The organism is Colwellia sp. MB3u-8 (assembly GCF_014076985.1).
Classification (GTDB): Bacteria; Pseudomonadota; Gammaproteobacteria; order Enterobacterales; family Alteromonadaceae; genus Cognaticolwellia.
The window spans coordinates 173,015-288,357 of the sequence record NZ_JACGVA010000068.1; the positions used below are offsets into that span (position 1 = coordinate 173,015).

Below are 115,343 nucleotides of genomic sequence, written 5' to 3' on the forward strand. Positions count from 1 at the left end.
ACCGAGCGAGTTTTTAGACCCGCGTTCAATGCGTCGTACCAAAGCGCCGCTGCATCATTACAACCATATTAATGTTGCCAAAGTAGCAAAAGAGCTGCAAGACTTAGGCGTTGTGGTTAATGCCGGTGGTCATGGTCAGCGTGAAGGTTTAGCCATGCACTGGGAAATGTGGATGATGGCACAAGGTGGCATGTCGCCATTAAATGCTATTCGTACTGCAACCATCGCACCGGCACATACCTTAGGTTTAGACAGCCAATTAGGTTCACTTAAAGTTGGCAAACTTGCGGATATTTTAGTCATTGATGGCGATGTCAGTAAAGATATTCGTTTATCTGACAAAGTGATTTACACCATGATTAATGGCCGTTTGTATAATGCCGATACCATGAATGAAGTGGGTAATTACGATAATAAACGCGATAAATTCTATTTTGAAAAATAGCGTTTAGTTTTATTTTATTAGTAGCTGTTGATAAAGCCCGGAAATTTCCGGGTTTTTTATCTTCAGGATAAAGGGTATGTCACGATCATATGGCCGTGCTTAGCCATCTCGGTCATTGCCTGTTTAGCGGTTGACGGACTAAAGTCAGACCAAGAGAAAAATGGTAAAACAATCGCCCAATGCGACATGATCATCCGTAAGCTCTATCTAGGTTGGACTTCAGTCCATCAAGTTAAATGAAATTTAACTTCTGTAGATAAAAATGCCTAGCGAAAAAGATACCTAGCGACAGATGTTTGTTAACTTTTTAGGCATCAGGCTTCATCACACTAATAATAGTGTTGTCGAACAGAGCCGACTATATAGCTAAAATACTATTTAAATGATTATCTTAATTAGGCTTTTAGTTATACTGAAATTCAGCAAAAGCTAAAAACTTTCAGTCATAGGAAACAAGCATGGATAATAAACTATCAATCGGCATTAGTAGCTGTTTATTAGGTCATAAAGTGCGGTTTGACTCAGGTCATAAAAACAACGCATATATTAATAACACCTTAAGCGAGTATTTTGATTTTATCCCCTTCTGTCCAGAAGTGGATATTGGTTTAGGTATTCCGCGTGAAACCATTAGGTTAGTACTGATCGATGAAAAAGTGCATTGCGTTGGTTCAAGAACGCCAGATTTAGATGTCACTGAACGACTTAAAGATTGTGCTCAACAGCAGCAATCTTGGCAACAAAAGCTTAGCGGTTATATATTGAAAAAAGACTCACCCAGTTGTGGTATGGAGCGTGTGAGACTTTATAAAGGTGATATGCCAGATCGTATTGGCGTGGGTATTTACGCACAAAAATTGATGGAGAATTTTCCAGATTTACCCGTTGAAGAAGAAGGTAGGTTAGGTGATGCCATCTTGCGTGAAAACTTTATTCAACGGGTATTTATTTATGCTCGTTGGCAAAAACTATCGGCAGAAGTGTTTTCATTGCACAGCCTGAATTGTTTTCATGCACAACATAAATATATTTTTATGAGTCATAGCCAGGCGTTGGCAAAAGAGCTAGGTCATTACTTGGCGCAGGCCCATGCTGAGGTACCTAGTGAGGTCATGTCGCAATACTTGAAAAAAATGATGGTGATATTAAAAATAAAAGCCACTCGAAAAGGTCACGTGAATACCTTGCAACATCTGCAAGGTTATTTAAAAACCTCTATCAGCGTTGATGACAAAGCTGAACTAGTTGATATTATTGAGCAATACCGTAATGGCTTACTGCCATTGATTGTGCCGATAACCTTATTACGCCATCATTTTCGACGCTTCCCACATGACTACATTACCGAGTCATATTATATGAAGCCCCACCCAAAAGAGTTGATGTTATTAAATAGTTTATAAACATTTCACTGACTTTTAGAAAAGTCAGTGAAAAAGCGCTTAAGATCATTAATGGGAGTCAAGCGTTGAACATTGAAGTTATTGAAAACCCTGAAGCAGGGCTAATCGCTTTTTTAGATGAAAAAATTGCTGAATTTAACTGGGCGCATTGGGAAGTCAGTGAACGTAAAGCCATTGCGGTGAAGTTAAACGATGACAAAGGTGATGTTGTTGCCGGCGCCGCGGGACGAACCTTTGGTGATTGGTTAATGATCAACACCTTATGGGTATCAGATACACTGCGAGGCCAACAAGTCGGTAGTAAAATATTACATCAAATAGAACAGGCGGCGCAAGCTAGAGGTTGTAATAAGGCCTTACTCGACACCTTGAATTTTCAAGCTATGCCATTTTATGAAAAACACGGTTATCAAGTGCAATGGACGCAGCAAGGCTATCCTAAAACCGGTTGCAGATATTATATGATGAAACAGTTAAGCACATAAAATAACCGATTATTTTGGTTTTATGGAAGTTTTTATGGAAGTTTTAATGCAAGTTTATGGTGTTATCTTATTTTTTAGTTGAGCCAGTATTAAATAATAGCTAGAGGAATGATTATCATGAACATTGTTTTATTGCTCAATAATGACATTGCCAGTAACTTGGCGTTAAATTTATTATTGCCCTCATTACAACTGCATAATATTAAGGTGTTTTTATCCAGTAAAGTCGGTGGTAATAGCACACGCCCACAAGCCTTGCAGGAGTTAGCGCAATTTGAGCAAAACGAGGTTTATCGCACGCTTGAGCAAGTGCAGGCAAATACCGAACTATCGGTGAATTTTAAAACTTATGCAGAGATTACTCAGCAATACGCTATTGAGATAGAAACCTTAAATCAAATAAATTCAGTTGATGGTTTGGCAAAAATTCAAGCATTTTCAGCTGATTTAATTATTTCTATTCGTTACGGGGTGATTTTAAAGCCGCCCGTTATTGCGCTGTCAAAACAGGGTGTGATTAATTTACATTCAGGGTTATTGCCAAATTATCGTGGCGTTATGGCAACGTTTTGGGCGCTGTTAAATGGCGATAAGCAGTTGGCGACAAGTTTGCACTTTATTGATGACAGCACGATAGATACGGGGGGTATTATTGCTAATTCAACATTGTCAGTGCAACAGGATAAGTCTTATCTGTGGCATGTGTTGTCTTTGTATATCGGGGGGTGTCAATTGATCGAGCAAGCGATTAAGACGCTTGAACAGGGGGATGAACTCACAACGATTGTTCAAGCGGTGCAAGGTCATTATTTTACTTTTCCAAGCACTGAGCAAATTACGGACTTTACCCGATGTTTTGGCGCCTTGTATGAGCCAATTGAAATAGTAGATTTACTCGGTGTGATTACTGAAAAATAGGGTGTTTGAAAAGTGACTACTGCACTTTAATGACGCTATCCTATCGAAAAGGTAGCAAATTTTAGCAGTGCTATTTTTACAAAGGCTATGTTTACAAGGGCCATGCTCAGAAATATTATGTTCAGAAGGGCTATGAAATTAGTGTGTTATAAATATGCCGTCATTAAAGAGTAAGTAAAATGTTAAAGGTTCTCTGGTTAGTGTGTTTTTTTGTTGTCTTGATTTGGTCAGGTATTGGGCCAAAAGATCAATTCACTTGGTTTTTAGAAGTATTGCCGGCGCTGATAGGTTTAGTACTGATAATGATAAGTTTTCAGCGTTTTAAGTTAACGCGTTTGCTTTATAATTTGATATTACTGCATTGCATCGTGTTAATGGTGGGTGGTCATTATACCTACGCCGAAGTCCCCTTATTTGATACGATCGCACATTGGATGGGGTCTGAGCGAAATAACTACGATAAAGTCGGCCACTTTTTCCAAGGCTTTGTACCCGCTTTACTTGCCCGTGAGATCCTTATTCGCAAAAGCATTGTTAATGGAAAAGCTTGGTTAAATGTCATTATTGTTGCTATTTGCTTGGCCTTTAGCGCCTTTTATGAATTGATAGAATGGTGGGTTGCTATTGCCTCAGGTGAAAATGCTGAAGCATTTTTGGGTACGCAAGGCTATATTTGGGATACCCAGTCAGATATGGCACTAGCGTTATTAGGGGCGATTATTTCCATTATTGTCTTAGCTAAATATCATGATCGTCAACTGGCTAAAATTAGTGTAATAGCAGCAAATTAATGAGTAACATATGAAAGTACATCAGGCGCTGCTATGGCTATCAATCATTATATTCACTGCCTCTGGCTGTAGTTCTTTTTCTGTTGGCAATAGAGGGGGGAACAATCAAAGTGGAGACTAAGGCCAAACAACCGAGTGTTATTGTTAATACTCAAGTTAAAGATAGCGGTAAGACCTAAAAATCACGGCGTAATTTTTAGGTCTTTACTGAAAATTATGCCATTAAAAGTTTCACGGCGTTGAGCAATTGCTGATGTAATTCATCATTAGTGAGCTTAGTATTTTCTACGTCAAAGTTATCAAAAAAGTTTGGCACAGATAACGATGCTTTTACTTTGCCATCGAAGTAAGGCGCTGAACCTGTCGCTACGGCTAACACACTGCCGGCACCACCTGGTCCAGGAGATGTGGCCAATAATAGCATGGGTTTATTTTGATAAACTTTTTTATCAATGCGCGAGGCCCAATCAAATAAGTTTTTATAGGCGGCACTGTAATTGCCGTTATGCTCAGCAAATGAAATAATAATGGCGTCACTTTCACCCAGTTTATTGAAGAAGGCTTTCGCGGCTTCAGGTTGACCTAATGCTATTTCCTTATCTTGGCTAAAAAGCGGTAATTCAAAGTCGTTTAAATCGAGTATTTCAATGTCAACATTTTCCTGAACTTCAGCGGCTAGGTTAGCGGCATACGTGGCAAGTTGTTTGTTGATTGATTTACTGCTTGAACTTGCACCCAATGCGATTATTTTCATATTTATTCCTTGTTTATAAACTCGTTTATCGAGTTTTTTACAGCTTTTTGTAACATTGCTCTACAGTGTGACAAAATTTAGGTAAAATACCACCCATCAAATTTAGAATTTACAGTTATTTACTGATCTTATTTAGGATAGCCAGTGTCAAGTTACGAAAAACGTTTAAACAAATATATTAGTGACTCGGGCTATTGTTCGCGTCGATTTGCCGATAAATTGATCGAAAACAATCGTGTGACCATTAATGGCAAAGTACCAGAGCTTGGTACTAAAGTTGTGTCCGGTGATAGGGTGTGTATTGACGGTAATGAGATTAAAGCCAGCGCGAGTAATCATACCGACCGAGTTTACATTGCTTATAATAAACCCATTGGTATTACCTGTACCACTGAGCGGCAAGTCAAAGGTAATATTATTGATGCTATTGGTCATACTAAGCGCATATTTCCTATTGGCAGATTAGATAAACCCTCAGAAGGGCTGATATTTTTGACCAGTGACGGTGATATTGTTAATAAAATATTACGGGCAGAAAATGCTCACGACAAAGAATATATTGTCAAAGTTGATAAGCCAATCAGTGAGCGCTTTGTTGAGCGTATGTCAAAAGGTGTCCCTATTTTAGGCACTATTACTAAACCCTGTATTGTTAAACATGAGAGTAAATATGTTTTTCGTATTATTCTTACCCAAGGCTTAAATCGACAAATTCGCCGTATGTGTGAATATCTTGATTATGAAGTGACTGAGTTACAACGCTCGCGCATTATGAATGTTGAACTGGGCAATTTACGTTCGGGAGAGTGGCGCGACTTAACCACAAGTGAAATGGCGGAGATAAACACCGCAGTGGCGGGCTCTCGTAAAACCGCACTGGGTGATGACTTTATTGCAGTAGAAAGCACTGAAGCAAAAAGCATTGAAGCAAAAAATATTGACGATGACCTTGCCCCAGTAGAGGTTAATGCTGAAGTTGAAAAAGTGGCTATAACAGACAGTAAACATGCCAGTAAAACCATAGCGTCGAAATCACCGGCTGCTTCACGGACCTTAACCCGCATCGATGTGAAAAAAACCACAGCAACATCATCAGGTAAAAAGCGTTTAAGTTTAAAAAAGAAAAGTTAGTTTAGGCACAAAATTAAGCTGAGTTATTAATTTCAGTACCTGAAATTGGCTTAGGCTTAGGCTGAAGCTGGATCTGGAGTGAATTCACTCAGGTTTAATTTTGCTTACTCCACTGCGGTGTTATTTTAAGGTGCTGATTATCATCCTAGGGCTTTACCTTTAGTTTTTTAAATTTAATAAGTTTGCCGGCGAATACTGATCGGTCAATAGTGGCGATGCTGGCGGCCAATCTTGCGTCGTTGCTGTTGAGATCATTTTACGGCTAATTTTGGTGATATCGACATTAAATGGCGATAACTTATCTTTTAACGCTTTAGCGCGCTGGGCGATAATATCAGGTTTAGGTAAAGCCTTAGCACTGGCTAATATAATGCGATTACTGTTGTTGTTATTTTTAACATTGAAAAAGTCGCCAAATACGGCTTTATAAGTCGCCGATTCATAATTGTATAACTTACTCACCGAGAAGGTATTGGCCGCTACCACACCGTTATCGCTCAGTAAGCTTTTAACTTCTTGTAAGAATTCTTGGGTCATTAAATGCTCGGGTATGTAGTCACCGTTAAAGGCGTCGAGAATTATCCAATCGTATTGCTGTTTTTTTATCGCCGCACGTTTAACAAAAATGCGCCCGTCTTGTGCCACCGCGGTAATATTTTTATTTTCAAAAAAGTCAAAATAGTTTCGTGCCACTTTAATGACTGCCGGATCTATTTCCACGTTAGTAATGCTCGCCTCCGGATAAATTTGGTGTAAGATATTTGACATGGTACCGCCGCCTAAACCAATAATTAAAATACCTTCAGGGTTAGGGTTAATTAATAAACTCGAAAATAACATTTTTGTATAGTTAAAAACTAAGCGTTGCGGATCGTCAACTAACATACAACTTTGTTGAGTTTTAGTGCTTCTAACATTGAATTTTAAGCAGCGTAAACCGCTATCTTCTTCGACTAATATGTTGCGATATAACGAACGCTCACTGTGAATAGTTTTGCCCATCGCTTGTGTACTTAAGGCTGAACTAATCAGAACGTTGCTGATTATGGCGATTAGGAGGGTAGTGACTAATTTATTCATCTGCAGCTCCTTGCTGATTGCTAGTAGGGTTATTAAGGCTATTTTTAGACTGATTGACACGATGAAAGATCATGGCGGTAATACCCAACACAATAAGTGCGCTGCTAAACACCATAATAATATCGTTAACCTCAAACAGTAACACCAAGTAAAACGAGGTTATAATGGTGCCCAAAGCACTGCCGAGTGTTGATACAAAGTAGAGAAAGCCAGCGACTTGGCCGCTTTTGTTTTTATCGGTCACTAACAAGCGCACCGAGTAAGGTGAAATCATACCCAATATCACGGTTGGCACAAAGAACAAGGCCATTGATGCTAATAATGAACCATAACGGGTATCTTCAATGGCAAGAAATATAGCTTCCATTATCCATTGTGAAGAAAAGGCTACCGGTAAAATAGCGATCCCCGCACAGATGAAAATTAATCCGTAACGGTGTAAAGAAGCCGCTTTGGTCGATAACTTACCACCTGCTAAATAGCCAAAAGATAAACTCAGCATAAATACTGTGATTATACTGCCCCAAATATGGACACTACTGCCGAAAAATGGCGCTAAAATTCTGCCACCTAATAGTTCAATACCCATAATACAAAAGCCACTAGAGAAGGCCAGTAAATAAATCATCGGGTTTTGCCAGGCTATATTATGGTTATTTTCATTTGTCATTTAGCTTACTACTTCAGTTATTAGCGCTGTTTTTGTCAGCATACTCATTTATCTTAAACATAACGGCGTTGATATACTAGACACAAAAAAGGCTTGTGATAAAAAACAAGCCTTTAAGAAAACATCAATAGTGATCTTGATGTCATGTTTTATTTAGCGCGTGATTTTTTAGCTGCTTTCTCTTTAGCGAGTAAGGGTTTTAAGAATCTTGCAGTATGAGAGCCTTTATGTTGAGCCACTTGCTCTGGCGTGCCTGTGACTAATATTTCGCCACCACCTGAGCCTCCTTCTGGGCCTAAATCTATCACCCAATCTGCGGTTTTTATGACATCTAAATTATGCTCAATCACTACAATGGTATTGCCATGGTCACGTAAACGATGAATGACCTGCAATAACTGTTTAATATCGTGAAAATGCAAGCCAGTGGTGGGTTCATCTAAAATGTAAAGCGTTTTACCAGTATCGCGTTTTGATAACTCTTTCGACAATTTTACCCTTTGTGCTTCACCGCCCGAAAGTGTGGTGGCTGACTGACCCAGTTTTATATAAGTGAGGCCAACATCCATCAAGGTTTGTAACTTACGTTTTATGGCTGGAATGGGTGAGAAAAACTCACAAGCATCTTCAACGGTCATATCAAGCACTTCATGAATGCTTTTGCCTTTGTATTTTACTTCTAAGGTTTCACGGTTATAACGTTTACATTTACACACGTCACAGGGCACATAAACATCGGGTAAAAAATGCATTTCAACTTTAATTAAGCCGTCACCCTGACAAGCTTCACAGCGTCCACCTTTAACATTAAAGCTAAAGCGACCGGCTTTATAACCCCGTGATCGCGACTCTTGCGTGGCGGCAAAAATATCACGAATAGCGGTAAACATACCTGTGTAAGTGGCGGCATTAGAACGTGGCGTTCTGCCAATCGGGCTTTGGTCAATATCGATGACTTTATCAAGTAAATGTAAACCCATAATTTCTTTATGGGGTGCGGGTTCTTGTGTGGTTGCACCATTTAATTCAATATGAGCAAGTTTGTACAAGGTATCGTTAATCAGCGTTGATTTTCCTGAGCCTGAAACGCCAGTAACGCAAGTCATTAAGCCATTAGGAATAACTAAATCAACATTTTTTAAGTTATTACCTGTGGCGCCTTTAAGTTCAACAACATTATTTTTGTCAAAAGGCACTCTAACCTTAGGTGTTTCAATGCGCTCCTTACCTGATAAGTATCTACCAGTAAGTGAGTCTTCACATGCTAGAATATCATCAACATTGCCTTCAGCAATAATATGACCGCCATGAACACCAGCGCCAGGACCAATATCAATAACGTAGTCAGCGGCGCGAATCGCATCTTCATCATGCTCTACCACGATAACGGTATTGCCTAAATCACGTAAATGGATCAGGGTTTCTAATAAACGTTCATTATCACGTTGATGCAAACCAATCGATGGCTCATCTAAAACGTACATCACCCCGACTAAACCGGCACCTATTTGGCTCGCTAAACGAATGCGTTGCGCCTCACCACCAGATAAAGTGCCTGCGGCGCGTGACAAGTTAAGGTAATTTAAGCCCACATTGACCAAAAAGCCTAAGCGGTCACAGACTTCTTTAAGAATTTTTTCAGCAATTTGTCCTTTTTGCCCCGTTAACTCCAGATTCTGGAAAAACGCCAAGGCATCGGCAATGGCATATTCAGCCACATCAGTTAATGGGGTATTACCAACAAAAACATTACGCGCTTCTAAGCGTAGTCGACTACCGTTACAGTCTGGGCAACTTTGGCTATTAAGATATTTAGCTAACTCTTCACGTACCGCGTTAGATTCTGTTTCGCGGTAGCGGCGATCCATATTATTTAAAATACCTTCAAACGGATGTTTGCGAATCACAATGTCACCACGGTCATTCATGTATTTAAATTCAATTTTTTGTTTGCCGCTGCCGGTTAAAATCACTTGTTGAGTTTTTTCATCCAACTCATTAAACGCTAAGTCTAAGGGAAATTGATAATGCTCAGCTAATGCTTGCAACATTTGATAATAATAGAAATTACGTTTATCCCAACCACGAATAGCGCCACCGGCTAAGCTTAACGCTGGATTGGCAATAACACGACTCTGGTCAAAAAACTGTTGATTACCTAAGCCATCACAGGTTTGACATGCGCCTGCGGGGTTGTTGAAAGAGAACAAGCGTGGTTCTAATTCTTGCATGCTATAGCCACATTTTGCACAGGCAAAATTAGCTGAAAACACTAACTCCTCTCTTTTGGGCTCATCCATAAAGCCAATTTTCACCGTACCTGAGGTCAGTGAAAGCGCGGTTTCAAAAGACTCAGCAAGGCGCAATTGAATATCTTCACGCACTTTAAGACGGTCAACAACCACCTCAATAGTATGTTTTTTCTGTAACTCTAGGGTCGGCGGATCGGATAAGTCACAAATTTCGCCATCTATTCGAGCACGAATATAGCCTTGTGCGGCAAGATTATCTAGTAACTTAACATGCTCACCTTTACGGTCTTGTAGCACGGGTGCTAACACCATGACCTTAGTGCCTTCCTCAAGCGCTAATACCCGATCAACCATTTGTGAAATGGTTTGTGCCGCTAGCGGTTGATGATGTGTTGGGCAACGGGGTTCACCAACACGAGCATAAAGCAGGCGTAAATAATCATATATTTCGGTGATAGTGCCGACCGTTGAGCGTGGGTTGTGCGAAGTCGATTTTTGCTCAATTGAAATGGCCGGAGATAAACCTTCAATGTGATCAACATCAGGCTTTTCCATTAAGGATAAAAATTGGCGCGCATAAGCAGAAAGTGATTCTACATAACGTCTTTGTCCTTCAGCGTATAAGGTATCAAAGGCTAAGGAAGACTTGCCTGAGCCGGAAAGACCGGTGATAACAATTAATTTGTCGCGAGGAATATCTACATTAATATTTTTCAAGTTATGAGTGCGAGCACCCCTGACTTCAATTTTTTTCATAATGACATGGTGACCAGTTTAACGCCCGAGGTTTGTAGTACGAAATACCTGTATGCAAAGATCAGACTGATTGTAAATTACCTTAGGTTCTAGCAAGATTTAAATAATGATTAACGACAAAATACGACCTGAGCAAGGCTGTTTTTACAGTAAATTACCCTAAACCTTGTTTTACCTGAACATAAAGTTAGAATCGAATATTATCGCACAGTTTTTTAATCCAAATTCAGCTAAAATCTCTGTTTTTGTTCATTCAAAACCCGTGGTAAGATGTGTGCGTTTATATATACCCATTCCACTTCAAGATGCAGATTCGAGCAAGTCGAGAAAGGGTATAGCTATATCCCTTATAAATTAAGAGTTAACACCTTCATGAGTGCATCTGGTTTAAATAGTATTGAGAAGAAGGCCGCCATATCGTTAGCATCAGTATTCGGCTTACGAATGCTTGGCTTGTTTATGATCTTGCCTGTTTTTGCCATTTATGGTGAAGAACTTATGGGCTATAGCCCTATTTGGCTTGGCTTAGCGATTGGTGCCTATGGATTAACGCAGGCATTATTACAAATTCCCATGGGGATTTTATCGGATAAATTTGGTCGAAAACCCGTGATTTTAGTCGGATTGTTGATATTTCTTCTCGGTAGTATTGTCGCGGCGATGTCAGACACTATTTATGGCGTGGTACTAGGTCGTGCATTGCAAGGTATGGGTGCGATAGCCAGTGCAATATTGGCATTAGCGGCAGACTTAAGTCGTGAAGAACAACGGCCAAAAGTCATGGCGACCATAGGTATGTTTATTGGACTTTCATTTACTGTTGCTATGATTATTGGCCCAATAGTCGCGCAAGCGTTTGGTCTGAGTGGTTTGTTCTGGTTTATTGCGATATTAACCCTATTTGCCATGCTAACGATTCAATTTATTGTCCCTAATTCAATTAATACCGCCCCTAAAGGTGACAATGTTGCATTACCCTCAAAATTGGGTCGCTTGATTCGTGACGGGCAATTGTCACGTTTAAATTGGGGGGTATTTATTTTACATATGGCTTTAACCGCGTGTTTTGTCACCTTACCAAAGCAATTTGTTGAGCATGGTTTAGCGCTTGAACAACATTGGCAGCTTTATTTACCGACCTTAATTGGCTCGTTTTTTCTGATGGTGCCCTTTATGATCATCGGATTGAAAAAACAAAAAGAGACGCAAATGTTTAGCGCCGCAGTAGCCTTGCTAGCGATAGCCTTATTATTACTCTGGTATTTGCCCACTAGTCTGACGACATTAATTGTATTGGTCATGATGTTTTTTACCGCCTTTAATTACTTAGAAGCGACCATGCCATCAATATTGTCGCGCATTGCACCTGCTGGAGTAAAAGGCAGTGTAATGGGCATTTATTCTAGTAGCCAGTTTTTAGGCGCTTTCGCTGGCGGTATTCTTGGCGGCTTGATTGCTGGCGAATTTGGTGAGCAAACGATATTTTTAGTCACAGGTTTATTTGCGCTGGTTTGGTTGCTATTAAGTTTGGGCATGAAACCGTTGAAAAAATCTAAGGCTTATAGTTTTGCAACCAATATTATTAGTGATGAAAAAGCGCGTGACATAGCACAACAACTCAGCGAAATGCCGGGCGTAATTGAAATTACTATCATGCATGATGAGGCTGTGGCTTATTTGAAAGTGGATGATAAAACTGCTGATCTTGCTGGTATCAAAGCACTGCTCAATCCATAGTGAGTTTGTACTTTTAAAATTAATCTCCCGCGTTATTAAGCCAAACTAAAGGGCTTTTAATTTACCATGGTGATGAAGTCAGCGATATTTTTATCAGCTATTTGTATACTGATTTCATCATCAAGCACTTTTCCCATCATGGCAGCACCTATAGGCGACTGTGGCGTAATAACCACGATATTAATGGTATTACTCTGCATCGCTAACTTGCAGCGATAACCACCAGCCGCGGGCGCAAGAAAAAACCACTGTTGTTTATCAATATCTTTTTCCAACTGCACAACTGAGCCAATGCTTATTTGTATTTTTTTCTGTAATGCGGCTAGAGGAATACTTTGTAAGCGTTTAATCGCATAGCGAATTTCGTCCACACGTCTTGACTGGCCTTCGGCTAGGTAACTTTGCTCTATTGCCAAGGTGTCATATTGTGTTTCGGCGACCGACTGATCGTTAGTCGCCGCCTTATGGGCATTATTTGCTGCCACTAATGCCAAAACTAATTCCTGTTGCAGTTGCTCAGTGATTTGACCTATGATGCTATTTTTGTTGATGTTAATAATACCCCTCCTTATGAGTTACAGCCCAGCATACCAATGTTTACGGCACAGCATAATAATATTTATAGCGCAGCATACTCAGTTTATATCGAAAGTAAACGGGCACTTTTGACGACGGTGACTTCAGGCAGTAACAATCCCTATCTGACAGGTGTCAAAATAAAGCTTGAGTTTTGCCTTAGTAGCAGATATTTTATACACTCGCTGGTTCGAGCAAAAAACATGAACTAGCTTTAGATATAATACCCATCGAAATAAGTCAGTGACAATAGCTAACGTGTTTGATTAAAAGCAGATGCTTATTGTTGCAGACTAAACATAAGTGCCGGCATCCTTGCAGGCAAAGCAGGTATGGATTATTTAGGCCACCTCAAAATGATCGATACTTTATTTCAATGGCTGTAAATTAATATGACAACCACAAAAGTGACTTAATATGAATAATAATGCTGCCTTTCCACATTTATTAGCGCCATTAGATTTAGGCTTTACCTCCTTAGCTAACCGAACATTAATGGGCTCAATGCATACTGGCCTTGAAGAAGAAAAGGGCGGTTTTGATAAACTCGCAGCATTTTATCAAGCACGCGCAAAAGGCGGTGTTGGCTTGATTGTTACCGGTGGTATTAGTCCTAACACCCGAGGCCGATTAACACCTTTTGGTTGTGAGTTAAGTAGATTTTGGCACGTGGGTAAACACAAAAAAATTACCACAGCTGTTCATAAATACCCAACAAAAATTTGTTTACAGTTATTACATGCCGGCAGATATTCATATCACCCGTTTAGTGTGTCAGCCAGTAAAGTAAAGTCGCCGATTAACCCCTTCACCCCAAAAGCTATGTCAGTACGCCAAATCAAAGGCACGATTAAAGACTTCGCCTATTCGGCCAAACTCGCAAAAAAAGCGGGCTATGATGGTGTTGAAATTATGGGTTCTGAAGGCTACCTGATTAATCAATTTAGCTGTGTAAAAGTCAATAAACGCACCGACGAATGGGGTGGTAGTATTGAAAACAGAATGCGTTTAGCGATTGAAACTATTCGTGCGGTGCGAGCAAGCGCTGGCGATGATTTTATTGTTATATTTCGTTTATCTATGCTCGACTTAGTTGATGGCGGCAATAGTTGGCAAGATGTCGTCACTATGGCTAAAGCGGTTGAGGCAGCAGGCGCGACTTTAATTAATACGGGTATTGGTTGGCACGAAGCACGTGTTCCTACTATTACAACCTCAGTGCCACGCGCCGCATTTACTTGGATTACCGAGCGAATGAAAAAAGAGATCAAGGTTCCTTTAATTACCACAAATCGTATTAATACTCCTGAAGTGGCAGAAAAAATATTGTCGACAGGCCAGGCCGATATGGTGTCAATGGCGCGACCATTTTTAGCCGACGAAAATTTTGTTGCTAAAGCCGCGGCCAATAAAAGTGATGAAATTAATACCTGCATTGGTTGTAACCAAGCGTGTTTAGATCACGTGTTTAATCAGCAACGTGCGTCATGTCTGGTCAACCCAACAGCCTGTTATGAAACTGAATTGACCTTTGAAAAAACTACCGCCAAGAAAAAAATTGCCGTGGTTGGCTCAGGGCCTGCAGGCTTAGCATTTAGCGTTTATGCCGCTCAACGTGGTCACAGTGTAGAGATATTTGAGCGGGGTAATGAAATTGGTGGCCAATTTAACTACGCCAAGCAAATACCAGGTAAAGAAGAGTTTTTTGAAACCTTACGTTATTTTAACAAGCAAATTGAACTCTTAGGTATTGGCTTACATTTAGGTCAAGAACAAAGCGCAGAACAGTTAATTGCAGCCGGCTTTGACGAAATAGTGTTAGCAACAGGCATTGTGCCTAGAGCGCTTGATATTAAAGGGATTGAACATGAGAAAGTTAAATCTTATATTCAAGTATTACGCGATAAAGACCCGATAGGTAAGCGTGTTGCCATTATTGGCGCAGGGGGTATTGGGTTTGATGTCGCTGAATTTTTAGTAGAAGAAGAGTCGTTAACGACAAAACCTGACAAATGGTTGAAAAGCTGGGGTATCGATAAAGAGTATCAAGAAAATGGTGGCTTATCCGGCAAACCTGTTCAAGAAGCCCCTGCTCGTGAAGTTTATTTACTCCAACGTAAAGCTAGTAAAGTGGGCGGCGGTTTAGGTAAAACTTCTGGTTGGATCCATCGTTCTACCTTGAAAAAAAATGGTGTAAAAATGTTAGCGGGTGTTACTTACCAAGAGATCAATGATGAAGGTTTAGTTATTTCTGTTGATGGTGAACAGCAAACGCTAACAGTAGACCATATTATTATCTGTGCAGGGCAAGAATCTGAACGTGGTCTTTACCAACAGCTGCAAGCGCAAGGCGTTACGGCACATTTAATTGGTGGGGCTAACATCGCTGCTGAACTTGATGCAAAACAGGCGATTAGACAAGCAGCAGAATTGGCCGCTAAAATCTAATCAAAACAGATTTTTAAAACGGTTCCTGAATCTGCAACACAGGCTAATCGTTCAGTTGATGAAATAAAATATAGCCTGGCTCTATGTTCACAACGCACTTCTTGTTAGTGTGGTTGTGAACATCAAACCTGCTCGATATTGCTGTAAATATCGACAATTTCTTACCATCAAGTTAACGTGTTGCACATATAGGCATTAATATGTCTCAACTCGTAGAAGATCTTGCGGTACAATCAGGCTAGTTTACTTTGAAAAATAATACTTAGATTGAATGAATCATAATAAAACACTTAATTTAGCTACTACTCAAGCGGACAACCGCTAATATGGTTATCGCTAATTCTACCGTTGGGATCGCAAATACCGATATAGATATTGCCCATTGCGCTGCTGATTTTAAGCAAATGCTTTTGGCTGAAATTGCCCAAGCAAAATCACGTATTTATATTTCTGCGCTTTATATTCAAGACGATGCAGCGGGAAGAGAAGTGCTGGCTGCTTTATATCAAGCAAAACAGCAGATCCCCACATTAGATATTTGTTTGTTTGTTGATTTTCATCGCGCACAACGCGGTTTGATCGGTGAAAAAGAGTCTGGTGGTAATCGTGATCTCTATTTAGCACTTGAACAGCAACATCAAGTATCGATTAATATTTACGGTGTGCCGGTTAAACGTAAGGAATTACTTGGCGTCTTACATTTAAAAGGCATGGTGATTGATAATGTACTGCTTTACACCGGAGCTAGTATTAATGATGTGTACTTACAACAAGCAGGGCGTTATCGTCTCGACCGCTATTATCGCTTAGACAGCCAAGCGCTATCGGATAATTTTTGCCAGTACCTGCAAGATTACTTTATTGACTCAAGTTTGGCGCCACGATTAAACCACAGCGAGTTACCAGACAGTAAAATAGTAAAACGCAATATTTTTCGTTTAACTCGATTATTAAAGTCATCAACATATCGTCCATTTAGTGCCGATCAACGCGACTATAAAGCTGATGATATTCAAGCGTCTATGTTTGTTGGTTGTGGTCGCAGAGGCAATCAACTTAATCGCGTTATTAGAGACTTAGTACGCAGTAGTCGCGATACTTTAGTTATTTTTACCCCTTATTTTAATTTACCTAAACCCTTATTGAGAGACTTAGACGCCGCACTAAAACGTGGTGTTAAAGTCACCTTGATCGTTGGTGATAAAAAAGCCAATGATTTTTATAATGCCGATGAAGCCAGCTTCTCCACGGTTGAGGTTGTGCCTTATATTTATGAGCGTTTATTAGCGACTTTCTTATCACGACGACAAAAATATTTGGATAATGGCACCTTATCGTTAAGGTTATGGCAGCACGACAATAACAGTTTTCATTTAAAGGGCTTAGTGGTTGATGAACGCTATCACTTGTTAACCGGCAGTAACCTAAACCCAAGAGCATGGGCGTTAGATTTGGAAAATGGCATTTTACTTGATGACGAAAAAGGTCAGCTAATGGATAAATTTAATGCTGAATTTCAACGTATTAGCCATCACACCAAAATAGTAGGCAAGTCAGCTGATATTGAAAGCGCACAAAGCTATCCCGATAAACCTCGTAAGCTACTGAAAAGACTACGTATGACACAAGTTGATCGCTTACTAAAACGCTTTTTATAAGCGCTGCTGTCTATAAATATATTAATGATCCTGCTTTGCGGCTTTATGATGGCGCAAAGCAATCGCTATTAGTTTGATCTTTTGTTGATAAATAAATTAAAAAATTACTTTTTCTATGGTTATTATTCTAATAAATCTGTTATTTAACTGTTGTTTAGGTTAATTTAGCCGGTAATTAAATTGGAATAAGATCAGTGTAGTTGTTTACACTAAACGAAATTATGGAGAAGTAGCATGGCATATGATTTTGGCTCAAAAGGGTTAGGCATTGGTAACCCTTTTAAGCAGGAAGGGATGATCCGGACCATAGGCGGCGTAGCAATTGCTAGCATAGGTATATATAGCATATTCAATGTTACCGATATCATTGAGCAGGATATGACCAAAGCATGGGTTTATGCGGTTGTTGGCCTCATCTTGCTCATTGCAGGTTTTAAACGTGCAGGCAGTGGTTTATTTCAATTATTCAAATTTTTTGTTGGCCGTTCTGTACCTAGCTCGTTAGCATATAATTTAACGAAAAGTGAAACTGAAAACGCCAACCTCGAGCGTAAAGAGAGTGTTTTAGCTTATAAGTCGGCAACACTTGAATCTATGCTAATGGGGCGAAAAAATGCGACATTTACTGAACCACTAGGTTGGATGGGGCGCTTTGTTCATTCAATTTTCCCAAAACTTATCTTTTTACCCTACCCTATTCGAAACATTTCCCAAGAAATTGTTTCAGTGCTTGCAACGACTATTATTGCTTTTGTCGCCTTTGGTTTGACTTATTTTGTTTCTTCAAGCGGCTTGGCTGGGCAAGCAGGTCATATCATTATGCCGGTATTTTCATTGTTTATTCTCATCTACCTCATTGCAGCATGGCGAAACGCCGCTAGCGCGGTAAGTTTAGACAAGGTTAAACAGTTAAACAGTGCCGGTGCTGCTAGTGTTGCAAAAATAATTACCTTTTCTATTTTATTTCCGGTCGCTATTGGTGGCGGTTATCATTATGTTAATCAAAATATCAATCAAGATGCTGAGTTCTATCAAGTTATTGATAAGGTAAATTTATTTTCAGCGTGGCCCAGTTTATTAACCTTACTTGCTTTAGGCGTTGTTACGGCCACTATTGTCTTTTATTTAGTCGGTACTCGGAGTAAGCAAAGCACGACAAATACTGAGGTAAGCGAGTATCGTGAAAACTTGCAAGAGTCAGTGCACCCCAATGAAATATTTATTAATATTGAAAATATTGTTTTAGCTAACCGTCGTTACAAAGAAATACCGAATCGAACCTATATGAATTTTGATCCAGTATTGGAAGAACAAAGCCAAGGCAAGGGTTCATTTTCTGGTGAATTATTAATTGAAACGCAACCTGAGTTTACCTCAACCGCGCAACCCTCAAGCTATAAAATAGCGCGTTTAATTAGCACTATTTTAGCGCAGGTATTAATTGTCATCGGAGCCTTATTGTTTTTCAGCTTTGCCGCAAAAATTTCAGCAGGTATTGAATCTTTTCAATACGTTACTAGCAATATTGACAGCGTGTATCGTGCGGCAAATAATGGTCAAATTGCGCCACTACAAAACTTAATAGCCGATACCTCTGGTTTAATTGTAGCGTTTGTTAGTACCTTGTTTTTCTGGCAAATAGTAACCACTATTGGTCGTATGTTAGAAAATTTTTCACATATATTTTGGGCAGAATTACAGTTTGATTCATTACTCATGTATATGAAAACTGAAGGGACATTCGCCGAGTCAAAAATATCAACAGGTATGTCTATTCATGACTCAACACGCAGTGAAAACATTATTGTTAAATCGTCGATCACGCCATGGGTTGTTAGCTCTCGCATTAGTTCCAGCACCTTTGCGACCAGTGGTGCAAGAAATGTTGAAATGCCACGCTATGTGATGTCGATGTCAAAAAATGATGACGAGTTAAAAGGTATTGTTGGGGAAATTAAGGCGTTTCTTCGTGCACGTGAAAACATTGCTGGCTTTTCGAATACCGCTGATCTGCAACATGCTGAAAACATTTTAAAAGTGAATAACGCCTCTCGTTATAATTCAAACCAAATAACTAACGCTGATGATGAAGCCGCAGGATTTTTGCGTAACGAGCAGGAAAGTGATGAACAAGTTACCGATCAAGTTACCGATCAAAGTACATCAGCATCAGAGAAGGTGACGTGATAGTCAGCTCGAAAAATCAGCATACTCTAGCTTTGTAAAGTATAGGACTGAGTGCAAAAAAGCATAATGAATTCATTATGCTTTTTTGTAATTTTTCTTAGGTATTTTTGGTGTATTCAATTAACTCGGAGTATAAATCTGCTTTGCCGGATTAAAGCTCACCCAAGAGGTTAAGACGTATTTATTCGATGAAATAGGAATGTTGCCTCTGTGAGTATGAGTAAAGCCACATGGCGCAATAACCATACTACCGGCTTTAGGTTTAATGCTTTTATTTTGGTAATAAAAATCAGTTTCACCACCTTCCTCAACATCATTTAAATAAATTAAAAACAGTAATACCCTATGTAGCGCTTTGTTCTCACCGGGTTGTGGAAATATTTCTGAGTGCCAATAGCCATAATTACCCTTACCTTGTTCATAACGTTGGGCGTTAACCGGGGCTAAGTGAAACAAATACTTTATCAAGTTAAATAAGTTAGGTTTGCCCACTTCTTCAAAATTATCGACGGTCAATACCACAGGTTGCTTGGTTGTAGGATGCTGCACCGTTAGCGATATACCACCAATTAAACTAAAAAAATATTTACCAATATAATCAGTAATTTGTTCGCTACAGGCCTGTAAAATTGTTTGCAATGCCGGTTGAAACTCTGCATGTTGGCCGAGATAAATATCGTGGCTAAGTTTTTTAGTGGTATCAACACCATTGCCCGTTCTACCCGGCACTTGGTGTCGGCTAGTATCAAAATCGAGCGTGAATTTTTTACAAAATTCTGGGCTAAGTGCGTTAGGGTATACTTCAATAAAGTCGGTCATATTTTTTTACTTATTATGAATCTGACTTTAGCATACAACAAACGGCCGCTAATTTAATTACCTTGTTGAAAAATCTCTGTAGAATGTGTGGCAATGTTCATCTACTAAGCCTTATTTTTCAATTGGTATTAGGCTTAATGAAATGACAATCACCCAATACCGAGATATCGATCTACTCAAGTGTTGATAGCAGCAATCAAAATAGTTAATTATTTATATAATAAAGCGATGTAGAGAGTCATTATGATTAAAGAATGTATAAGACCAAGATTTTGTGAAACGGATGGGCTAGGTCACATTAATAATACCGTGGTTGCACAATGGTTTGAGGGCGCACGCGATCCAGTTTTCAAATGGTTCTCACCTGATCTAAACCTTACTGACTGGAAATTAATTTTAGCCAAAACTACGGTTGAGTTTCATGCTGAGCTGCAATATGGCGCTGATGTCGAATTAAAAACCTATATTAGCCGCATTGGTAATAGCTCGTTTGACGTCTATCAAGAAGCTTGGCAGCAAGATAAAAAATGTGCATCAGGTACTGCTGTAATGGTGCATTTTGACCATAAGACTAAAAAATCACAAAAGATATTAGCCGCAACAATCATGATGATGAATGAGCATCTTTTTGCATGATGAACACTAAAACTTGCTTTTATCTCGGTATTGACTTTAGCTAGCTTTCGTTTGATTTTTATAAAAAATAGATCAGGGTAAAGTGTCTGAGTTAGCACTAAGAACCTTGGTATTCTAGGCTTATTAGATAAGATAAATTGTGAGTGATGACAAAGTAAAATAACAAAAGTCACAGGTACTGGGGCTATAGAGTATTTTTACGATGAAAATCAAAGTGCTTGAAAAACTTTATCTGAGACCAGTTTACTAGCGAAAAACAGTTATATTCTGGTGGGTCGTAATTAGGTTATTGGCAATAAAGTATTTCACAAAAATAGTGCAAACCTAGCGTAATTTTTTACTTGTAGTGTTAGAATCTAGGTATTGTTATTAAAAATAAATATTCTGAGCGAGTTGACGTTTGGAAAGTACTAAATTAGTAAAGTAATACTTTACTGCAAATATAGGATTTTGTTCATGGCTGGTGTCAATAAAGTAATAATTTTAGGTAACTTAGGGAAAGACCCTGAAGTGCGTCATATGCCTAATGGTGGTGGGGTTGCTAACCTTACTATTGCAACTTCTGAAACTTGGAAAGACAAGCAAACGGGTGAACAAAAAGAAAAAACTGAATGGCACCGTGTCGTCATGTTTGGCAAGCTAGCTGAAATTGCCGGTGAATATTTAAAGAAAGGTTCTAAAGTTTATATTGAAGGCGCTTTGCAAACACGTAAGTGGCAAAACCAACAAGGCCAAGACCAATATACGACTGAAATTGTTGTTCAAGGCTTTAATGGTACGCTGCAAATGTTAGATTCTCGTGGTGGTAGCGGAGCCAGTGCAGGCGGTTTTAACCAGCAAACTCCTCAACAATCAGGTGGCTTTCAGCAACAACAACAAGCACCACAACAAAGTGGTGGCTATAACCAGCAAGCTGCACCTCAGCAAGCCTATAATAAACCTGCACAGCAAAGTGGTGGCTTTCAACAGCAACCAACCCAGCAATCATCTTCACAACAGTCGGGTGGCTTCCAACAACAATCTGGTGGTTTTCAGCAGCAACAAGGTGGCTCTCAACAGAATGCACCTAAAGTGAATCCACAAGAACCAACTATTGATTTTGATGACGACATTCCTTTTTAGCTTACGTTTAATTCAAAAGTGTTAATATAAAATAATATTAACTACAAAATAATACCAAACCCAGCATAGTTGCTGGGTTTTTTATTTTATGTAGTCTACCTTTTTAAACTGACACAAAGAGTAGTTTTTGTAGGGTAAATATTTTAAAAATCCCTCTGGTTATGTTTTACAAAGCTTTTAGCTTTGTTTAACAAAAACCAGAGGGATTTTTCGTATATAGGATATAGATACAATTCACTTTTATGCTATTTTTTATCACGCTTTAGGACACATAACTAGGTAGATTTAATGACAAGTTTGTGCCTATGCGGACCGTATCGATTACAAGTATATTTTTAAAATAATCAACAGCAAATACGGTGATAGGAAGATATAAATATTGACGCCTAATCTAGGTTCAATAGCCGTTAATAACACGGTATTAAAGGGCCATTTAATTCTGTTTAACAAAGGTGCTGGTCATTAAGGCGATTTATTTTAGTCAATAAATCGCCTTAATGACATAGAATAGCGACATAGAATAGTCATGTACGAAATGCACAGAGACCTACCAAAAATTAATGTAGTGGATTTGTCTCTGACATTCTTAAACTACAGACGAGCGTTTAATATTTGAAGGTGGTATTTAATTTGTCGAGATCTTCAGCACTTTTATTTACCGCTATACCATAATGATTTACTTGCGTTGCCAGTTTACTATTTTCTTGAGAAATATTATCTATGGTATAAACACTATGCGTTATTTGATTGGCAACGACACTTTGTTCTTCAGCCGCGGTGGCAATTTGAGCCGTCATATCACTGACATCATTTACGTTATCGATAATATTTTCCATTCCTTGCTTTATTTTAGTACTATCGGCAGAGCATTCTTCGGCATTAGCTTTGCTAGCAAGCATCACCTCACTCCAATTTTTTAACGAATTTTGTAATTCAATAACAGAAGTTTGGATCTGAACCGTTGCTCCCTGAGTCCTACCCGCTAGCGTTCTGACTTCATCGGCAACCACAGCAAAACCTCGACCCTGCTCACCCGCCCTTGCCGCTTCAATGGCAGCATTCAATGCCAGTAAGTTGGTTTGATCCGCAATACCCTGAATTTCAGACATGATCGTTGCAATTTTATTGACATCAGTGACCAATTCAAGCGCACTACTGGCCGCTTGATCGACATCACACGCCAAACCATTAATTTTATTTTGGCTAATTTCAATAACCTTGATATTTTCCCGACACTCGTTTTGTACCATTAACACTTTGTCATGTGTCTGATGGGTATTTAAACTGACTTCAGCAATAGTCGCACTCATTTCAGTTATGGCGGTTGCAAATTGTGCTAGATGTGAATTCTCTTCTTCTATACCTTGCAGCATTTCTGTTGAAGCATTCTCTAATTCATCAGCAAGCCTGACTAGTGTGCGTCCTGAATCAGCACTCCGCCCAAGTATTGTGCGTACCCGAGCTTTATATAACTCTATAGGGTAAGAGATAATACCTAATGGCCCTTGCCCTGAAAAAATTATACGTGAAGGGCTATCAAATCGTATTTTAGTTTTCGCGACGTAATTTGGAAAGGCAAACAGCTCGGGTGAAAAAACCAGAGCAAGTAAACCGATACAACCAAGCAGTACTATAGGTGGAACTATTGAATGGGTATATGTCCCTATACCCAAAGAGGCTATGGTGATGAGCACTATAGCCAATAACCTTCTTAAGTGAACGTTAGTCTCTAAACCGGAGACTGAGCCCTTATTGTTGAGGGTATCATACAAGTGTTGCGCCTTTTGTTTTTGCTCGTTACTCGGCAATGTTCTAACGGACTGATAGCCGGTCACTTTTCCATTTTCATAAACAGGTGTTACATAGGCATCAACCCAATAATAATCGCCATTTTTACAACGATTTTTAACCATTCCTCGCCAAGAATCCTCTTGTTTAAGTTTACGCCATAAATCAGCAAATGCCGCTTTAGGCATTGATGGATGTCGAACTATATTATGATGTTGTCCAACAAGTTCCTCAAGAGAATATCCGGCAATGGCACAGAACTCAGGGTTCGCGTAAGTTATTCTTCCCATAAGATCTGTAATAGAGACCAATTGTTCAACTGCCGAGAAAGTTTTTTCATTATTTAAAGTGTGATTCATAGTATTTCTTTTATCAGTAAATGTAGTTAACGTTAATCAGCTTTTGCTAAGCAAAAGCTCAAACTCATCAATCGGTACGGGCTTACTAAAGAGATAACCTTGATAATGCATGCAGCCGTTATCCAATAGGTATTGTCTTTGTTCTACCGTTTCGACACCCTCGGCAATGACGTCAATATCTAAACTATGCGCCATGGTAATGATAGTGCGTACAATCGCCTTGTCATTGGCATCCGTGGCAAGGTCACGCACAAATGACTGATCTATCTTTAATTGATTAAGTGGCAATTTTTTTAGATATTGTAAAGACGAATACCCCGTCCCAAAGTCGTCTAATGAGAATAAAACACCTATTTTGCTCAGCACATTCATTTTGGTAATGATGTGGCTGATGCTTTCCACCAATATACTTTCGGTTAGCTCTAACTTGAGTTGTGCGGGGCTAATCTCATACTCTTGTAGGGTGGTTTTTACCTGCTCGACAAAGTCTGCTTGATGAAATTGCTTAGCACTGATATTGACGGCGAGTACAAGACCTTCTGTCTGGGGGCTTTGTTGCCATGCTTTAAGTTGAGCGCAGGCCGTGTCTAATACCCATTGCCCTATCGGTAAAATAAGCCCTGTTTCTTCGGCTAACGGAATGAAGTTAAAGGGTGAAATCGGGCCACGTTCTGGCTGTTGCCAACGGATTAAGGCCTCAGCCCCTAATGCTTGACCAGAGCTGCTAACCTGTATTTGATAATAGAGCTGAAATTGTTTGTACTTAATGGCTTTGCGTAGTTCATTTTCCATGTCTGCACGGACAGTGATAGCTTCTTGCATGGTTTGATCAAAGAAACGCAAGGTGTTGCGTCCTGTGGCCTTGGATTGATACATAGCAATATCTACTTGCCTTAATAATTCCTCTGATGTCAGTTCATATCCACTGAATACTGTCGCGCCGATACTTGCCGTGCTGCGATGCTCATTCGCACCCAGTTGGTAGGGTTGAGTCAGTGCAAAGATGATTTTGTTGGCCAAATTCTTGGTTTGGGCCGCCGCTTCAATAGCTTGCTCACTCAGATTTTCTAGCAAGACCACAAACTCATCGCCGCCTAATCGGGCGACGGTATCAATTTTTCTTACACCGTTAATTAAACGCGTGGCGACTTGTTGTAAAAGCGTATCTCCCGCCTCGTGGCCGAGGGTATCGTTGAGGATTTTAAAGTGGTCTAAATCAAGTAATAGCAATGCAGCACACTTATGACTCCTCGCACTGCTCGCTAGGGCGTGGCCAAGCTTATCAAACAGCAGGCGGCGATTTGGTAACTGAGTCAGCGGATCGAAGTAGGCGAGACTATTAATTTTTGCTGAGGCCGCTTTGTTCTTCGTCGTATCTGTGAATGTGCCAACATAATTAGAGACCCTCCCGCTCGCGTCTTTTACTGCAGTCACCGTAAGATGCTCTGGATAGACTTCGCCATTTTTACGCTTATTCCATATTTCACCTGCCCATCCACCTATACTGTTGATGCTCTGCCACATGGTATCGAAGAAGGCTTTACTTTGTTTTCCTGAGCTGATTAGGCGTGGTGTCTGCCCGATGGCTTCTTCTGCGCTGTAGCCTGTAATACGGCTAAATGCGCGATTCACCCGAAGAATATTGCTGTTAGCATCGGTGACAAACATAGCTTCTTGAGATTCAAAAACGGTGGCGGCAATCCGACATTCACTAGCGATGACTAACTCAGCAACCCGCTTATCTTTTTCTTCATTTTGAAAGCACAGTTGGTCATTAGCGATAACTAACTCAGCAATCCGCTTATCTTTTTCTTCATTTTGAAAGCACAATTGGTCATTAGCGATAACTAACTTAGCTACCCGCTTATCTTTTTCATCATTTTGAAAGCGCAATGGGTCATTAGCGATGAGCAACTCAGCAGCTCGCTTTTCAATTTTTTGAGTCACTTTGTCTTAGTACCTTACAGACTTAAGTCTGTAAGGTACTAATTTATGTCAATAAAGTCACTTTATCTTAGTCACTTTATTGATTTCAGTCAGTAAAGTGATTAATATAATTTTCTTAGCTTGACTTTTAAATATTTAAACTAAAAATCGTCAGCGTTCATAGGGATTTTTAATGTCAAAAAAAAGAAAGGATCTAGCCTTGTGTTTTATTATCCTCTGTCATAAATATAATATATTTGACGTACAAATAAGAAGTATCAATAAAAATTAATACCTATTATGACTGCTTCACGCCCTGAGTTGTCAGTTGAACCGATCGACTCATTGGTAAAAGTTACCATCAAAAAAAAAGATTTTTTCATCTATGGCGAACGTCAGCTATCGGGAAATTGCCAGAGGAATGTGATTGTTGAGGCGTGTACACTCTAGATCAAAACATACAAACATTTTTGTCAAAATGCTAACTTTCGCTCAGTGGCATAAGTGACGATTAAACCCAAGCCCCCAAGTAACTTCATTTTTGGGCACTAATATTTGTTAGTGCTAATGTTCCCTTAATGCGCATTGACGACCTAATCATCTGAAAAGATTAAGTTTCTCTTAAAGATCGTAAGCGCAAGTTCCCGTGTATATCAGTTATGATTAATTATGTGGTAAAGTGAGTATTATTAATGAGTATTCAGAGGCGTTTTGGGTTAAACAGAGGCATTTTGGGTTAAAAATGTTTATACCGAGTAATACTTAATATCTAGTTATTGCACAAATTTCATTTGTTAATGACTAAATATCATCGAACATATTTTTGGGGAAAGATAATGAAAGGCATATTTTTTTCTATACTTGTATTAGTTTGCTCTCCATTGTCTCTTGCTGCTACCCAAGCTGATAAACTTCAGCAACAACTGATTAGTGCTGAAAGTATTAACAAAGCAGCCATTCTGTTTGAGTTACTTGATCATTTCCGTAATTCTAAGCCAAAAGTTGCGTTGGATTATGGTAAGCAAGCCTTAGCTCTTCTGCGTCAGTTTCCGGATAATAAAACAAAAGTCGCCGTTTTTAATGAAATGAGCTGGGCCTGGCGTTTGCTTAGTCAGTATGAGAAGGCCTTATTTTCAGCAAAAGAAGGTGAAAAACTAGCAACTTTAATTGATGATCAGCATGGTTTAGGAAGAGCACTAAATAATATTGGCGTTATTTACTGGTCATTAGGTGATTATAAACAGGTGCTTGATTATTGGTTGCGTGCATTAGCTATTAGAGAAGCCGCAAATGATGAAAATGGTGTTGCGGGTTCATTGAATAACATAGGTCAGGTTTATTTCCACCTCGATAATAACGAAGGGGCTATACGTTACTTTGAACAAGCCCTTGCAATATCAACACAAACGGGCAATCGAGAATATTTGCTTAACCACCTTGATAATCTCGGTGAAGTTTATTTAAAACAAAAGTTATTTTCGAAAGCTGAATCTGTTTTATTACAAGCTAAAAAAATGGCAGTAGAAGATGGAAATAATAAAGGACATATCAGTACTTTGATCAATCTGGGTCAATTAAACATTTTAAAAAATAACTTCTTTAAATCTGAAAAATTATTGATACAAGCCAATATTCTCGCACAACAAATAGGATTTACTGAAAAAGTTATTGAATCTCAACAAAAATTAGCGTTAATTGCATACAAAAAATTAGAGTACGGCCAAGCATTAGTATTGGCACAAAACGCGTTAGCTGAGGCACAGAAACAAACGAATAAAAAATTACTTATTGATTTACATCTCTTGATTGCAAATATTCAAGAAGGACAAAAAAAATATCAGCAGTCACTGAAAGCATTTAAAGATTACAAAAATGTTAGTGATGGGTTGTTGAGTCAAACCAAACAAAATCAAATCACCTCGTTACAAATGCAGTTTGAATCCGAACAGCAAGAAAAGCAAATAAAACAGCTGTCGGCAGAAAATGCCTTACGAGAATATGAATTAAAGGCAATTGAAAAGTCTCAAACTAGATTACAACTAGGTGTCACCATTTTAACCGTTTTTACTGTCATATTAATTTGGGGATATAGAGCCAAATCAAAGGCAAATAAGGTTATTAATCAACAATGTAAGCAGTTAGAACAATCGAAACACAAATTGCATCAGATAGCGATCACTGACCCTTTAACTAAGCTATTTAATCGACGTGCTATTAATGATCGTTTAGAAAATGAGTTGGTTCAGGCAAAACTCACAAAATCTTCGCTTTGTTTATGTTTTATGGATTTAGATAATTTTAAGTTAGTAAATGATAATTATGGCCATGACTTTGGCGATTATGTTCTGACGGAAGTGGCTAATATTTTACAGCTTGAAATGCGGCAAGAAGACGTTGTTGGTCGCTGGGGCGGAGAAGAATTTTTTATCTTATTAACCGATTCAAACTCGGTAAGTGCTGAATCAATACTTCAAAGGGTTTTAGGTGTTATTTCAAAGTATCCATTCACTTTAAACGGTATTACCTTGCAAATAACTGCGACTATTGGATTTAGTATTTATCAAGAATCAATAACGCCCCTCAATGATGTGATGAAAGCGGCAGATGATGCGCTTTATGAAGGTAAGAAATTGGGTCGAAATCAAGTCATCGTTAGGGATATTAGATGATGTCCGCTTCTCTCCTTAATGGCTCTTAATATTAGGTAAATCTAGCTTATTACTTATGACAGCGTTGTGGCAGGAAGCGTCCATACTTCCTGAGTTATTTGTGATTTAAATATCTATAGTTGCCGACAGCTCAAGTGCGTCATCTACTTCTATACCAGGATAACGAACGGTACTTTCTAGCTTGGTATGACCAAGAAAAATCTGAATTACCCTCAGGTTTTTGGTTTTTTTATAGAGCAAACTTGCTTTAGTTCGCCTCATCGAATGAGTGCCGTAAGATATTACATCCAAGCCTAGCGATCCACTTTTTGACTATTCTTGCGTATTGCCGAGTAGATAAATGGAAATCAGCTTTTACTCTACTTCCGAATAAATAATCACTGGAATACAGTGACTTAAATGCGATCCATTGTTGTAAAGCTGCTTTAGTTTTTTGGGTTATTTCAAATTGAACAGGGGGGTCCTGTCTTTTGTTGAATTAACATTGCTCGTGATTGAATGTTTTCCCCATGCGCAATATCCACACTTTAAGTTTAATGAAGTCACATGCTCTTAATTTACAGTCTAGGGTTAAATTAAACATGGTTAATTCCCGAAGGTTATTCGCCTAATCAAGCCTAGTGCGAATAGACCAAACTTGCTGAAGTTTAAAGGGAAATTTTTGGCCAACTCGCTTTCCTTTATTCCCGCTAGGTTTTGGGGGTATATGGAATGATGTTGTACATAATAGTGCTCCTTTAGTTAAAGGGACTATAAGTATGGCCCAGAGCTAATGTTCAACCTTGTGCGCACAGTGACCTTAGCTGCTGGAACAGTTTCAAGACAGCTGTTCGCTAACAGGTGGACACGATAGCCTTTTATGGATCCAGAAGGTTATATGCCTATCTACTACAATTAACTACACGTAAGCTGTTATTTTTTCTAATTAAATCAAATTTTTCTTTTCAATGAGGTTGTGAGCTGTTAGATTTGCCGCTGGCATGGAAGCTAAAATACTTTGCTCATGCCTGCATTAAACACTACAAGGAATTTTTAATGAAAAACAAATCTTTAGCTTTAACCACTCTTCTTTTTGCAACACTATCAGTATCTACAATATCAATGGCCAAATCTCCAAGTTGGAATAACATTGGTGTGGGCTATGTTAGCGTTGACATCGAGGACTCCGATTTTGAACCAACGGGTTTCATCCTTTCAGGCTCAAAGCTAATTAATGATAATGTATATTTTCACGGCAATTATCGCGTTGTTTCAGAAGAACTTTATGATGAAGATTTAGATATATCAACATTTAATTTGGGTTTAGGTGTTCGTCATGGTCTTAATGAAACCACTGACTTATTCGGTCAGGTTTCTTACTTAAATGCAGAAGTAGAATATGACAATACCTCAGAAGATGAAAATGGTTACTCTTTAGCGGCTGGCATAAAATCAATGATATCTGATAATTTTGAAGTTGTTGCTCAAGCAACCCGCGATAGTCTGGATGGTGAATCTGAGACAGCTTTTGGTGTAGGTGCTGCTTTTTATCTGAACGAAACAGTTTCAATTGGCGCTGGGTATCAAATTGCAGATGATGCAAACTTAATAACGATTGATATCAGAGCTCACTTTTAAATGACTTTTTTGAACCTATATCATTATAACTTTATATAAAAGGTTACAGTTTTACTTGTTCAGTTATATTGAGTTATTCTATTCAATGGCTTAATAGTTTGATTTGTATAGGCGTACACATAACCCTTCTGGCCCGCACTAAAGAGAGGTTTTTGTTAACTTTAGTCTTATAGGTTAATGTACATAAAAGTAGATTTAGCATCTAAAAAAGGTGAGCCGATGCTCACCTTTTTCTGTTTTAAAAGCAAATTTTTATATAAAATTACTCTTTAACACCGATTTGACTAATTAAGTGTGCTACTTTTTATTTTAAGCATTAAAAATGAGCAGATAATTAATCAACTGGGTATAACTCACTCATTGGCTATGGCACTAGCACAATGGGTATGCCGACATGATGAGCTAATTTATTAGCCACACTGCCGAGTAATATGTCCACAATCCGAGATCGTCCTTGGCGCCCGACAAAGAGCATATTCACGTGTAATGCTTTAATTTGCTCTTTTATCACTGTTGCAGGATCACCCCAAATAAGATCAGTGGCGATCTCTACGTTTACATTGTGATATTTTTCAACTAATGGTAGTAACACTTTAGCTCTGGTATCCTTGTCTTCAGCTGTTTGATCTAATATTATTGGCGAGGTACCTTCAAGTAGCACAGGTTGTAAATATGACCAATCTTTTACCATTAATAACATTACCTTAGCACCGGTTTTACTGGCTAAATCAATGGCTCGATCAACAGCTCGTAAACTCCACTGACTGCCATCGACAGCAACAAGGTATAAAGGTTTTTTCATTTTATTCTCCTAAAAGTAATTCCCGCTTATGCCATCACTTTTGATATTTCGGTTTTATACCAAAGGCTATGGGTTAAGCCCAGTGCCATTAAGTTATGGGTTATCACGATAGTAAAAATGTGGGGTTCGTTCAAGTTGAACTCGCAAGCTTTTTGATACAAATCAATATATTGATCAATTAATTAATCTGTTTGGTGTTAGTGAGTGTTGTTTAAAATCAGCTTGGAAAAATGGCGGGTATCTATCAGCTTAAATAACGCTATACGCAATAGTGACTAAGTACTTGTAGCTAAGGTATTACTGTCAACATTCTCACGAGTAAAAACCTCACTAGCGAAAGTGTTTTCAGTGAAAATATTACCAGCGACAATGTTTTTAGAAAAAATATCACTGGCGACAATAATATCACTGGCGACAATATCAAGGCACTTACTGTGTGGGAAAATTTGCTTTTAATCTACAATCCAGTTTAGGTCACTTTATGGCTTAACTAAGAGCTGTTTTAGTGCTACCTCTAATGAAGGGTATTGAAATTTAAAGTTATTATTGAGTAGCTTGCTCGGTAAAACGTTTTGGCCATATAAGACTAAATCTGCTGACTCACCCATTAATGCACGTAATACAAAAGCTGGAACTCTGAACAGACACGGGCGCTTGAGTACAGCACTTAAGGTTTCTGAAAACTCTTGATTACTTACTGGCATAGGCGCTGTAGCATTAATAATACCCGTGAGTGAAGTTTGGTAGACTGTCGCTAACAAAATAGCAACCATGTCATCAATATGTATCCATGACATAAATTGCTCACCGCTAGCAATAGGTCCACCAAGGCCAAATTTGAATGGCAGTAACATTTTTTGCAATGCACCACCGTTTTCAGCCAAGACAATACCGGTTCTTATAATGCAAACGCGGGTTTTATCTGACTCGGCAGTTTGGGCTATTGCTTCCCACTTTTGGCAAACCTTGTGACTAAACTCATCATGTATCTCTTGGTAGCTCTCATCTATCGCTAATGCGCCTTGGCGGCCATAAAAGCCGATAGCACTGCCGGAAATTAAACTATGTGGTGGATTAGTTGCTGCTTGTATTTTTTCAACTAGGTTTTGGGTTATTTTCCAGCGACTTTGGCAAATAGTATTTTTTTGTGCCTTTGACCATCTTTTGTCAACAATGGCTTCACCGGCTAAATTAATAACCACATCAAGTTCATTAAAGTCAATTTCGTCAAGTGTACTGATAAATTCAAGATGATCAGGCAGTATGTTAGCGGTTTTTGCAGGATTACGGGTTAAAACAATAATGCGTTCGGCATTCAGGTGCTGAATCAGTGCTCGACCTATCAGGCCGCTACCTCCGGTAATAAGAATATTCATCATTGTTCCTTGAGTTAACGCTTATCTAAATAAGTTATTTCCCACTTAGACATATGAGTTTTATATATTAGGTTTTATATAATAGTTATACGAAAAATTTAGTTTATGGATCACTGTATAACGATATAGGGTAGCAATAAACTATAGCAGCACAGTGGGTTAGCAATGTAACACAGGCAAAAAAAAGCTCCCACAGGAGCTAATTTATCATTAGGTTTATCATTCGGTAAGTAAAGTAAAAAATTTAGTAGTAGATGTCTTCTTTGTTGTGGGCTTGAGGATCTTCAATAATCTCTTCAAAGCCAACGGCAAAACTGTTGTTGTCATTGGTATTTGCCATATAAATAGTACGGGTTGATCCATCAATCCAAGTCACTGTGCCGCTACCTTTTTTACTACCGCATTTCATACCAATATGTATGTCTGTAAATTCCACTGTGTTTTCTCCTCGTCTGTTGTCAAACATCGAACTGTGCATTCGATTAAGCAAACGCTCAATTTAATTAGAATATCTGCCACCAAAATAGTTCAAATATTCTTCAGTTAATGTTCTTTTTTTCGACAGGTACGAGTTATTATAAAGAGAAAAATATTCATATCTAGTTATTTTTAAGGCTTAACACTGATACCTAAAACAGCCGGCTTGTTAGCCCCTGTTACCGCGGGAATGTTACCAAAAATATTTTTATCAAATGCCAAGGCTAGCCAAGCAAATGCCATGGCCTCTAATGAATCACTGTTAATATTTTTGGTTTGAGTATTTACGACTGAATGGTTGTTAAGTTTTTGATTTAATAATGAAACTAAGTAGTTATTTTCAATGCCACCACCACAAATGTATACGTCAGACGTCGTACTTAGTTGGTTGATTTCTTGTGCGATCGTTTCGGCGGTTAATGCGGTTAATGTTGCTTGAATATCGGCAGGTTTTAATCGGCTTTGGTCGGTAAATTTTGCTAACCATTGGGCATTAAAATACTCTCGTCCAGTACTTTTAGGGGCAGCTTGCGAGAAGTAGGGTTCACTTAACATAGCTTGCAGTAATATATGGCAGACTTGACCTGAATTGGCCCACTGGCCTTTAGCGTCATAGCGTCCTGACTGGTGCAGTTCAAACCAATAATCCATTAGGGCATTGCCTGGACCGGTATCAAAACCCGTGGTTTTATGGGGGGCATTTTTTGGCAGAAAGGTAATATTAGCAATACCACCAATATTGACCACAAAAACGTCTTTTTCAGTTGAGCCAAAAATAGCTTGGTGAAAAGCAGGTACTAATGGCGCTCCCTGACCACCTAGAGCAATATCTTTGGTTCTAAAATCACCAACCACACGAATGCCGGTCAATAATGCTAAGGTTTGTAAACAGCCTATTTGCAGGGTAAAAGGTGTCGTTATCTGTGTGTTTTTCACCGGACGGTGTCGAATGGTTTGCCCATGACAACCTATGGCGGTGATATCTGCTGAAGACAGTTTTTCTTGCTGTAAAAATTTTATAATGGCTTGAGAAAATTGCTGAGCTAACTCGATATTAAGGCTACCAGCGCGATCAATTTCATTAGTGCTAGTGTTATATAAGCTCATGATTTTCTGTTGAGTGTTGTTATCGTAAGCCTGATAATAGCTTGCAAGTAAACTTGCGCCATTGGCTTGTTCTGTTTGATCACCATCAAATTCGACTAGCGCGAGATCAATGCCATCGGCGCTAGTGCCTGACATTAGACCAATATATCGCATTTTGTTGCTCATATTATTCCGCGCTTGACTGCATACTGAGCATTATACGTCGTGAACCCATCAGCTCTGCTAGTCGCTGTTTTGCTATCACGTCAAATGCTTGTCGATATTTACTGCTAATAGGTTCAGCGTCTGGCAGCTTCACCGTTCTAGGATTGCGATGTACACCATTAAGTAAAAATTCATAATGTAAATGTGGTCCTGCTGCTAAGCCGGTAGAGCCCACATAACCAATGACCTGTCCTTGTTTGACTCGCTCGCCTTTCTTAACGGCCCGTTTTGAAAAGTGAATATATTTGGTTTCAATGCCGTTGCCATGCTGTAGAAATACGTGGTGGCCATTATACTTGTCGTAACCCGCTTGTACGACTTTACCATCACCTGCGGCAACAACCGGTGTACCTGTTTTAGCCGCATAGTCGGTTCCACGGTGAGCTTTCCAACGCTTTTGTACTGGATGGAAACGTTTGAGTTTAAAATTAGAACTAATATATTTAAAGCTTACCGGCGCCCGCAAAAACGCTTTGCGCATACTTCTGCCTGCTGCAGAGTAATACACACCGTTAGTGTAGCGAATGGCTTGAAAAGTCTCACCTTGATTAATAAATTCTGCCGCGACTATGTTGCCAGTGCCAATAAACTCACCTTCAACATATTGGTTTTCATAGACAACATTAAAGCTATCGCCTTCACGAATATCTAAAGCAAAATCAATATCCCAGCCGAAAATATTTGCTAAGTTGATAATCTGCCCATCATTTAGACCTGCAGAGGCAGCAGCAAGCCAAAAATTTGCTTTAATCACGCCATGGGCAATAGCTTCACGTATCTCAACACTTTTGCTCTCTTTATAAGCGTGATATTGCTGATTTTGTAAATTAACGAATAAGGTCTCATTTTTTGATAACGGATACTCAAGTGAGACTAAGTTACCTTCAACATCTTTACCTATGCGCATGATGTCGTCAACACTGAGTTTTTTCAGCAATTTACTACCTTCACCTTCGGCGGTGATCACTTTGTAAGTGGTGGTAGCATCTAAGCTATTGCGTTTAAATATTTTTGCTAGCGAGTCGCCATTTTTTACCTTAACCGATTGCCACTGCAATTGTGCCGCGTCTTCTTCAATATTACTCGGCAGATCCCTGATAGGCTCTTGTGTAATTTGTAACGCGTCGATGGGTTGAACGGGTAATTGAATACTAACGGGCGGATCAACATAACCTGTCTGCTCGGGTATAGCGACTTGATAGCGCTGGCCCACTTTAAATTCGACATCGTTACTCAACGTTGCTTGATCACTGCTCTTTAACGGCATTATTAATAAAAATAACACTACAACAGCACATGCAGTAATAATTATTTGATGCTGTTTGGGCAGGGCAAAATATAAATTTTTTATATTTTTCAAAAAGATAAGGCCTATAAATTGAGTTTTAATGCGACAACTGTTTTTTATTATAACAAAATAATATCGTGCTAAACAATGATAGGGTTTTCACCACGGTTAAAATTACAGTAGAATTCGACAATTAATTAATTTATTTGTTATATACCCGCACCTTGAAGTGGAAAGTGTATATACACCCCTGTGGAGCCTAGTAATGTCAGATGTAAGCCAAGCGTTTGCAGAAATAAAACGCGGTGCAGAAGAAATTCTGCTAGAAGATGAATTGTTGGCCAAGTTAAAACTAGGAAAACCGTTAAAAATTAAGGCTGGTTTTGATCCAACAGCACCAGATTTACATTTGGGTCATACCGTATTGATAAATAAGTTACGGCAGTTTCAGCAGTTAGGTCATGAGGTTATTTTCTTAATTGGTGACTTTACTGGCATGATTGGTGATCCAACCGGTAAAAATGTTACACGCAAGGCGTTAACGAAAGAAGATGTTTTAGCAAACGCTGAAACGTATAAAGAACAAGTGTTTAAAATTCTAGACCCAGCGAAAACCACGGTTGCCTTTAACTCAACGTGGATGGAAAAACTTGGCGCGGCAGGTATGTTAAAGCTAGCTTCACGCCAAACCGTTGCGCGTATGATGGAACGCGACGATTTTAAAAAACGTTATAACGGCGGCCAAGCCATTGCCATTCATGAGTTTATGTATCCTTTAGTGCAAGGTTGGGACTCAGTTGCTTTAGAGGCTGATGTTGAATTAGGTGGTACCGACCAGAAATTTAATTTATTAATGGGCCGTGAACTGCAAAAGGCAGAAGGGCAACGTCCACAAACTGTGCTTATGATGCCGTTACTTGAAGGTTTAGACGGTGTGCAAAAAATGTCTAAGTCATTAAATAATTATATTGGTATTACTGACGCACCGAATGATATGTTTGGTAAAATCATGTCGATTTCTGATGATTTAATGTGGCGTTACTATGAGCTACTTAGCTTTAAACCGATTGATGTGATTAATGGTTATAAAGAAAATATTGCCGCAGGCTCTAATCCTCGTGATGTGAAAATTGACTTAGCTAAAGAGCTAATTGAGCGTTTTCATGACAAGGCAGCAGCTGAAGCGGCTCATCAAGAATTTATTAACCGCTTTCAAAAAGGTGCTGTGCCTGACGACATATCAGACATAGACGTGATGGCCCAAAATGGTGAGATTGCCATTACTAACTTGTTAAAAGAAGCCGGTTTAGTCGCCAGTACCTCTGAAGCTATGCGCATGATAAAGCAAGGTGCGGCGAAAATTGAAGGCGAGAAAGTTGTCGACAATAAGCTGATGATCAGCCTTGGCTCAACGGCAATATACCAAGTCGGTAAACGTAAATTTGCTAAGGTTACGGTTAAGTAAACCTTATAAAATTAGCCTGTTGTTAAGAAGTCAGTAGCTGTTACTGGTCTTTTTATCGACAGCAAGTACTTACATCCCTTTAATAACAGGGTGTTACGAGATTAAGATCTCAATGTATGTCGATGTGAAAGGGGAGCGATATCATAGGAAAAGTTGTAATTTACAACTAGCTTGGTAACCTAGGGGATTATTTATTGTTTGAAGCTAACATGACAAATATTAGATTACTTAGCTGCTTGGCGTTAATAATCAACCTTGTTGCTTGTTCATCTATGAACAGTGCTACCACGTCATTTCGTGATGGCTTTGATTTTTCGGCCGTTGAAAGCTATAGCACTTATGGTCGTAACTCCGCCTTTGGTGATTTACAAAACCTCAACGACACTATCCGCAACACCATTGAACTGGCTATTGAGCAGGGCTTTAACGAAAATGGCTTTCGTTATCAAATCTTTACCAAGGCCGATATACTTATTGCGTATCATGTGCTTGATAACAATTTTGCCGAACTTAAAAAATATGATCAGCAGGTGAAATATTGTGGTTATTGTTTAAGAGCAGGCAAAAACACGCGCTTAGAGTTAGAAAAAAAGCTAGACCCCGGTAGTTTGATTATCGATATTATCGACCCAATAAATCAACGTTCGGTCTGGCGCAGTATCTATCCGTTAGGTTTTAAACCTCAAGATAATAGCCGCGAAATGCAGGAAAAAATTAGTAAAGCGGTTGATAGCATGTTGCGCGATTATCCTCGTGGCAAAAATATAAGCCAAATTGTTAACTTAAAGGAGCAGCTTACATGACGATTAAGTGGCTAGTTATTACATTATTTACCCTGACCTGTTCCATGGTCATTCTACTCGGCTTGGGCTATTTTCTGTCGGAAAATGAAAAAGCGACCATGCCACCTAAGTACCCATTGGCGCAACAGACTCAGCTACAGCAAAAAAAACCGCTTTTACGTCAAAGTATGACCGATGTTGCTAAACCAGAAACTGACGCTAACATTATGAATAAATTTGAAAAAACATTGATCAACAACTTAACTTGCATCACGTTAGCACAGTGCCAAGTCGTTACCGTTAAATTCAAAAATATCGACTGCAAGTTAGCCAGTAATCTTATAGGAGCATCACAACTTAAAAAAATAACCACGCAGCGTATTACTATGGACACTTGCCCAACGGTAAATCCGCAAAGCCAACTCGCTTGTCAGCAAAATATTTGCACGCTAGTGAATACGCTCAATTAGTGTTAATTATCATCTCACCCGTCGCTTAAAAGGCTATTTAAGTGGCGTTAATTATTTTGATAGCACAACGGCTATATAACCAGCGCTAAAAATAATTGTCTTGCCTCAATAGCTTTTAATTATCAGCCAAACGAGCATCTTGAATGGGTTTGGGTATATAATAAGGCATTGTTTTTAATAAATTGTATCTGATATGACCTTCCCCGACGATGAAACAGGCCAAGTATTAACTGAAATGCAAGCTGCGGGCATTAACTTAAATGAAATGCACCCAGTAGTATTTTTCCACTTATTTGAAAAAGAAATACAAGCGCAAGCTATGGTCGAGCATTTAGCTGAAAAAGCGCCAGACATGGTGGTAACGCTAGAACCCGACGAGTTACCCAATGTGTGGGATTTAAACTGCACAGTAAACATGACACCAAGTTATGATGCTATTGTCGCGCAAGAAGCTGAGTTTGAGCTGCTAGCAACAAAATTTGAAGGCTTTAACGATGGCTGGGGTATTGAGGCTTAATGATTTGATTTGAGTTAATCTAGCTTGAGTTAACCTAAGTTGAGTTAATATAGCTTAGCTCGAGTTAACTTAGTTTGAGTTGAAAATAACGGTTCGCCCAAAGATTTCGTTGATATATCATTGTTGCTAAAAATGTGTCTATTAACGGTTTCTAAATAACTGATACTATGAGATATTAACATTAGCTAAATAAGCAATATGGTGCTGAGTTTACTAAAACTTATCCATAATAGAGTGCGTTAAGCACAAGGATACAGCGCTATTTGCGCAGGGAGTGTTAAACAATGTTCAATAAATTAATGCCATTATCGCTGCTCGTTTTCTTAACAGCATGCGGCGCAACTCAACCACCCCCGTACCAAAAAGATAGAAACCCTGAAGACAGAGATCAATACAGCGGCGCAGAAGGGCTAACTCAGCAACAAAAAGATCAAACTTATCTCATGAATAAAGCACTATCTGAGCAATGCACTACAGCTAAAATAAATTTGGCGATCGCAGTAACCGACAACAATGCTAGTGAAATTAAGCAACAAAATGCACTCATTAGCCGTACCTGTATATAAGTAAATTAATAGGCCTGATAAGTGTGTGCTGTGTTAACTGGGTGGCGTAAAATTAACCAAGGTATTGCTGTTATTACAAAGTGTTGTAGTGTTTTTTTAAGTTGGGAAGAGGGATTTTTCATTACTTTGTTTAAAACGAAAGCTGCAGTTTTCGCTGTAAGTTAGCAATGGTCATCGCTGCAAAGGTTTGGTGTAAATATATTAAATAAATAAGAGGATCTCTTTTTGAGAATAAGAGGGAAATTTCATCTTATTCAGTTGTTAGTCCTTTAATTAATGTTGTAAATGTCATGGATGAATGTTCAGTAATTGAACTATTAACACAACAACAGACAGAAAGTATTCTTGGAATATGGCGTAATTTGCTAATGGAGCTATTGCTATAATTGCGTATTTTTATGAAAGTAAAAAAATGCATATCAGGGTATCGAAATCACCCGCTACTATTTCTATCTATAGGGTAAGCGTTAATGTTTTTTATATCAACAAGCTGACTACAATGATGAGGCTTAAACACTCGGCAAGGTGTTAAGCTTTCAGTAAGTATTAGTATTATCAATGATAATATTCATCCCAACCAAAGGAAAAAATAGATGAGTGAAGTAGCAGTGGAAAAAAGATCTACGACTAAGGGAACAGCCAAATTAGTTTACATACTTTATATGGCAGGATTATTATTCGGCATTACCGGAATTGTTGGTGTGGTGATGGCGTACATCAATAAAGATGATGCACCGGCATGGCTAAAAACACATTATCAATTCCAGATTCGAACATTCTGGATAGGTGCTCTATATATTTTTCTAGGCTCAATTTTATCCTTAATATTAATCGGCTATTTTGTGATTTTATTTTGGGTGGTTTGGTTAATTATCCGCTCAGTTAAAGGCATTAAAGCGCTTGATGCAGAAGTCGCTGTAGAAAATCCAAAGAGTTGGTTTTTTTAAAAAACCGATAAGTTACCTAAACGGAAAATGATGCTTAGCCATCGATTTTCGAAGACTATAGCTAAGTCTTATTTTCCGCTTAGCAAAGCGTTAGTAACAATGCCACTTTTGGCATTTGTTATTATGATCAAAAAATATAAGGACATACTTTGAAAAAATTAGTTTTACTTCTACCACTCATATCTCTTAATTGCTTCGCCGCAGAAACCAAGCAAGATAAGGCTTATTCCATCGGGCTAGGTGTAGGCGCTATGTATAGTGGCATTGGCACCAATCTGTCATTTTTATCTGAAAATGATCTAAAATACATCTCGTTAGGTTGCGTTGAACACAGCACTAATAATGGCACTATTTGTGGTTTTGGTGCTGGTTGGATCAAAACTGACTTATTGGGTGCTAACGCTAATAAACATGGTTTGGGCGTTTATGTCAGCATAGTAGGTAATGAGTCTTACGCGAGCTACACCTCGACTACACAGGGTGTAGAGTATTACGCACATAATAGTGACACTTATGGCGCAGGCGTAAGTTACACCTACTTTATGAATGGCATAAATAAATCAGGCACCACCCTTGGCATTTCACTTCATGCGACTAATGCAGACTTCGACAACAGCTAGGGTGCGTTCTTTCAAGTGGGTTACCAGTTTTAGCACATAGCATTTCAAAGGGAAAAATACAGTTGGCTTTTGCACTGTGATCAGACTATAGCCAGCTATACTTTTTGCTACAGTGGGCCTTGGCAATACAAGGAAAATGTAATTATTATTGGGAATGCATACGCTGGCAATGAGGTGATAACTTTAGGTTGGCTGTCCTCATTATTCCCACCTAGCTTACTTATTAATGAATTTTTTCTACATAAACCAAAAAAACAGGCTATTCGCCTGTTTTAAAGTTTCTCATTGAGCTATTCCATCGCAGATTACTATGCCAATTCCTTAGCTCTGTATCTGCTGTTAGTCGCTATACTGCGTGACAGCTTTAAACTGTTACGCGCCTAGTGAACCTCAGTAGGTCCATGACGATTGAGAATATCCATTATTTCCTGTTTTGCACTCTCTGGCATCATTACCTTGATCTGTGAAATTTTTTCATCGATAAAAAAATTCTCCCTAGGGATATCTTTATTCACCAGTTCATCAGCGACATTTGTAAGGGCATCTTTATCTTTATATTTTGCTGTAATAGTTTTGTACATGACAGTTTTCTCCTGTTTGGCCAATATCTTCTATAAGCTAAAGTCGATCTTGTCAGACGTTAAAACTGTTTTGAGATACGTTTTATGCAAGACCCTACAAAAGGAACTGCCTAGATATAAACACCAACTCACACGACCTGAGTAAAAATATCATTCTCCTTCCTCACTTATACTTTAGAACAGAGCATTGAATACTGCCAGTTTGTAGAAGATTTCCTGCTAACATTTATTAGCGAAATTAATAACTAGCACAGAGATGACCTAATTATTCCCCACAGCGCCTAAAAAACGGCACAACGAGTCGAAAGTACTACATGTGTTTGACGCCCACCTCCGCCATGTAGATGTTTAGATGAGTGTCATCCATATTGCTGAACTGTGAGTCCATCTCAGTATAAACAGTAACTTGGATATCGGCCTTGTCTTGTGTTCCCTGTTTGTAGTGTTTCAGAATAAAGCGGCATTTGTATGGGCCTTTTTCTGTGAAACCTGCTCTAGATAGATTACCCAGATATTCCACCGTGCAATAGGTGTGCAGAACGCTTTGCCCTGCGGGCATCCCAGTGGTGTTTGTATCGAGGTAGTTCCAGATGTCCTGGTATGTCTTCTCGCACCCGAAGTCGGTTAGTTTTGCATTGCGTATGACTATCCGATTCGATGACAGCGTTAGGTAGTAGTCGTGCATGGGATGGAGTTTATCGTTTGTCTTATTGCCACAGACCATTGGCTTGCCATTAACGACCATTTTTATCTCACCTGGCTGAAGCTTTTGTTGTGGTCCAAACGGTATAAACATACTCCAAGCACTTGGATCAGGCAGGCTTTTCTCCCAGCTGCCAAAATAATTGAAATGCCAGTTCTGCTTTCTTTGAGCAAAACTTTTTGAGCCGTCGCGGAAGGTGGTTGGCAGGTACACTGTCGTCTTACCTCCATAAGTTGTAAACATCTGATCTTTCGGCGCTATTTGAGGTAAAATCTTGCCAACATCTTTTGACGTGCAAGCATTGATTGCTAGAGCCAGTCCAATAAAGTAAGCCGATTGAACGATTGCTCTCGCATTGAATCTGTATGTATCTGTCATCATAGGTACCACTCCTGTGTAGAAAGAAAAATTTAGGTAAACCTTCAGTGAACCAGTACGGGCATAATAAACGCGGTTTTGCTTTTACTCGGTATCGCTTGAACGAAGTCACTTTCGCTACGGCGTCCTATTTATAAAGTAAGTGAACATAAGTGCTCAAGTAAAAATAACCCGGAGGATTGACTATAAGTTGCTGACTTTATCCCTGATTTTATTGACTTAATTACATTCATTTTTTTAATATAGACATATCAATCTCTTCAGCTAAAATTCTCAACGCATCTGACTTATTTACTAGCACCAATATACTTGCAACCGCGCCTTTTAATTGTTCATGAGTTGAAAACGTAGCCCATAAAGTCTGCACTATGGTGTTAAAGTCAACATGTGGATTTATCATCTCTGTTTGATAAGCGACACCCAAAAGTTGGCGTATAGCCGCTCTCGCTTCTTCAAGTTGATTTTCCATAGGTTCTAGAATATTCAAGACCGTAGCTTGAGCGTCATAAATGATGGAAGTTGCCACTGACAACAGCCGCTTTCTTTTAGAAACTTTTGCTTCTTTAGCGTAAGAAACTGCGATAATTTTACTGCGTAAGCCAGCTAGTTCAGAACACTTAGAAATATGATGCCTTCTCATGACCTCTTCGGTGTTTAATAACCATAAATTCAGATTTTCAAGAAAACTTATATTTTTATTGGCGGCCTGTGTAACCAGTGCCGGAATCAAAAAACTCTGTTTTAATAGTTTATCATAGGTGTCTATAAGGGAATGCTTCATCGTTACTCTACCATCAGTTTAGCAACAATATTGCCATCCGCATCTTCCATCGTCTGCCACTCCATACTCTCTTCGGTGATCTTCATTTTGATATAGAGTAGGCTTTCGGGCCTTTTATCTTTGAGCTTATCGCTCTCCACTGTGACTTGTGCATTTTCTATTTTCCCAGCCATTTCTCTTGGCTTGATTTCAGCTTGAAGATATTTTGTCAAATTTGCTACTAACATCTCTTTGACTTGATCATCATTAATATTATGAGACTTAAGGACTTCATCAAAAAAAACACGGCCTTTTTTATCGCTGATAATCGTCTCGAGTGCCAAGTCAGATACTGTTTCACTAAAACCATCTAAAGATACTTTTATGCCTGCACCGCTTTTTATCGATTTTTCCAGCGCGTCAATGTGTGAATAAATGGCCTTTCTTAACGCGGTTGAAATATCCCTATTAAAGCTAGAGACTTTAAATACATTTTTTATCTCTGCGTATGTTTTTGCATAAAATAATTTATTATCAATAGGTTGGTAGTCTTTTTCAACTGAGCTGTCAAGCTCATCAATCGCAATAGGTATGGTTAACTCTGTTTCTTGTATCTTCATTCGAGGAATCGAAAAATGTTTTAACAAATTATCTTCTGCATACATCTTGGCGATGTGAGCAGTCTCTACGTCAGCGATAACTCGTGCATGGTTGAGATCTCTGAGCAGTGAGCCCAGATAATCTTTTAATGTTGGCATATAGTTCCCTTAGTTTTATTAGGGAACCTTGGGTGTCTCAGGTTCCCTAAAATGAATCGTTAGCTGCCAGTTGGCTGAGCAACGATTGCATCTTCTAAAATACCTAACAATTTTTCCATACCAGCGGGGATCTCATCTTGAGCAACTTTGACTTTTATGCCCAGCTGAAACGTTTTATCAACCTTGTTTCCTTGTCTGCTGGTGCGCTGGTAAGAGGCATTGACTTTAAAGTTAACTGATGAGCTGTATTTGGCTTTAGCACTGGATTTGGCAAACAGTGAAGTGATACCTCCAGTGCCACCACTCACACTACCCGAGGTAGTAGAGTTATAGCCAAAACTCGTCGAGGCTTTAAATTGTGAACCGACACTGGCATATTCCATGGAGGTTATTTTTGCATGAAAATCAATTTCCCCTTCCTCAACGCGAATAAACGGAATCGGTAGCATGGTTAAAATAGGTACTTCCAACTGCATCTCATTAAACACGGCAAGGACGGCAGCTTTATCTTCTGTGGTAACGGTTACGGCCAGTCCGCTACCACCAGCAGCAGTAACAGAAGTTGTGCCATCATAGCCACTTCCTGCATTGGTAACATTAATCGCAGTGATCACACCGCCGCTATCAACAGTAGCGGTTGCCGTTGCTTCCGAGCCAGCGCCCGTAATCGTGACTGCTGCACCTGCTGTATAGCCAGAGCCGCCGCTAGTTACCGCGATAGCTGTAATTCTGCCATTAATAGCCGGTTCATAAGGCGCCACCATTTTAGGGTATTTAAAGCTGACATAGACGGGTGTCCCAGGTGTGACTTCACCCGTGGTGGCATCTTCTGAATCTGGTGTAAAGCCAACCGCTTTAATAAAATCAACAGTTGAAAGAGCCGCTTGAGCTTGGGCATCTACGATCGCTCCCAACGGCCCACCAATCATACTTTGAAAATCAATACTCGAAAGCTCTTGCCCTGGAGCATAGTTTGAAATAGCCATGACGTTTCCTTTTGGTATATTTATAAAATAACAGTAAATAATTTACTTTAAATTTACTTTAAATTTGCTTTGCTACTTTATGAATGACTACCCCCTAATAAAAAAGACACTCATTTTGTACTCTCAGCAAGCTGTCATACGCTTTAACCACAGAATAAAAATATAACTTTCATCTAAAACTCCAAGTACCCTAAACAAAAAAACAAAGTACTTTTGCGTATTAATTTTTAGTTTAGATGTATATCTATTTTTCACAAGATTATTTTAGGGACGGTCAAGCTATTAAATACAGCTTTAACGGTGAGATAATTGAGCATAAAAAGTTGAGCATAAAAAAGACGAAAACATAGGTGGGTTATGACTATCAGGTTAGAGAGGGGTTAATAACCAATGTAAAACTAACAGTAAAAATCAACAATAATAGAACCAAAAAAAATTAGAATAATAGCGTAAGCAGGTGAGAATATTGAGTTATTTTCGACTAAAAAATCAGCCTCAGCCTCAGCTTCAACTTCACTAGTTAATTGAAAATTATTAGCTGCTCTATTCGTATTATTGTACTAGTGACAGCAAAAAAAAATTTTAATGCATATGGCCAGAAAAAACTCATTTGTTTAATTGATACTCTTATTGAACAGGGTATTTCAGGCGGCGTTCGCCAGACCTTTTTCTGCGCTGAAGATGAACTCAGTGAAAAATTTTTGAGCGCAGGCACACTTGGGTGTGTGCATTATTTTGTCGCACAGCAAATAAAAATTTGTCGTTTGGTTTTCAATTGTTCGATTTTTCAAGCTGTAAAAATTAAAAATTAAAAATTTCCAAAAATCATTACTTTATTTCGTCCTCTTTTCTTTGCTTCATACATTGCCTTATCGGCGCACTCCATCAACATAGCTTGCTCTGTTGCATGCTGAGGATAAATTGCCACACCAATACTTGAGGAAATATTCAACACCTTATCATTATCCATGACAAAATGATTTTCCAAAGTTATTCGTATTTTATTGGCTACATCCTCTGCGTACTGATAAATAGCAGGGAGAATCACTACAAACTCATCTCCACCTAAACGTCCAACGGTGTCGGTAGCGCGTAAACAAGATTGAATACGGTTGGATACTTCGATTAACAACCAATCACCAACATGATGCCCATAGATATCATTTATTTTTTTAAAACCGTCTAAATCAATAAAAAGAAGAGCCATACTTTTTTCATTGCGACCAGCAAAGGCTATCGCTTGCTTTAATCTATCATTGATCAAACGACGATTAGGGAGCTGCGTCAACTGATCATATGAGGCTTGCTTATCAAGATGTATTTGCAGATTTTTTTGCTCAGTAATGTCATAATTTACGCCAACAATCCGAATCGCTCTTCCGGTATGGTCAAAAGTGGTTTTTGATACCGCTTTAATATAATGAACTGAGTTGTCTGGCCATAAAACACGAAATTCGAGGCAATATTTTCGCTCATTTCTAAGGGCCGCCTGTATTTCACCGTCAACATACTTTTGGTCGTCTATATGTATTCTGGAAAACCATGCTTGTTGTAAATCTTCAACATTTGACTTGTCTATATCATATAATCTGTACATGACAGAGTCCCAATGCAAAATGTTATTTTTAACATCCCAATCATAAATCCCGACAATTCCAGCTGAAGCTCCTGCTTTTAATCGGTTGATCAATACTTTTAATTTTGCACTTGCCTCGAGCGCTTTTTTACTGCTACGGGCAATATTTAGCAGTATAAAGAGTAAAAGTACCGATAAAGTTGTGCCAGTAAAACCGATTAATGTCGCTAAGTTGTTTTTAACTATGCTTTCAAAAACCTCGGTACTACGAAAGTGTAAGGTCCAATTTCGGCCTGGAAACTCAATGGTTTTAACAACAGAAAAACGCGGTGTAAATGCTTTTATATCAGCATTAGATAAAGGGTCTGGCTTAATTTTGGGGCTGTAAAGAAGATCTGCTACCGCTTGTGAATCTCCATCATATATTGAGAAATTTATTTGTTGATTTCTAGCACTTAAGAGAATGCCTTTAATCAGATTATCCATGCGAAATGGGCTGTATACATAGCCGATGAGCTCCTTTCGGCGCTGGGCTATGTTGTCAATGGCGGCTCCATTTCGATATAAAGGGAGATACATGAGAAATCCATTCTGCAAGTCATGGCCACTTTCCTGAACCAGCTTAACCTTAGCGGAAAATGCGGCAACACCACTGTCGCGAGCAATGTCCATGGCGAAATGACGAGACTTTTCTGAGTACATATCGTAGCCAAAAGCGCGCTGATTTCTAGCTGTGAATGGCTCAAGATAGAGAATGCTACTGTATTGTTCACGCAGACCTGCTGGAAAAACATTAAATTCATTAAAGCCTTCTAGCCTCAGTGCATTGACAAATAAGTCTTTTTCTTTTGGCTTCAACATAACAGCATAACCAATACCTTGAATGCCAGGCCAATGTTTATCAACTTCTAAATTGGTGACATAATCATGAAATTCTTGACGAGTAACATGAGTACTTGATTTAAATAATCCTATACCACCACGCAGGACTTGCTGATATCCTTGCATACGTTGTTCGATCGCTTGAAGTGTTTGTTCGACCTCAAAGGAGAATAAATCTTGAGTATGACGTTGATGAGATTTGTTAGTAATCGACCAAGCGATAAAGGTAACCAACAGAGTTAATAAAAATATCAGCCAAGGGGAGTAAGTACCTCGGAAAAAGGCCAACAAATCTTTTCTATTTGGCGCCCTGTCAGCATTATTTTCTGTGTTGGTAAATTTACTTGCCATTAAAGTCTTCCACTAATTTTTTCAAAATGTGTACGATTAACTTTGAACAATCACTACACTATAAATTGTAATTGACAGTATTAAAAGAATAAAGCACATATCTGAACTTTTCAACAGCTTTGATTTTTTGGGATTTAACCTTATGTACCTGACTGTTGGAGCAGGTCTGCGACAAAGGAAGGGTGGTTTTGAAAGTGTTAGGCATTTGTTTTTTGCTGTATTTATAGCAGCGATATCTATAGGGCCATATCTATGTAGGGTCAGAGTAAATGGTTTTTATATAAACAAGCTTATTTCAACGACTATGCCAGCTATGATGTACAGGAGAAATGACTATTCGCTTTTTCTACTGTGCTCAAGCTGTTAAAGCACTAAAATAGGGGGTGTTAGGTTTTGCTATTATAAGCACTAATGATATGACCAATATTTACTGTGCTTCCTTGTTGAACTCGCCTGTAGTGCTTGAGTGTTTTATCTAAATACTGTTTAACGACACTTGCTTGTTCAGCGGTAGCTGATTGCCAAATGTTATGCCCTACAGGGCTGATTTCTTTTTGAGTATCGCTGGTTGATGAAACCAAAATCACTTCATAGTAGCGGCAATTATCTTTAACTAACACTTCGTTTTTCAAACTGAACTTTAGCGCGATTAGTTTTTCACGTAGTGCAAATTGTTGGTTAACGGGACAGAGCAAAAAATCAATGTTCATGTCGGGATATTTTTGATGAATATCATTGATGAATTGGCTCATTAAGTTAGCGCCAATACCCGCAATGATGACTAAGTGTTTGCCTGGATATTCTTGCAAGGGTAACTTGGCGACATCAAGACAATGTGTTTTCCACGCTGAAATCGAATGTTGGAAAAACTCTTGTAGCTTACTTTCTATTACTGTTATTAGCTCAGGCACTATATCAACAAAATGTATATTTTGGGCCGCTTGTCGAGACAATAAGCTTGCCCCTAAAAAACCGTGATCACAGCAGCAATCCCAAATGTGGGTATAATCCGCTGTTACCATTTGCTCAATATGCTGTAATCTTTTACTGAGTTTCAATTAAATAGCCTGTATTACGATTTTAAATGATCGCATTGTAATGGTTTTATTGTTTTTTGCGAAGTTGAAAAAACAACTAAACTTAACTCAGGCATCGACAATTAGTTGAGAAATATCCAGCCCTCTACTAGTCTCAGTCAACCAGTAAAATCAGACGTTTTTTTGATAACTACCGCCAGTAAACGCGTAGTAGATTAATATTTAGCGCTTGCCATACCTTTTTTTGTACTGAAAATAAACTCAGTAGCAAAATTTTTAATACCGTTATTACAGGACTAAAAATAAGCGCTGAGTCTTGAAATAATTTGTCGTTATTGATGTCTGCATTTAATACAAAGGATTGCTGCGCTATATAAAGCAATAAAACCTATGTTATCGTTATTGTCGCTAACATAGGTTTTTAGTTGTTTAATCGATTAATTACCGCGCTGGTTTTTAACTAACCCACAAGGTTGTAAGCAGGTTTGAGCATGAATAAAACTATTAGGCTAATGGGGGAGTTCGAGACGGGATGGCAATACAGGGAAATTAATTGATCTCATTGCGGGGCAATTACGTATTGAGGTTACAGCCGTAGCCGTAGCTTTAGCGTTAAAGAATATGTCACCTACAGATACATTTGAATATTTAGGTATACATTATGGTGGTTTTGTCCACTTGGACTGTAAAAATGGCTTTGATTTGTTAGTGGCTTAAAAGGCGGTTAAACATTTCGTTAATAAGCTAAGCCAAACCTTATCAATGGCACGATGTAACTTACTCAAGCGGGCGCTAAATAGTTAGCTAGTGGCCGTTTTTCGCAATTATAGCTAGCTATCTTTCGCCGTTTAGTCGGCGTAGGTACGATTTTCACAATGTTCAACATGAGGAAATAAAATGACAGATATAGATATTGGTATAAATAAAGCAAATAGAACAGAAATTTCAGATGGTTTAAAGCAGCTTTTAGCAGATTCTTACACGTTATATTTACAAACACATAACTTTCATTGGAATGTCACTGGCTTACAATTTCGTGAGTTACATTTAATGTTTGAAGAGCACTACACAGAATTGGCCATTGCTGTCGATGATATTGCTGAACGTATTAGAACACTGGATGTGCCAGCACCTGGTACTTATAAAGAGTTTGCAAAACTCAGCTCGGTTAAAGAAGTAGACGGAGTGCCAAGCTCAGCTGAGATGGTTGAATTACTCACTAAAGGTCACGAACAAGTGATTAAAACTTGTCGTAAAGTCTTAAAAACTGCCCAAAGTATTGATGATGAATCAACGGCCTCGCTAGTTTCTGACCGTATGCGTTTACATGAAAAAACAGCTTGGATGCTAAGAGCGACTACAAAAGCATAATAGATAACCCATAATAATAGGTGTCGCACAGTCGACACCTATTCGATTACTTACCAGCCCAAGACTCTTCTTTTTATAGTTAATAATGTCATGTTGGCCCTAGGCTAAGAGCATTAACATGAGTCATCAAGTTAAACACTAGTAGTGTATTCATTGCTTAGGTCACTCATTAGATTCAAATAGTCAGTGACTATCTCAAATCCTGATGAATTTTAGGTACAGACTAAATACCTCACCTGACTAACCTTATAGCCAACAATTTACCAGCTATTGCCGACGGGTGTAATTTACTCTTATAAGTGCTTTAAAAGGATAAAAAAGTCGAATTTTTCTCATGCTTCGTTTATATTTAAACCACGATATTTCACTCGTTAATGGCACTATTTTGCTAGCAAGCATCAGATGAGTATTGTGTGGTGATATCAATAAGGTCACTGCTAATGATTCTTTCGTGTGAACTTAATTTATTTATACTGTTAAAACCTCGCATTTGCGGGTGTTAACCTAAGGAGTTGGTGATGCCGACAAATAAACATAAACGAAAAACAGCTGCTCATGCTAAACCTAAAGCAGCAAAATATGCACTATCATCTCGGTTGATAACGCTACACCCAAAAGCTTTTATTTCCGTGGGTTTGTGCTTTGTTGCATTAGGCTTATATCTTTTGGCTTTTGAAGCTAAAAATAATGCCATGTTTGGTGTCGCTATGTTATCTCTTATTGCGGGCACAGCAACCACCATTTATGCGAACTTTGCTATGCCAAAGAAAAAACCTCATTAGATATCTAACGGTTAACTATTGATATGACTATTGATATAACAACAGTTAAGCATTAAAACTGAGACAATATGAAGAAAATATTTGCGGAATATAAAGCATTTGCCTTGAAAGGCAATGTGCTAGATATAGCTATTGGTATTGTCGTAGGCGGTGCTTTTGCTACCATTACCAGTAGTTTAGTGGCTAATGTTATTGCACCAACCATAGGTTTATTTACCAGCGGCGTTGATCTGGCCGATTTGTTCTTTGTGCTAAAAAATGGTGTACAGGGTGGTCCATATCTTACCTTAGCACTTGCCAGTAAAGACGGTGCGGTAACGCTCAGTTATGGTTTGTTTATTAATAGTGTCTTCAGTTTTATTATAGTGTCTTGGTTTGCCTTCATTTTAGTTAAGGGCATTAATCGTATAAAGGACGCAGAGTCGAAGCAAGTAGGCAAGGCCACGAAAAATTGCCAGTTTTGTTATTCGGTTATCAATATTAAAGCGTCTAAGTGTCCACAATGCACAGCAAACTTAGGGTAAATTTCCAATTTAAAGCTAGTTTACTATCCCCTCGATGTTTTGCCCCATGATTGTTTTTCTCTGGTTGAATTACGTGAAAATCGAATACGGTTACGCGTCAATACCTAGTGGCTATACGCTACGCGATATATCAACAATAATCAGGCGAGTCACTGAACAAGGTAAATAAAGCTATTCTCGTTGTAGTAGCCTGGTGATTCATCACTAACACACTGGCGTGTTAAGAAAATGACACTGCTCTGAGCATACTAGTAACTTGCCGGTATGACTTTTAACTCATACCTTGTCACATAAAACTCAATCAGCAGCCATTAAATGTTTGTGCTGATTATTTCTTTTTGTTAGTGTACTAACTATTAATTTTGTCAGGTTTAAATTTATTTCTAAGTTTTTATAGGTTATTTTGTCTTTATATTCAAATAAATAAAATTTTAACTGTAATTATATTATGTACTCTAATCAATTTAATGAGTAATTACGTTATATAACGTAAGGAACTTGTACGAAATCATCTTAAATTATTATCGGCGTATGAGAGCGAAAATTCTGATGTTTTGATGAAAATAAACTGTTAAATATAACGAACAAAGATGGAGAAAGTGATGTTAGTCAATTTGGAAGCGCTAAACGGAAGTACTATTCATGCAGTAGATGGTGAAGTTGGGCAGGTAACCGATGTGTATTTTGATGATAGACACTGGACCATAAGATTTATGGTCGTTGATATCCAGCCTTGGGTACCCTTAAGTGAAAAAACCCTGATAAGCCCTATATCATTGCTTGAATACGACATTAAAGAGCAGCAACTTAACGTGTCTATAACAAAAGATAAGGTTAAGAACAGTCCACAAATCGATGAACACGACACAGTTTCCCGTGAATTTGAAAAGAGCTATTTTGATTATTATACCTATGGCTACTATTGGGTGGGGCCTGGAGCATGGGGTGAATACGCGTATCCAATGGCTTTGGTTAATCCAAATACATTGCCAAAAGATAGCAGCGAAAGTGAAGATACTAAAACTAGCAATCATCTTCGTTCAACCAATGAGATTACACATTACGGTATAGATGCTTTAGATGGCAAAAAAGGCTATATCAAAGACTTCATTTGTGACACTGATAGTTGGTCTCTGCTTTACATTGTGGTTGATACCCGTGATTGGTTACCTGGCGGCAAAAAAGTACTGATCTCTCCAAAGCATTTAGATAAGTTAAATTGGGAAGAAAAAACGGTCACCTGTCATCTTAGTTTTGAGCAGGTACAAGCATGTCCAGAATACAACGAAGACAAATTGAATGATGTTGAGTATCTAGCAGAGGTTAAAAATAAACTTATGTTCAATAAGTAGTCAGATTAAATATATTCTCACAGTAATATGCCCATTATCCATGGGCAAAAAAAGTCAGTCGATAAAAAATTCTCAAGCTACTATTCTCGAGCTACTATTCTCAAGTAATTAAAGGATAACTAAATGCAAAAAAATGACGACAATAAAACCTCTAAGAGTTGCGAGATAACCGATATCTTATATGGCAGTGAAACGGCCAAAGCCCTGACTAATTTTACCATTAGCGAGCTAAAAATGCCGCGGGCATTTCTTTGGGCACTAGCGACAATAAAAAGCGCCTGTGCACAAGCTAATCAAGAGTTAGGGCTACTTGATGCCGATAAATCTGCTGCTATTCAATTGGCTGCCAAAGAAGTGGCTGACGGCTTTCACGTTAATCAGTTTCCCATTGATGTATTTCAAACTGGCTCGGGCACCAGCACTAACATGAACGTTAATGAAGTTATTGCCTCGTTAGTCAAGCGACATAGTCAGGAAAAAATTAATCTTCACCCAAACGATGACGTGAACATGGGGCAAAGCTCTAATGACGTTATCCCGTCATGTATCCACTTAAGTGCAGCTAAGCTTATCTCTGATGAATTGTTACCCTCACTACAACATTTGAGCGATACCTTGGATGCAAAAGCAAGTGAACATCACAACACGATTAAAACTGGCAGAACGCATTTAATGGACGCTATGCCATTGAGTTTCGCTCAGGAAATAAGTGGCTGGAGCAGCCAAATTAGTTATGCAAATGAACAGCTTAAAAATAGTTTACCTAGCTTATGCAAACTGGCTATTGGTGGCACGGCTATCGGTACAGGTGTTAACACACATCCTGAGTTTGCTGCGATTGTAACGCGGGTATTAAGCGAAAGAACGGGGTTAACACTGAGCCCAGCGGATAATTATTTTCGAGCCATAAGTGCTCAAGACACGGCAGTGCAGGTCAGTGGTATGCTCAAAACTACGGCGGTTAGTTTGAGTAAAGTCAGTAATGACATTCGTTGGCTGAGCAGTGGGCCGTTAAATGGCTTAAATGAATTACAGCTACCCGAACTACAAAAAGGCAGCAGTATTATGCCTGGCAAAGTTAACCCTGTGATCCCTGAAGCGGTACTTATGGCTTGCACTCAGGTGATTGGTAATGACACCACCATTACCTTGGCAGGACAATCGGGCAATTTTCAACTCAACACCATGTTGCCTTTAATTAGCCATACTTTACTGCAAAGTATTCAGCTATTGAGTTCAAGCAGTAGTGCACTTGCTGATAAAGTGATCAAAGACATGCAAGTCAACCATACAATGATCAATCAAAACTTGGTCAGAAACCCGATACTGGCAACGGCATTAACAAATTTGATTGGTTATGACAAAAGCGCTGAAATAGCTAAAAAAGCGTATGAAGAAAAAAGAACCGTATTAGATGTTGCGCTAGAGCTAACCGATATTAGTGAAACCGAGCTTATTGCATTACTCGATCCTAAACGGCTAACAGGCGGATAAAATTGAATATAAGGGTTAGGCGAAAAAATTAGGCGACAAGATTTATTTCCCATAGCCGATTAATAGCATTCTACAGGCTGATTTTTAACTTAGGTCTAGGGGGCAATGCTGAGTTTAAATTTTTTAGGTGAACTAAGCTCGTTGTTAACTTAGTTCACTAGCGATAATTAGCGCTATTTCTTGCTGTCTTCTTGCTCAATTATATCAAAAGCCGGTAAGGTTACGCGCCAATAAATTGCCGCTAAACGTAACGACAATGCGCCCAATATTGAGCCAATAATAGCGATATGCTGGGGTAAGTCAACATATAGCAATAAGGTATATAATGTGCCCCCTAAGATAGCGGCGGTAGCATAAATTTCTTTTCTTAAAATCATCGGAATGACATTACACAAGACATCGCGTATCATTCCGCCAGCGACGGCTGACATTGTGCCCATCACAATGGCGACAGGAACTGATGTGCCTAGACTGAGTGCTTTCTCTGTGCCCAATACAGCAAATAATGCTAAACCAAAGGCGTCTGAAACCAATAAAAGTCGTTTGGGAATGCGTTTTGGGCAACGAATAAAAATAATAGTCAGTAGCGCAGTAGCCAAAATAACATAAAGATAAACCGGATTTTCGACCCAAAATACTGGCGTTTGTAGAATGACATCACGAATGGTGCCGCCGCCAATCGCGGTAACCGCGGACAACACCACCACACCAAAGGGGTCAAGTTGATAGCGCCCAGCCATTAATGCCCCTGAAAAGGCAAAAACAATAACGCCGAAAAGATCAAGCCAATAAAGTAATTCTAACATTTGTTAACGTACTTATTTGTTTATTTTACTAGAGGTAAATCTGCAGCTTGCCAAGCATTCATATCGCCATCGAGATGGCGAAGATCACTAAAACCGGCAGCCCGTAAGTCATTTTCAGCACTTAGTGCACGACGGCCTGATTTACAATGCACCACTAGAGTTTGATCTTTCAAGGCGATAATTTTATTAAGATTTGCATTAATTTGCTTATGGCTGATATTGATCGCGCCTTCAATATGGCCTTCGGCAAACTCTTCAGCCGTACGTACATCTAATATCACGGTTTTATTCGCAGGCGTTGCCATTAAGGTTAACAATGCTTGCTGTGAAATAGTGGCGGTTTGCTCAGCAAAAGTAAAAAGCGAGAATGCGCTCAATAAAACAGCTAATGTTGTGGTAATAAATTTCATAATAAATTCCTATGATCTAGTAAAAATATAGTCTTTACTTAAAGTAAGGTATTTTAAGCTTACTTGTGTTTTAGGCTTGATAGTTTAGCAAAATTGCGATGATAGCAAAGGCTTTTAATTGCCATTTAATCGTCATTTAACATGGCGAAAAGCTGTTATAGCCATTGCTATCATGTCATCTGAGTTTGAATGACGCGTATTAGACTTGAAATTTAAACACTTACTTACTCTGACCAGCAACAGAATAAGAAATGATGGCCAATAGCATCAGCAATAGAATAAACAGGTATAATGCGTAATTTATCCGCTTGCTGGCATGAATAATGTCAGTGGCTTGCGGTTGCCTTGCGTGGTCATTAAAACTGGCTTTACGGACTTTATCACCATTATACATAGCGACACCGCTCAATTTTATCTCTAAACTTAAGGCCAGTACATGCAATAATATGGCGTTGTTGGTTTGAAAAAACTTGCCCCGGATTAAACGCCAATACAACAAGGTGTTTTGGCCAACTGTGCCAAGTAAAAGCAGCAAGGAAAATAAGCGTGACGGTAACCATTGCAGTAGTGTAACAATATAATTTACTGCCGCGCCAAAGTGCGAAAAACGAACAAGTTTTATATTCCAAGCATAATGCATTTCAAGTAATAAACGAAAAGTTAATGCCGCCAATGGACCGAACAGCAAATAATAAAAGCCAACGCAAACCAGTAATTGCGAGCTACGTAGCACTTGCATTTCAATACAGGCTTTACTAACGCCTAACGGCGATAGTTGCTTAGTATCACGTAATAAATAGGGCGCTATTTTTTGTTTTGCTTGGTAATGATGATTGGCAACTAACTCTCGTGCCACCTCTTTGCAGGTTTTAGTTAACCCCAAGCTGCCTAATGCAAAGTAAAGTAATAACGCCTGCCAAAGCCAAGGCACTTCAATAAACATTTCAAATAGCGATAAAATCGTCATTAATGGCACTAAAGTGACTAAAATAGCGATTAAGCCTGAAATTTTTTGTTGGCGTGGACTACTATTTTGTTGATTTACTTTATCGGCTAGGCGCTGACAGTAAAAATTGAAAAAAGCTAACGGTTGCTGAGTAACAAACTGACTAATTAATGCTTTTAACGCTATGAGCAATAATAGCGTTATAGCGGCAGAATACAGCTCTGAGCTGGTTAGTATATTACTCAGGTTTGCCATTAGTTTAGTGTTTTACCTTTTAACGCATTTAACATGCTAATGACTAACTTAGAAGAATTAATCGATGCGGTTTCTAGGTAAGCTTCAAATGAGCTTGGCGACTCTTTGCCGGCAATATCAGACATTGAGCGAATCACCACAAAAGGAATATTAAACTGATGGCAGGTATGCGCAATAGCGGCTCCTTCCATTTCCACTGCCGCCATAGTAGGGAAATTAGCTCTAGCTTTGGCAATGTCTTCATCTTTAGTCATAAAGGTATCACCTGTGGTGATTAAGCCAACCAAAGTTTGCACATTATCAAGTGAGCTTATACCCACTTTTGCCGCGGCAACAAGTTCAGGGTGGGGAATATAGGCTGGCGGGTTCGCCGGTAATTGACCTATTTCATAACCGAAAGCGGTCACGTCCACATCGTGGTAACGCAGTTCTGAGCTGATAACAATATCGCCCACTTTAAGTGCTTGGTCAAAACCACCAGCAGAGCCGGTATTAACCACGTAATCGGGCTGAAATTTATCAATAAGTATCGCGGTTGCTAAGGCGGCCGCTACTTTGCCAATACCTGACTGCACAATAACCACGTCAGAGCCATTTAACTGCCCTTGATAAAAGGTGTATCCAGCATGCGTGGATGTTTGACCATTGACTAACTTTGCTTTTAAAATTGCAACTTCTGGCTCCATTGCGCCGATAATGCCTGCTTTCATTAACTTTTATCCTGTAAAAATTTTAGCGAACAGATTTCGCCAAGGTTTATGGGCGGATTATAGCGCGACTTGCGCATAAAATCTTTTAACAATATTTGAAAATAGCATAGCCCTGATCAAGTCTTGCGCCTTAAGCTGATTGCTTCGCTTAACGCTGAAATCAGCGCTTTAAGTGGAGTGGGTAGTTATCAACAAAAAAGCAGACAACAATGTCTGCTTTAGCTTTTATTTAGCACCTGATACCAAGGCAATAAATAAACTTAGTGAGGTAATGCCGCAACTTGAGCAGAAGAAACCTGTCTGGCCATAGCGGGCGTATCTTTTGCCAACATTGCTTGCGCGGCTGAAGAGGTGAATACACCGGATGGTTTTGGACGAGCTTTCACTAAAGGCGCAGGAATAATTCGACCTTTCACTTTGGGTGCCTGTGTAGGTGCATTATTACCTAATATCCGGCTATTAATACAGCTGCGAATTTCATCGATAGTGTAATTGGCTTTCACTTTTATACGAACATGTGGAATGGCTGCTGCTTCAAGTGTACCGCTAACAAACCAGTCTTTTTTAATTTTGTAGCCTTTACCTTGGGTGTCAACTAAATCAATTACGCCGAGTAATTTCATGCTATCGCGTTCACAAATAACAAAATCTAAATATTTGCTATTAGCATTATTTGTTGCCGTTTGGCCTGCTCGATTTGATACGCCATTGCGAATGCTAACAATATCGGCAAGTTTAACGCGATTAATAATGCGATACCTTGAGCCCATGGCTTGCTCAACCAGGTTTTGAAAGTTTTTTTCTGCGGGCGTAAACAGGGCAGTTTTACGATCGAAAGGAAAGGGGAAACTATTATCGTTTAAGCGGCTAACAAGCACACCAACAATAACAATTAGGCTGATCATGGCAAATAGAATGAGTTCCATATACATCTCCGGCAGTTCAATTTTTTGACGTTTATCTTAGTTAGCTAGATAAAGCAAAAAATGAGCCAGAGATGGTGTTATATGCTGAGTAGTGAATTAATAAAATTAATTACAGTTAAGGCTACAAGCAAGATGCTGATTTACAATGCTTTATTTTAATTTATTTACTTGTGTTACTTGTACTACTTTGGGTACTTAGCTTCTAATGCGACATAAAGTTGTTGCTGGAAATCAACCGCACTGGCGTCTAGGGTATTAACTAAGTTTGCTAACACTTCGTTATCTTCACCACCAGGCCAAATTTTAATATAGCTACCTTCTTTATAACCGTGATCTTGACGGAAGAAATTCAAGGTGTTTTTACCCACATATTGGCGAAATAGCTCGTTTAAATCCATCGACATTAAGCGCATGCAGTCCGCCAATGCTAAGGCATCAAAGGCTTTATCACTAAGGGCTTTCGATGCCAAGGCTTCTAAAGCAATTTTGAAATCTTGCTCGCCACTGTTTTGGCCTAATTCAGTGGCTAAGGTCTGGCTAATGTCTTCAATTGAGTCGCCAGTCATTAAACGTAAACTTAAGCCAAAATGAAAAATATCAACCAGTTCTAATTGTACTTGTGCAATGTCAATTTCTTGGTGTTTCCACCATTTCCAACCATGGTGATCTAGCATTTCTGCACATTCAACCCAAATGGCACGATACCATTCATAATTGTTATCTCGCCAGGTTTCGCTAACCCGTGAATTCATCGCATCTTGCATTGATAACATTTGTGTAATTTGGTTTTTTGCGGTGCTAAGTGAATCGCTCATGCTTGTCTCTATATTATAGGTATTAATCAAATTAGTTGCCGATAGTTTACCGCAGCAGCCATAAACTAATACGCTTTGTGGTTAAAGTATTGTGTTAATAATGGCATTATACAATCATTAGATAATGATTAAAAATAATTAGGGAGTTTAACTTTGACAGCTCAAGTGACGACAAAAGTTTCCAACGAAGTTCAAAATGAAGCGTTACGTGTTGCTAAAGGCACACAAAAAAAAGCACAAACCAAAGAGCAAACAAAATTGATTGCTCAGGGCATTGAAAAAGGCATCAGTGAATATAAGAAGCAACAAAAAGTTAAGGGCCGCGAGCGCGATAAACAACGTAAAAAAACAGTCGCAGCGAAAGCGAATGAATCAACCGAGACCATAGCCACCGAAAGCATTAAACCAGAAAGCTCAGCCAATAGCGCTAGAGCACTATCGGCTTTACCTTGGGTACTCTTGTTGGTGAGCTGGGCTTACTTTCTTTTGCTGTAAACCAGTGACCAGCAGATGAGTGTTTTAGTCATATCATCTGCTTACATTACCGGCTTTGCTAGGTTATACCAATTTCATTAATTAGGTGGTCTACTTTATACGCAGGAAAAATGGCCAAATATAAGGCATTTATTTTAATAACGAGTTGTTCTAATTATTAAATAAATAACGCAGTAGTGGGTTATTTTAACCAGTAAAAATGATCAGATAATTAGTGAGATTGGTATTAATACTGATAACGCACGCGTAACCAAGCATTGCTATTATCTTGATGTTGGCCAAAAAAAGAATACTTATGCTGGCCAAAAAAAACATTAGCGCCAGCACTTAATAACCATTGGTCATTATATTGATAATTAACAGCAGGTTTAACATAACCGTCTTTATCGCTAGGCGAATAAAAAGTAAAGAGTGAATAAAGCAGTGTTTGTCGTTGCGCGCGATAGCTTAAACGCAGGGTTAATAAGTGGCGATTTTCAGCCACTAATTGCTCAGGCACTAGGCTATTATCAACTAAAGCTTGATAATGCTTAGTGCGCTCTAGGTAATATTGCAGGCCTGCGGTGAAATTTTTCGCTAGCTCGCGCTCATAACCTATTAATAATCTGTGTTGGCCATTGGCGATCAGATCCTTATCTCCGTGCTGATCTTCAATGCTATTATACGCCGCGTATTCAAAGTTGACGATGCCGCCTTTAAACGGCGCTAAGGCACTAACGCCCCATGAATTTAGCTTTGGAAAATAAGCTTGATTTTGATTTTGGCTTGAAGAGCTATTCCCCGCTAGGTTTTCTACTAAGATTTTACTGCCCACAGGTGTTGGCCAAAAGCCTTGATAACCATAAAGTGAAAACTCAACATCATTAATACGGGTCTTTAAGCGAGCAGACCATTGTGCTTTATGGGTTTTATCGACGGAAAAACCTTGTTCTGGCGCGACTATTTGCTGTGCTTGCGGCGAATAAAATGAGAAACGTTCGCCAGTAATATAGTTATCAGGGGTGAATTCTGGTGTCCATACTAAGCTGAAATTAACTTGGTTAAAAAACCAGTTACTTCTAACACTGTTCGACGGCGCTTTTAAATATTCATCTGCTCGGCCAGAAAAAAAAGACTGCCAATCTTTAGCAAATAAATCATTGAGAAACAGATAGTCGCCAGTGCCCCAAGTTAATACTTGCCTGCCCACTTTTATATCAACAAAACTAAACGGGCTGGCACTAATGCTCAGTTCTCGGGTGTGAAAAATGGTTTTGGCCAGTACGGCATCATAGTAACTGTCAAGTTTGCCACTGGCCTCGAAAAGTTCATGGCTATAATCGAGATTGACTCTGGCGCTAACCTCACTCAGTGACGCGCTATTGTCGACAATATTATTTTGTAAAAATTGCCCATAGCCGGCCTCAACAAAACCGGTTAGTTGCCATGGTGACGGAGGTGGAGCTTCGACCCAGGCATCTGCCCATTCATCACTAGAGTCAGCTGTCTGCTGCGCCTTGGTGATATTTTCATTATTAGCCATAGCGGAGGTATTAGCTAAAATCAGCAGACTAGGTAGCAGTGTATTGAATAAAAACCTTTTGCTTAATAAACTATTATTAATGGTCATCACCTTCTTTAAATCAATCGTTTTGTCTTTAGCGCCTTATTATTTGCCTCTAAGGAGGCAATGAATAGCGGCGGGTCAGATTTATGCGGTTAACTTTCCGGGCTAAAATCTGACTAATCATAATACCTGTGCGAATGGCATAGGCATGATGGTTTTAGGTAAATAGTTTAGCGATTATTCTAACCAAGCTTTAGGTGGCGTGCGCATGCTGCGCTCACTAAAAATATTGTCAGGTAAGCCGAGGTTATATTTAACATGTCGAAATTGCATTTCGGTATAACTATTATTGCTTAGGTTGGTAATGCGTGATTTCATCACGGTGGCGATACCGTCAATGTTTTTGACTTGCAGTACCGTCATTTTTCGCGCTGCTTGATTGCTTTGGTCGAAATAGATAGTCTCAATCGGTAAAAAATTAGCTTTATCAATTTTCACTGTATAGCGACTAAATTCGACACTTTGTCGATCTTTTGCTACTGCGTTAATCAGGTAGCTGTCTTTATCTTCGCTGACTAAGGTAAAGTTGTCTTCTTTAGGATTGCGGCCAGAAACATCTTCATAATAAAAATGTGAACCAACAAAAGACGTGCGTTTGTCGCCAGCAGAAATACGCTTAACGAGATCGAGTGCCGGTAAAAATAACCAGCGATTGTCATCAGATTCAAGTTGTTTTTCGACGCGAAACACTGTGTCTTTGACATTGCTTGGCTGGGAAAAAAATACCAACATATCTTGATCACCCAGATCTTTTTCATCTTTGCGTAAAATGGTGAATTGGCGCATTTGGCGGTTACCGTTTTCATCAACAATAATCATCCGTGCTTCAGCGCGGCCATCGTCACCGGCATAATATGAAGCAAGGTTGGCTTGATCGATAATATCGCGCACTGGTTTTGTTGTTAGCTTTGTCGTAACACTTTCATTGCCTAGCGGCGCAAGTTCTGAGGCCTGTAAGGTAAAGTGAGTTGCTAAAAGTAAGCTAAACGACAAGGCAACTTGGCCACTAATTTTTGCTGCTTTTATTAGATGATTACTTAGATTAATGCTCATTAGGGTGTCCTTATGATTGTGCTAAATTTTTTGTTGTTTTAGTCTTATTACGCCGAGCTAATAGTGTCAGTATGGCCGGTAGTAATACTAAGGTGACTAAGGCGGATAAAATCATGATGCTGGCTAAGAAAAAGCCCACCGTGATATAGGGCATCAGTGGCGATAACAATAATGGCGTAAAACCAATAGCAATAACAATGGCATTGCGGGCGATAGCACGGCTAGGTTCTTGAAACATAGCTTGTAATGCCAAACTTAGGCTTTGCTTTTCAATTTCAAGTTCGCGCACACGCTGAAGAAAATGAATGGCGAAATCAATAGACAAGCCCAGTGTTAATGCTGAAAGCACCGCGATAGGCATATCATAAGCTTTGCCAAACCAGCCCACTAATCCGTAGATCATGGTGATGGTAAAGGTCAGGGGCAGCATGGCTAATATGCCATATTTTATCGATCTAAAGAGTAGCACCATGATAAAAAACACCACAACAAATGACGACAGTAGGCTATCGATCATGCCGCTAACCATGGCGTCTTGCCAAACAACATTGAGGTATGACTTACCGGCCCATTGATGCTGAACGTCGATAGGGGGCGGATTGGTAACTATGTAGTCGTCTAACCAACTCACCACGCTAGCCATATGCTGATTGTCGCCACTGCTCATTTGCAGCCATAAAAGTGTCCGTTGATAATCTTGGCTAACAAAGTGTGATAAATCTTGTGGGCGATGAGACGATTGAAATTGCAATAAGGTTTGTGCGACACCATTACTGCTACTAGGAATAGCAAAGTCTTTATCGTCACCTGAGTTTAATTCACGGTTAACGGTACTAATGATATCAGTCAAACTATTAACCTTGCCAACATCGCCAACATCGCCTGCATTGACAATAGCGCTTTGTAATGTGGCGAGCCAATTAAGCATCTCAGGGTCGGTAAATATTTTTTGGGCATTGTTCGCTTGCGCGCTGACCTTATAAAGTTGTTCAAGCCAAGGTTGCTCTAGCGCGCTTGCGCTAAAGCGAAAGTCATCAAGCTGTATTAATAAATCTTGCGTGAAAAAACTGACTTTCTCATGGCTATTATGCTTTAACCACTGTTTATAACGCTCTGCAATAGTGGTTTTTGCTTCGCTCTCATTCGCACCGTCAAGTATTTCCCTAAAGCTATTAAGGGCGGTTTGTGGTGGTGGCTGGTTATTACTAAACACTATCCAAGCATCATAGGTTCCGGCAAAGTGTTGATTAAGGACTTTATCAGCGATACGAATTTCATGATCCGCTTTAAACCAATTCACTGGGTTGTCATTAATGATAATGCGGTTAACACCGACTAGGCTGACCGCAAATAAAGCGATAAAAGCGATCAAAATAAGTTTGCCACGTTTAATTGAAAAAGCGCCTAATTTCTCTAGGCTGGTGGCTAATTTACCTTTTTGTTCCATCAGTGCGATAGCGCGCTGTAATTTGGCTAAGGTTTCAGGCTTCATGCGGGCGATATAGGCGGGGATATAAGTAATGGTTAACACAAAGGCTAATAAAATGCCGGTACCGATAAAGGCGCCAAAAACTTTTACCGGTGGAATAGGGGTTAACATCAAGGAATAAAAGCCAACGGCAGAGGTAATTGAGGTAAATAGCATGGGTTTATATAAATGCCCCATCACTTTTTTAATGGTTTTTGACCCGTCATCACCAGCTTTAAAACGATCGGCAAATTCTGATAAAATGTGCACCGAATCAACCACAGCTATCGGCATCAAAAATATCGCGATCATCGAAGACATAATATGAACGGTAAAACCTAAGCCAATTAAGCTGCCCATGATAATTAATACTGTTGCCATAGCCACCACCATAGGGGCAATGATCAAGGCAAAATTGCGAAAGAAAAACCACAGTAATAAAAATATTGCTAAACCCGCTAATGGCGCCGCGACACCCATCTGAACAAACATTTCGTAGCCAAATTGGTCTTCAGCCACAGGCAAACCTGTGATGTGAATGGCTAAATTATCTTGCTCAATAGTGCTGATATTAGCGGCTAAGTGACGAATTTGTTCAGCAATAATATAGCTTTGATCTTTGGCGATAATGGGCACATAAATGGCGACCGCTTTGTTGTCGCCAGAGACTAAGGTGTTGTTCAGCATAGGTAAACGTTTCACTGCTTGCTGAATGTCTTGGCTTGCTTTAAGTGTCGTTGGCGCTTGTTTCATCAGGTATTCAAATAAAACACCTTGGTTAACACCTTGCTCGTTAGTTAACTGGCGAATATTGTCGACAACATTGAGCGATAGTAAATCTTGTTTAATTACGCCATCAAGTTGGAGAATTTGGTTAGTTAATTGCTCAACAACGCTTAAGATTTCAGGTGTAAAGATAGTATTTTTACTGACTAAACCAACGACAATCATATCGCGCATCAGAAAGTCAGTTTTTATTTGATTGTGAAATACCCGCGCCGGTGCATCTTGGCTGAGCATATTTTCAGGATCAGTATCAATGGCTATTTGGGGTAGCATAGCCACACTCAATAGTGTGATCAGCAATAGTAAGCTATAGATGACTTTTGGCTTTGCAATGGCAAAATTTAATACGCGTTGGTAGTTCAAAATGCTTCCTCGTCTACGTTATAACATTCTTTATAACATTAAGGTATATTAGAAAAATGTAATGTACTTTTATATTAGCAGTATCTAATGTAATATCCAACTATAAATAACTTTACGCGATAAAACGATTTTTTTGCGATAATGAATAGCGAGTAATAAATGGCCGAGTTAGCCGCAATTGATATAAAAGAAATGCGTAATAATGCTTCGCAAGCTGCGGACTTATTGAAAGCCATGAGTAATCAACATCGGCTGTTGATTTTATGTCACTTGGGCGAAAAAGAAATGTCGGTGAATGAACTCAATAATTTTGTCGATTTGAGCCAATCAAGCTTATCGCAACATTTAGCCAGATTACGTCAAGATAATTTAGTTAAAACACGGCGCGAATCACAAACCATATTTTACAGTATCGCCAACCCCTCAGTGGTGAAACTGATTAGCTTGTTGCATAGTGAATTTTGCGCATAAACTTTAATATGCCCAGTACTACAACTCACACGCGAAAGCTTAAGCACTAAAACTTAAGCCCTAGAACTGAAGCACTAAAACTCAAACACTAAGATAGGACAATAAAAAATGTTCTTACCTTAGCGGCTTAGTCGTTACTAAATAATTTTCGTCTCACCATCGCCCGGTAAGCTTTTGGCGTTATATTTAGCCTTTGCTTAAACAGGCGCGTAAAGTTTGCTTGGTCTTGATAACCGACTTGAAAAGCCACTTCTTGAATGGATAAATTACTCGCTGCTAATAATTCCTTCGCGGTTTGTATTTTTAATTTCTGCCAATATTGTGTCGCACTCATGCCGGTGGCGTATTTAAATCGGCGGGTAAATGAGCGCTGACTGATGCCGAACTGCTGCGCGATATCATTTAAGTTTAACTCAGTATTTAAGTTAGTTTTTAACCAAAATTGAATTTGGCTGATTAATTCATCAGGGTGGCGATCGACCGCACCTTCTAAATAACGCTGTTCTTCGTAAGGCTTTCTAATTTCATGGGAAAAGTTTCGCTCTACTTGTTGTGCGGCATTTTGGCCGTAAATCTGAAAAATAATATGCACCACAATATCAGCTAAGGCATTGACACTGGCCGCACAATAGGTGCGTTCAGATTGGGTGATAAAAAAATCTGGCTTCAAATCTACTTTTGGATAATCACGTTTAAATTGCTCCACATAGTGCCAATGGGTTGTTGCTGGGTGATAGTCTAAAATACCGGCCTCAGCCATTAAGCAAACACCGGTACCACCGCCAATTAAAATTGATCCTTTGCCCCAGATCTCACTTAACCACTGCAACATTTTTGGTTGTTGAGCAATGGTTGGTCTGGGGTTGCGCCACAAACTAGGAATAAAGGCAAAATCAGGCCGCTGAGCATGGTCAATGTCAATATCAGGTAGTAGTTTAATCAAAGCGCGAGTTGATATCGGTTTAATGCTTTCAGCAACCATTTGAATAGACAAACGCGGTGCATGGCGGTTTGCTTGCAAAGCCACCGCTTCGCCCGCACGTAACATTTCAACCGGCAGGCTGACGCTGGTTGCTAGCATTTGATCATAAAGCAACAAGGCAATCTTGATGGTATTGTCTTTACGGCGTTTAAATTTTGTCTTCATTAACCTCATCACTCTTTATTCTACTTGTTTGGCTATTTTGACATATTTTATGGCTATAAATGAATGTTATTTATTTTCGCTAACTCTTACACTGAGCAACATAAATATTAATATTTGAATTTAAAGAGATTTTTCATGACTGCGTTACCTATTATAGTTGGCATGGGCGGTATTAATGCCGCGGGTAGAACATCGTTTCATCAGGGCTTTCGCCGCATTGTTATTGATAAATTAAATGCTGAAGCTCGCCAAGAAACTTTTGTTGGTTTAGCAACATTAATGAATTTACTGACCAGTCAAGACGGACACTTGCTTGATGCCCAAGGTAAGGTAGTTGATAAATCTGAGGTTGAAAAACGTTTTGGTGAAGAAATTTTAGCGGGTACACTCATTCGCAAAATTGAAAATGAACATTTTGACCCTGATGCGACGCCATGGCAGCAAAAATTGACTATGGACACTGGCGAAAAGGGTATTAGCTTTGAAACCCGTGCCCGTGATTTACCTAAGCCATTACCGCGTACATGGCAAATTACTGAACTAGCAGATAAACGTGTTCGTGTTGATATTGCCGGTGAAATTGAAGTCAAACATGATTCAACTCGTGATAACCCCATTAAAGCCGCGGGCCAATTTCCAACAGGTTTTAAACCCGCCAGTTTATATAACAGCCGTTACCAGCCACGTGGTTTACAAGCGACTATTTTTGGCGCCGCCGATGCTATTCATTCTACGGGTTATAGTTGGAGTGAAATTGTTGATAAAATTTGCCCAGATGAAATAGGGACATATTCCGCCTCGGTATTTGGTCAAACCCAAGCTGAAGGCTTGGGTGGCATGATGCAAAATCGTCAAAAAGGTGAGCGTGTTTCAACAAAAAATTTAGCCCTTGGTTTAAACACCATGTCGACTGACTTTATCAACGCTTATGTTACTGGCAGTGTCGGAACAACCTTTACCTCTACCGGCGCCTGTGCCACTTTTTTATATAACTTAAAAGCGGCAGTACAAGATATTCAAGCAGGGCGTATTCGCTTGGCAATTGTCGGTAGTAATGACTGTGCTATTACGCCTGAAGTTGTTGAAGGTTTTGGCAACATGAGTGCACTGGCCAATGAAGAAGGTTTGAAAAAAATTGATGGTAATGGTGTCGCTGATCATCGTCGCACTAGCCGCCCGTTTGGTAATAACTGTGGTTTTACCATAGGTGAAGCCGCGCAGTTTATTGTTTTAGTGGATGATGCCTTAGCGCTAGAGCTTGGTATGCATGTTTTGGGTTCAGTGGCGGATGTTTTTACTAACGCCGACGGTATTAAAAAGTCAATTACAGCACCAGGACCCGGTAATTATATTACTATGGCAAAGTCAGTTTCCTTGGCTAAGTCGATTATTGGCGCGGAGTCAGTTCAACAACGTAGCTTTATTTTAGCGCATGGCTCGAGTACCCCGCAAAACCGTGTTACTGAATCGTTAATTTATGATCGTATTGCTAAGAGTTTTGATATTAATAATTGGCCTATAGCAGCACCTAAAGCCTTTGTTGGCCATACTATTGGCCCAGCCAGTGGCGATCAGGTAGCTATGGCGCTAGGCATATTTGCTCACAATATTATGCCGGGTATTACCACCATTGATAAAGTGGCCGATGATGTTTATAACGAGCGTTTGAATATTGCTACTGAGCATTGGCATTGCCAAAACATGGATGTCGCCTTTATTAACTCGAAAGGTTTTGGTGGCAACAACGCCACAGCGACCTTGTTTTCTCCAGCGGTAACCTTAGCGATGATGGAAAAACGCCACGGCGCTGCTGCGATGCAAACTTACCGTGATAAAGCCACTGTGGTAGAACAAGCAAGAGTTAAATATCAAGCGCAAGCCGATAGTGGGGATTTTCAAATTATTTACCGTTTTGGCGATGGTACGTTAATGGATGATGATCTTACTATTACGGATGAAGATATTAGTGTCAGCGGTTTTACTAATAAAATAGTACTACCCGCAAAGAACCCGTTTGACGATATGGTTTAAGCTTAATAAAAAGTTAGAAAATTTACCAAAAGCCCTGCAATGATATTGACAGGGCTTTTGTATTTAATGCATTATAAATAACTGTTATATTTATATTTGTATGAAGTTGCTAATATTCTATGGTTGATAAAGAATATTTTGCTTGGAGGGGATTTTTTTAATCACTTTTTAATCACTTTCGCAGCTTTCGTCACTATACAGTTCACATTATAGTAATTTAATAACCATTGGAATGGTGCATTATATATGGCTATAGCGCCTATTGAAATTGCTCTAAAGCTTGACAATGATGATGACATTGTTATGCCTAAATCTAGTCAAAGCGGCCCGATCTTCTTAGCCTTAGCTTTAGGCTTAACTGGCGCTTTGCTCAATAGTTATCCAATAGAGCTCGCCTATAGTATTTTTTTAGTGCTTGGTAACCTTGCGTTTATTATTGCCGCCGCCTATCTTCGCCCCGCATTGACCCTACTATGTGCTTTGATTTGTGTCGCGCCTTTGTTAATTATTTGGGGTCATCCCCTTGGTTTTTTAACTTTTGGCTGCGAAGCGCTTTTTGTTTCTTATTTGCGTAGTCGTGGTTGGTATTTACCGACAGCAGATTTTTTGTATTGGTTGGTTATTGGTATGCCACTGACCGCAGTGTTAATTGAATTCACTACGTCTAATGCGTCAGAATATTTAATATTTTCTTTGTTTAAACAAAGTATCAATGGCATTTTTTATACTGCTTTAGCTGTTATCTTGATTTTTGTCTTTGATGATAAATTGAGTGGTTGGATAAAGTCACAACAACCACCGCTAGTGAAAAATCTCAAACAATACTTGCAGTATATTTTATGGGTCATGTCGGCTTTTTTTGTGGTCGGCGTTTGTTTGTTTTTAAGTCGAAGTTTAACCAATATTCAAGATCAACAATTTCAAGATAAGCTTGATATTAGCAGTCAATATGTGGGGCGTATTATTGAACGTTATGTTGATGAGCATCAGAAAGCCATTGCCCAAGTAGCGAATACGTTATCGGTTATTGAACCCAATCATTATGACGATGCCTTGACTAAAGTACATAAAATGTACCCTGGTTTTTTGACTATGCTGATTGCCAATCAGGATGGCAACTTAGCGACTTCTTCACCGCGTGCTTTAATGGAAAACCTGCCCAAAAGTGGCTTTAGTGTTGCCGACCGCTCGTATTTTTCCCAAGCCTTTTTTCAGCAATCGCTTTATATTTCTTCAGTTTTTTTGGGTCGAGGTTTTGGTGCCGATCCTATCATTGCTATCAGTGCGCCAATTTATGCTCACGATAATGCTAACAAGCAGACTAAACCTGTCGGTATTGTTGAAGGTTCACTAAATCTTAATCTGTTTGAGCAGGTTAATCGTTATGCTGGCAATGATCGCGAAATTGATCTGGTATTAACTGATGAAAATGACAATATTATTTATGCTGATGCAAATTTAGCGCTGGCGACATTGTCGAAATTTAATTTTTCTTTGGATCAAGCGGATGCTAAAAACCAACTACTGACGATTGACACTTATGGTGCCAATAAACAACGTTATTTACACCGTCAATCAGTACTTAATAATGGCTGGAAAATATTTGTTTTAATTGGGCATAGGCAAATTTTAGCCTTAGTAGTGCAACAATATTTGACTATTTTTATCTCGTTATTTGTTATTTTTATTTTGGTGGTTGCTTTAGCAAACCAATTTGCCCGCACTTTGAGTAGACCATTAGCATTTGCTTTAAAAGAGCTTGCTCAGGGGGGAGGTAAAAGCGGTTACAAAACTATGCCTTATGCGGCGCCTACTGATTTTTTAATCCTGTACGAGGAATTACAGCAGTCAAAAGAGCGTTTACTTAAGCAGCAATTTATTTTAGAAGATAAAGTAGAAACACGTACCCAAGCATTAAATGAAGCGAATAGGGCCCTAAAAAAATTAGTTAATAAAGATAGTTTAACCGGTTTATATAATCGTCGTTATCTGAATAATAAATTTGGTGAGTTACAAGCGATACTGGCGCGAAATAATGCCACTATGTTGCTGGCTATGTTAGATCTTGATCACTTTAAAAAGCTTAACGATGAATATGGTCATTTAATGGGTGATCGCTGTTTAAAATATGTTGCTGAAGTCATGAATAATAAGTTCCCTCGCCGCAGTGATATTGTGGCACGCTTTGGTGGTGAAGAATTTATTATTGTTGCGCAACATGATGAGCAAGGCATTATGCTAGACAAGCTTGAAGAATTACGTCAAGAAATAGCCCAGCATCGATTCGAACATGACACTGGGGAGTTTATCAGTGTCACTATATCTATTGGCGTGGTGACGGCTAATGCGACATATTCTGAAAAAATTACTGATTGGATCACGCTTGCTGATGAACAACTCTATCAAGCAAAAGACAATGGTCGTAATCAATTATCGATAAATCAGTTAGCGCATATTAGCCATAACTAAGCTTAGTTATGGCTAATATGCGCATAAATTATGTCAATAATAAGGGTGATAATTTTTCTGCGCAATAAATATGGCAGAATAAAAAGCTCGGTAGCTAGCCTTCTGCGTTTGATAATAAAAAAGCGTTAGCCATTTAAGCATAATTATAGCGTTCAAATTTGCCTTAAAAGATAAGCCGTAAGCTTGACGCTATGGTTATTATGCGTCGAGGTGCTTGCTGATAAATTTCACTTTACAATACGGCGAGGCCATATTTAAAAGTGATTTATGCCAAACAGATTCACCTTAGTTAAGTCAGCAAAATATTAGGCTGATTGTTTCAGGCAATACTATGCTTCTTTTTCTTGAGCGGTTAACACAAAATCTAGCATGCCCATGGCGGCTTTTCGGCCTTGATCTATAGCGGTTACAACAAGATCTGAGCCTAGCACCATATCACCACCAGCAAAGATATTTTCTTTAGTGGTTTGCAAGGCAAAACTGCTATTATCCGTTGCAATGACTCGTCCTTTTGCATCAAGTTCAACACCAGCATCTTTCATCCATTGTGGTGGGCTTGGCATAAAACCAAAAGCAATAACCACGGCATCAGCAGGCATGATGAACTCAGAGTCGGCAATAACTTCAGGGTTTCTTCGACCCTTAACATCTGGCGCACCAAGTTGTGTTTTGATAAATTTAACGCCGCAAGCATCGCCGTTATCATCAGTTGCAATATCGATTGGTTGAATATTAAACTGAAAATCTACGCCTTCTTCTTTGGCATTTTTTACTTCACGTGGTGAGCCTGGCATATTAGCTTCGTCACGACGATAGGCACAAGTTACCTCGCTTGCGCCTTGGCGAATTGAACTACGGACACAATCCATCGCGGTATCACCACCGCCAAGAACAAGTACTTTTTTAGCTGAAAAGTTAACATAAGGTTTGGCGTTAACGTTGCCATCCTCTTGAGAAAGTTTCATTAATTTTTGTGTGTTTGCGGTTAAAAAATCTAGTGCCTTGTATACCCCTGGCGCGGTTTCATGTTCAAAACCACCTGTCATGTCAGTGTAGGTGCCAAGGGCTAAAAACACCGCGTCAAATTCATTACTGATATCACTAAAGCTGATATCGACACCGACATTGATATTTAAACGAAATTCAATGCCCATGCCTTCAAGAATTTCTCGGCGGGTTTGAATAACTTCTTTTTCTAATTTAAAGGCGGGAATACCAAAAGTGAGTAAGCCGCCAATTTGCGCATGTTTGTCAAAAACAACCGCTTGAACACCGTTTCTAGTTAAGACATCAGCACAAGCTATGCCAGCAGGGCCAGCGCCAATAATGGCCACACGCTTACCGGTTGCAATGACTTGAGATAAGTCAGGTTTCCAACCTTGAGCTATAGCGGTATCGGTAATGTATTTTTCAATATTACCGATAGTCACAGCGCCAAATTCATCATTGAGCGTACAGGCTGATTCACAAAGTCTGTCTTGTGGGCAAACACGCCCACACATTTCAGGCAAACTGTTGGTTTCATGACACAGGTCTGCAGCCTCCATAATTTTGCCATCGGTCACTAACTCTAACCATTGTGGGATATAATTGTGCACAGGACACTTCCATTCACAATAAGGGTTACCGCAATCTAAGCAGCGATCTGCTTGGCCTGCACTTTGCTCGTTACTCATGGGTTGATAAATTTCTACAAAATTTATTTTACGCTGTGCTATCGCTTTTTTAGGCGGTTCGATGCGTTTAACATCGATAAATTGATAAATATTTTTACTCATGAAATAGCTTCTCCACTCGTGTATTCATTATTGTGCTTGAACACGAAGTTCTGCAGATGAACGGCTACGATGTCCCAATAGGGTTTTAACATCAACGGCCTTTGGCTTAATCAACTTAAATAATGGCAGGTAAGTGGCAAAATTAGTTAAAATATCTTCTGCTCTTAAGCTGCTGGTTTCATCTAAGTGTTGGTTAATAATGCCACGTAAATGTTCTTGGTGAATATTAAGCTCATCTATCGCTAGCATTTCAATGGATTCATTATTCAAGCGTATGGCTAGGTCGTCTTGCTCATCTAAAACATAAGCGAAGCCACCAGTCATACCGGCACCAAAATTAACGCCAACTTGACCTAAAATGGTCACTATGCCGCCGGTCATATATTCACAGCCATGATCACCTGTACCTTCAATAACGGCATGACAGCCGGAATTTCGCACTGCAAAACGCTCACCTGCACGGCCACAACCGTATAGCGTACCGCCGGTTGCTCCGTATAAACAAGTATTGCCCATAATCATGGTTTTATGACTTAAATATTCCACGCCTTTGGGCGGCTTGATGGTTAATTTGCCACCGGCCATACCTTTACCAACATAGTCGTTGGCATCACCTGTTAGGGTCATTTCTAGGCCGCCAGCATTCCAGACACCAAAGCTTTGACCCGCAGTGCCACTGAAAAATATTTTAATCGGGTCAGCTGCCATACCTTGGTCACCATGTTTAGAGGCAATTTCACCCGATAATGAAGCACCGACAGAACGATCGGTGTTTTGAATCGTTAAACGATATTCGCCGCCACTACTGTGGGCAATAGCATGTGAGGTAAGCGCGAGTAGACGCTGATTTAACACGCCTTTGTCAAAGGGTTCATTGCTAGCCGTTTGATATAAGGTCGTATCATCACCAGCGACAACCGGCGCAATAATGGGACGTAAATCTAGTTTTTGTTGCTTGGCGGTAATACCGGCCAAGGGGACAAATAAATCTGTACGACCAATAATAGCAGTTAAGCTTTCAACGCCTAAACTGGCTAAAATTTCACGCACATCTTGCGCAATAAATTTAAAATAATTCATCACTTGATCAGGTAAGCCCTTAAAGAATTGTTCACGTAGCACTTCATCTTGTGTTGCTACACCCGTGGCACAATTATTTAAATGACAAATACGCAGAAATTTACAGCCTAAAGTCACCATAGGTGCGGTGCCAAAACCAAAGCTTTCGGCACCTAAAATAGCGGCTTTCACAATATCCAAGCCAGTTTTTAGACCGCCATCAACTTGTAAACGTACTTTGTGGCGTAAACCGTTTGTGACCAGTGATTGGTGCGCTTCAGCTAAGCCAAGCTCCCACGGGCAACCGGCATATTTAACCGAGGTTAGTGGGCTGGCACCTGTGCCGCCGTCATTACCAGAAATAGTAATAAAGTCAGCAAAGGCTTTGGCAACGCCTGAGGCGATAGTGCCAACACCTGGACCTGAAACCAGTTTTACTGAAATAATCGCTTTGGGATTGACTTGCTTTAAGTCGAAAATCAGTTGTGCGAGATCTTCAATCGAATAAATATCGTGATGTGGAGGCGGTGATATTAAGGTGACTCCAGGCACTGAAAAACGCAATTTTGCAATTAAAGGCGTGACTTTATCACCGGGCAATTGCCCACCTTCACCCGGTTTTGCACCTTGTGCCACTTTGATTTGCAGCACGTCAGCATTCATCAGATAATGTGGTGTAACGCCAAAGCGCCCAGAGGCAATTTGCTTAATACGCGAGTTTTTGACTGTGCCGTAGCGGCGTTCGTCTTCACCGCCTTCGCCAGAGTTTGAGAAGCCACCTAGGCGATTCATCGCAATTGCTAGCGCTTCATGTGCTTCAGGACTTAAGGCACCAATTGACATAGCGGCACTATCAAAGCGTTTAAACAGTTCAGACTCTGCTTCAACTTTAGAGATATCTATGGCCGTTTGATCGTCTTTTAGGGCTAATAAATCACGTAATGCTGCGGGTGGACGCTTGTTAACGTGGTCAGCAAATATTCTATAATCATTATAGTTGCCGCTGCGCACCGCCGCTTGTAGCGTGCTCACCACATCAGGATTATAGGCATGGTATTCGCCGCCGTGGACATATTTTAGTAAACCCCCATGACTCATTTTTTGATGTGGCATAAAGGCTTTGCGGGCTAGGTTTATATTGTCTTGTTCAATGTCGGTAAAGTCAGCGCCCTGAATACGGCTAGGTAAATCAGGGAAACACAGTGCCATAACCTTAGTATTAAGGCCAATAACTTCAAATAGTCCGGCACAACGGTAGCTGGCAATGGTAGAAATACCCATTTTGGATAATATCTTTAATAGGCCTTTATTAATGCCTTCACGGTAATTTACGATGGCTTCGCGGGCTGTGAGCTTAAGTTGCTTTTGTTCAACGAGTTGTTCAATAGTCTCATAAGCTAAGAAAGGATAAATCGCCGTTGCCCCTAAGCCAAGCAGCACGGCAAACTGATGTGAGTCACGCACCGAAGCGGTTTCGACAATAATGTTGGAATCACAACGTAATTGCGTATCAACTAAACGTTTTTGTACTGCACCTACCGCCATTGCGGCAGGAATAGGTAACATACCTTTATGTATATGGCGATCTGATAACACTAAGATTACGGTGTTTTTATCTCTGATTAATGTTTCGGCTTCATCACACAAGCGAATGATAGCGGCTTCTAAGCCCTCGGCTTGATCATAGTTTAAGGTTAAGGTGTCTGAGCGATAATGCTCAGGGTCTAGCTCGCGTAATTGTTTTAAGCCGGTATACATTAATACTGGTGTCGCAAATAGAATTCGGTCGGCATGGCCAGTAGTTTCATTAAAAACATTATGCTCACGGCCAATACAAGTGCCTAACGACATTACATAGCGTTCACGTAAAGGGTCAATGGGTGGATTAGTGACCTGAGCAAATTGTTGGCGAAAATAATCATAAAGTGAACGCGATTGACTTGATAATACCGCCATTGGGGTGTCATCGCCCATCGAGCCGGTAGCTTCTTGACCGTTATCAGCTAATGCTTTGACGACCTGATGTATTTCTTCGTAGCTGTAGTTGAACATTTTATGATATTGAGCGATTTCTTGATCACTAAATATCCGTTGACCAATCAAGTTCGCTGCTAATTTATCAAAAGGGACTAAGCGACGAATGTTATTGTCTAACCATTGACGATAGGGATGGCGAACTTTTAGCTCATTGTCGATCGCATTAGAGTTGAAGATTTTCCCTGTATAGGTATCAATGGCTAACATTTCGCCTGGGCCTACGCGGCCTTTTTCAACGACTTCATCTTCGCCGTAATCCCAAATACCGACTTCAGAAGCTAAGGTAATAAAACCATCACGAGTAATAACATAACGTGCAGGTCGTAAACCATTACGGTCTAAATTACAGGCGACGTGACGGCCATTGGTGACCACAACACCTGCGGGTCCGTCCCAAGGCTCCATATGCATAGAGTTAAATTCATAAAAAGCTTTTAAATCATCATCCATTAACGGGTTGCTTTGCCAAGCGGGTGGCATTAATAATCGCATACCGCGGTAAAGATCCATGCCGCCAGCCATAAATAACTCAAGCATGTTGTCTAGTGATGAAGAGTCAGAGCCGCTTTCATTAACAAAAGGCGCAGCATCTTGTAAGTCGGGTAATAAGGGCGATCTAAAACCGTGGGTGCGCGCGCGACTCCATTGACGGTTACCTTTAATAGTATTAATTTCACCGTTGTGTGCTAAATAACGAAAAGGTTGTGCCAAGTGCCACTCGGGCGAGGTATTAGTAGAGAAGCGCTGATGAAATAGGCAAATAGCAGTTTGCATACGAATATCGGCTAGATCCAAATAAAAATTGGGTAAATCTACCGGCATCATTAACCCTTTGTAAATGGTGACTAAGCACGACAAACTGGCGACATAAAAACGTTCATCATTGATGCGTTTTTCTGCCCGTCGTCTCGCCATATATAACCGGCGTTCAAGATCTCGATTTCGCCACCCTGATGGCGCATCAACAAAAACTTGTTCTATAGCCGGTAAATTACCTTTGGCAATTTCACCTAAGGTGCTGGTATCGGTGGGGACGATTCTCCAACCAATTAAGGTAAGGGTTTCGCGTGTTAATTCTTCTTCTAGAATTTTTTTACTCGCGCTTGCTTTAATAGGATCCGGATTAAGAAAAATCATGCCTACCGCATACTTTCGGCCTAAGGGCCAGTTATTTTCTTCGGCAACTGCGCGGAAAAAACTGTCAGGTTTTTGCATTAATAAACCGCAACCGTCACCGGTTTTACCATCGGCAGCGATACCCCCACGATGTTGCATTCGGTCTAAGGCTTGAATGGCAGTCTTTACGAGCTTATGACTTGTTTCGCCATGCTGATGGGCAATAAGCCCAAAGCCACAATTGTCTTTTTGATATGAATGGTCGTAAAGTTGCATTATCTTCTCCTAAATAAAGACCTCGGCAATTCAGTTGGGTGAAAATAGAATAAAGTTATACTTTAAGTGCATAAGTAATCCCGAATTCGTCGCTAAGGAGTTGTCACATTAAACATTTAACCTTAAAACGTCAATCTGAATAGAGTAAATGCTCGTTATTATTTTACATGTTTATTGACAGATAAAAGCAGATAGCCTGATGTTTAGGTTTTTTTCATTATGATTGCGAGTTTATGCACGGTATTTAGCCAATAAAATTATTATCACTTTATTTTTTGTAATTTTATTACATTTTAATTTTTTAAGGCGTTCATCTTTATCGTATTTTATATGCACTATATATTCAGCGTGCTAATTAGCGCTGAATATTTTAACTTTGGTTGTTGCAGCCGTGTATTAGAAACACGGGTTAGTCGGCGGGATTGATCAGTACTTGGGCATTGAAAATAAATAGCGTTCTAATACCCATCTTGGTAATTTTCTGAGCATTTCTACTGGTTAAAACAACCCACTAGAGCGTTATTTATACTGATATTTCAATTCGGCTACAGTAGTCATTTCTAGAGTGTAATTAGAAAACGCTTGTTGGTTTTATAGCGGTAGAAACAAAAATCCCTAGCCATTTTAAAATAACTAGGGATGATTGATTTTAAGCTTAACTTGTTGGGTGAAGCTTTAAGCTAAGCTTTATAGCCATCGACAATACCTTTAGTCGTCACACTCACGGCGTCATGGGCATGTAACGATTCTAAATGATTAATACGCAGCCAAAAATCATCAAATTGCTCAGAGGCATTCATGGTGTGTTGTAAACGACGAGCCGCATCTTCACAAAACATTAAGTTCTGACCATTTAAACGGGCAAATTCTTGTTCGTCTTCACGCTTTACTGCCGCTTGAACCGGTGTTTTGAGTGAATTTTCAATTAAGTCGACAAGATCTGTAATGGGAAATTCAGTGGTTGAGTGATTAAGTTTAACTTTAATTTCAGCAACCGAGCGTTGACTATGTGGTGTGGCCATAATACCTTCGGTAGTACCAAGCCATTGATGTACGTCGGTTAAGTCTACATCAGCTTGACCGATAAATTTTTCTTTAAAGGCTTGCTGAATAAGCTGGCGAGCCAAGGCTGCAGAACAAGGGCAAGTTGAAGAGTAACGCACGTCAAGAGAAAGCTCGATATCCAACTTACCTTTATTTAATCGCCCAGTAATAGTAACGGGATAAGCTTTCCAGCCTTGTTTACCACTAATCAGTGATTTGCGGCGCAGATGATAGTCAAAGCTAAACTTAACTTGGGCATTATCGCTTAGGTCTTGGTGGCTACTGATAAAGCCGTCTAATAAAGTCACTAAACTTTGATGGTTTAAAACATTTGAGTTTGATAATTCATCAAGGAGCAGATATAAGCGCGACATATGTATGCCTTTCGCTTTTGGCTCTTTGAGGTTAACAAACGCGTCTATGTAGGCTGAAACCATACGTTCTGATTGGCCTTTTGAGGCAACCATGATAGGCATTTCTATATTACTCATGCCGACCCAATCCAAAGTCCCCTCAGTTTGTGCTGTGGTGTGATTTGCTATATCAGGCATTAATGTTGGCATTTTGACTCCGCTGTTCGCTGTGCACTAGGTAAAGGGTTATCTATGGTAACTTCAGTAGCTAGTAAAATTATAATTAGCATCACTGTCGTAAAAATAATGACAGTTTCCACAAGTAGTTAACAACAAGTAGTTAACAAAGTGGAATATAATGCATTGGTCCGGAAAAAGGCGGCTATTTTGAACGAAATACCCCTTAAAAGCAATGTTTGTCATAGCTATGCTGATATTGTTCTCGTATATGGTAGTTGTATTTTACATCTGTGATAAACAAGGGATGTATAAGTAATAACTTGAGGTTGAAATTTTGTTTGCTATCATATAAATAACATTAAAACTTTAATTCGACGTAGTGAAAATCTGGCGTCACTAAGGAGACTTCATGGTAACAACTCGGCACATAGATTTAATCTTGATTAATGGCTATTTAGAAGCATTAGATCTAGCTGTGATTGAACAAATGTTGGATTTATATATTCAGCAGTCTGCATTGTATTTAACGGCTATTAATAAAGCCGTTGTTACGGCTGATCAAAAGGCATGGCAGGAGCAATGTCATAAAATGAAAGGGGCAGCAGCCAGCGCAGGGTTAAGTCAAGTGCACCAGAAACTTATCTTGATAGAAAAATCAGCTGAAGATAGTGAAACAAAGGCTCAGCACTTGCAAGCACTGAGTTTGTTAAACCAACAAGCCATTACTGCTTTTCAACAGTGGTTTAGTGAGCAATAGCCTGACAAGTCCTGTATTAGCAGGTTAATCCTTTTACCCTGCTAATAGCACTATTAATCTAGTTGGCCAATAAATCGATAGCCTTCACCATGAATAGTGTTGATCAACTCTGGTGAACTTTCAACTGACTCAAAATGTTTACGTAAGCGACGAATGGTAACATCAACTGTTCGGTCATTAGTGCGTAAGTCTCGACCGGTCATTTCTTTTATCAATTGTTGGCGGGTAACAATTTGCCCCGCATTAGCGATAAGTAAACGTAGCGCGCGGTATTCACCACGAGGAATTGATATTTCTCGATCATCTGGTGTGGTCATTTTTCGTGCATTACCATCAAGAGACCACTGATTAAAGCTAATAAGTGCATCGTTTTTTTCTGCAGTGCTAGGCAACATACGGCTGAGTATATTGCGCGCACGAATAGTAAGTTCACGTGGATTAAAGGGTTTAGTTAGATAATCGTCAGCGCCAATTTCTAGCCCAAGAATTTTGTCAATGTCACTGTCGCGACCGGTCAGAAAAATTAAGCCTATGTCGTTCTGGCGGGTTAATTCTCGGGCAAGTAAGAGTCCATTTTTACCCGGTAAATTAATATCCAGAATAATTAAATTTATTACGTGGTTGGTTAGTGCGCGTTCCATGCTATCACCATCTATTGCTTCGGAGACCTGATAGCCTTCAGCTTCAAATAAATTTCTTAAATTAAAGCGTGTGACGTCTTCGTCTTCTACGATTAATATATGAGGTTTTTGCATGTTCATTGTCCAGTTCTGTGAGATTTGATTTTTTCAAATTTTAATTTTTATTTGTACTAATCAGTCTTTATTCCTGACCATACAATTATAGACTATTTGATGGCTAATAAATAATCGGCACATGGTATAGAAGCTAGTGCTAAAAAACAATCAATAGCACACTAATTACTGCTTTTTAGCACTTTTAAGATCATGATGACGCAAAACTATGCTAAGTGCTAGTGAATAAATGTTCATTTGGCGCGCTTAACGTCCTAGATTGTCAGCCATTTAACTATAAACTATATTGAAATTAACTATAAACTATATTGAAATTTAACCAATAGCGAGTTAATTGGCTACTTATTTATAGGAAAGTTAATTTCTATGCTAACGCCATGAGCTAACTCGCTGCTTAGTACTATTGAGCCACCCAGTGCTTGAGTCACTAAATTATAAACTAAATGCAAGCCTAAACCACTGCCCCCTTCACCACGTTTTGTGGTGGTAAACGGTTCAAAGACCTTATGCTTTATTGATTCAGCAACGCCAATGCCATCATCTTTATAGAGGATGTTAAGTTGGTTGCTCAGTGACATAACTGTGATTGAAATACGGCCCTTATCTTTACCTTCAAAACCGTGAATAATGGAGTTCATAATCAAATTAATAAGAATTTGATTAATCGGCCCTGGTTTACTATTAATGGTTAAATCATCAGGGCAATCAATATCAATAATGTACGGTAAAACATTGAGTTGCGGTTTGAGGGTGAGTAAAACTTCGTTCAAAAGCTGCTTAACGTCGAAAGTACGTAGGTTTTCACTTGATTGGTCCACGGCGACTTTTTTAAAGCTGGATATCAAGTCAGCGGCGCGATTTAGATTACGATAGATAATGGCGACATTTTCGCAACTGTCATGTAAAAACTTTTTTAATTGGCTGGATTTTAGAGTTTTATTATCAAAAGCCTGTTTAATTTCATCTAATCTATCGGCTAATAGTGTTGAGGCTGTTACCCCTAAGCCTATCGGCGTGTTGACTTCATGTGCAACGCCGGCAACCATATCTCCCAGAGAGGCCATTTTTTCGCTTTCAACCAATTGGCTTTGAAATTGATGGAGTTTCTCTAATGTAGAGAGTAACTCTTGGTTAGATTCTTTAAGGGCGTCGGTACGTTTGTTAATTTTATTTTCTAATGCTTGTGAATGCTCAATACTCTGCTGCCCCTGGGCATCTAATTGTGTGATGTGTTTATCTATTCGAGCAAATAGCATATTAATATTAAGGGCTAAAATGTCAGCTTCACGATACGGCATAGTTTCGCACTCTTGTTGAAAGTTTTTTTTTCGAGCGGCAACTTGTACTGTGTTAATCAAAGAAGAGAATGGCGCGCTGATATAGCGTTCAAGCTTAAACGCAATAAAAATGGCGATAATAAATACTATAAAAACAATGATAATGCTGATGATTAATAATTTATCAGCATTATGTGTTAGGTACTCGCTGCTGCTTTGGAGATAAATATAACCGACAATTTTTTCTTTAACTTTAATGGCTTGCATATATTCAAGGTGTTTTTCTTTGAATCTTGGTGTTAATAAATTTTTCACTTCATGCGATTTTTGCGCAATGCTAGTCCGCTGATTATTACGTTTGTAACTATAAAAAAAGCTCAGTTTTTCAGTATCGCTATTGAACTTATAAAGGTGTAAGTAATTTAAATTAGGAATGTGATCAGGTAGTGAAAAATTATTCTTTAACGCTAGTCGTTCTGAGTTAACTAAATAGGGTAGACTTTTATTAGCCAAAATATTGGCCCAGTGTTTTATTTCACTGGCGGCACTGTCATGATAACTCTTGTTAACTTGTTGGCTAATGATTGAGAGACTCAATAGTGATAATAATGTGATGGCACTGATGATGGAGCTCAAGCAGATACGACGAAGAGACCAAATAGGTTTGATTGTTGGCATACAGTACTCAACTCAATTAATGGTGGCTATAAAGTGCTTGTAGAAAACCTTATGGCTTTGAACAATCACACATTCTTCGTTATTTCTTCCCATTAAGATAACACTGATAAACTGAAAAACCTTTTTTAATCACTAAAGTCTTTGTTTTACCAAGCGCTTTTTCCATAATGGGTAAGTATTTCAAAAAACTATTAGCGACAATGGTAATGCAGGCTTTGCTCGCTAAATTTTGCTTTATCTTGGCTAAAAATTGTTCGGTAGCGCCATAATGCGTTTTTACGCCCTGATGAAATGGTGGGTTGGAAATGACAAAATCATAGCGTTCTTGAACATTAGATAAGCTATCTGAGGCAATATATTGGCCGGTTAACTGGTTTAAAGACAGGGTTTCTTGCGCTGAGTGCAAAGCTAAAGCACTCACATCGACCAAGGTTAATGTTGTTTTTGGGTGAGCTGTGCCGATATAAGCGGCAATAACCCCGGCACCACAACCAAAATCTAACACTTTACCTGAAATAACATCAGGTAAGTGTGCTAATAAAACTTCTGTACCCATATCTAGTGAATTTTGGCTAAATACGCCTGGCAAAGCGGCAATTTTTAGTACTTTATCTTGTACCTGTATTGGGTAGTATTTATAAAATTTTTGTAGATCAAAGCGAGGCAGTGAGGGTTTTAATTTGCCAATGTACATTAAGCAATGTCTTGCAGCGTCAACATTTTGGCAATATTCTAGGTAATCAATACCGAGTTTTTCGGCTGACTTTACCCCCGCTTTATTTTCCCCAACAATGACTATGGCTGCATCATCTGTCATTGACTCAGCGAGCATAGCTAAGGTAAAACTAAATTCGGCCTTACTTTTTGGAAAATGAATGATCGCCATATCATGTTTAGTTTTGGCGCTATACTCGACGCAAAAATGTGCGTGTACTCGGGTATTTTTCAATTGCTGACAAGTTTTATATTCAGCATAATTAGTGTGGTAACTATCAATCTGAGCAGCGCTATGCTGACTTAAGTAATGGCTAATAAAACCGTCGTCTGCGATATTAACCAAAAGAGGTCTGGTTGCGGCTAGTGCCTCTATGTTGCGGTTTAATAATTGGTTAATGTTACTTATTGCCATGAAGATACCTGTAATTAAGCTAACTATTATTTATGGGGGCTATTGTTTGGCGATATTTATGGGTCGAGTTATGTAAAAATACCGGTGTTACTTTAAAAAAAACTTATCATAATGACAGGGCGCACTTAGCGAGTATGCATTAATACAGCCGTAGTGAATATGTCATAGTACTGCGTCATCTTGCTGCGTAGTCTACGCGAATTTAATTATCTCGCCATCTTTAGTCTACAGGGAGTAAGCTATTTTGATCCAGTTCAACTTATGGGGCGTAGCTTGTTTTCGTTATGGGCACTCTAGTTATTGGGGACAAGATCGTATTCACTGATTAGAAAAATAAATAAAATCAGTAAAATCAAACTATTAAATTTAAATGCTGGTATGCGTCTAGCCGTCTATTGACTGTGCTTATATTTAAATGTTTTAATATTGTTGTCCCTTATTCCAGTGTGATTAATCGTAAAAGATTAATCACCGGCAATAAAGGGCCAGAAGAGGAGCGTTAACCAGGTAGTTATTGTGAAGAGATCAAACTCTAGTGAGCAATAATGAGGGGGTTTAACGCCGAGGTAATTGTTTTTTTGATAAGGCAATTGCCGGTTGTTAAGGCTTAGTTGTTAATATATAACCATTAAGTTTTATAGCCATTGAATACGTTCGATGGCTACTAGGTTGAATCCTTGCAACTGTCACCTAACTAGGTGGAGAGCTTCTGGCCTTTGTAAATGCCAAATTTCATCCTAGAAATTTTGTCTGTACAAGCGCCTAAAAGTTCTCCGAACGACAAGAGTTCGAGAGAAATGAATCAAAAAAAACCGATAGAAAATCACCTGATAACAGACCGACCTTTGGTTTGGACCGCACTGATCACGCCATTATTTGATGATGACGGCATCGACTATGTTAGTTTACGTAAGCTAGTGTTACAACAAAATGCGGCCCACAATGGCATTCTATTACTGGGCAGCACGGGCGAGGGCTTAGCGTTAACCGAGCAAGAACATTTAAGTATAGTGCAATACGTTTGTGCGATGACTTTACAAGTGCCGATAATGGTTGCTGTTGGCGGCTATAATCTTAACGAGCAACTGGCCTGGATAGCTAAATGTAATAAATTGCCGATAAAGGCTTATTTACTTACTAGCCCTATTTATGCCAGACCAGGGCCCGTAGGGCAAACCGCTTGGTTTAAAAGTTTACTCGATGCCGCAAACGTCCCTTGTATGCTTTATAATGTGCCCTCACGCAGCAGTGTTGAAATTTCCTTTTCGGCCTTACAACAATTACAAAACCATAAAAACTGTTGGGCACTGAAAGAAGCCAGTGGCGATCTTAATAAACTGCTGGCCTATAGAGAGCATTGCCCTAACCTTGACTTGTATAGTGGTGAAGACGCCATGATGCCATACCTTGCTAGTGCCAATGTTAAAGGTTTGGTGTCGGTTTGCGCTAACGTTTGGCCAGAAGCCACTCGGCAATATGTTGCTATGGCCTTAGCTCATCAACATGAAGGACTTTTTCCGCTTTGGCATAAAGCGATATCGGCATTATTTCAAGTGTCTAGTCCGATACCGGTAAAAGTGTTAATGGCTGAGCTGAATACTATTGGCTCTGCAAAACTTCGTCTACCCTTATGCCAAGCAGAACTTTCAGCGCAACACGGTTTACTCGACATTCATCAACAAATTCAGCAATGGTTAGCGAGTATCAGCAGCAAGCCTCTAGCTCAGCATCACACTACTGATAACATTTTAAGTGCACAAACCCCTCACCCTTTAGATTTAATTAACTTACGAGCAATAAAATCATGACTTGGCAACAAACATTAACAGACTTAGAAACCGGTAAAGTTCGTGCAGCAGAACAAAATAGCGATGGCACTTGGCAAGTCAATACCGCGGTTAAACAAGCCATTTTAGCGGCATTTAAAGCCGGAGAAAACACTGAGTTCGATGGTGTTTATCGTGGCTTTGTAGATAAGCATAACTTACCTGCACGCGAGTTCACCGTTGCTGATAAGGTCAGAATGGTGCCGGGTGGTTCATCGGTTCGTTGTGGTGCCTATGTGGCGCCAGGTGTAATTATTATGCCACCGGCCTATATTAATGTTGGCGCTTTTGTTGATAGCGGGACTATGATTGACAGCCATGCTTTGATTGGCTCATGCGCACAAATAGGCAAAAATGTTCACGTTTCTGCCGCGGTACAAATTGGTGGTGTGCTTGAGCCGATTGGTGCTAGTCCGGTGATTATTGAAGATAACGCCTTTTTAAGTGCTGGCGTGATCATTGTCGAAGGCATTGTCGTGAAAAAAGGGGCGGTTTTAGCCCCAGGCGTATCCTTGTCGGCCTCGGTAGCTGTTTATGACTGTGTCAATAATGTGATATTGGAAAAAGGTGCTGACATTCCTGAAAATGCGGTTGTGGTGCCAGGTACACGACCGGTTGCGGGTGATTGGGCTCAGCAGCAAGGACTTAACATGGCTTGCGCATTAATTGTTAAATATCGAGATGAAAAAAGTAATGCCGCTTTAGAACTTGAATCTGTACTGCGTTAGGATCAAAAAATGACTGCCATGTTGAATTCGACAACTAGGCCAAACTGGCTTAGACCTGCGGTACTTGCACCGCTAGCACAGCACAGTGAAGCACTTAAAAACAGTGTGGAAGCTGAGCAAGATGAAGACGGTTTTTTTCTTTACGATTTAGACTACCTTGAGCAACACTTGTCGGTGTTAATGCAACAAAAGGTGATTAAACTCTGGTTTGCTGTTAAGGCTAATCCCTTGTCCCGTGTAATAAGCACCTTAGCGCAGCAAGGTTTTAATTTTGATGTGGCGAGTCAAGGCGAATTAACGCAAGTATTAGCACAAAATGTTCAAGCCGAGCGCATTCTCAATACCGGTCCGGCCAAATCAAAGCGACAAATGAAAGCCTTTTTAAGCCAAGGTGTGCGCACTTTTGTCGTGGAGAGTTTGAACCAGTTGCAATGGCTTAATGAAGCAGCAATGGAATTGGCTTGCCAACCACAAGTATTATTAAGAGTACAATTACAGTGGCAAGAAGGTGAGAAAAATCCTTTAGGAGGTAATGAAGTGACGCCTTTTGGTTTATCTTGCCAAGAGTGGCAAACTATAAAAGTTAGTCACTTTTCGGCGTTAAATATTAATGGCTTGCATATTTTCCAATGGGGAAATATGCTCAGCAATGATCGGATGTTTGAGCTTTGGTCACAAATGGTCACGCCATTGTTATCGCTAGCAGAACAATTGGGTATGAGGTTAGAAGTCTTAGATTTAGGCGGTGGCCTAGGTGTCGATTACCTGCAAACAGGGCAAGGCCTAAGCTGGAAACAAATTGTTGCCGACTTAGCAAAAATAAAAGCGCAGGCAGGTGTTAGCGAACTCTGGCTAGAGCTAGGTCGTTTTGCCGTTGCTGACATGGGTTATTACGTGACTTCGGTTGTTGACCGTAAACAAAACTTTCAGCAGCAACAATTAGTACTTGCCGGCGGCATTAATCATTTAATTCGGCCGGCAATTACAGAGCAGCCCTTTCCTGTCACTATGCTTAGAGAGTCAGCAGCAAGCCCTTGTTATTTTGATCTACATGGCCCGCTTTGTACCAGTTTAGATAAATTGGGTACCTTGGCAATAGCCAGTGATGTTGATGTGGATGACCAATTAATTTTTGGTTTAGCCGGCGCATATGGGTTTACTGAAAGTATGCCGTTTTTTCTTTGTCATCAAATTGCCGCTGAATATGTTTTACAGCAAGGCAAAATTGAGCAAGTACGTGCAGCACAGCCTGCAGCTTGGTATTTACGTTAACCTAGTCAATAAAGTCGTTTGATTGGTAAGAGATTATTTATGAATTTAATCAGTAAAGAAGTGATGCATGTGGGTGAAATGGCCAGTGGTGCTGCGCTTACCGTGCCGGTTTATCGTATTAAGGGTAAACAGCAGGGGCCTGATGTTTATATACAGGCTAATATGCATGGCGCAGAAGTGCAGGGCAATGCGGTTATTTTTCAGTTACTAGAGCAATTAAAAACCCTTGAATTAAATGGCAGCATTACGCTCGTGCCTTATGCCAACCCTGTCGCTTGTAATCATAAAAACGGGGAATATACCTTAGGACGATTTGATCCCATTACTGGCGTTAATTGGAACCGGATGTTTCATTTTGATGCTGATATTATTGCGCCGTTTGCACGCGCGCATTTAACCGCTACTAATGCTGAAATTGAGCGCGCGTTTAAAGCGTTAATGCTGCAGCAAATAACCGAAAAGTTAAATCATAATATTTACGGCCTGACGACAGGGCAACGTATTGCCTTTCAACTGCAACGGCTAGCACATCAAGCTGATATTGTTTTAGATCTACACACTGGGCCGATTTCGAGTAAGCACTTATATTGTCCTGAATATGCCATAGCCAGTGCAAAGTACTTTGATATTCCCCATACTTTATTGATTCCTAACGACTTTGGTGGCGCATTAGATGAAGCCACTTTCTGTCCTTGGTGGCAGTTACAGCAGACCTTTGCTGCCCTTGGCCGTGACTTTCTTATAACTAAAACTCAGGCTAATCAAGGGCAAGATGTTATTATCAAAGAGAGTTTTACCGTTGAGTTGGGCTCACAAGAGCAGATTGATTTAGAGGTTGCCCGTGAAGATGCGTTAGGTATTTTAAGTTATCTGCAGTATCAAGGTGTGATCAATAGCCAAGATTACCAACCGAAAACTATGACGCGTTATAGCTGTATGTTAGCCGATTACAAGGCACTATATTCACCCATGGGGGGCATGGTGGATTACTTGGCTCAATTTGGTCAGCCTTTAGCGGCAGGAGAGCCATTAGCGCGTATTCTACGTATGGATAATTATGGTGATGGTGACCCACTACACTATATAACCTTAGATCATAGTGTCATACCGATTTTGCATTTTGCTTCGGCGAGTGTCAATCAAGGTACTGAACTTTATAAAGTATTTAGTAAGTTTAGTATTTTATAATCGTGCGTTTGAAAAAGCGCCTTGATTTAGCTTTAAATCAAGGCGCTTTTTTTGTGCCGTTATCAGGGCTATTTTTTTTAATAGCGATTTAAACTCTAGCTATTTAAGCGTTAGGTACTTATAGCTTTAGCTACTTAAAAACTACGTGTTCTTTTAAGTAAGTAAACAAGTCACGGTAATGTTTGCCAATTTTTTCAGCACTGTGCTCTTTTTTCGCCTGACGGACTAATTGTCTCAGCTTTTGCCTTTCCATGCTGTCGCATTCGGCTAACAAGGCTTCAATGGTGTCATTACCGTTTGCTATCAGGTCGTCACGCAATTTTTCGAGCTTTTCAAATTTGACCGACTCTTGTTGATGTTTATTGGCCATAACATCCATCGCCTGTTTAATCGGCTCAAGATCCATTTCAGACAGTATTTTCGCGACATGACGGACATGACGACGCATAGCTTCATGCTTATTGGTGATTTTATCTGCTAGCACCATAGCGGCTTTCAGTTCATCAGTTAGCGGTAGCTTGCTGCGTTGATGCTTCGACATTTTGACTATGATCAGGCCAAAGTCTTGCAGTCGATGCATTTCTCGTTTTATTTCTGATTTACTCAGTAATTCTTCTTCTAATTCATCGATATCGTTGGCAGAGTGGGGCATAATGTTAAGCAATAAAGTGATAATTACCTTTAGTATACAACAAAGCAGTATCAGCAAAAACATTCCTGTTGCATGTATCGATAAAAAGTGAGAAATAATTTACCTATGAGCGATTCAGATAGTATTCAAATGCAAATAGAACATGTGAAAAAACGTGTTAATGACGCCATGACAATGGCCAAATCACTCGGAGCCGATGGTGCTGAAGTAGCGATGAGTCGCCAACAAGGTCTTAGCGTGAGTACCCGTTTAGGCGAGGTCGAAAATGTTGAATTTACCAGTGATGGTGGGCTTGGCATAACCGTTTACAAAGACGGTCGTAAAGGTAGTGCTTCTACGGCTGATTTATCTGAAAAAGCTTTAAAACAAGCCATAGAAGCCGCGGTAAATATTGCTAAATATACCTCTGTTGATGAGTGCTCAGGTATGGCAGATAAAGATTTATTGTCGATGACGCCTGAAGACTTAGATTTATATCACCCTAAAGCGTTAACCACAGAGCAAGCGATTAGTTTAGCAAAAACCTGTGAAGACACCGCACTTGGCTATGATAAACGTATTACTAATTCAGACGGCGCCACATTAGAGAGCTTTGAAGGTTTTAAAGTTTACGGCAATAGTCAGGGTCAGCTAGTGGGCTATCCGAGTACGCGCCATAATTTAAGTTGTGTGATGATTGCCAAAGAAGGTGATGACATGCAGCGCGACTATGCTTATACCGTGAGTCGTGAGTTTGATGCTATGGAAAGTGCAGCCCACATAGGGCAACAAGCGGCTAAAGAAACATTATCACGCTTAGGTGCTCGTAAGTTAGCGACCGCTAAAGTACCTGTGATGTTTCGAGCTGATGTGGCCAATAGCTTATTTGGCCATTTTATTGCCGCGATTAGTGGTGGTAATTTGTATCGACAGTCTTCTTTTTTGATGGACGCCATTGGCCAACAAGTTTTTCCTGAATTTTTAAGCATCAGTGAACGCCCTCATTTGAAAAAGGCCTTGGCAAGTAGTGCTTTTGATGCCGAAGGTGTCGCTACCCTAGATCGTGAAATTATTACGGATGGCCGTTTAGCCACTTACCTGTTAACTAGCTATTCAGCGCGTAAGTTAGGCATGAAATCAACCGGTCATGCCGGTGGTATTCATAATTGGCAACTCGGCATGAAAGGCGCAGGCCAAGGCGGTGATTTTGATGCGATGTTAAAAACTTTAGGCACGGGTTTGTTAGTAACCGAGTTGATGGGGCAAGGTGTGAATGTAGTAACGGGTGACTATTCTCGCGGTGCAGCAGGTTTTTGGGTGGAAAATGGTGAAATAGCTTATCCAGTGGATGAAATTACCATTGCGGGTAAATTACAGGATATTTTTGCTGGTATTGTCGCTATTGGTAAGGATACCGATATGCGAGGCAGTATTCGCACCGGTTCTATTATTGTTAACCAGATGCAAGTAGCGGGCAGCTAAAAATAATAGAAGTTTGAAGTTCAAAGCTGTCAGCTGTCAGCTGTCAGAAAAAACAAGTGAACAGTAACTAGTTTCAGTTGTTTACTGACAGCTTTAAACTGAAAGCTTATCGCTATGGTTTATTGTCCTAGCAGCAAGGTCGCTGTGCCTAAAAATGCAAATATACCCACGACATCGGTAACTGTTGTCAAAATGACACTACCGGCTAATGCGGGATCTATATTCATTTTTTTCAACATTAATGGCACGGTAACACCAGCAATGCCAGCCGCCGTCATATTCATTAACATGGCAAAGGCAATGATGGCGCCCAGCATTAAGTTTTGCTGCCAAATTGCCACAACCGAAGCGATTAACACGGCCCAAATTAGACCATTAAAAAATCCAATGGCCAATTCTTTATAGAGCAAAATTCGCGAGTTACTTTCACCGACATGGCCTAAGGCCATAGCGCGGATAACTAAGGTTAAGGTTTGGTTGCCTGCGACGCCGCCCATGCTAGGCACCAAAGAGTTTAACACCGCCAAAATAGCCAGTTGATTTAAAATGCCTTCAAACATACTCGACACTGCGACAGCCATGAGAGCGGTGATTAAGTTCACGCCTAACCAAATAGAACGGCGTTGGGTACTTTTTAAGACCGGAGCAAAGGTGTCAGCCTCGTCATCTAGACCCGCCATACTCATCATAGAATGCTCGGCTTCCTCACGAATAATATCAATAACATCATCGATGGTAATACGACCCAGTAGTCGCGCTTCGTGATCGACAACAGGGGCAGAAAACCAATCGTAGCGCTCAAATAGCTGCGCGACATCTTTTTCATTCATATCGGCGGTAATGGCTTGAATATCTTTATTGATGAGGTCTGAGATAATGGTTTCTGCTTTGGCCGTAACAATGGCAGATAAAGATACTGAACCGAGGAAATGATCGGCTCTGTCAACCACATAAAAAGAGTCGGTTGCTTCAGGTAATTCACCGCGTAGTCGTAAATAACGTAGCACCACATCTACCGTAACATCAGGACGAATAGAGATGGTATCGGTATTCATGATACCGCCGGCCGTGTCTTCCTCAAATGAAAGAGCAGCTTCAACACGATGGCGATCTTGCCAGTCCATCGCGTTAAGCACTTCCTGATAAACTGTGTCAGGCAGTGTTCTGAACACTTCAGCTAAATCATCAACATCCATTCCCTCTGCAACGGCAGCTAGTTTTTCTGGATGAATGTTTTTCAGAATGCCTTTTCGAACTTCTTCGTTTAACTCTTCGAGCACATCACCGTGATGATCGGCATCAATAAGCTGCCAAAGTGCGACACGGCTTTTGGTTGGCGATGACTCTAATAATAAAGCGAGATCGTAAGCGGGCATGTCTTGCAATAGCTTGCGGACATGGACAAACATACCACTATCGAGGGCATCGTTAACCTGCTGAAGGCGTTGATGATTGTATTCTTGTTTAGAACCTTCCGGCATATATTCACCTTTTGCCGTTGTAAAACGAAAACTGAAAATTATCAGGGGTTGTTGAACTGACTTTAGTGCAGTTGTTTAGTAGGTAGGCTCAGCAAACACATGATGTGTCGCTGGCTACATAGAAGCGTAAACACGTTATAGCCATTTCAAACTAACACTATTATCTTAGGGTTTATCTAAAGCCACTGAAGCGAGTTCAATGTTAACCCAGAAAGTTAAACAGATCCTATTATGAGAGATAACTATTAAGGTTTGGTTATAGCAAATAAACATAAGCACCGATAGATTTGAACGGTAGTGCGACTCAGGAGACAAAGTTGAAAACGGGTATGCTTGAGTTATTTCGCTTATTCTAAAGGCTTTAATCTAGCGCTAAATTGGCTAGTATATTATTTTAGTCACTAGGGTTCGTTAATAATTATCCGCGTAGAGTTTACCGTAATCTAGCCGTTTTAGCAGCTTTTTTATTGACTTAAGCACGTACTTAACCAGGATAAAGCGCTCAGTTACTATTCGGCTTCATTAAATTTGTTACTAAAGAGTTGGCAAATTTCTGCTAGGGCTTGTTCAGCATCTTGGCCAGAGGCAATAACCTTGACGGTTTTACCTTGGGCGCCTGCCAGCAGCATTAGCCCCATAATACTATTCGCGTCTGCTCGGTTTTCGTCTAATTCAATAATGACTTTAGCGGTAAATTTTTGGCTTAATTGGGCAAGCTTTGAAGCCGCTCGGGCATGTAGCCCAAGTTTATTGATGATAAGTACATTGCGGCTCGTATGTTTGCTCATCTTAGCTTACGTGCCTTCAACGGTTAAGTCACGGTGGCGAGATTGTACATCTTTACGCTCTTTACGCATATTATTTGCCAGTAATTCGGCAATATAGACCGAACGATGCTTGCCACCCGTACAACCAATGGCAATGGTGATATAACTGCGATTATTACGTTCTAAGTGGGGTAACCAGGTCATCATAAAACTGTTAATTTGCCAAACAAATTTAGTCACAATAGGCTGGCTAGCCAGAAAGTCTTGTACCGGTTTGTCTAAACCTGTGTAGCCTTTTAGCTCTTTATCCCAAAATGGGTTAGGTAAAAAGCGTGCATCAAAAACATAATCTGCATCTTGTGGTACACCATGTTTAAAACCAAATGATTCAAACACAACCACCATTGAGCCAGACGTTTTACCCAGAATTCGTTCTCTCACTAAGTCAGCGAGTTGGTGCGGCGTTAGTTGACTGGTATTGATGTATAAGTCTGCCCGACTAGCGATGGGCTCAAGTAATTTTTTCTCCAAGGCAATCGCTTGGTCTAGCGCAATATTTTGCTTGATCAGCGGATGTAAACGTCGGGTTTCACTGAACCGGCGAATAAGGTCACTATCATCAGCATCTAAATACAGTATGCTCAATTCTACTGCATTGGGCAGGTATTCAATAATTTCGGGTACGTCGTTAGGATCGGCAGGCAGGTTACGAACATCGAGACTTACGGCAACATTTTCATAATCATTAATAACCGTATGGGTCAGTGCGGGTAACAAGTTGACAGGGATATTATCAACACAATAATAACCTAAATCCTCTAAAACACGCAGTGCAACACTTTTCCCTGATCCTGAACGGCCACTTACAATAATTAATTTCATCCGTGTTTAACTCGCTTGTTGTATTAACTGAAACAGTTCTTGATTACTTTTGCATTTACGCACTTGCTTGCAAAATTGCTTGTCACGAAAGATTTTTGCGATACTTTGCAGCGTACTCAAGTGGCTCTGGCATTCTTCTTCAGGAACGAATAAGGCAATAAAAATATCAACGGGACGATGATCAATAGCGTCAAAATTAATCGCTTGTTCTGTGGTAATAACCACGGCAATAGGTTTAGTAGGCGTAGCATTTTCTAGACGGCCATGAGGTATAGCAATGCCATTACCTATGCCGGTTGAGCCCATTCTTTCGCGCTTAACTAAGCTTTCTAAGAGCTGAAAAGTATCATGGCTGTCGAGTTTATCGGCGGCCAAGCGACTTAAATATTCTAATATACGTTTTTTACTGGCACCCGGTGCTGCACAAATAGTGCAGTCCGGGGTTAAGATGTCTTGCAACTTCATAAACTTCTAAGACCTGTAGCGAAATGGCGCTAATGTTTGTTGATTTTGCCTTTATATTTCAATATTTGGCGATCTAGCTTGTCAATTAATGCATCAATCGATGCATACATGTCACTATGTTGTGCCTTAGCATGAACTTCAGTGCCACTTAAGTGCACTGTTGATTCAGCAATCTGATTCTGTTTTTCTACCGTTAATACTACATGTACATTATTGATATGATCAAAATGACGCTCTAGTTTTTCAAACTTGCCATTGACATAATCACGTAATGAATCAGTAACATCGACATGGTGTCCAGTAAGATTAATTTGCATATACTTCAATCCTCTTTATTGGCTGAATAAAACTGCCTACAATAGGCTTTTACGTTGATTTGATGGCGGTATAGCAAGTGACTCTCGATATTTGGCAATGGTACGCCTTGCCACTTGTATACCTTGCTCTGCTAAAATATCTGCCATTTTACTGTCGCTGAGTGGCTTTGCAGGCACTTCGGCAGCCACTAGCTTTTTAATTAATTCTCGAATAGCCGTTGATGAACATTCGCCGCCGTTTTCAGTACTTACGTGGCTCGAAAAAAAGTACTTAAGTTCAAAAATTCCTCTAGGCGTGTGCATATATTTTTGCGTGGTTACACGAGAAATAGTTGATTCATGCATATCTACGGCTTCGGCAATATCGTTCAATACCATAGGGCGCATCGACTCAGGTCCGTGTTCAAAAAATCCTTGTTGACGTTGCACAATGCAATTTGAAACCTTTAAAAGCGTTTCGTTACGGCTTTCTAAGCTTTTAATAAACCATTTTGCTTCTTGCAAGTTAGAGCGAATAAATTGATTATCAGTAGATGACTTCATTGAACGAGACATAGCCGCGTATTGCTGATTAACCGATAGTTTAGGGGCAGTGTCAGGATTGAGCTCTACTGTCCAGCGGCCGTTTTTCTTTTCAACAGACACGTCTGGGATAACATATTGTTCTTCACTTTTGATGACGCTATCACCTGGACGGGGATCTAAGCTTTGTATTAGGCGAATAACTTCGCGTAATTGCTCTTCTTTCAAGCGTAATTTACGCATCAATTGACGATAATCGCGATTACCGAGCAAATCAATATACTCGCTGACGGCGATTTTGCTTTCTGCTAACCAAGGGGTATCTTTAGCAAATTGATTAAGCTGAATACGCAAGCACTCGGGAATTGAGCGGGCGGCTACACCAACGGGGTCAAATACGTTAATACGCTTTAACACCACTTCAATCTCATCAAGTTCTACACCATCAATACCGACACTCTCTAAGATCTCTTCGGCTGAAACCGTTAAATAACCTGCTTCATCTATGGCTTCAATAATGGCAATGGCAATGGTTCTGTCAGTGTCACTAAAGGGCGTTAGTTCCATCTGCCAAATTAGATGGTCTTGTAATGAGTCTTTCGTTTCACCTTGATAAGTATAATCTTCTGAGGCATGGCCAACACCGCCACTACTGACACCGGCACTGAAGTTATCATCCCATGTGCTATCGCTATTTAGTTCTTCGGGGATGTCTGTTTTTGCTAAACCTTCAGAGGAGCTAATTTCGTCTATCGAGGGAGTGGAGTCTTCGCTGCCATCAGAGGATGCTGCTGCTGAGTTTTCGCCTACAGTTACCGAATATCCTGCTTCTAAATGGTCAGGGGTATTTTCTGAATTGTTATCGTGCGTTTCGTCAACTTCAAGCAAAGGGTTACTTTCAAGTGCTTCTTGAATCTCTAGTTGAAGATCCAAAGTCGATAATTGCAACAGTTTGATCGCCTGCTGCAATTGCGGGGTCATCGTTAACTGTTGTCCGATACGGAGTTGCAGAGTAGGACGCATTTACGTTTTATTTTCCCTATTCAAATTCATTAATTCAATTGGTTTCATTCACTATAGCGTGAATTGTTCGCCAAGGTATACATCTCTTACATGCTGATTTGCAAGAATTTGCTTTGAATTACCTTCAGCGATAAGTTCACCATGACTAACGATGTAGGCATGTTCACAAACATCGAGTGTTTCTCGCACATTGTGATCTGTGATTAAAATACCTATGCCACGATCTTTTAAGTGTAGGATAATTTTTTTTATATCACCTACCGAAATCGGGTCAACACCGGCAAAGGGTTCATCCAGTAGTATAAATTTAGGATCTGCGGCTAATGCCCGTGCTATTTCAACTCGTCGGCGCTCACCGCCAGATAAACTCATGCCTAAGTTATCTTTTATATGGCCTATGTTGAACTCTTCTAATAAATGTTCAAGTTTTTCTTGTCGGTCAACGTCACTAAGTGATTTACGTGTTTGTAAAATGGCCATGATATTGTCATTGACCGATAACTTACGAAAAATAGAGGCTTCTTGTGGTAAATAACCAATACCTTTTCTCGCGCGCTCGTGCATTGGCAGTAAGGTTATATCTTCATCATTTAAGACAATTGAGCCACTGTCGTTCTTCACCAAGCCAACAATCATATAAAAAGAGGTAGTCTTACCTGCGCCATTTGGCCCTAATAAGCCAACTATTTGTCCAGCTGAGACGTGCATACTGACGTTTTTAACAACTTTTCTGCCTTTATAGGACTTGGCAAGGCCGGTTGCTGATAATGTAGAAGTTGACATTTACTCTTGCTTATCCTTTGATTTTATAGGCAATTTAATTTTGTTCTTCGGCTGTAATACGGTTTCAACTTTATCATTGTCTAGGCTTTCAGCGTTGACATACTCGGTGGCAAAATTATAGGTGATTTTACTGCCACTCACTTTACTACCTTCTTGGCTAAGGAGGGCATTGCCTGAAATAACGACGGTATTCATACTCGGCTCATAACGGATTTCATTGGCTTGCAAATTGATTGGGCTACCATCTTGAAGCGTTTGTTCAAAGGTCGCCGGTGAGCCTTTGGCAATATAAATTTTGCTGTCACTGTTTTCTTGGGTGATAACCTGTACTAACTCAGCATGTATCCTTAGTGTGCCCTGAGAAATAATGACATTATCAATATAACTGAATATTTTATTTTTGAGATCGGCAGCTTGGCGTGAAGAAGATATTTTAATCTCTTGTTCTACGTCAAATTTTTCTGCACTTGCGACAGGCACTAATAATGCTAACGCCGTGAGGCAATATAAGTTACTTTTTAATTTTTTTATAAATAGTCTGTACATGTTCGGTCAATGTCATCTGTGTTGTGTTTAAGTCTACAATTAATCCTGAGCCATACATAGTAAATCCTTTACCTAATATTAAGATAGTTTGCTCTGAGCTGATAATATTAGTTTTTAAGTCCATTTCTAAATTTTTACCATGCACTTCCTGTATCAAACTTTCTTTATCAGTGGCGATTAAACGTACGCGATTTGCTAATTTTACTCGATTGTTATTATACAAGGTGCCTTCATTGGCGGTGATTTGCCAAGTAGGTTTGTTGTTCCTTGGGTATAAGGTATAGCGTGGATATTCAAAGTGTGTGACCCCTAATTCAGCATAATGTTCCATGCGTTTCGCTTCTACATTATAAGATAATGCCCCAGTATTTTTATACACATCACTGTTAAGGTTTTCAGCAATAAATTCAGGGTTATTCGCAGTATCGAGAATGTTGCTGGTTTCTTCCTTCGCGCCATACCATTCAAGTAAGCCATAGGTGGTCAAGGCCAATAAAAATAAGCTTATACTGACAAGGTATATGCGATTCATAGGCTAGCACCCGTGGCATCAGCTAAGGTATTTTGGCTTTGCATAATAATATCGCAAGTTTCGCGCACGGCGCCGAAACCCCCTCGGGTATAGGTGATGTAGTCACAAGATTTTAAAATGGCGGGGTGAGCGTCATTGACCGCAATACTGAAGCCAACATAATTAAGGCAGTCAAAATCTGGCATATCGTCGCCGATGTAAGCCACTTGTTCAGGCGCTAATTTTAATGCGGCGAGCATAGCTTTTAAAGCCGGTAGCTTATTTTCTTCACCTTGTACTATGTGCTTAACATTTAATGCGCTCATACGGGTTTGCACTATAGCTGAGGTTCTGCCCGTGATCACGGCTACATCAACGCCGCTTGCACCTAAGGCTTTAACGCCGTAACCATCTTTAGTATGAAAGGCTTTTAATTCTTCACCATTATTACCTAAGTAAATACGACCATCTGAAAAAACGCCGTCTATATCACAAACAAAGAGTTTGATGTTTTGCGCTTTTTGCCAAACACTTGGCGATACTTTTCCGTATAGACTGTTCAACTTTAGAGCACTCCAGATTTTAATAAGTCATGCATGTTCATAGCACCAATGGGTTGGTTATTATCGTTAACAATAATTAAGCCGTTAATTTTTTTGTCTTCCATGATCTTTAATGCTTCAGCCGCCAGCATATCTTGCTTAGCCACTAAAGGGTTTTTTGTCATCACGCTGATAATGCTGTCTTGGTGAATATTAATTTCTTCATCTAAAATACGGCGTAAATCACCATCAGTAAACAGGCCTATTAAGCTATTGTTTGCGTCAACAACAGCGGTCATACCCAAACCTTTTAGTGACATTTCAACTAAGGCATCTTTTATTTTAGCTTCTTGGCTTACTGTTGGCAGACGTTCGTCTTTGTGCATGATATCGGCCAAGCGTAATAATAGCCTTTTACCTAAGCTGCCACCGGGGTGAGATAAGGCAAAATCATCTGCAGTAAAGCCGCGCGCATTCAATAAAGCCACCGCTAGGGCATCGCCCATCACTAAGGCTGCTGTGGTGCTAGAGGTGGGTGCCAAGCCTAATGGGCAAGCCTCTTGTGCTACTTTTACACAAACATGGCTATCGGCAAGTTTAGCCAGCGTAGAGTCAGGATTACCCGTCATGGCGATGAGTTTTGTGCCGATACGCTTTAGAACCGGAATAATGGCCAAGACTTCGCCAGTTTCACCCGAATTAGAAATGGTCAGTACCACATCATCTACAGTCACCATACCGAGATCGCCATGGCTTGCTTCCCCCGGGTGAATAAAAAATGCGGGTGTGCCGGTACTCGCTAAGGTTGCGGCAATTTTGCCACCAATATGTCCCGACTTTCCCATACCGATCACGATGACGCGGCCCCGACAATTAAACATTAACTCACAAGCTTGAGCAAAGTCGTCGTCAATAAATTGCGACAATTGTGCAATAGCTTGCTGCTCAATGTTAATGACATTTAGGGCTAATTGTTTAAAGTTTTTCATTGCTATAAACCACTTGTTACCTGTTGATTTGACTAAAAAGTAGTACTTGATAACCAATAAATACGGCTAATAATAGTAACCCTTTCGCCCGCGTGATGCGAAATTTTCCACCTCGACTAAAACAAAGTATAAATAATAAGAAGGTTGTTGCCAGCATAAATGGCGCGTCACGCACAGCGGCGGAATGATCGATATCGCCCGGCGCAATTAAGCCAGCTAACGATAAAACCGCAAGAATATTAAAGATATTCGAACCAATAATATTACCGAGCGCTAAATCATCTTCTTTTTTAATGATACTCATAATACTGGCAGCTAACTCAGGTAGGCTAGTACCAATAGCAATAACCGTTAAGCCGATGACTAAATCACTAATGCCAAAAGCTTTGGCTATAAATATTGATGAGTCAACCAAAAAACTAGCACTTAGCGGCAGTAATATCATACCGACCACTAGCCAGATTACCGATTGTTTGGTACTGACCCCATCAGGCACTTCTTGTTCTGCTTCTAAGACCATTTTATCGTCGATAGGGTTTTGTTTTGCACGTCTTAACGTGACGACAAGCAAGGTAGCAATATAAAGTACAAAACCGATAATCAGTATTAAGCCTTCATTAAAACTAAAGTTGCTGTTGGCTAGCATATATGTCGCGATAGCCGTAACAACCAAAATAAGCGGGATTTCACGTTTGATGGTCGTTGAGGAAACTGATAAAGGATGAAACAGTGCCGTTAAGCCTAATACTAACGCAATGTTGGTAATATTTGAGCCAATGGCATTGCCGACGGCAGTATCGACATTACCCTGTAAAGAAGCGGTGACCGCTATCATCATTTCAGGTGCTGAAGAGCCCATAGCAACAATAGTTAAGCCAATTATCATGGGAGAAATACCCAGATTTCGTGCTAATGCTGAGGCACCAAATACAAATTTGTCTGCACTCCACACTAAAGTGATTAGTGAAAGTAATAAGATCAAAATTTGGATGAACATTCAAAGCTCCTGTTTGGCTAAGATAAATAAATAGTGTTTGTGCTAATTGATGAAAGACAAAGAGGAATTATAAACCACTGATGGTAACCGATGACACTCAATTAATACTCATTTTGCTAACATAACGTGAGCGAAAAGCATTATAAACTTTTTCTGATATTATTGGCACGTGGATTCACAATAAAATAACTAAGCCAAAAAAAAGGCTTATTCATTACGCTAACTTTACACTTGCGTTACATTTATATACTTTTGGTTACTCTTTTAGCACTAAATAGTTGTGAATTTGTAATGACTGAGGTGTTGCGCTGCGGTAGAATTCTACTACATAAAACAATAATTAACAGTGATGTTATTCCAAGCGATATGTCTGAAATTTTAGTTGATATCAAAAACATGACCTTTAAGCGTAACGAGCGTGTTATTTATGATGGCATTAGTTTGTCTATTCCTAAAGGTAAAGTTACCGCGATAATGGGCCCAAGTGGTATTGGTAAAACAACGTTATTGCGCTTAATTGGTGGTCAAATTAAACCAGAGTCTGGGCAGATCCTTTTCGATGGCCACGACATTCCTAAATTGTCTCGTAGTGCGTTATATGACATACGTAAACGTATGAGTATGTTATTTCAAAGTGGTGCCTTGTTTACCGACATGAGTGTTTACGACAATATCGCCTTTCCTATACGCGAGCATACCCAGTTATCAGAAGACATCATTGAAAAAATGGTGCTAATGAAATTAGAAGCGGTGGGTTTGCGTGGTGCAAGAAATTTACGCCCAAATGAGCTCTCTGGTGGTATGGCGCGTCGAGCAGCCTTAGCTCGCTCAATTGCGCTTGACCCTGAACTTATTCTTTACGATGAGCCCTTTGCTGGCCAAGATCCTATTTCTATGGGCGTGATTGTCCGGCTTATTCATCAACTAGGTGATGCATTGGGATTAACCTCTGTGGTGGTTTCTCATGATGTTCCAGAAGCGATGAGTATTGCAGATTATATTTATATTATTGCCGAGCAAAAAATTATTGGCCAAGGTACGCCGGAAGAAATCTACGCGCACACCTCACCTTTAGTGCAGCAATTTGTTAAAGGTGAAGCGGATGGTCCGGTACCATTTCATTATCCTGCAGCGTCATATAGTGAAGAGTTAATTGGTCGAGGTGTTGAGAAGTGAATCAGCTGCAAATATTGGGTCATAGCATTATCGAACAAATCTCAGGCTTAGGTAGAGCTTTGTTGATGTTAGCATCAGCGCTCTTGCATATTCCGAATCCACGCAAAGGTTTTCCTTTGTTGTTGAGCCAATTGTACTCCGTTGGCGTATTATCTTTAGTTATCATAGTGGTTTCGGGTTTGTTTATCGGCATGGTATTGGCTTTACAGGGCTATACTATTCTGGTTGATTTTGGCGCTGAAGCTAGCTTAGGGCCAATGGTCGCCTTGTCGTTATTACGTGAGTTAGGTCCAGTGGTTGCCGCCTTACTTTTTGCTGGTCGAGCTGGGTCTGCGCTGACCGCTGAAATAGGTTTGATGAAAGCAACAGAGCAACTTTCTAGCCTTGAAATGATGGCCGTAGATCCTTTGCGTCGTGTGATTGCCCCGCGCTTTTGGGCTGGTTTTATCAGTTTGCCACTGTTAGCGGCTATATTCTCTGCGGTGGGTATTTTAGGTGCTCATTTAGTTGGTGTTGATTGGTTAGGTGTTGACAGCGGTACGTTTTGGTCGGTAATGCAGTCGCAAGTGTCATTCGAAAAAGACGTTTTAAATGGCATTATTAAAAGCGTAGTATTTGCTTTTGTGGTGACTTGGATCGCTGTTTATAAAGGTTATGCTTGTGAGCCAACCTCTGAAGGTATTAGCCGAGCAACCACTTCAACCGTAGTGCAATCGTCACTATTAGTTTTAGGCTTAGATTTTGTATTAACCGCGTTAATGTTTACAAGTTAATCTTTGTAAAAAATTTATAGCGGTTATTTAGTTAAATATTATTTGAATTTGGTGGAAGACATGGTGTCGAAAAAAATAGAATTATTGGTCGGACTCTTTGCTGCAATTGGTATTGCTGCATTGTTAATGCTAGCACTAAAAGTAGCTGACAGCGGTATTACAGGTACTGGCAACACATATCAGTTATATGCCAAATTTGATAATATTGGCGGCCTGAAAGTTCGCTCGCCAATAAAAGTGGGGGGTGTTGTCATCGGCCGTGTCAGTGCAATATCGTTAGACAGTGAAGATTATACGCCTTTAGTGACGTTAGAAATTTTTGCCGAGTATAAGAACTTCTCAGAAGCGACTTCAGTGTCAATATTAACGGCGGGTTTATTAGGTGAACAATATATAGGTTTGTTACCGGGCTTTATTCATAGCTCAGTTGAAATCTTAAAACCAGGTGATTATATTGAAGACACCAAGCCTGCATTGATATTAGAAGAACTAATCGGTCAATTTTTATTCAGCCAAGGCAGTGGTGATTAATCATGATAAATAATGCCATGAAAAAATGCTTTTTTTGTTTAGCACTATTAGGTTTGTCGATATCGGTTAGCGCCACAGGAACTGTTGACAAAAAAGACCCTTATCAAATGATTAAAACGGTTGCCGAGATCACTTTTAAGCGTTTTGCTAATGAACAAGTGGCGATACGTGCAGAGCCTAATTTATTGAAAACCATCGTTCGCGAAGAATTAATGCCGTATATAAATTATCAATATGCCGCTTATAAAGTGATTGGTAGCAATTTCAAGAAAACCAATCAGGCTGACCGAGCTGAATTTGTACCGGCATTTCGTGAGTATCTTATCACCGCTTATGCGCAGGTTTTTACCTTGTACAATAACCAAAAGGTCGAATTTGCACCGGCAGAAGATTTTGCTAAACATCGCGTAGTGTCTGTTGATACGAGTGTAATAGAGCCAGGTCGCAGCCCAATTAATATTTCCTTTCGTGTGCGCAAGCATAAAAAAACCGGCGACTGGAAAGCTTATGATATGGTAGCAGAAGGTGTCAGCTTACTTGACAGTAAACAAGCAGAGTTAAGTGGTGTGATCCGTCAAAAAGGGCTAGCTCATGTCACTGAAATGCTAAAAGAAAAAAGTGCAAAGAGTATTGTTTTTAAATCATAAAAGTTAATTTTTGCCAAGCATACAGACAAAGTAGCGTATTATAAGGTTGTTAGTAGATAAAAATGATAGAAGTCCAACAAGCAGAGCAAAAAGCGATTTTTAGTGGTGCGTTAACCCGTGCTACAATAACGCCTGCATTTGATAAAAAGTACCGTAAATTAGTCAATAATGAACGAATTATTATTGACTTGGCTAAGGTGAGTCAAGTTGACACCGCAGGCTTAGCATGGATTTTATTATTAATTGAACTGGCGGCCAGCAAAGCTTGTCATATCAGTTTGATTAATTTACCTGAAGATTTATTAAAGTTGGCAAGCTTAAGTGCAGTAGATACATTATTGCCGATAGAAACCCCTTAATCTACACACTATTTGGAGCAAAAAGTGGAAGTAACAGAGATAGAAAAATTAATTACCGATGCCGTTGAATTAGACGAGATTCATGTAGCATTTGATGGTTCACAATGTAAAGTCATTGCCATCGCTGATTTTTTAGGTGATTTAAGCCGAGTGAAAAAACAACAAACTATTTATGCCCCTTTAGCGAAAATTATTAACGAAGGTGTTATTCACGCGGTATCCATTAAAACCTTCACAACGTCTGATTGGCGCCGTGAAAAAATGTTTAACCTACCCCTTTAATTCACACCGACATAAAAGAATATACTCTTGGACGCATTTAAAATTATTGGTGGGCAACCACTACATGGCGAAGTGACTATTTCAGGCGCAAAAAATGCGGCATTACCTATTCTAATGTCGGCATTGCTCTCAGAAACTCCGGTTACTTTTTCCAATGTTCCGAAACTTAATGATATAGAAACGACGATTAGACTGTTGTCACAATTAGGCGCTAAATGTCAGTGGCTTAGTGAGAGTAGCTTGATGATTGATGCTAGTAGTATCGAGCATTGTCGCGCGTCATATGAGTTAGTGAAAACTATGCGAGCTTCTATCTTGGTTTTAGGGCCTTTACTTGCCCGTTTTGGCCATGCTGAAGTATCTTTACCTGGCGGTTGTGCCATTGGCGCGCGACCGGTTAACTTGCATATTCATGGTTTAAAGCTGATGGGTGCAGATATAGCGGTTGAAAATGGTTATATCATTGCGCGCAATAGTGGTCGACTTAAAGGTGCGACTATTTTTATGGACACCGTCAGTGTTACCGGTACTGAAAATCTAATGATGGCTGCCGCATTGGCTGATGGCATCACTATTATCGAGAATGCAGCGCGTGAGCCTGAAATTGTTGATCTAGCGCATTGTTTAAATGGCATGGGTGCTAAAGTTTCCGGCGCAGGCACTGACACCTTAACGATTACTGGCGTTGAAACACTTCATGGTACAGGTTATTCAGTCATGCCAGATCGAATAGAAACCGGTACATTTTTAGTTGCAGCGGCGGTCACTCAAGGTAAAGTAAAGTGTTTAAACACAGATCCTAAAGCTTTAGATGCGGTACTGGCTAAGTTAAGAGAAGCTGGCGGAGTTATCACCACAGGTGATGACTGGATAGAGCTGGAAATGACCTCAAGGCCAAAAGCGGTTAATATACGCACGGCACCTCATCCGGCATTTCCAACCGATATGCAAGCACAATTTGTTGCCCTTAATGCTATAGCTGATGGCACGGCAACAACAACCGAAACGATTTTTGAAAATCGCTTTATGCATGTACCTGAACTACAGCGTATGGGGGCAAATATAAGTCTTGAAGGCAATATAGCCATAAGTACCGGTGTGGAGCAGTTAAATGGTGCGCAAGTAATGGCAACTGATTTACGTGCCTCTGCGAGCTTAGTTATTGCGGGACTCGTTGCGAGTACTGAAACGCAAGTAGACCGTATTTATCATATTGATCGTGGTTATCAAAAAATTGAAGATAAGCTGCAAGCGTTAGGGGCAAATATCACCCGTATTACGGTTAAATAAGGCTAATTAATCGTTAGCGAGTGATAAAAAATCCCAGCTACTTTGCTGGGATTTTTATTTGTTGGGTGAATTGCTTACAAGATTTACTTTGGTACTTCAACAATAGTCACAGGTAAGGTTAATTGTTGATTATCGCGAGAGATCATAAAGCTCAATATCGTACCTGGCGCAGCCTCAGCAACAACGTCTAAGCCTTGTTTTGCATTTTGTAATCGAATATCGTCTATTTGATAAACCACATCACCTGATTGTAATCCAGCTTTCATAGCCGGACTGTCTGGCGTTACCACACCAATAATAAAGCCCTTAAGATTGGTCACAGAATCGTTAGCCTCTACACCAAGCCAGCCACGCACCACGCGACCATGTTCAATAATCTTTAACATAATGGTACGTGCTAATTGATAAGGCACCGCAAAAAATATGCCCTGAATATTAAGATTAGGATTTGCTTGGGTAAACTTTCTTGAATTAATGCCGACTAACTCACCATTAGAATTTATCAGAGCACCACCAGAATTGCCCTCATTAATAGCGGCATCCATTTGTAAAAATTGTAAATAGCTGGTACTTAGACCACTTTGTCCGGTTGCACTGACAATGCCTTGAGTGACAGTTTGTCCTAAATTTAGTGGATTACCTATGGCTAATACTACGTCACCGACTTGCGGTGTTAATGTGCTCATTTGAGGAATAACCGGCAAATTGTTCGCTTGTACTTTTAATACCGCAAGATCGGTCAAGACATCATAACCAATGAGTTCAGCATGAAGCTCTTGGCCTCTTTGTAAAACTACTACAGTTAAATCAGCACTTTGTACTACATGGTAGTTGGTTAAAATATAACCTTGGCTGTGCATGATAACGCCACTACCTAAGCGGGTTACTTTTCGCGGTTGGCGGCCATAAGTTGGGTTTACTTGAATTTCTTCAGAGTAAATATTCACTACAGCAGGGCCAGCTAAACGCACCGCTTTTGCATAAGACAAAGGCGCTTGTATTTTCTCAACTTTGGTAAATAATTGCCAAGGAAGTATGTTTTTTTCACGCAGCTCAGGGACTAGTATCAACAAAACCAACGCAAACATGACGCCGTAGCTAGCTGAACGAATGAAAAATTTTAGGGCATTGATAATTTTCAACAGGATTATTTTTATTGGTCTAATTTTTTATAGATTAACATAAAGCCTTTGTTGTTATAAAGTTTTTGTCTTAGATAATCGCTGAGCTGACGTTGAGTATGGGCTAGAGATTAGACTGGTTTAAATAGCTGAAAGGGTTAATATCAGCGAGCACTTGCAGCGTATTAAGTTGTATTTTTATCCAGCTAGCTGCTAGCTGTGAGCAAAGTGCGGGTTCGTAACATAATAACTGTCAACGTCAAGAAACAACAAAGCTTACGATACAAAGCTAAAATTATTCATACCTACTCGGCATCGAGTGAAACCAAGATACTCATTTTTTACTTTTACTTTTACTTTATATTTTTAGATTAAAATTTTAATCATCATTATTAACTAATGTAGAAAAGCAAACTTGTGATACTCTGGCTTAATATCAGGTAAAAATTGATGGAAATCAAGGTGATATTTTTAATTTTCACACTTAATGGAGCCGCTGTTGAAACCATATAATCAGCAAGAATTACCCCAGAAAAATATTGATGTGTTGAGCTTTTTTGGTTTTGGTACTTCAGGTACCTTTTTATTTTTTCTCGCCTTAATTATTGGCGCATTATTTTTACTGAGCAATATTTACATCTCCAACGTGGCTAATGAGCGAAACAATATTCTTAAGCAAAAACTATCACTCATGTCGGACAAGATTGAAGACAGTATCGATTCACGGTTATTTATGCTTGATGAGCTTGAGTCTTATGTGCAGTTATCACCAGAAATAGATCAATCTGATTTTGCAGTCATCGCACATAGTATGTTTGAACGCCAGCCAAGTTTACGTAGCCTGCAATTAGCACGTAATAGTGTGTTATCACATATTTATCCTTTGAGCAATAATAAAGCTGCTTTGGGACATGATCTCCTGGCCGATGCCAATCGGAAATCGGACGTGTTATTGGCTTATCAGAGTAACACCGCCACTATTTCAGGGCCCTTAAATTTACGACAGGGCGGGCTTGCTTTGATTGTTCGTCAACCCGTTCATATCAAAAATAAGGTTAATCAGACCACACAAATCTGGGGCTTAAGCATTCTACTCTTAGACTGGGATGAGTTATTGCAAGAAACAGATCTGCTTAGTTTGGGAAATGAGCAAAGTCTCGCTTTACGTAAACGAATCAACAATAGATGGCAGCCAGCATTCTGGGGTAATAATGATTTGTTTATCGAGGCAGAAAAAACAGCCGTAATGGTTGATATTGACCTACCCAATAGTGTTTGGCAGTTGGCCATAAAACAAAATACTAAACCATTAACGCTCATATCAAATATTGTTATAGTGGCCTGCATGGCGATTGTATTGCTGATATGTTTTTTCAGACAAATGCTCTATAAGTTAACCTGGACTGGCCCAGCAGCACTGGCAGGGGTTTTTATTTTACTTTCTGCGGTTATCACAGGGTTAAGCTACTATTCAATCAATAATGAACAACGTCAGCAACTACTTGAAAAAGCCGAAATCATTCGAGTTGATATTCGTAAACGCCTGAAGGAAAGCCTAGATTATATTGGGCTATTAAATTTGGCGCGTACATCAGATAATTTAACCCGTCAGAAATTTCAACAGCGAGTGAGTCATTATGTCAGTACTCATCCAGAGTTGATCAATATTACTTGGATTGATGCGCAATTTATTATTCGCAACGTAGCTCCTTTAACAGGAAATGAACAAATCATAGGCCTTAAAGTGGACCTTAAAGAGCCCCGGCGTGCCTCTCGCTTAGCGAAAGAGTTACGTTTGCCGGTTTACACTCACCCATTTGTCGCCATCCAGGGACCTGCGTCTTTTGAGGTTTGGGTGCCGGTTTATCGTGGCAATGAATTTATGGGTTTGTTTGCCGGGGTATATTCAATTTCCGCTTTGTTTAAAACTGTGGTTAGTGATGAAATTTTACATCAATTTGGTGTCAGCCTGATCACCCATGATGGTCAGGTGGTTGATCGTAGCTTACTAAAAGATAACGAGGATATACGTCTTAGCCAAACAGTAGCATTGTCGCCACCGGGCTATAATATTGCCCTGCGACTTGATCGTTACCAAAGTCAGTTGTGGCGTTGGGATATTATTGTGTTGTCGTTATTAGCTTTTAGTTTAGCCATTGGTGTTTTCTGGATCATGTTTATATTATTGCGGGCTCGTACAGAGTTACAACAACGTTATAAACAACTCAGTGCAGCGCAAGACGCTTTATATCGCGAGAAAGAGTTGTCGCAGGTTACCTTATTGTCGATTGGTGAGGGCGTAATCACTATGGACATAAACGGTAAAATTAGTAACCTCAACCCAGTAGCTGAAACTATTACCCAGTGGTCATCAAAAAAAGCTCAAGGACAATTGTTGTATCAGGTAATGCCTTTATTAGATATTACTGATCACCACTCGATGGAAAAAGTATTATTAAATTGCATCGATAAGGCGATGTCTGGCGACAGCTCTGCAACCATGGGTTTATTAATCAGTGCACAAAAGTACAGTTTACGATGTACCTTAACTTCGATTAAAAATAAACTCGGTCAGGCCATTGGTTGCGTATTGATTTTGCATGACATTACTGAGATGTATTTGATTACGCAAAAGTTAGAACATAGGGCTAAACATGACTCGCTAACCGGCTTGGTTAACCGCATCGAATTTGAAGAACGGCTTGAACATGCTGTATCGGTTGCTAGGGTGGAAAATTGTCAACACAGCTTGCTCTACATTGATTTAGATCAATTCAAAATAGTTAATGACACTTGTGGCCATTTAGCCGGTGATAAAATGTTAGTGCAATTGACATCACTCTTGCAAGATCGCATAAGAAGTAGTGATACTTTAGCTCGACTAGGGGGAGATGAGTTTGGTGTGCTATTGCTCAATTGTACCCTAACGCAGGCTGAAAATACTGCTGAAATGTTACGCCAACAAGTAGAAGAATTTCGTTTTATATGGCATGAAAAAAGTTTTACTTTAGGGCTTAGTATTGGTGTAGTGGTTATTGATAAAAATACAGCAAACCACAGTCAGAGCTTAAGTACCGCAGATCTAGCTTGTTATATGGCTAAAGATGGTGGCCGCAATCGCGTACATGTGTATACCGAAGAGGATGAAGAAACATCAAAGCGTCATGGAGAAATGCATTGGGTGTCCCGTATTACCGCCGCACTTGAAAATGACAGTTTTGTACTTTATCGTCAGGCCATACTTCCACTGGGGAGAAGCCAGCCGGGTAAGTACTATGAGCTATTAATACGTCTAGAAGAAGACGATGGCACACTGGTTAGCCCTGGTGCATTTTTACCTGCGGCTGAGCGATATAACATGATGATCCAGATTGATCGTTGGGTGCTTAATTCCGCGCTTAAATTTTTCCAACAATATCCTGATGAACTCAATGGCTTATTACTTTGCAGTATCAACATCTCTGCTCAATCTTTGAGTAATGAGGAATTTTTAGCTTTTCTAAAAAACAGTTTAGAAAACAATCCTCAATGGTGCAATAAACTCTGTTTCGAAATCACAGAAAGCTCAGCGATAAGAAATATTCAGCAAGCTAAACGCTTTATTAGTACCTTAAAAGTATTGGGATGTCGTTTTGCCCTCGATGATTTTGGCTCAGGTATGTGTTCTTTTGCTTACTTGAAAAATTTACGGGTAGATTATTTGAAAATCGATGGCAGCTTGGTCAGAAACTGTGATCGAGACCCAATAGATTTAGCGATGGTAAAGTCGGTCAATGATGTTGCTCAGGTGATGAATATGCAAACTATTGCTGAGTGGGTTGAAGATGATCAGACGTTAGCCGTATTGAAAACACTGGAAGTGGATTATGTCCAAGGATATGCGGTTGGAAAACCTCAACCACTGCGTAAATAACTAAAAATATTTAGATCCGAGACATAACATCATCGTGAATCAGCCTGCAATAAAAGCTGTTGCAGGCTGTCATTAATAGGTTTATTGTCGCTCGAAAATTCCTCTAACTTATTCCTCTAGCCTATATGAAATCTTTCAATGCCATAAATCTAAGGTGAGGTTAAATCTCATCGCTAATTTCAGCGCATACTACTTGAATTTGTGCGTATTTTAGTTATTAGCATCAAGATGATGGAATTTATTAAACTTAATAATCGAGGTTAATTCATGACCATATTCTGCACCTTTTTCAGAATAACGGTCTAATTTTTTAACTAAAGCAAATGGGTCATCAGTTTTCATTTTTAATTTTCTAAACTCTTTAAATGCACCACCACGGGCAATGGTTCGATAATAGTCGTTAACAGAGGCTTTTATCGATGGATATTCTTTTACCCAAATAGTTTTATCACCACGTTTTTTAAGGGCAGCAATTCTAGGTTCATCTTTATCAAACGACCAAACACCAAATATATTGTAAGCTTCTCTAAAAAAACGAGATGTTGCCCAAGAACTTTCCATTGCGGCTTGTGCAATCGCAATACTTTTAGGGTGTGGTTTCAGTGCCATTAAAAGCTCTGCATCGCTTTTTGCTTTATATTCCACTTTTAGCTTGGCTATTTTATCGGCATGACTACCTGATTCTAGTGACGCTGAAACCTCATTATATCGGACCATAAGCTCAGCATAGACATCGTTTACTGCCGGAATAATGAGGCTTTTAAACCTAGCCTTTTTTTCTTGCACTGTCATTTTAGGCAACGCTGTATCTTCTGATGAGTAAAAATAAATAACGGCAGAAAATAAGAGTATAGAAATAAGTGCAGCTAATACTTTTGATTGCAAAGAAGTTAATTTCATATAAAGCCTTACTTGAAGTGTAAAAAAAATATTAAGCTATAATAGCATATAATTTATCTCTGCTGAAAAATCGCTCACTGAGCTGAGTGTTAAGCTTGGTCGACAATAAAAGTGGTTTGTTTACCCAGCTACTTTTTATCTGTAATAGTCTACTGCTTCTAACTTGCGGGCCAAAGATTGAACCTTGGTGAAAGTTGAGCTGAGCTTTTAGTTTACCCAGATAGGGATAAAGCAAGTTTTATGAGATTTTCAGTCTCAATACTTAGCGCACTTATACCTTTGTTAGTGAAGCTGTTTAGGATAAGTTGTCGATATCTTGCTGGTAATCTTGTTTACCCAATAAAAGTAAAGGCGAGGCTTTAAAGTTGGACATAGTTTATCAAATAGGTCTTAATTAATGTCAGTTAAAAGTTTAATCGATGCTAGTAGCTGAATAAAAACTATAAAAAAAGCCTGTCGTTTGACAGGCTTAGGTTTAGTGCTTAGGTCATCTATTAGGGTTTAATACCGTGCCATTAGCAGATAATGACAGCACCTAAGGTAAAAGTATTAGCGGATCATCAAGAACAATGACGTGTTGTTACGCTGAACATTCAGTGCAAAAACGCCCTTATGATCACTTAAGTAACTACGTAGCTCACCAATGTTATTAATGCGTTGGCGATTAATACCATTAATAACATCACCTTTGCGTAAACCTACTGCAGCCGCAGGGCTGTTTTCTGCAACTTCAGCAACACTGATACCATTACCTTTACTGTTATTTTCTAGCTCAGCGCCATCAAGCATGGGATGTAAACTCGCGGCTTCAATATTAGCCATGTCAGCTTTTTTCAAAGTAACGTCATAGGTTTTTTCTTTACCGTCTTTTCTGATCACGGTAATTTTTACCGTTTGCCCAGCGCCAATTGAACCAATTTTACCTCTGAGTGCGTTAAAGGTTTTAATCATTTTACCGTTAACTTTAATAATAACATCGCCGGCACGAATACCGGCTTCATCAGCGGCTGAATCTGGCATGACTTGTTCGACAAAACCGCCTTGACTAATATCAAGTTCCATTGCTTTAGCAATTTCACTGGTAACACTGCGACCGGCAACACCTAAAACACCGCGTCGTACTTCGCCAAACTCAATAATTTGATTAACCAAGTTTTGTACCATGTTACTTGGAATGGCAAAACCAATACCGACATTGCCACCGTTAGGACCTAAGATGGCGGTGTTGATACCAATAAGCTCACCACGTAAGTTGATCAAAGCCCCCCCTGAATTACCACTATTAATCGCGGCATCGGTTTGAATGAAATCTTCGTAGTTTTCAACGTTTAGGCCGCTACGACCTAAGGCACTGACGATACCAGAGGTAACCGTCTGTCCTAAGCCAAATGGGCTACCTATAGCAACCGCAAAATCACCCACACGTATGGTGTCAGAGTCTGCGATTTTTACTGCAACCAGGTTATCCGCTACTATCTGTAATAAAGCGATATCGCTGGCTTCATCACCACCAATTTTTTTAGCGTCAAGTTGGCGACCATCTTTTAGCGTAATTTGGATTTCGTCAGCATCGTTAATCACATGGCTGTTAGTGACAATGTAACCTTTATCAGCGTCAAGAATGACACCTGAGCCCAAACCCCGAAATTGTCGTTCTTTTTGTTGGCTTTGGCCTTGCCCTTGGCGGGGGTTACCAAAGAAAAATTTGAAAGCTTCTGGCACACGCTGTTCAACTTCATGGGTGCCACGAACTGAAATGAGCACAACTCCCGGTGTTACTTGCTCTAACATAGGTGCAAGGCTAGGCATATTTTGCCCATTGAACGATTGAGGTAATTTGGCTTGCGCGGGTAAACTTGCCATGGCAATCGTTGAGGAAAGTAAGACAATATTGATTAAAACTGATAAATTCTTCATGTAACAGAAAACTCCTAATTAAAGTATTTATAAGCAACAGGATTGTTTAGTTACATAAATCAGTTAAACAAACCTGTTGGGATCACTCAATTAAAGACCTGCAATAAAAAGATTAGTTCCTAATTATTTGTTTCAGTATTTGTAACACTTTATTTCTTATCATTAAACAAGCCACTGGGTGCGCCGGAATAATCTAACGGAGGCTCTGATGTTGTTTCGTCATTTTTGCGGATATTTTTGTCGTGTCGTAAATTTACCGTCTGCGCTAATTGCTCTTGGGTTTCTTTAGAGAAAAAGGGCATGTTTTCAATATTATCAGGGGTGACTTGTTGCAACAGTTGGGTGCTTTGCGCCATTTGAGTCATAGCAACTTGGCAGGTACTGTTCATTTGTTCAAGCAAATTGGCGGAGTTTGCAAGATGGTCTGCTACGTCAAGTTTATATCGTGCTAATTCTGCTTCACTTTGGCTCGCTTTAGTCGCAAGTTTTTGTGTTTCTTGTGCAGATGAAAAAAGCATTCTGTTAGCAAAAAAACCGACAATTGCGCCAACGATAAATAGTCCGAGCCCTAAAACAACATTCATATTTCTTTACCTTCATTGTATTCATGGAAAAAATTAGAGAAAATACGCTTCAATAAATTTAATATAACGTGCTTCACGCTACTTACCTAATGAATATATTTGTAAAAAAAAATATTTTAAGCTTAGTTGGCTTAAACGTTATAAAAACTAAAGTTAGTATTAATTAAATGGCAGTTAAATGATTAAATTATCTCCAATTGGAAAATACACACAAGATTTAACTCGCGATGATTTTCTCTTTGACGCGGCACAAGAAAATGCAGTTAAAAATTTACAACGTTTGTACGACGATTTAATGACTCAACCTTTACCGGTAACGGGCTTTAAAAAGGTGCTAAATCGCTGGAAGCGCGTGGTAAAAAAACCGGAAATTAAGCAGATACAGGGCATTTATTTCTGGGGGGGTGTTGGGCGTGGTAAAACCTATCTCGTTGATACTTTTTATGATGGTTTACCCTTCACTAATAAGATGCGTGTGCATTTTCACCGCTTTATGCATCGTGTGCATGAAGAGTTAAAATTGCTACAAGGGCAATCTGACCCACTAAAAATTATTGCTAAACGCTTTGCCGATGAAACCTGCATTATCTGCTTTGATGAGTTTTTTGTTTCAGACATTACCGACGCGATGATTTTAGGGACTTTATTTGAAGAATTATTTGCTCACAATGTCACGCTTGTGGCGACATCAAATATTATTCCAGATGACTTATATCACAATGGCTTACAACGCGAACGTTTCATGCCGGCGATAAAGTTAATTAATCAATGTTGCGATATTATTAATGTTGATAGCGGGGTCGATTATCGTCTTCGTACTTTGGAGCAAGCAGAAATATTTCATTTCCCCTTGGATCAACAAGCCGATGACAATTTAAGGCATTATTTTCAAAGCTTGTCACTTGAAGCGGGTCATAAAGACAAGGTTATTGAAATTAACAATCGCCCATTACCCACAGTTCAGGAATCAGATGGTGTGGTGCACTTTGAATTTTCAACCTTGTGTGAGTCTGCGCGTAGTCAGAGCGATTATATGGAGTTGAGCCGTTTATATCATACGGTATTATTGGCTAATGTTATGCAAATGGGCGTCGAGAATGATGACAGTACACGGCGATTTATTGCCTTAGTCGATGAATTTTATGAGCGCAATGTTAAATTAATCATCTCGGCAGAAGTCGCCTTAGAGTGTTTATATGTTAACGGTCGTTTAAGTTTTGAATTCAAGCGTTGTTTAAGTCGACTGCAAGAAATGCAGTCACACAGTTATTTAGCGAGTGAGCATTTACCATAATTAATGTTTTTGTGAGTAAAACATA

101 protein-coding genes and 1 riboswitch (1 of these 102 cut by a window edge) are annotated in these 115,343 nt (G+C 39.7%); of the genes, 46 read left to right on the forward strand and 55 right to left on the reverse strand.

What is annotated here, in order from left to right; all coding sequences use genetic code 11:
• On the forward strand, positions 1 to 445 hold the final stretch of the coding sequence (locus H4J54_RS13235) for an amidohydrolase family protein (protein ID WP_182191358.1). It extends 2,846 nt beyond the left edge of the window; only the last 445 of its 3,291 coding nucleotides appear in the window; its start codon lies beyond the left edge, outside the window; the stop codon is at positions 443 to 445.
• A 62-nt stretch (positions 446 to 507) separates the two neighbouring features.
• Here H4J54_RS13235 and H4J54_RS19505 read toward each other — a convergent pair whose 3' ends face one another.
• Positions 508 to 633, reverse strand: coding sequence for a hypothetical protein (locus H4J54_RS19505; protein WP_259367011.1), 126 nt, complete (start codon positions 631 to 633; stop codon positions 508 to 510).
• Positions 634 to 903: 270 nt separating this feature from the next.
• On the opposite strand from H4J54_RS19505, the gene H4J54_RS13240 reads away from it, so the two are divergent.
• From H4J54_RS13240 to H4J54_RS13255, 4 genes are all read left to right on the forward strand, one after another.
• Positions 904 to 1,848, forward strand: coding sequence for a DUF523 and DUF1722 domain-containing protein (locus tag H4J54_RS13240; protein ID WP_182191359.1), 945 nt, complete (start codon positions 904 to 906; stop codon positions 1,846 to 1,848).
• Between the two features lie 65 nt (positions 1,849 to 1,913).
• On the forward strand, positions 1,914 to 2,333 hold the full coding sequence (locus H4J54_RS13245) for an N-acetyltransferase (protein ID WP_182191360.1): 420 nt from the start codon (positions 1,914 to 1,916) through the stop codon (positions 2,331 to 2,333).
• Between the two features lie 117 nt (positions 2,334 to 2,450).
• A complete protein-coding gene (locus tag H4J54_RS13250) occupies positions 2,451 to 3,251 on the forward strand; it encodes a formyl transferase (protein ID WP_182191361.1) in 801 nt (266 codons plus the stop codon).
• A 179-nt stretch (positions 3,252 to 3,430) separates the two neighbouring features.
• Positions 3,431 to 4,042: a DUF2238 domain-containing protein gene (locus H4J54_RS13255; RefSeq protein ID WP_182191363.1), complete on the forward strand. Its 612-nt coding sequence runs from the start codon at positions 3,431 to 3,433 to the stop codon at positions 4,040 to 4,042.
• Positions 4,043 to 4,256: 214 nt separating this feature from the next.
• Here the strand turns inward: H4J54_RS13255 and H4J54_RS13260 are convergent, their stop codons facing one another.
• Complete coding sequence (locus H4J54_RS13260; protein ID WP_182191365.1) at positions 4,257 to 4,796, reverse strand: NADPH-dependent FMN reductase; 540 nt, start codon at positions 4,794 to 4,796, stop codon at positions 4,257 to 4,259.
• Positions 4,797 to 4,940: 144 nt separating this feature from the next.
• On the opposite strand from H4J54_RS13260, the gene rluF reads away from it, so the two are divergent.
• Complete coding sequence (gene rluF, locus H4J54_RS13265; protein WP_182191367.1) at positions 4,941 to 5,927, forward strand: 23S rRNA pseudouridine(2604) synthase RluF; 987 nt, start codon at positions 4,941 to 4,943, stop codon at positions 5,925 to 5,927.
• Positions 5,928 to 6,086: 159 nt separating this feature from the next.
• Here rluF and H4J54_RS13270 read toward each other — a convergent pair whose 3' ends face one another.
• From H4J54_RS13270 to uvrA, 3 genes are all read right to left on the reverse strand, one after another.
• Positions 6,087 to 7,007, reverse strand: coding sequence for a fused MFS/spermidine synthase (locus tag H4J54_RS13270; protein WP_182191369.1), 921 nt, complete (start codon positions 7,005 to 7,007; stop codon positions 6,087 to 6,089).
• A complete protein-coding gene (locus tag H4J54_RS13275) occupies positions 7,000 to 7,677 on the reverse strand; it encodes a fused MFS/spermidine synthase (protein WP_259367010.1) in 678 nt (225 codons plus the stop codon). The genes H4J54_RS13270 and H4J54_RS13275 overlap by 8 nt, the downstream gene beginning before the upstream one ends.
• Before the next feature lie 149 nt (positions 7,678 to 7,826).
• Positions 7,827 to 10,685 (reverse strand): excinuclease ABC subunit UvrA, encoded by a 2,859-nt coding sequence (uvrA, locus tag H4J54_RS13280; RefSeq protein ID WP_182191371.1) that lies wholly within the window; start codon positions 10,683 to 10,685, stop codon positions 7,827 to 7,829.
• A gap of 372 nt (positions 10,686 to 11,057) precedes the next feature.
• Here uvrA and H4J54_RS13285 point away from each other — a divergent pair, with 372 nt between their 5' ends.
• Complete coding sequence (locus H4J54_RS13285) at positions 11,058 to 12,422, forward strand: MFS transporter (RefSeq protein WP_182191373.1); 1,365 nt, start codon at positions 11,058 to 11,060, stop codon at positions 12,420 to 12,422.
• Between the two features lie 56 nt (positions 12,423 to 12,478).
• Here H4J54_RS13285 and H4J54_RS13290 read toward each other — a convergent pair whose 3' ends face one another.
• On the reverse strand, positions 12,479 to 12,907 hold the full coding sequence (locus H4J54_RS13290; RefSeq protein ID WP_310650106.1) for a hypothetical protein: 429 nt from the start codon (positions 12,905 to 12,907) through the stop codon (positions 12,479 to 12,481).
• Positions 12,908 to 13,415: 508 nt separating this feature from the next.
• Between H4J54_RS13290 and H4J54_RS13295 the strand changes: the two genes are divergently transcribed.
• The 3 genes from H4J54_RS13295 to H4J54_RS13305 all read left to right on the forward strand — a co-directional run bounded on the left by H4J54_RS13295 (position 13,416) and on the right by H4J54_RS13305 (position 19,291).
• Positions 13,416 to 15,446: an NADPH-dependent 2,4-dienoyl-CoA reductase gene (locus tag H4J54_RS13295; RefSeq protein ID WP_182191375.1), complete on the forward strand. Its 2,031-nt coding sequence runs from the start codon at positions 13,416 to 13,418 to the stop codon at positions 15,444 to 15,446.
• Positions 15,447 to 15,772: 326 nt separating this feature from the next.
• Positions 15,773 to 17,104, forward strand: a complete 1,332-nt coding sequence (pssA, locus tag H4J54_RS13300) for a CDP-diacylglycerol--serine O-phosphatidyltransferase (protein ID WP_182191377.1) — start codon at positions 15,773 to 15,775, stop codon at positions 17,102 to 17,104.
• A 234-nt stretch (positions 17,105 to 17,338) separates the two neighbouring features.
• The gene (locus tag H4J54_RS13305; RefSeq protein ID WP_182191379.1) at positions 17,339 to 19,291 is read left to right on the forward strand and encodes a hypothetical protein; all 1,953 of its coding nucleotides are present in this window, start codon (positions 17,339 to 17,341) and stop codon (positions 19,289 to 19,291) included.
• 120 nt (positions 19,292 to 19,411) lie between these two features.
• Here H4J54_RS13305 and H4J54_RS13310 read toward each other — a convergent pair whose 3' ends face one another.
• A complete protein-coding gene (locus H4J54_RS13310; RefSeq protein ID WP_182191381.1) occupies positions 19,412 to 20,110 on the reverse strand; it encodes a 2OG-Fe(II) oxygenase in 699 nt (232 codons plus the stop codon).
• Positions 20,111 to 20,353: 243 nt separating this feature from the next.
• Between H4J54_RS13310 and H4J54_RS13315 the strand changes: the two genes are divergently transcribed.
• Positions 20,354 to 20,746: a thioesterase family protein gene (locus H4J54_RS13315; RefSeq protein WP_182191383.1), complete on the forward strand. Its 393-nt coding sequence runs from the start codon at positions 20,354 to 20,356 to the stop codon at positions 20,744 to 20,746.
• A 456-nt stretch (positions 20,747 to 21,202) separates the two neighbouring features.
• Positions 21,203 to 21,868 (forward strand): single-stranded DNA-binding protein, encoded by a 666-nt coding sequence (gene ssb, locus H4J54_RS13320; RefSeq protein ID WP_182191384.1) that lies wholly within the window; start codon positions 21,203 to 21,205, stop codon positions 21,866 to 21,868.
• A gap of 605 nt (positions 21,869 to 22,473) precedes the next feature.
• On the opposite strand, the gene H4J54_RS13325 is transcribed toward ssb, so the two are convergent.
• Both H4J54_RS13325 and H4J54_RS13330 read right to left on the reverse strand, forming a co-directional pair.
• Positions 22,474 to 24,015 (reverse strand): PAS domain-containing methyl-accepting chemotaxis protein, encoded by a 1,542-nt coding sequence (locus tag H4J54_RS13325; protein ID WP_182191386.1) that lies wholly within the window; start codon positions 24,013 to 24,015, stop codon positions 22,474 to 22,476.
• Between the two features lie 36 nt (positions 24,016 to 24,051).
• Positions 24,052 to 25,962, reverse strand: a complete 1,911-nt coding sequence (locus H4J54_RS13330) for an EAL domain-containing protein (protein ID WP_182191388.1) — start codon at positions 25,960 to 25,962, stop codon at positions 24,052 to 24,054.
• An 815-nt stretch (positions 25,963 to 26,777) separates the two neighbouring features.
• Between H4J54_RS13330 and H4J54_RS13335 the strand changes: the two genes are divergently transcribed.
• Positions 26,778 to 28,610, forward strand: a complete 1,833-nt coding sequence (locus H4J54_RS13335; protein WP_182191390.1) for a tetratricopeptide repeat-containing diguanylate cyclase — start codon at positions 26,778 to 26,780, stop codon at positions 28,608 to 28,610.
• A 105-nt stretch (positions 28,611 to 28,715) separates the two neighbouring features.
• Here the strand turns inward: H4J54_RS13335 and H4J54_RS19800 are convergent, their stop codons facing one another.
• Positions 28,716 to 28,871, reverse strand: coding sequence for an integrase (locus H4J54_RS19800; protein WP_404851905.1), 156 nt, complete (start codon positions 28,869 to 28,871; stop codon positions 28,716 to 28,718).
• 774 nt (positions 28,872 to 29,645) lie between these two features.
• Between H4J54_RS19800 and H4J54_RS13340 the strand changes: the two genes are divergently transcribed.
• Positions 29,646 to 30,227, forward strand: coding sequence for an outer membrane beta-barrel protein (locus tag H4J54_RS13340; RefSeq protein WP_182191393.1), 582 nt, complete (start codon positions 29,646 to 29,648; stop codon positions 30,225 to 30,227).
• Between the two features lie 364 nt (positions 30,228 to 30,591).
• Here the strand turns inward: H4J54_RS13340 and H4J54_RS13345 are convergent, their stop codons facing one another.
• From H4J54_RS13345 to H4J54_RS13365, 5 genes are all read right to left on the reverse strand, one after another.
• A complete protein-coding gene (locus H4J54_RS13345) occupies positions 30,592 to 31,029 on the reverse strand; it encodes a universal stress protein (protein ID WP_182191395.1) in 438 nt (145 codons plus the stop codon).
• A 479-nt stretch (positions 31,030 to 31,508) separates the two neighbouring features.
• Positions 31,509 to 32,405, reverse strand: a complete 897-nt coding sequence (locus tag H4J54_RS13350) for a TIGR01777 family oxidoreductase (protein WP_182191703.1) — start codon at positions 32,403 to 32,405, stop codon at positions 31,509 to 31,511.
• A gap of 244 nt (positions 32,406 to 32,649) precedes the next feature.
• A complete protein-coding gene (locus tag H4J54_RS13355; protein WP_182191398.1) occupies positions 32,650 to 32,841 on the reverse strand; it encodes a hypothetical protein in 192 nt (63 codons plus the stop codon).
• Positions 32,842 to 33,014: 173 nt separating this feature from the next.
• Positions 33,015 to 34,154 carry an anhydro-N-acetylmuramic acid kinase gene (locus tag H4J54_RS13360; protein WP_182191399.1) on the reverse strand — a complete coding sequence of 380 codons (1,140 nt, stop codon included), beginning with the start codon at positions 34,152 to 34,154 and terminating at the stop codon, positions 33,015 to 33,017.
• A 1-nt stretch (position 34,155) separates the two neighbouring features.
• Positions 34,156 to 35,553, reverse strand: a complete 1,398-nt coding sequence (locus H4J54_RS13365) for an OapA family protein (protein ID WP_259367066.1) — start codon at positions 35,551 to 35,553, stop codon at positions 34,156 to 34,158.
• A gap of 193 nt (positions 35,554 to 35,746) precedes the next feature.
• Between H4J54_RS13365 and tyrS the strand changes: the two genes are divergently transcribed.
• From tyrS to H4J54_RS13400, 7 genes are all read left to right on the forward strand, one after another.
• Positions 35,747 to 36,946, forward strand: a complete 1,200-nt coding sequence (gene tyrS / locus H4J54_RS13370; RefSeq protein ID WP_182191401.1) for a tyrosine--tRNA ligase — start codon at positions 35,747 to 35,749, stop codon at positions 36,944 to 36,946.
• Positions 36,947 to 37,155: 209 nt separating this feature from the next.
• Positions 37,156 to 37,749 (forward strand): DUF4136 domain-containing protein, encoded by a 594-nt coding sequence (locus H4J54_RS13375; protein WP_182191403.1) that lies wholly within the window; start codon positions 37,156 to 37,158, stop codon positions 37,747 to 37,749.
• Positions 37,746 to 38,198, forward strand: a complete 453-nt coding sequence (locus tag H4J54_RS13380) for a hypothetical protein (RefSeq protein WP_182191405.1) — start codon at positions 37,746 to 37,748, stop codon at positions 38,196 to 38,198. The genes H4J54_RS13375 and H4J54_RS13380 overlap by 4 nt, the downstream gene beginning before the upstream one ends.
• A gap of 193 nt (positions 38,199 to 38,391) precedes the next feature.
• On the forward strand, positions 38,392 to 38,715 hold the full coding sequence (locus tag H4J54_RS13385; protein ID WP_182191407.1) for a ribonuclease E inhibitor RraB: 324 nt from the start codon (positions 38,392 to 38,394) through the stop codon (positions 38,713 to 38,715).
• A 284-nt stretch (positions 38,716 to 38,999) separates the two neighbouring features.
• On the forward strand, positions 39,000 to 39,281 hold the full coding sequence (locus H4J54_RS13390) for a hypothetical protein (RefSeq protein WP_182191409.1): 282 nt from the start codon (positions 39,000 to 39,002) through the stop codon (positions 39,279 to 39,281).
• Between the two features lie 593 nt (positions 39,282 to 39,874).
• Positions 39,875 to 40,228, forward strand: a complete 354-nt coding sequence (locus H4J54_RS13395) for a hypothetical protein (RefSeq protein ID WP_182191411.1) — start codon at positions 39,875 to 39,877, stop codon at positions 40,226 to 40,228.
• 149 nt (positions 40,229 to 40,377) lie between these two features.
• A complete protein-coding gene (locus H4J54_RS13400) occupies positions 40,378 to 40,848 on the forward strand; it encodes a hypothetical protein (RefSeq protein WP_182191413.1) in 471 nt (156 codons plus the stop codon).
• A gap of 380 nt (positions 40,849 to 41,228) precedes the next feature.
• On the opposite strand, the gene H4J54_RS13405 is transcribed toward H4J54_RS13400, so the two are convergent.
• From H4J54_RS13405 to H4J54_RS13425, 5 genes are all read right to left on the reverse strand, one after another.
• The gene (locus tag H4J54_RS13405) at positions 41,229 to 41,429 is read right to left on the reverse strand and encodes a hypothetical protein (protein WP_182135922.1); all 201 of its coding nucleotides are present in this window, start codon (positions 41,427 to 41,429) and stop codon (positions 41,229 to 41,231) included.
• A gap of 310 nt (positions 41,430 to 41,739) precedes the next feature.
• Positions 41,740 to 42,513: a hypothetical protein gene (locus H4J54_RS13410; protein ID WP_182191414.1), complete on the reverse strand. Its 774-nt coding sequence runs from the start codon at positions 42,511 to 42,513 to the stop codon at positions 41,740 to 41,742.
• A gap of 226 nt (positions 42,514 to 42,739) precedes the next feature.
• Positions 42,740 to 43,291, reverse strand: a complete 552-nt coding sequence (locus H4J54_RS13415; RefSeq protein WP_182191415.1) for a hypothetical protein — start codon at positions 43,289 to 43,291, stop codon at positions 42,740 to 42,742.
• A 2-nt stretch (positions 43,292 to 43,293) separates the two neighbouring features.
• Entirely contained in the window at positions 43,294 to 44,028 is a 735-nt protein-coding gene (locus H4J54_RS13420; protein WP_182191416.1) for a hypothetical protein, read from the reverse strand.
• A 59-nt stretch (positions 44,029 to 44,087) separates the two neighbouring features.
• Positions 44,088 to 45,014: a DUF2589 domain-containing protein gene (locus H4J54_RS13425; protein ID WP_182191417.1), complete on the reverse strand. Its 927-nt coding sequence runs from the start codon at positions 45,012 to 45,014 to the stop codon at positions 44,088 to 44,090.
• A 563-nt stretch (positions 45,015 to 45,577) separates the two neighbouring features.
• Here H4J54_RS13425 and H4J54_RS13430 point away from each other — a divergent pair.
• Positions 45,578 to 45,826, forward strand: a complete 249-nt coding sequence (locus H4J54_RS13430) for a hypothetical protein (protein WP_182191418.1) — start codon at positions 45,578 to 45,580, stop codon at positions 45,824 to 45,826.
• Here H4J54_RS13430 and H4J54_RS13435 read toward each other — a convergent pair.
• Positions 45,823 to 47,823: a GGDEF domain-containing protein gene (locus H4J54_RS13435; RefSeq protein ID WP_182191419.1), complete on the reverse strand. Its 2,001-nt coding sequence runs from the start codon at positions 47,821 to 47,823 to the stop codon at positions 45,823 to 45,825. The genes H4J54_RS13430 and H4J54_RS13435 overlap by 4 nt on opposite strands.
• A gap of 386 nt (positions 47,824 to 48,209) precedes the next feature.
• Complete coding sequence (locus H4J54_RS13440; RefSeq protein ID WP_182191421.1) at positions 48,210 to 48,881, reverse strand: tRNA (adenine(22)-N(1))-methyltransferase TrmK; 672 nt, start codon at positions 48,879 to 48,881, stop codon at positions 48,210 to 48,212.
• An 876-nt stretch (positions 48,882 to 49,757) separates the two neighbouring features.
• On the opposite strand from H4J54_RS13440, the gene H4J54_RS13445 reads away from it, so the two are divergent.
• From H4J54_RS13445 to H4J54_RS13465, 5 genes are all read left to right on the forward strand, one after another.
• Positions 49,758 to 50,231 (forward strand): Dps family protein, encoded by a 474-nt coding sequence (locus tag H4J54_RS13445; RefSeq protein WP_182191423.1) that lies wholly within the window; start codon positions 49,758 to 49,760, stop codon positions 50,229 to 50,231.
• 518 nt (positions 50,232 to 50,749) lie between these two features.
• Positions 50,750 to 51,013, forward strand: coding sequence for a hypothetical protein (locus tag H4J54_RS13450; protein WP_182191425.1), 264 nt, complete (start codon positions 50,750 to 50,752; stop codon positions 51,011 to 51,013).
• 68 nt (positions 51,014 to 51,081) lie between these two features.
• Complete coding sequence (mscL, locus tag H4J54_RS13455; RefSeq protein ID WP_182191427.1) at positions 51,082 to 51,537, forward strand: large conductance mechanosensitive channel protein MscL; 456 nt, start codon at positions 51,082 to 51,084, stop codon at positions 51,535 to 51,537.
• 602 nt (positions 51,538 to 52,139) lie between these two features.
• The gene (locus tag H4J54_RS13460) at positions 52,140 to 52,889 is read left to right on the forward strand and encodes a PRC-barrel domain containing protein (RefSeq protein WP_182191429.1); all 750 of its coding nucleotides are present in this window, start codon (positions 52,140 to 52,142) and stop codon (positions 52,887 to 52,889) included.
• Between the two features lie 123 nt (positions 52,890 to 53,012).
• Positions 53,013 to 54,383: a lyase family protein gene (locus H4J54_RS13465; protein WP_182191431.1), complete on the forward strand. Its 1,371-nt coding sequence runs from the start codon at positions 53,013 to 53,015 to the stop codon at positions 54,381 to 54,383.
• Between the two features lie 173 nt (positions 54,384 to 54,556).
• Here the strand turns inward: H4J54_RS13465 and H4J54_RS13470 are convergent, their stop codons facing one another.
• The 6 genes from H4J54_RS13470 to H4J54_RS13495 form a co-directional block, all read right to left on the reverse strand.
• On the reverse strand, positions 54,557 to 55,189 hold the full coding sequence (locus tag H4J54_RS13470; protein ID WP_182191433.1) for a trimeric intracellular cation channel family protein: 633 nt from the start codon (positions 55,187 to 55,189) through the stop codon (positions 54,557 to 54,559).
• Positions 55,190 to 55,209: 20 nt separating this feature from the next.
• Positions 55,210 to 55,599 (reverse strand): rhodanese-like domain-containing protein, encoded by a 390-nt coding sequence (locus tag H4J54_RS13475; RefSeq protein WP_182191435.1) that lies wholly within the window; start codon positions 55,597 to 55,599, stop codon positions 55,210 to 55,212.
• 220 nt (positions 55,600 to 55,819) lie between these two features.
• Positions 55,820 to 56,800, reverse strand: coding sequence for a cobalamin biosynthesis protein (locus H4J54_RS13480; protein ID WP_182191437.1), 981 nt, complete (start codon positions 56,798 to 56,800; stop codon positions 55,820 to 55,822).
• On the reverse strand, positions 56,800 to 57,510 hold the full coding sequence (gene mtnN, locus H4J54_RS13485) for a 5'-methylthioadenosine/S-adenosylhomocysteine nucleosidase (RefSeq protein WP_182191439.1): 711 nt from the start codon (positions 57,508 to 57,510) through the stop codon (positions 56,800 to 56,802). Before mtnN ends, H4J54_RS13480 begins: the two co-directional genes overlap by 1 nt.
• 260 nt (positions 57,511 to 57,770) lie before the next feature.
• Positions 57,771 to 58,436, reverse strand: a complete 666-nt coding sequence (locus H4J54_RS13490; RefSeq protein WP_182191442.1) for a DUF2726 domain-containing protein — start codon at positions 58,434 to 58,436, stop codon at positions 57,771 to 57,773.
• 182 nt (positions 58,437 to 58,618) lie between these two features.
• Positions 58,619 to 59,251 carry a dUTP diphosphatase gene (locus tag H4J54_RS13495; protein WP_182135907.1) on the reverse strand — a complete coding sequence of 211 codons (633 nt, stop codon included), beginning with the start codon at positions 59,249 to 59,251 and terminating at the stop codon, positions 58,619 to 58,621.
• A gap of 165 nt (positions 59,252 to 59,416) precedes the next feature.
• Here H4J54_RS13495 and H4J54_RS13500 point away from each other — a divergent pair, with 165 nt between their 5' ends.
• Positions 59,417 to 59,746: a DUF2956 domain-containing protein gene (locus tag H4J54_RS13500; RefSeq protein ID WP_182191705.1), complete on the forward strand. Its 330-nt coding sequence runs from the start codon at positions 59,417 to 59,419 to the stop codon at positions 59,744 to 59,746.
• A 226-nt stretch (positions 59,747 to 59,972) separates the two neighbouring features.
• On the opposite strand, the gene H4J54_RS13505 is transcribed toward H4J54_RS13500, so the two are convergent.
• From H4J54_RS13505 to H4J54_RS13515, 3 genes are all read right to left on the reverse strand, one after another.
• Positions 59,973 to 61,355 (reverse strand): hypothetical protein, encoded by a 1,383-nt coding sequence (locus H4J54_RS13505; protein ID WP_182191444.1) that lies wholly within the window; start codon positions 61,353 to 61,355, stop codon positions 59,973 to 59,975.
• Between the two features lie 174 nt (positions 61,356 to 61,529).
• Positions 61,530 to 62,405 (reverse strand): outer membrane lipoprotein-sorting protein, encoded by an 876-nt coding sequence (locus H4J54_RS13510; RefSeq protein WP_182191447.1) that lies wholly within the window; start codon positions 62,403 to 62,405, stop codon positions 61,530 to 61,532.
• Positions 62,406 to 62,415: 10 nt separating this feature from the next.
• Positions 62,416 to 65,022 carry an RND family transporter gene (locus tag H4J54_RS13515; RefSeq protein WP_259367067.1) on the reverse strand — a complete coding sequence of 869 codons (2,607 nt, stop codon included), beginning with the start codon at positions 65,020 to 65,022 and terminating at the stop codon, positions 62,416 to 62,418.
• Positions 65,023 to 65,181: 159 nt separating this feature from the next.
• Here H4J54_RS13515 and H4J54_RS13520 point away from each other — a divergent pair, with 159 nt between their 5' ends.
• On the forward strand, positions 65,182 to 65,493 hold the full coding sequence (locus tag H4J54_RS13520; RefSeq protein WP_182191449.1) for a metalloregulator ArsR/SmtB family transcription factor: 312 nt from the start codon (positions 65,182 to 65,184) through the stop codon (positions 65,491 to 65,493).
• Between the two features lie 127 nt (positions 65,494 to 65,620).
• Here the strand turns inward: H4J54_RS13520 and H4J54_RS13525 are convergent, their stop codons facing one another.
• Entirely contained in the window at positions 65,621 to 66,640 is a 1,020-nt protein-coding gene (locus tag H4J54_RS13525) for a GlxA family transcriptional regulator (protein ID WP_182191452.1), read from the reverse strand.
• Between the two features lie 135 nt (positions 66,641 to 66,775).
• On the opposite strand from H4J54_RS13525, the gene H4J54_RS13530 reads away from it, so the two are divergent.
• Together H4J54_RS13530 and H4J54_RS13535 are read left to right on the forward strand one after the other, a co-directional pair.
• On the forward strand, positions 66,776 to 68,671 hold the full coding sequence (locus H4J54_RS13530; RefSeq protein WP_182191454.1) for a beta-ketoacyl synthase: 1,896 nt from the start codon (positions 66,776 to 66,778) through the stop codon (positions 68,669 to 68,671).
• A 246-nt stretch (positions 68,672 to 68,917) separates the two neighbouring features.
• The gene (locus H4J54_RS13535) at positions 68,918 to 71,140 is read left to right on the forward strand and encodes a diguanylate cyclase (protein ID WP_182191457.1); all 2,223 of its coding nucleotides are present in this window, start codon (positions 68,918 to 68,920) and stop codon (positions 71,138 to 71,140) included.
• A gap of 329 nt (positions 71,141 to 71,469) precedes the next feature.
• On the opposite strand, the gene H4J54_RS13540 is transcribed toward H4J54_RS13535, so the two are convergent.
• From H4J54_RS13540 to folE2, 3 genes are all read right to left on the reverse strand, one after another.
• Complete coding sequence (locus H4J54_RS13540) at positions 71,470 to 72,918, reverse strand: FAD-dependent oxidoreductase (protein ID WP_182191458.1); 1,449 nt, start codon at positions 72,916 to 72,918, stop codon at positions 71,470 to 71,472.
• A 27-nt stretch (positions 72,919 to 72,945) separates the two neighbouring features.
• Positions 72,946 to 77,406, reverse strand: a complete 4,461-nt coding sequence (gltB, locus tag H4J54_RS13545; RefSeq protein ID WP_182191460.1) for a glutamate synthase large subunit — start codon at positions 77,404 to 77,406, stop codon at positions 72,946 to 72,948.
• Between the two features lie 680 nt (positions 77,407 to 78,086).
• Positions 78,087 to 79,013, reverse strand: coding sequence for a GTP cyclohydrolase FolE2 (gene folE2, locus H4J54_RS13550; RefSeq protein ID WP_182191462.1), 927 nt, complete (start codon positions 79,011 to 79,013; stop codon positions 78,087 to 78,089).
• Between the two features lie 379 nt (positions 79,014 to 79,392).
• Here folE2 and H4J54_RS13555 point away from each other — a divergent pair, with 379 nt between their 5' ends.
• Complete coding sequence (locus tag H4J54_RS13555) at positions 79,393 to 79,740, forward strand: Hpt domain-containing protein (protein ID WP_182191464.1); 348 nt, start codon at positions 79,393 to 79,395, stop codon at positions 79,738 to 79,740.
• Between the two features lie 53 nt (positions 79,741 to 79,793).
• On the opposite strand, the gene arcA is transcribed toward H4J54_RS13555, so the two are convergent.
• From arcA to H4J54_RS13570, 3 genes are all read right to left on the reverse strand, one after another.
• Positions 79,794 to 80,495, reverse strand: a complete 702-nt coding sequence (gene arcA, locus H4J54_RS13560) for a two-component system response regulator ArcA (RefSeq protein ID WP_182191466.1) — start codon at positions 80,493 to 80,495, stop codon at positions 79,794 to 79,796.
• 338 nt (positions 80,496 to 80,833) lie between these two features.
• On the reverse strand, positions 80,834 to 82,450 hold the full coding sequence (locus H4J54_RS13565; protein WP_182191468.1) for a sensor histidine kinase: 1,617 nt from the start codon (positions 82,448 to 82,450) through the stop codon (positions 80,834 to 80,836).
• A gap of 79 nt (positions 82,451 to 82,529) precedes the next feature.
• Positions 82,530 to 83,579: a methyltransferase gene (locus H4J54_RS13570; protein ID WP_182191470.1), complete on the reverse strand. Its 1,050-nt coding sequence runs from the start codon at positions 83,577 to 83,579 to the stop codon at positions 82,530 to 82,532.
• 481 nt (positions 83,580 to 84,060) lie between these two features.
• Positions 84,061 to 84,296: riboswitch (Lysine riboswitch) on the forward strand.
• An 80-nt stretch (positions 84,297 to 84,376) separates the two neighbouring features.
• Here H4J54_RS13570 and dapA point away from each other — a divergent pair.
• The 4 genes from dapA to H4J54_RS13590 are packed head-to-tail and all read left to right on the forward strand — an operon-like array spanning position 84,377 to position 88,593.
• Positions 84,377 to 85,387, forward strand: a complete 1,011-nt coding sequence (gene dapA, locus H4J54_RS13575; protein ID WP_182191472.1) for a 4-hydroxy-tetrahydrodipicolinate synthase — start codon at positions 84,377 to 84,379, stop codon at positions 85,385 to 85,387.
• Complete coding sequence (locus H4J54_RS13580) at positions 85,384 to 86,133, forward strand: 2,3,4,5-tetrahydropyridine-2,6-dicarboxylate N-succinyltransferase (protein WP_182191474.1); 750 nt, start codon at positions 85,384 to 85,386, stop codon at positions 86,131 to 86,133. The genes dapA and H4J54_RS13580 overlap by 4 nt, the downstream gene beginning before the upstream one ends.
• Positions 86,134 to 86,142: 9 nt before the next feature.
• Complete coding sequence (locus H4J54_RS13585) at positions 86,143 to 87,405, forward strand: PLP-dependent decarboxylase (RefSeq protein WP_259367068.1); 1,263 nt, start codon at positions 86,143 to 86,145, stop codon at positions 87,403 to 87,405.
• 39 nt (positions 87,406 to 87,444) lie between these two features.
• Complete coding sequence (locus H4J54_RS13590; protein WP_182191477.1) at positions 87,445 to 88,593, forward strand: succinylglutamate desuccinylase/aspartoacylase family protein; 1,149 nt, start codon at positions 87,445 to 87,447, stop codon at positions 88,591 to 88,593.
• Between the two features lie 130 nt (positions 88,594 to 88,723).
• Here H4J54_RS13590 and yjgA read toward each other — a convergent pair whose 3' ends face one another.
• Complete coding sequence (yjgA, locus tag H4J54_RS13595; protein ID WP_259367069.1) at positions 88,724 to 89,257, reverse strand: ribosome biogenesis factor YjgA; 534 nt, start codon at positions 89,255 to 89,257, stop codon at positions 88,724 to 88,726.
• Positions 89,258 to 89,350: 93 nt separating this feature from the next.
• Here yjgA and pmbA point away from each other — a divergent pair, with 93 nt between their 5' ends.
• On the forward strand, positions 89,351 to 90,706 hold the full coding sequence (pmbA, locus tag H4J54_RS13600) for a metalloprotease PmbA (protein WP_182191479.1): 1,356 nt from the start codon (positions 89,351 to 89,353) through the stop codon (positions 90,704 to 90,706).
• 119 nt (positions 90,707 to 90,825) lie between these two features.
• Here pmbA and mgtE read toward each other — a convergent pair whose 3' ends face one another.
• From mgtE to H4J54_RS13660, 12 genes are all read right to left on the reverse strand, one after another.
• Positions 90,826 to 92,187, reverse strand: coding sequence for a magnesium transporter (mgtE, locus tag H4J54_RS13605; RefSeq protein WP_182191481.1), 1,362 nt, complete (start codon positions 92,185 to 92,187; stop codon positions 90,826 to 90,828).
• A 509-nt stretch (positions 92,188 to 92,696) separates the two neighbouring features.
• A complete protein-coding gene (locus H4J54_RS13610; protein ID WP_182191484.1) occupies positions 92,697 to 92,975 on the reverse strand; it encodes an HPr family phosphocarrier protein in 279 nt (92 codons plus the stop codon).
• Positions 92,976 to 92,981: 6 nt separating this feature from the next.
• Complete coding sequence (rapZ, locus tag H4J54_RS13615; protein WP_182191486.1) at positions 92,982 to 93,836, reverse strand: RNase adapter RapZ; 855 nt, start codon at positions 93,834 to 93,836, stop codon at positions 92,982 to 92,984.
• Positions 93,837 to 93,842: 6 nt separating this feature from the next.
• Complete coding sequence (gene ptsN / locus H4J54_RS13620) at positions 93,843 to 94,301, reverse strand: PTS IIA-like nitrogen regulatory protein PtsN (protein ID WP_182191487.1); 459 nt, start codon at positions 94,299 to 94,301, stop codon at positions 93,843 to 93,845.
• A gap of 29 nt (positions 94,302 to 94,330) precedes the next feature.
• The gene (gene hpf / locus H4J54_RS13625) at positions 94,331 to 94,618 is read right to left on the reverse strand and encodes a ribosome hibernation promoting factor (protein ID WP_146879615.1); all 288 of its coding nucleotides are present in this window, start codon (positions 94,616 to 94,618) and stop codon (positions 94,331 to 94,333) included.
• Between the two features lie 36 nt (positions 94,619 to 94,654).
• Positions 94,655 to 96,163, reverse strand: a complete 1,509-nt coding sequence (locus tag H4J54_RS13630) for an RNA polymerase factor sigma-54 (protein WP_182191489.1) — start codon at positions 96,161 to 96,163, stop codon at positions 94,655 to 94,657.
• 51 nt (positions 96,164 to 96,214) lie between these two features.
• Positions 96,215 to 96,946, reverse strand: coding sequence for an LPS export ABC transporter ATP-binding protein (gene lptB / locus H4J54_RS13635; RefSeq protein WP_182191491.1), 732 nt, complete (start codon positions 96,944 to 96,946; stop codon positions 96,215 to 96,217).
• Positions 96,947 to 97,492: a lipopolysaccharide transport periplasmic protein LptA gene (gene lptA, locus H4J54_RS13640; protein WP_182191493.1), complete on the reverse strand. Its 546-nt coding sequence runs from the start codon at positions 97,490 to 97,492 to the stop codon at positions 96,947 to 96,949.
• Complete coding sequence (lptC, locus tag H4J54_RS13645; protein ID WP_182191495.1) at positions 97,458 to 98,024, reverse strand: LPS export ABC transporter periplasmic protein LptC; 567 nt, start codon at positions 98,022 to 98,024, stop codon at positions 97,458 to 97,460. The genes lptA and lptC overlap by 35 nt, the downstream gene beginning before the upstream one ends.
• Entirely contained in the window at positions 98,021 to 98,566 is a 546-nt protein-coding gene (gene kdsC / locus H4J54_RS13650) for a 3-deoxy-manno-octulosonate-8-phosphatase KdsC (RefSeq protein WP_182191497.1), read from the reverse strand. The genes lptC and kdsC overlap by 4 nt, the downstream gene beginning before the upstream one ends.
• A 2-nt stretch (positions 98,567 to 98,568) precedes the next feature.
• Complete coding sequence (locus tag H4J54_RS13655; RefSeq protein ID WP_182191500.1) at positions 98,569 to 99,534, reverse strand: KpsF/GutQ family sugar-phosphate isomerase; 966 nt, start codon at positions 99,532 to 99,534, stop codon at positions 98,569 to 98,571.
• A gap of 16 nt (positions 99,535 to 99,550) precedes the next feature.
• On the reverse strand, positions 99,551 to 100,531 hold the full coding sequence (locus tag H4J54_RS13660; RefSeq protein ID WP_182191501.1) for a calcium/sodium antiporter: 981 nt from the start codon (positions 100,529 to 100,531) through the stop codon (positions 99,551 to 99,553).
• A 366-nt stretch (positions 100,532 to 100,897) separates the two neighbouring features.
• Here H4J54_RS13660 and mlaF point away from each other — a divergent pair, with 366 nt between their 5' ends.
• The 7 genes from mlaF to murA all read left to right on the forward strand — a co-directional run bounded on the left by mlaF (position 100,898) and on the right by murA (position 105,589).
• Positions 100,898 to 101,707, forward strand: a complete 810-nt coding sequence (gene mlaF / locus H4J54_RS13665; RefSeq protein WP_182136726.1) for a phospholipid ABC transporter ATP-binding protein MlaF — start codon at positions 100,898 to 100,900, stop codon at positions 101,705 to 101,707.
• Positions 101,704 to 102,480, forward strand: coding sequence for a lipid asymmetry maintenance ABC transporter permease subunit MlaE (mlaE, locus tag H4J54_RS13670; RefSeq protein ID WP_182191504.1), 777 nt, complete (start codon positions 101,704 to 101,706; stop codon positions 102,478 to 102,480). The genes mlaF and mlaE overlap by 4 nt, the downstream gene beginning before the upstream one ends.
• A 60-nt stretch (positions 102,481 to 102,540) precedes the next feature.
• Positions 102,541 to 103,011, forward strand: a complete 471-nt coding sequence (gene mlaD, locus H4J54_RS13675) for an outer membrane lipid asymmetry maintenance protein MlaD (protein WP_182191507.1) — start codon at positions 102,541 to 102,543, stop codon at positions 103,009 to 103,011.
• A gap of 2 nt (positions 103,012 to 103,013) precedes the next feature.
• The gene (locus tag H4J54_RS13680; RefSeq protein WP_259367070.1) at positions 103,014 to 103,658 is read left to right on the forward strand and encodes an ABC transporter substrate-binding protein; all 645 of its coding nucleotides are present in this window, start codon (positions 103,014 to 103,016) and stop codon (positions 103,656 to 103,658) included.
• Between the two features lie 62 nt (positions 103,659 to 103,720).
• On the forward strand, positions 103,721 to 104,017 hold the full coding sequence (locus H4J54_RS13685; RefSeq protein ID WP_182191509.1) for a lipid asymmetry maintenance protein MlaB: 297 nt from the start codon (positions 103,721 to 103,723) through the stop codon (positions 104,015 to 104,017).
• Positions 104,018 to 104,041: 24 nt separating this feature from the next.
• On the forward strand, positions 104,042 to 104,299 hold the full coding sequence (locus H4J54_RS13690; protein WP_182191527.1) for a BolA family protein: 258 nt from the start codon (positions 104,042 to 104,044) through the stop codon (positions 104,297 to 104,299).
• 27 nt (positions 104,300 to 104,326) lie between these two features.
• Positions 104,327 to 105,589, forward strand: coding sequence for a UDP-N-acetylglucosamine 1-carboxyvinyltransferase (gene murA, locus H4J54_RS13695; protein WP_182191530.1), 1,263 nt, complete (start codon positions 104,327 to 104,329; stop codon positions 105,587 to 105,589).
• An 83-nt stretch (positions 105,590 to 105,672) separates the two neighbouring features.
• On the opposite strand, the gene H4J54_RS13700 is transcribed toward murA, so the two are convergent.
• Positions 105,673 to 106,731 carry a trypsin-like peptidase domain-containing protein gene (locus tag H4J54_RS13700; RefSeq protein ID WP_259367071.1) on the reverse strand — a complete coding sequence of 353 codons (1,059 nt, stop codon included), beginning with the start codon at positions 106,729 to 106,731 and terminating at the stop codon, positions 105,673 to 105,675.
• A 478-nt stretch (positions 106,732 to 107,209) separates the two neighbouring features.
• Here H4J54_RS13700 and H4J54_RS13705 point away from each other — a divergent pair, with 478 nt between their 5' ends.
• Entirely contained in the window at positions 107,210 to 110,623 is a 3,414-nt protein-coding gene (locus H4J54_RS13705; RefSeq protein ID WP_182191532.1) for an EAL domain-containing protein, read from the forward strand.
• A 210-nt stretch (positions 110,624 to 110,833) separates the two neighbouring features.
• Here H4J54_RS13705 and H4J54_RS13710 read toward each other — a convergent pair whose 3' ends face one another.
• The 3 genes from H4J54_RS13710 to H4J54_RS13720 form a co-directional block, all read right to left on the reverse strand.
• Positions 110,834 to 111,523, reverse strand: a complete 690-nt coding sequence (locus H4J54_RS13710) for a glucosaminidase domain-containing protein (RefSeq protein ID WP_182191534.1) — start codon at positions 111,521 to 111,523, stop codon at positions 110,834 to 110,836.
• 549 nt (positions 111,524 to 112,072) lie between these two features.
• On the reverse strand, positions 112,073 to 113,440 hold the full coding sequence (locus tag H4J54_RS13715; protein ID WP_182191537.1) for a Do family serine endopeptidase: 1,368 nt from the start codon (positions 113,438 to 113,440) through the stop codon (positions 112,073 to 112,075).
• A 149-nt stretch (positions 113,441 to 113,589) separates the two neighbouring features.
• Positions 113,590 to 114,024 (reverse strand): YhcB family protein, encoded by a 435-nt coding sequence (locus H4J54_RS13720; protein WP_182191539.1) that lies wholly within the window; start codon positions 114,022 to 114,024, stop codon positions 113,590 to 113,592.
• A gap of 178 nt (positions 114,025 to 114,202) precedes the next feature.
• Here H4J54_RS13720 and zapE point away from each other — a divergent pair, with 178 nt between their 5' ends.
• Positions 114,203 to 115,318 (forward strand): cell division protein ZapE, encoded by a 1,116-nt coding sequence (gene zapE / locus H4J54_RS13725; RefSeq protein ID WP_182191541.1) that lies wholly within the window; start codon positions 114,203 to 114,205, stop codon positions 115,316 to 115,318.
• The last annotated feature ends 25 nt before the right edge of the window (positions 115,319 to 115,343 follow it).

Excerpts from the sequence above, each read along its gene's own strand:
- H4J54_RS19505 (WP_259367011.1), bottom strand. The coding sequence starts at position 633 with ATGTCGCATTGGGCGATTGTTTTACCATTTTTCTCTTGGTCTGACTTT.
- H4J54_RS13240 (WP_182191359.1), top strand. The coding sequence starts at position 904 with ATGGATAATAAACTATCAATCGGCATTAGTAGCTGTTTATTAGGTCAT.
- H4J54_RS13250 (WP_182191361.1), top strand. The coding sequence starts at position 2,451 with ATGAACATTGTTTTATTGCTCAATAATGACATTGCCAGTAACTTGGCG.
- H4J54_RS13255 (WP_182191363.1), top strand. The coding sequence starts at position 3,431 with ATGTTAAAGGTTCTCTGGTTAGTGTGTTTTTTTGTTGTCTTGATTTGG.
- H4J54_RS13260 (WP_182191365.1), bottom strand. The coding sequence starts at position 4,796 with ATGAAAATAATCGCATTGGGTGCAAGTTCAAGCAGTAAATCAATCAAC.
- H4J54_RS13270 (WP_182191369.1), bottom strand. The coding sequence starts at position 7,007 with ATGAATAAATTAGTCACTACCCTCCTAATCGCCATAATCAGCAACGTT.
- H4J54_RS13275 (WP_259367010.1), bottom strand. The coding sequence starts at position 7,677 with ATGACAAATGAAAATAACCATAATATAGCCTGGCAAAACCCGATGATT.
- uvrA (WP_182191371.1), bottom strand. The coding sequence starts at position 10,685 with ATGAAAAAAATTGAAGTCAGGGGTGCTCGCACTCATAACTTGAAAAAT.
- H4J54_RS13285 (WP_182191373.1), top strand. The coding sequence starts at position 11,058 with ATGAGTGCATCTGGTTTAAATAGTATTGAGAAGAAGGCCGCCATATCG.
- H4J54_RS13295 (WP_182191375.1), top strand. The coding sequence starts at position 13,416 with ATGAATAATAATGCTGCCTTTCCACATTTATTAGCGCCATTAGATTTA.
- pssA (WP_182191377.1), top strand. The coding sequence starts at position 15,773 with ATGGTTATCGCTAATTCTACCGTTGGGATCGCAAATACCGATATAGAT.
- H4J54_RS13305 (WP_182191379.1), top strand. The coding sequence starts at position 17,339 with ATGGCATATGATTTTGGCTCAAAAGGGTTAGGCATTGGTAACCCTTTT.
- H4J54_RS13310 (WP_182191381.1), bottom strand. The coding sequence starts at position 20,110 with ATGACCGACTTTATTGAAGTATACCCTAACGCACTTAGCCCAGAATTT.
- H4J54_RS13315 (WP_182191383.1), top strand. The coding sequence starts at position 20,354 with ATGATTAAAGAATGTATAAGACCAAGATTTTGTGAAACGGATGGGCTA.
- ssb (WP_182191384.1), top strand. The coding sequence starts at position 21,203 with ATGGCTGGTGTCAATAAAGTAATAATTTTAGGTAACTTAGGGAAAGAC.
- H4J54_RS13325 (WP_182191386.1), bottom strand. The coding sequence starts at position 24,015 with ATGAATCACACTTTAAATAATGAAAAAACTTTCTCGGCAGTTGAACAA.
- H4J54_RS13335 (WP_182191390.1), top strand. The coding sequence starts at position 26,778 with ATGAAAGGCATATTTTTTTCTATACTTGTATTAGTTTGCTCTCCATTG.
- H4J54_RS19800 (WP_404851905.1), bottom strand. The coding sequence starts at position 28,871 with ATGAGGCGAACTAAAGCAAGTTTGCTCTATAAAAAAACCAAAAACCTG.
- H4J54_RS13340 (WP_182191393.1), top strand. The coding sequence starts at position 29,646 with ATGAAAAACAAATCTTTAGCTTTAACCACTCTTCTTTTTGCAACACTA.
- H4J54_RS13345 (WP_182191395.1), bottom strand. The coding sequence starts at position 31,029 with ATGAAAAAACCTTTATACCTTGTTGCTGTCGATGGCAGTCAGTGGAGT.
- H4J54_RS13350 (WP_182191703.1), bottom strand. The coding sequence starts at position 32,405 with ATGAATATTCTTATTACCGGAGGTAGCGGCCTGATAGGTCGAGCACTG.
- H4J54_RS13360 (WP_182191399.1), bottom strand. The coding sequence starts at position 34,154 with ATGAGCAACAAAATGCGATATATTGGTCTAATGTCAGGCACTAGCGCC.
- tyrS (WP_182191401.1), top strand. The coding sequence starts at position 35,747 with ATGTCAGATGTAAGCCAAGCGTTTGCAGAAATAAAACGCGGTGCAGAA.
- H4J54_RS13375 (WP_182191403.1), top strand. The coding sequence starts at position 37,156 with ATGACAAATATTAGATTACTTAGCTGCTTGGCGTTAATAATCAACCTT.
- H4J54_RS13380 (WP_182191405.1), top strand. The coding sequence starts at position 37,746 with ATGACGATTAAGTGGCTAGTTATTACATTATTTACCCTGACCTGTTCC.
- H4J54_RS13385 (WP_182191407.1), top strand. The coding sequence starts at position 38,392 with ATGACCTTCCCCGACGATGAAACAGGCCAAGTATTAACTGAAATGCAA.
- H4J54_RS13390 (WP_182191409.1), top strand. The coding sequence starts at position 39,000 with ATGTTCAATAAATTAATGCCATTATCGCTGCTCGTTTTCTTAACAGCA.
- H4J54_RS13395 (WP_182191411.1), top strand. The coding sequence starts at position 39,875 with ATGAGTGAAGTAGCAGTGGAAAAAAGATCTACGACTAAGGGAACAGCC.
- H4J54_RS13405 (WP_182135922.1), bottom strand. The coding sequence starts at position 41,429 with ATGTACAAAACTATTACAGCAAAATATAAAGATAAAGATGCCCTTACA.
- H4J54_RS13410 (WP_182191414.1), bottom strand. The coding sequence starts at position 42,513 with ATGATGACAGATACATACAGATTCAATGCGAGAGCAATCGTTCAATCG.
- H4J54_RS13415 (WP_182191415.1), bottom strand. The coding sequence starts at position 43,291 with ATGAAGCATTCCCTTATAGACACCTATGATAAACTATTAAAACAGAGT.
- H4J54_RS13420 (WP_182191416.1), bottom strand. The coding sequence starts at position 44,028 with ATGCCAACATTAAAAGATTATCTGGGCTCACTGCTCAGAGATCTCAAC.
- H4J54_RS13425 (WP_182191417.1), bottom strand. The coding sequence starts at position 45,014 with ATGGCTATTTCAAACTATGCTCCAGGGCAAGAGCTTTCGAGTATTGAT.
- H4J54_RS13435 (WP_182191419.1), bottom strand. The coding sequence starts at position 47,823 with ATGGCAAGTAAATTTACCAACACAGAAAATAATGCTGACAGGGCGCCA.
- H4J54_RS13445 (WP_182191423.1), top strand. The coding sequence starts at position 49,758 with ATGACAGATATAGATATTGGTATAAATAAAGCAAATAGAACAGAAATT.
- H4J54_RS13450 (WP_182191425.1), top strand. The coding sequence starts at position 50,750 with ATGCCGACAAATAAACATAAACGAAAAACAGCTGCTCATGCTAAACCT.
- mscL (WP_182191427.1), top strand. The coding sequence starts at position 51,082 with ATGAAGAAAATATTTGCGGAATATAAAGCATTTGCCTTGAAAGGCAAT.
- H4J54_RS13460 (WP_182191429.1), top strand. The coding sequence starts at position 52,140 with ATGTTAGTCAATTTGGAAGCGCTAAACGGAAGTACTATTCATGCAGTA.
- H4J54_RS13465 (WP_182191431.1), top strand. The coding sequence starts at position 53,013 with ATGCAAAAAAATGACGACAATAAAACCTCTAAGAGTTGCGAGATAACC.
- H4J54_RS13470 (WP_182191433.1), bottom strand. The coding sequence starts at position 55,189 with ATGTTAGAATTACTTTATTGGCTTGATCTTTTCGGCGTTATTGTTTTT.
- H4J54_RS13475 (WP_182191435.1), bottom strand. The coding sequence starts at position 55,599 with ATGAAATTTATTACCACAACATTAGCTGTTTTATTGAGCGCATTCTCG.
- H4J54_RS13480 (WP_182191437.1), bottom strand. The coding sequence starts at position 56,800 with ATGGCAAACCTGAGTAATATACTAACCAGCTCAGAGCTGTATTCTGCC.
- mtnN (WP_182191439.1), bottom strand. The coding sequence starts at position 57,510 with ATGAAAGCAGGCATTATCGGCGCAATGGAGCCAGAAGTTGCAATTTTA.
- H4J54_RS13490 (WP_182191442.1), bottom strand. The coding sequence starts at position 58,436 with ATGGAACTCATTCTATTTGCCATGATCAGCCTAATTGTTATTGTTGGT.
- H4J54_RS13495 (WP_182135907.1), bottom strand. The coding sequence starts at position 59,251 with ATGAGCGATTCACTTAGCACCGCAAAAAACCAAATTACACAAATGTTA.
- H4J54_RS13505 (WP_182191444.1), bottom strand. The coding sequence starts at position 61,355 with ATGACCATTAATAATAGTTTATTAAGCAAAAGGTTTTTATTCAATACA.
- H4J54_RS13510 (WP_182191447.1), bottom strand. The coding sequence starts at position 62,405 with ATGAGCATTAATCTAAGTAATCATCTAATAAAAGCAGCAAAAATTAGT.
- H4J54_RS13520 (WP_182191449.1), top strand. The coding sequence starts at position 65,182 with ATGGCCGAGTTAGCCGCAATTGATATAAAAGAAATGCGTAATAATGCT.
- H4J54_RS13525 (WP_182191452.1), bottom strand. The coding sequence starts at position 66,640 with ATGAAGACAAAATTTAAACGCCGTAAAGACAATACCATCAAGATTGCC.
- H4J54_RS13530 (WP_182191454.1), top strand. The coding sequence starts at position 66,776 with ATGACTGCGTTACCTATTATAGTTGGCATGGGCGGTATTAATGCCGCG.
- H4J54_RS13535 (WP_182191457.1), top strand. The coding sequence starts at position 68,918 with ATGGCTATAGCGCCTATTGAAATTGCTCTAAAGCTTGACAATGATGAT.
- H4J54_RS13540 (WP_182191458.1), bottom strand. The coding sequence starts at position 72,918 with ATGAGTAAAAATATTTATCAATTTATCGATGTTAAACGCATCGAACCG.
- gltB (WP_182191460.1), bottom strand. The coding sequence starts at position 77,406 with ATGCAACTTTACGACCATTCATATCAAAAAGACAATTGTGGCTTTGGG.
- folE2 (WP_182191462.1), bottom strand. The coding sequence starts at position 79,013 with ATGCCAACATTAATGCCTGATATAGCAAATCACACCACAGCACAAACT.
- H4J54_RS13555 (WP_182191464.1), top strand. The coding sequence starts at position 79,393 with ATGGTAACAACTCGGCACATAGATTTAATCTTGATTAATGGCTATTTA.
- arcA (WP_182191466.1), bottom strand. The coding sequence starts at position 80,495 with ATGCAAAAACCTCATATATTAATCGTAGAAGACGAAGACGTCACACGC.
- H4J54_RS13565 (WP_182191468.1), bottom strand. The coding sequence starts at position 82,450 with ATGCCAACAATCAAACCTATTTGGTCTCTTCGTCGTATCTGCTTGAGC.
- H4J54_RS13570 (WP_182191470.1), bottom strand. The coding sequence starts at position 83,579 with ATGGCAATAAGTAACATTAACCAATTATTAAACCGCAACATAGAGGCA.
- dapA (WP_182191472.1), top strand. The coding sequence starts at position 84,377 with ATGAATCAAAAAAAACCGATAGAAAATCACCTGATAACAGACCGACCT.
- H4J54_RS13580 (WP_182191474.1), top strand. The coding sequence starts at position 85,384 with ATGACTTGGCAACAAACATTAACAGACTTAGAAACCGGTAAAGTTCGT.
- H4J54_RS13585 (WP_259367068.1), top strand. The coding sequence starts at position 86,143 with ATGACTGCCATGTTGAATTCGACAACTAGGCCAAACTGGCTTAGACCT.
- H4J54_RS13590 (WP_182191477.1), top strand. The coding sequence starts at position 87,445 with ATGAATTTAATCAGTAAAGAAGTGATGCATGTGGGTGAAATGGCCAGT.
- pmbA (WP_182191479.1), top strand. The coding sequence starts at position 89,351 with ATGAGCGATTCAGATAGTATTCAAATGCAAATAGAACATGTGAAAAAA.
- mgtE (WP_182191481.1), bottom strand. The coding sequence starts at position 92,187 with ATGCCGGAAGGTTCTAAACAAGAATACAATCATCAACGCCTTCAGCAG.
- H4J54_RS13610 (WP_182191484.1), bottom strand. The coding sequence starts at position 92,975 with ATGAGCAAACATACGAGCCGCAATGTACTTATCATCAATAAACTTGGG.
- rapZ (WP_182191486.1), bottom strand. The coding sequence starts at position 93,836 with ATGAAATTAATTATTGTAAGTGGCCGTTCAGGATCAGGGAAAAGTGTT.
- ptsN (WP_182191487.1), bottom strand. The coding sequence starts at position 94,301 with ATGAAGTTGCAAGACATCTTAACCCCGGACTGCACTATTTGTGCAGCA.
- hpf (WP_146879615.1), bottom strand. The coding sequence starts at position 94,618 with ATGCAAATTAATCTTACTGGACACCATGTCGATGTTACTGATTCATTA.
- H4J54_RS13630 (WP_182191489.1), bottom strand. The coding sequence starts at position 96,163 with ATGCGTCCTACTCTGCAACTCCGTATCGGACAACAGTTAACGATGACC.
- lptB (WP_182191491.1), bottom strand. The coding sequence starts at position 96,946 with ATGTCAACTTCTACATTATCAGCAACCGGCCTTGCCAAGTCCTATAAA.
- lptA (WP_182191493.1), bottom strand. The coding sequence starts at position 97,492 with ATGTACAGACTATTTATAAAAAAATTAAAAAGTAACTTATATTGCCTC.
- lptC (WP_182191495.1), bottom strand. The coding sequence starts at position 98,024 with ATGAATCGCATATACCTTGTCAGTATAAGCTTATTTTTATTGGCCTTG.
- H4J54_RS13655 (WP_182191500.1), bottom strand. The coding sequence starts at position 99,534 with ATGAAAAACTTTAAACAATTAGCCCTAAATGTCATTAACATTGAGCAG.
- H4J54_RS13660 (WP_182191501.1), bottom strand. The coding sequence starts at position 100,531 with ATGTTCATCCAAATTTTGATCTTATTACTTTCACTAATCACTTTAGTG.
- mlaF (WP_182136726.1), top strand. The coding sequence starts at position 100,898 with ATGTCTGAAATTTTAGTTGATATCAAAAACATGACCTTTAAGCGTAAC.
- mlaD (WP_182191507.1), top strand. The coding sequence starts at position 102,541 with ATGGTGTCGAAAAAAATAGAATTATTGGTCGGACTCTTTGCTGCAATT.
- H4J54_RS13680 (WP_259367070.1), top strand. The coding sequence starts at position 103,014 with ATGATAAATAATGCCATGAAAAAATGCTTTTTTTGTTTAGCACTATTA.
- H4J54_RS13685 (WP_182191509.1), top strand. The coding sequence starts at position 103,721 with ATGATAGAAGTCCAACAAGCAGAGCAAAAAGCGATTTTTAGTGGTGCG.
- H4J54_RS13710 (WP_182191534.1), bottom strand. The coding sequence starts at position 111,523 with ATGAAATTAACTTCTTTGCAATCAAAAGTATTAGCTGCACTTATTTCT.
- H4J54_RS13715 (WP_182191537.1), bottom strand. The coding sequence starts at position 113,440 with ATGAAGAATTTATCAGTTTTAATCAATATTGTCTTACTTTCCTCAACG.
- H4J54_RS13720 (WP_182191539.1), bottom strand. The coding sequence starts at position 114,024 with ATGAATGTTGTTTTAGGGCTCGGACTATTTATCGTTGGCGCAATTGTC.
- zapE (WP_182191541.1), top strand. The coding sequence starts at position 114,203 with ATGATTAAATTATCTCCAATTGGAAAATACACACAAGATTTAACTCGC.